The sequence below is a fragment of the Yersinia vastinensis genome (genome assembly GCF_044905075.1).
Taxonomy (GTDB): Bacteria; Pseudomonadota; Gammaproteobacteria; order Enterobacterales; family Enterobacteriaceae; genus Yersinia; species Yersinia vastinensis.
On sequence record NZ_CP173260.1, the window covers coordinates 3,626,799 to 3,742,141 of the forward strand.

Genomic DNA, 115,343 nt, shown 5'->3' on the forward strand with positions numbered 1-115,343 from the left:
CCACCGACTCCCCGCCAACGACACAGCCAGCCGCAACATTTATCGAGGGCATAACTGATAGCTTGCCCATTGTTATTGGCTATCTGCCTGTCGCTTTTGCCTTTGGTTTGAGTTCGGTAAAACTTGGCTTTTCGCCGTGGGAAGCGATTTTCTTCTCTTGTATTATTTATGCTGGTGCCAGCCAATTTGTTATTACCGCCCTGCTCAGTGCCGGAATGTCATTGTGGGTTTCCGCCTTAACCGTAATGGCCATGGACATCCGCCATATTTTGTATGGTCCCGCACTTAAGCACCGCATTCTGACCCGATTATCGGGTAAAAAAACGGCTTTATGGGCTTTCGGTTTGACCGATGAAGTATTTGCTGCCGCGACCACCAAACTCATGAAAGACCAGCGCCGTTGGAGTGAGAACTGGATGCTCGGCATCGCGTTCACCTCTTGGCTGTCTTGGGTGGCAGGCACAGCCATCGGGGCCATGTTCGGCAATGGTCCGCTGGAAAACTACCCTGCAATTGAAGCCTCACTCTCCTTTATGCTGCCAGCCCTGTTTTTGAGTTTCCTATTAGCCTCTTTTAAACGTCAATACAGCCTAACAGTGATGGCATCACTGACAGGTGCATTACTCGGCGTATTATTATTCTCCATTCCAGTCGCCATTTTGGCGGGTATTGGTGGTGGATGTTTGGCCGCACTACTTCAACCCGCCCCAGAGGTGGTGACAGAACAGAACGAGAACAATAAACAGGAGCAAACACCATGAATATGGATGTCCTGATAATTGGCTTAGTTGTGGGAACGGTAAATTACCTGTTTCGTTATTTACCGCTGCGCCTTGGACCAGCACGTCAGCAAGCCGGTCTGCAACGAGGAAAAATTTCACTGTTGCTAGACAGCATCGGCATCGCCTCGATATGTGCCTTACTGGTCGTATCCAGTACGCCAGAGATCATGCATAACCCCCAGAAATTAATCCCAACACTTATTGGTTTCTTAGTTATTTGTGGATGCTTTTATAAAACCAACAGTATTATTTTCGCCACTTTACTTGGCGCACTTAGCTACGGTCTAACATTCAAGCTACTGATGCTTTTGGCGTAACAATTTGCATGAATTGTGAGCTAAAACACAATATCCTTACAATTAATGATACTAATTACTTACACACAGTGACTGAATAACACTAATTGCTAAATTTTTCCTTAATTATACCGTTTACATTATTAGTCACTATCGTTACTGTACCATTTGAAATTAATGAGGCTCCTTATAATGGAAAGTTCGTTTAGTCCCATAGAACAAATGCTTAATTTTCGTGCAAAACGCCAGAAAGATTTCCCTTATCAGGAAATTCTACTGACGCGTTTGTGTATGCATATGCACAGTAAACTGCTAGAAAATCGCAACAAAATGCTAAAAGCACAAGGGATTAACGAGACCCTGTTTATGGCATTAATTACGCTGGATGCGCAGGAAAGCCACAGTATCCAACCGTCAGAATTGAGTGCAGCATTGGGTTCTTCACGTACCAATGCCACGCGCATTGCTGACGAGCTGGAAAAGAAAGGCTGGATTGAGCGCCGCGAAAGCCAAAACGACCGCCGTTGTTTGCATTTGCATCTCACCGAAGCGGGCGTGGAATTTTTAAATCAGCTGCTGCCCCCACAACATAAGTGTCTGCATTTTCTTTGGTCAACACTTGACGCCGACGAACAGCAACAGCTTGAAACGCTGACGCGTAAGTTACTGACACGTTTGGACCAAATGGAAATACCGGAACAGTAATTCCACACAATATCTGTCCAGGTAAATAACTATGTCATCCCCACATAGCTGGAGACTCACGCCCCTGTTCGCCGTTTTTTTACTGGCGGGCTGTGCCTCAAGCGATAATATTGCTCCTCAGTCTCAAATGCTGAATAACCAACAACTGCAATTGGCGCAACCCAAAGTCAGTTCGTTGGCGTTAAGTCCTCAGTGGTGGCGGGTACTGGAAGATCCCCAACTTGATGCTTTGATGTCACAAAGTTTACAAACCTCACCGTCACTCAAACAAGCTGCAGCGCGGGTTCGGGAGGCACAAAGTATTGTGGGTCAGGCTGATGCAGCCAATGGCCCTAATCTGGATTTAGCCGCCAGCAGTACGCGGGAAAAAATCGCACAAAATACGCTGCAACCATTCTTACAGGCTTACCCGAGTAAGCCACTGTATGAAACCGCTAATACACTTGGCCTGAATCTCAGTTATGAATTTGATTGGTGGGGTAAATACCGCAACCGAGTCAATGCCGCCAATGCGCAGGTAAATGCTGCCCGTGCCGAACAGCAGCAAGCGGCACTGACACTGACCAGTTCAGTGGCATCAGTGTATTACCAGCTACAGAGCAATTTTGCCCTGCAAAAAGTGTTGCAGCAGGAAGTCGATAATAATGAGCGTCTGGCTGAGTTGCGTAGTAAGCAATATCAGGCGGGTATTTATGGCGTTGAAATTCCGCAACAAACACAAGTGCAGGCAGACACCGCCAAGCAGCAAATGACCCAACTGCAATCACAAGGTGAACAGCTAAAGCATCAGTTAGCCGCACTGACTGGCCAAGGCCCAAGTGGTACGCAAAATCTGCATCCGGTTTCTCTGCCAGATATCACGCATTTGGCACCGAAAGGTGAGCTGACCACCGATTTACTCGGTCAGCGCCCAGACATTACCGCTCAACGTCAATTGGTTGAATCTTATGACCAGCGAGTTAAAGCAGCACGTAAGGAGTTTTATCCAAGTTTATCCATTACTGGATTTGCAGGGTTCTCGACCACTAATTTTCAAGGCACAAACCCCAATTTGCTAGAAGCCGCCAGCCAGGCATGGAACTTTGCTCCCGCAATTTCATTGCCTATTTTCCACGCTGGTGCCTTGCGCAGTCAGTTAGGCGAAGAATCGGCACTGTATGATGAAGCGGTTGAATCCTACAACCAAACCATCCTCAATGCTGTGCAAGAAACAGCGGATGCCATCACCATCCAACAAAGCAGTCAGCTCCAACTCCAACAGGCCGCATCTGCGTCGCAGTCCATGCTGAAGGTATATAACGTCGCCGACGCACGTTATAAGGCAGGGGTTATTGGACGAGATGAACTGTTGACTAGCCAGTCGCAATATCTACAACAGCAGCAATCAGAACTCAGTGCCAGCAACAATTTATTGCAGGCCAAGATTGGTTTGATCCGTTCACTCGGTGGTGGCTATCAGGCCCCTGTCAGTGACGGTTCACAGAATAAAACAATATAAAATAATAGAGAGTTTGGAGAAGACCATGAGTGCAAACGCGGAAACTCAAACCCCGCCACAACCACAGAACAAAAAGCAGCAACGCAAGCGCGTGCTGTTGTTGCTGACGGTTATTTTTATCATCGTTGGGGTGGCCTACCTGATTTATTGGTTCTTGGTACTGCGCCATCACCAAGAGACGGATAATGCCTATGTGTCAGGCAACCAGGTACAAATTATGTCTCAGGTGCCCGGCAGTGTAGTCAGTGTCAATTTTGAAAATACTGACTTTGTGAAAAGTGGCGATGTGCTGCTAGCTCTGGATCCTACCGATGCAGAACAAGCCTATGAGCAGGCAAAAACCGCGTTGGCTAACAGCGTGCGCCAAACCCACCAGCTCATGATTAATAGCAAACAGTATCAAGCCAATATTGCTCTCAAAAAAACTGAACTGAATAAAGCCCAAAGCGATTTGAAGCGCCGCGTAGTTCTGGGTTCAGTTGATGCCATTGGTCGCGAAGAACTGCAACATGCCCGCGATGCCGCGGAAGCTGCGGCAGCATCACTGGATGTGGCGATTGCACAGTACAATGCCAATCAGGCGCTGGTTCTCAATACACCGCTGGAAAAACAGCCAGCTGTCGAGCAAGCCGCCGCCAAACTGCGTGATGCTTGGTTAGCATTGCAACGCACAAAAGTGGTTAGCCCAATCACCGGGTTTGTTTCACGCCGCAGCGTGCAAGTGGGTGCTGAAATTGCCAATGGTGCCCCATTGATGGCCGTTATCCCAGCAAATGAGATGTGGATCGATGCCAACTTTAAAGAAACACAGCTCGCCAATATGCGGATTGGTCAACCCGCCACTGTGGTGACGGACTTCTATGGCGATGACGTAGTCTATCAGGGAACAGTTGTCGGTTTGGATATGGGGACTGGCAGCGCCTTCTCACTGCTTCCTGCCCAGAACGCAACGGGTAACTGGATTAAAGTTGTTCAGCGTCTGCCTGTGCGTATTGCACTTGAGCCAAAACAACTGGCAGATCATCCGCTACGTATTGGCCTGTCCACCACGGTAAGAGTGGATACCGCCGATACCGAAGGTCTGGTGTTAGCACAAAACGTACGTAAAGATCCGGCATTTGTCACTGACGCGTTGTCGCTGGATTTAGCGCCAGTTAATCAAATGATTAGCGACATTGTTCATGCGAACGCAGGTTAATGTTCATGCCAATGCAGGTTAAGCGCGCCGGAGGCCACTGTGGCACAAAAACCGCTTGAAGGTGCCCAGCTCGCCTGGATGACGGTCGCGCTCTCATTAGCGACTTTCATGCAAGTGCTGGATTCCACCATTGCGAACGTGGCTATTCCAACGATTGCCGGTGATCTTGGCTCGTCCAACTCGCAGGGCACGTGGGTCATTACCTCGTTTGGTGTAGCAAATGCGATTTCCATCCCTATCACTGGCTGGCTAGCAAAACGGGTCGGTGAAGTCAGATTATTCTTGTGGGCAATCGGTTTATTTGCACTGGCCTCATGGCTGTGCGGCATTTCAAACAGCTTGGGAATGCTTATCTTTTTCCGAGTGATTCAAGGGTTGGTCGCCGGGCCATTGATCCCATTGTCACAAAGTTTACTACTGAACAACTACCCACCCGCGAAGCGAAGTATGGCCCTGGCATTGTGGTCGATGACTATCGTTGTCGCCCCGATCTTTGGGCCAATTCTCGGCGGTTATATCAGTGACAACTATCACTGGGGCTGGATCTTCTTTATTAACATCCCGATCGGGATAGTGGTTGTTTTAATTGCAGGCAGCACGCTGAAAGGGCGAGAGACCAAAACCGAAATCAGACCGATCGATACTGTGGGGTTGGTTCTGTTGGTCGTCGGTATCGGCGCTTTGCAAATCATGCTCGACCAAGGTAAGGAACTGGATTGGTTTAACTCCACCGAAATTATCGTCCTGACAATCGTAGCCGTGATTGCGATTTCCTTCCTGATCGTGTGGGAGTTAACCGACGATCATCCGGTGATCGATTTGTCATTATTCAAGTCGAGAAACTTTACCATTGGTTGTTTGTGTATCAGCCTGGCCTATATGCTGTACTTTGGCGCGATCGTTTTGCTGCCTCAGTTACTACAGGAGGTATATGGCTATACCGCCACTTGGGCTGGTCTGGCGTCGGCTCCCGTTGGGATATTGCCGGTATTGCTGTCGCCAATCATTGGTCGCTTCTCTCATCGAATTGATATGCGACAGTTAGTCACATTCAGCTTCATTATGTATGCGGTTTGTTTCTACTGGCGAGCATATACATTCGAACCGGGGATGGATTTTGGTGCCTCGGCGTGGCCACAGTTTGTGCAAGGTTTTGCCATTGCTTGCTTCTTTATGCCACTGACTGCAATTACGTTGTCGGGTTTACCGCCAGAGCGAATGGCGGCGGCATCCAGCTTATCTAACTTCCTGCGAACACTGGCGGGGTCGATTGGTACGTCAATCACCACCACATTGTGGACGCAAAGAGAATCGATGCATCATTCGCAATTGACGGAGTTTGTTAACCCATTCAACCCGAATGCGACACAGATGTATCAGGATTTGGAAAAACTGGGGATGAGCGAGCAACAAGCCTCGGCTTATCTGGCGCGAGAGATAACTAATCAGGGGCTAATTATCTCGGCTAATGAAATTTTCTGGCTCTCGGCAGGCGTATTCCTGCTATTGCTGGCATTAGTCTGGTTCGCCAAACCCCCATTCACCTCCGGTGGCAGTGGTGGTGGTGCGCACTAAATCCATCAAGATTTAACATAAAAAAACGGGCGCTGACTGATCATCAGCGCCCGTTTTTATACTGAGCATACCCAAAATCATTCACGTTGCAGATAAATGCATCCCGATCAAGCTCGAGTGCATGAACGCAGCTAACAACCCTGCAACGTCAAGGACGCAGGGTATTATTGGGCGCTATTTTGACGCCACCATTCTGACAGCAAAATCCCCGTCGCAACCGACACGTTCAAACTTTCAACTCGCCCAGTACCGCCGATAGACACGCTCATATCTCCCTGCTGCCAAGCGCTGTCGGTGAGGCCGTCGCTCTCTTGACCCAACACCAGCACCATTTTAGCTGGCAGTTCCGCTTTCGCCAGACTGACACCTTTATGGCTTGAGGTCGTCACGATGGTGTAACCCGCTTTACGGAAGGTATCCAGCACCGAGAGGAAATCGTCGGCATTGATTGCCTTGATATGCTCTGCACCACCTTCTGCTGTACGCACTGCGGCACCAGACTCCAGCATCGCCGGGTCTTGCAACAACACGCCATTAATACCGAAGTGCGCGCAGGTACGCATAATACCGCCTAGATTATGTGGGTTACCCACATCTTCCAATGCCAGCACGCAATCTTTTGCCTGAGTTTGCTGTTGCAAATAGGTTTCTGCATCCAAACCTTGGCGTTTTTTAATTAAGAAACACACGCCACCGTGGTGCTCTGTACCCGATGCTTTTGCCAGCTCGTCTTCTTCAACCACATGGTAAGCCTTGCGGTTAGCCGCCATCCATTTCAGTGCTTCACGGAAACGAGGAGTAACTGACTGTACAAACCAGGCGCGCACAATAGCATCAGGGCGACTTTCAAACAGCGCTTTACAGGCATTCTCGCCATAAACACGTGTTTCTTCAGCTCGCTGACGACGCAATTGCGCAGGATCTACATGGCTCTTGCCACTGATGCCGCCGTGATCAAACTCTGGCTCTTCAGAAGGCGCACGAGACACGGTTTTCCACGGTGAATCGTAAGGGCCACTGCTGTCAGAGCGTGCCGGACGGCTAGGACGATCGCGTTCATTACGGCCGGAATCATTACGACGTGAGTCATTATTCCGCTGTGAGCTGCCCCGACCGGCATTATCACCCGGACGACCTTTACCCGCCGGACGTTGTTTGTTACCGCGGTTATTATTACGGTCGTCGCTGCTTTCGTCACTGCGGACGTACATCACTTTAACTTTGCCGTTCTTGCCACTAAATGAATCGTTCATTGTCTTCTCCACCAACGCGCAGGGCGCGAAGATTACCTGATGTCTGCCCGGTTAGCCATAAGCAAGCGCTAAAAGCTACCAACTATCGTATTCATCGAATAAACCTTTTTGGCACTGGCCTCATTTATACCCATAATAGATAACAACAACGAAACAATTCAGCTCACTTTGACTGTTTGGTTTCTCTTATCTACTGAGATACACAATAAAGGCTAATCTATGAATACGGTATGTACAGCTTGTATGGCGACCAACCGCCTGCCGGAAGAACGTATTGATGACGGCGCTAAATGTGGGCGCTGTGGCCACTCCTTATTTGATGGCGAAGTGATTAACGCCACCGCCGAAACGCTGGATAAACTGCTGCAAGATGACCTACCTATCGTCATCGACTTCTGGGCACCTTGGTGTGTCCCTTGCCGTAGCTTCGCCCCGATTTTTGAAGATGTCGCCGCAGAACGTGCGGGAAAAATTCGCTTCGTTAAAGTCAATACAGAAGCGGAACCCACACTTAGCACCCGTTTTCGTATCCGCAGCATTCCCACTATTATGCTGTATCGCAACGGTAAAATGGTCGACATGCTTAACGGCGCAGTGCCAAAAGCACCTTTTGATAATTGGTTAGATGAACAATTAGCAGTAGAGCCATCAGCCTGATAAAAGCTCGCTCAATAAGTTTACCCCATTTACTGGTGATGAGGGAAAATCCCCATCACATCTACGCCCTGACAGTTTTCTGTCGGGGCGTGACTTTTTCTATAATTCAGACCCTAGGTTCATTAGAATAGCGCTATTTCTTCAGGAGCCGCCGTGACAGAAACATTGACCAACGCACATTCATTGCCCGTAAATATAACGACGGGAAATGCGGTATTGCGCCTGCGTCACCAGCGGCTGGCATTATCCACTCGCCCCTACCGCGCCCGAGGTTGTCGCGCCATTCGTTGCCAAGGTTGCCTGCTAACTGAACGTTTTTGTTTGTGTGACACCATTAAACCGCAACAAGCCAACAGTCGGTTTTGTCTGGTGATGTTTGATACCGAACCACTTAAACCCAGTAATACGGGCCGCCTGATTGCCGATATATTGCCGAACACTCAAGCCTTTATGTGGGCGCGAACGGAAGTTGATCCTGAGTTGCTAGCCGCGATTCGTGACCCTCAGCGCCAGCCTTATGTAGTTTTCCCTGAAAAATATGCTGAACCCGAGCGGGTGGTTCTCAATCAATTACCCATCAGCGATAAACCGCCATTATTCATTCTGCTGGACGGAACCTGGAATGAGGCAAAAAAAATGTTCCGTAAAAGCCCGTACCTTGCCGGTTTACCTGTGCTATCACTGAACGTCAGTAATACCTCAGATTATTTGCTACGAGAATCACCACGCCCGGAACAACACTGTACCGTAGAGGTCGCCGCTGCTCTGCTCCAGCAAGCAGGTGATATTCAAGCGGCAGATGGATTGACGGCGCACTTTCATTATTTTCGCCAGCAATATTTAGCCGGAAAACCTCATCATCCAGTGGGCCGAGTCACAGCAAGTATCGAAGAAATCGCATAAAATTAGGCCAGCTGTTTTTCCTTTAAGGAATACCCTATGAGCCAACGCGGATTAGAAGCACTACTACGCCCGAAGTCTATCGCGGTTATTGGCGCTTCTGAAAAACCTGATCGTGCGGGTTTCCTGATGATGCGCAATTTGCTTGATGGCGGATTTAACGGCCCTATTTTACCGGTCACCCCGACCCACAAAGCAGTTTGCGGGGTACTGGCTTACGCGAATATTGCCAGCCTCCCCATCACGCCCGATCTGGCCATTTTATGTACTAACGATCATCGTAATCTGTCCCTACTGGAAGATTTAGGTACACGTGGCTGTAAAGCGGTGATTATTTTGTCGGCGGCAACCGAGCAATTCTCGGATCTGAAAGCCTGTGCGCAACGCCATCACATGCGCCTGCTTGGCCCTAATAGTTTGGGTTTGCTGGCTCCGTGGCAAGGACTGAATGCCAGTTTCTCTCCGGTACCAATCAAAAAAGGCCGTCTGGCGTTTATCTCCCAGTCTGCGGCGGTAGCAAACACTATTTTGGACTGGGCACAGCAGCGTGAGGTTGGTTTCTCTTATTTTATTGCGTTGGGTGAAAGCCTCGACATTGATGTCGACGATTTACTCGACTTCTTAGCCCGTGACGGTAAAACCAGCGCCATTATGCTGTATATCGAGCATATCAGTGATGCCCGCCGCTTCTTATCGGCATCACGTAGTGCTTCACGCAATAAGCCGATTCTGGTTATCAAAAGCGGCCGCAGCCAACGCGCCCAGCAATTGCTCAATGGCCAGCAAGGTTTGGATGCCGCCTATGACGCCGCTATTCAGCGCGCTGGTTTGCTGCGTGTTCAAGATACTCATGAACTGTTCTCCGCCGTCGAAACATTGAGCCATATGCATCCATTACGCGGGGAGCGGTTACTGATTGTTAGCAATGGTGCGGCTCCTGCGGCTATGGCCTTAGATGAACTGATTAGCCGTAATGGCAAACTGGCAACCTTGTCTGATACCACCCAATCCGCCCTGAGTGCGGCACTACCGACTTTTGTTTCCTTACGTAACCCAATAGACCTGCGGGATGATGCCAGTGCTGAGCGCTATCTGGCAGCGGTTAAACCACTATTGGACAGCACCGATTACGATGCTCTGCTGCTGATCCACTCCCCTAGTGCCGCCGCACCGGGTAGCAAAACTGCAGAGTTATTGATTTCTGCTATCCGCCAGCATCCACGCGGCAAACGTATCACTCTGCTGACTAACTGGTGCGGTGAATATTCATCTCAAGATGCTCGCCGCTTATTCACAGAAGCCGGGATCCCGACCTATCGCACACCAGAAGGCGCGATTACGGCCTTTATGCACATGGTGGAATATCGTCGTAACCAAAAACAACTAAAAGAAACCCCGGCACTGCCTGTGGGCCTTACAGCAAATACTGCCCATGTGCATCAGCTAATTCGTCAGGCGCTGGCAGAAGGAACAACCCAGCTTGATACCCATGAAGTGCAACCCATCCTTGAAGCCTATGGGCTGCGCATGTTACCGACCTGGATTGCCAGTGACAGTGTTGAAGCAGTACATATTGCAGAGCGCCTTGGTTACCCGGTCGCCATCAAATTGCGCTCACCTGATATCCCACATAAATCGGAAGTTCAGGGCGTTATGCTGTATCTGCGCACCGCGATTGAAGTGCAGCGAGCCGCAGATGATATCCTTGATCGCGTAAAACGAACTTACCCGCAAGCCCGCATCCACGGTTTACTGGTGCAAAGCATGGCAAATCGGGCCGGAGCGCAGGAGCTACGGATTGCCGTTGAGCAAGATGCTATCTTTGGCCCCCTGATCATGCTGGGGGAAGGCGGTATTGAGTGGCACCATGAAACCCAAGCGGCCGTTGCTTTGCCCCCCCTGAATATGGCGCTGGCTCGTTACCTGATAATACAGGCAGTCAAAGGCGGAAAAATTCGCAGTCGTGGCTCACTACAACCGTTGGACATTCCTGGCCTAAGCCGCCTGCTGGTGCAGGTTTCTAACCTGATTCTAGATTGCCCTGAAATTTCACGCTTAGACATTCACCCCGTACTTGCATCCGGTAGTGAGTTTACGTTGCTGGATGTCTCAATGCAGTTGGCCCCCGTCACCGGTGACCCACAGGCCCGGCTGGCTATTCGGCCTTACCCACACGAACTAGAGCAGAATGTGGTGCTGAAAGATGGCTCTCATTGCTTGTTCCGCCCCATCTTGCCGGAAGATGAACCGCTACTGAAACTGTTTATTGATCAAGTCACTAAAGAAGATCTCTATTATCGCTACTTCAGTGAAATCAACGAATTCAGCCATGATGATTTGGCGAATATGACGCAAATTGACTATGATCGGGAAATGGCCTTTGTTGCAGTGCGCCAAAGCACGACCGGCCCGGAAATCATTGGTGTTACGCGCGCGCTATCGGATCCTGACAATATCGACGCAGAATTTGCAGTATTAGTGCGTTCAGACCTAAAAGGGTTGGGATTGGGCCGAGAGTTGCTAGAGAAGATGATTCACTATACGCGCAGCCACGGCTTAACACGGTTGACCGCTGTTACCATGCCCAATAACCGCGGCATGATAGGTTTGGCGAAAAAACTCGGCTTTAGCATTGATGTACAGATGGAAGATGGAGTCGTTAATCTCGAACTGGCACTTTGATTTCAATTACATCAATCAAAGTGACATAGACCACATAGATTAGCGATTCGGTCTATGGCAGGCAAAACTTGCGCACAATCCGAAGAAGTAGTGGTATTATCGCCCGATTCTATGGATTAGTGTTTTTTTGGATATGGCGGTTCTGCCATCAAATAACAAGAGAAGAAGCGCACTGTGATGTTGTCAAAATTCAAACGTAGCAAACATCAACAACACCTTGCACAACTGCCCAAACTCCCCCAGCCAGTTGATGATGTCCAAACGCTTTATTGCCCCAAGGTTTTCCGCTCTACTCTGCTGGAATTAATAGGCCAAGCGACCAAACGTATTTATCTGGTGGCGCTTTACCTTGAGCAGGATGATGCAGGCCACGATGTGATGAACGCACTCTATCAGGCCAAGCAGCGGCATCCTGAACTGGAAATTTGTGTGTTGGTCGACTGGCATCGTGCCCAGCGTGGCCGCATTGGAGCCGCAGCAGTCAATACCAATGCTGATTGGTATTGTGAGATGGCCAGCAAGCATCCGGATGTGTGTGTCCCTGTTTATGGTGTTCCTGTGAATACCCGTGAAGCCCTTGGTGTATTGCATCTTAAAGGTTTTATCATTGATGACACCGTAATTTACAGTGGCGCCAGCATTAATGATGTCTATCTCCATCAAAATGATAAATACCGTTATGACCGCTATCAATTAATCACAAACTCATCATTAGCCAAAATCATGGTTGATTATGTGAAACAGCGGGTACTGAGTGCTGGTGCGGTTCAACGTCTAGATCGTACTGATAGGCCAACTAATCCTGAGATCAAAAATGAGACTCGGCAGTTCCGCTCGTCACTGCGCGACGTCGGTTATCAATTCTCAGCACAAGCAGGTAATGATGAATTGGCCGTCACTCCATTAGTTGGGTTAGGTAAAAAGAGCCAACTCAACAAAACCATTCATCACTTAATGGCTTCCGCTGACGAACGCCTCACGATTTGCACGCCCTACTTTAATCTGCCCGCGCTTTTGGTACGTAATATCATTTATCTGCTGCGTGAAGGTAAACAGGTCGAGATTATTGTTGGCGATAAAACAGCAAATGATTTTTATATTCCTGAAGATCAGCCATTTAAGATTATTGGCGCGTTGCCGTACTTATACGAAATCAATTTGCGCCGCTTCCTTAGCCGCTTACAGCGCTTTGTCGATAATGGTCAACTGATTGTTCGCTTATGGAAAGATGGCGATAACACTTACCATCTGAAAGGTATGTGGGTTGATAATAACTGGCAACTGATTACGGGTAATAATCTGAATCCGCGGGCGTGGCGTCTTGATTTGGAAAATGCGATTTTGATCCATGATCCTAAGCATGAGATGCATGAGCAGCGGGCGAAAGAGCTAGAATGTATCCGCACGCATACCAAAGTGGTTTCGCATTACCTTGAACTAGAGAATATTCAACAATATCCCGTCAAGGTTCGTAAATTGATCCGTCGTCTACGCCGCATTCGTATCGATCGGCTCATTAGCCGTATTCTGTAAATCTAAACATAAAGCCCGGTTCTCTACCGGGTTTTTTGTTTCAAGTCAGAGGAGAGACAGCATGAAGAGCTCACCTTATCTTCGCCCTTTAATTATCCTCCCGCTCCTTTTTATCAGCTCTGCATGCACCCACATGGCCAATGACAACTGGACAGGGAAAGACAAAGCACAACATTTCTTTGTTTCTGCGGCGTTAGCCGCCGCAGGAACGGCCTATGGTGAACATCAAAATTGGTCAGATACGAAAAGTCGTCATTTCGGGCTACTGTTCTCAATAGGGATAGGCGCGGGTAAAGAGTTGTATGATAGCCGCCAAGGGGGTACTGGCTGGAGTTGGAAAGATTTCGCTTGGGATGTTGCTGGAGCAGCCACCGGTTATAGCCTCTATCAAGCGGTTAACTAGTGCGAAATCAGTTGAATAACCGTTTATACGGCCTATTTCTCGTCAAATAACACTCAATATTGTATTTTGTTTTAAGTACAAACGTAAAAAAGCCCTCTGCATAGCAGAAGGCTTTCTCTTTTCATATTCCACACATAGCAAAAACCCCACGCTTTTGGCATGGGGTCTCGGCTTGATTTGATGCCTGGCAGTGTCCTACTCTCGCATGGGGAGACCCCACACTACCATCGGCGCTACGGCGTTTCACTTCTGAGTTCGGCATGGGATCAGGTGGGACCACCGCGCTATGGCCGCCAGGCAAATTCTGTTTTCATCAACTCGCTACACAATCACTCTCATGCAGCCAGCCAATTCAATCTGTAAACTTCGCTGAAAATCTCTCAAACACAAAACACCTTCGGTGTTGTAAGGTTAAGCCTCACGGATCATTAGTACTGGTTAGCTCAATGCATCGCTGCACTTACACACCCAGCCTATCAACGTCATAGTCTTTAACGTTCCTTCAGGGGGCTTAAAGCCCCAGGGAAGACTCATCTCGAGGCAAGTTTCCCGCTTAGATGCTTTCAGCGGTTATCTCTTCCGAATTTAGCTACCGGGCAGTGCCATTGGCATGACAACCCGAACACCAGTGATTCGTCCACTCCGGTCCTCTCGTACTAGGAGCAGCCCCTCTCAATCTTCCAACGCCCACGGCAGATAGGGACCGAACTGTCTCACGACGTTCTAAACCCAGCTCGCGTACCACTTTAAATGGCGAACAGCCATACCCTTGGGACCTACTTCAGCCCCAGGATGTGATGAGCCGACATCGAGGTGCCAAACACCGCCGTCGATATGAACTCTTGGGCGGTATCAGCCTGTTATCCCCGGAGTACCTTTTATCCGTTGAGCGATGGCCCTTCCATTCAGAACCACCGGATCACTAAGACCTACTTTCGTACCTGCTCGAGCCGTCACTCTCGCAGTCAAGCTAGCTTATGCCTTTGCACTAACCTCACGATGTCCGACCGTGATTAGCTAACCTTCGTGCTCCTCCGTTACTCTTTGGGAGGAGACCGCCCCAGTCAAACTACCCACCAGACACTGTCCTCACCCCAGATTATGGGGCCGAGTTAGAACATCAAACATTAAAGGGTGGTATTTCAAGGTTGGCTCCACGCAGACTGGCGTCCACGCTTCGATGCCTCCCACCTATCCTACACATCAAGGCTCAATGTTCAGTGTCAAGCTATAGTAAAGGTTCACGGGGTCTTTCCGTCTTGCCGCGGGTACACTGCATCTTCACAGCGAGTTCAATTTCACTGAGTCTCGGGTGGAGACAGCCTGGCCATCATTACGCCATTCGTGCAGGTCGGAACTTACCCGACAAGGAATTTCGCTACCTTAGGACCGTTATAGTTACGGCCGCCGTTTACTGGGGCTTCGATCAAGAGCTTCGCCTTGCGGCTGACCCCATCAATTAACCTTCCAGCACCGGGCAGGCGTCACACCGTATACGTCCACTTTCGTGTTTGCACAGTGCTGTGTTTTTATTAAACAGTTGCAGCCAGCTGGTATCTGCGACTGGCTTCGGCTACGAGAGCAAGTCTCTTTACCTAATGCCAGCGTGCCTTCTCCCGAAGTTACGGCACCATTTTGCCTAGTTCCTTCACCCGAGTTCTCTCAAGCGCCTGAGTATTCTCTACCTGACCACCTGTGTCGGTTTGGGGTACGATTTAATGTTACCTGATGCTTAGAGGCTTTTCCTGGAAGCTTGGCATCAACTACTTCTGCACCGTAGTGCATCGTCATCACACCTCAGCGTTGATAAGCAACCGGATTTGACCTGGTCACTCCGCCTACATGCTTAAACCGGGACAACCGTCGCCCGGCTAGCCTAGCCTTCTCCGTCCCCCCTTCGCAGTAACACCAAGTACAGGAATATTAACCTGTTTCCCATCGACTACGCTTTTCAGCCTCGCCTTAGGGGTCGACTCACCCTGCCCCGATTAACGTTGGACAGGAACCCTTGGTCTTCCGGCGTGCGGGCTTTTCACCCGCATTATCGTTACTTATGTCAGCATTCGCACTTCTGATACCTCCAGCAAACCTCACAGTTCACCTTCAACGGCTTACAGAACGCTCCCCTACCCAACAACACCTAAGTGTCGCTGCCGCAGCTTCGGTGCATGGTTTAGCCCCGTTACATCTTCCGCGCAGGCCGACTCGACCAGTGAGCTATTACGCTTTCTTTAAATGATGGCTGCTTCTAAGCCAACATCCTGGCTGTCTATGCCTTCCCACATCGTTTCCCACTTAACCATGACTTTGGGACCTTAGCTGGCGGTCTGGGTTGTTTCCCTCTTCACGACGGACGTTAGCACCCGCCGTGTGTCTCCCGTGATAACATTCTTCGGTATTCGGAGTTTGCATCGGTTTGGTAAGCCGGGGTGGCCCCCTAGCCGAAACAGTGCTCTACCCCCGAAGATGAGTTCACGAGGCGCTACCTAAATAGCTTTCGGGGAGAACCAGCTATCTCCCGGTTTGATTGGCCTTTCACCCCCAGCCACAAGTCATCCGCTAATTTTTCAACATTAGTCGGTTCGGTCCTCCAGTTAGTGTTACCCAACCTTCAACCTGCCCATGGCTAGATCACCGGGTTTCGGGTCTATACCTTGCAACTAGACGCCCAGTTAAGACTCGGTTTCCCTACGGCTCCCCTATTCGGTTAACCTTGCTACAAAATATAAGTCGCTGACCCATTATACAAAAGGTACGCAGTCACACCACGAAGGTGCTCCCACTGCTTGTACGTACACGGTTTCAGGTTCTATTTCACTCCCCTCGCCGGGGTTCTTTTCGCCTTTCCCTCACGGTACTGGTTCACTATCGGTCAGTCAGGAGTATTTAGCCTTGGAGGATGGTCCCCCCATATTCAGACAGGATGTCACGTGTCCCGCCCTACTCATCGAGTTCACAGCAAGTGTGTTTTTGTGTACGGGACTATCACCCTGTACCGTGCGACTTTCCAGACGCTTCCACTAACACACAAACTGATTCAGACTCTGGGCTCCTCCCCGTTCGCTCGCCGCTACTGGGGGAATCTCGGTTGATTTCTTTTCCTCGGGGTACTTAGATGTTTCAGTTCCCCCGGTTCGCCTCGTTAGACTATGTATTCATCTAACGATAGTGCAACGAATTGCACTGGGTTTCCCCATTCGGGTATCGTCGGTTGTAACGCTTCATATCAGCTTACCGACGCTTTTCGCAGATTAGCACGCCCTTCATCGCCTCTGACTGCCTAGGCATCCACCGTGTACGCTTAGTCGCTTAACCTCACAACCCGAAGGTGTCTTTCGACCACTTGCGTTGTGATTATTTGAGAGACTCTAATACAGGTTACTTATTATCTCAGTACATCTACGGAGAGATAATGTTCAGCTGTATTGTTTCAATTTTCAGCTTGTTCCAGATTGTTAAAGAGCAATATTTCACAACCCACTGTGTCTTGCGACCTCAGTGCGTTTTGAAATAGTTTTTTTATATGGTGGAGCTAAGCGGGATCGAACCGCTGACCTCCTGCGTGCAAGGCAGGCGCTCTCCCAGCTGAGCTATAGCCCCATATAAAAAGCAAAATCACCTTATTGCTGCAACTCAACAGGGAATGGTGAGTTGGTGGGTCTGAGTGGACTTGAACCACCGACCTCACCCTTATCAGGGGTGCGCTCTAACCACCTGAGCTACAGACCCAACAAGGTACTAAAGCCCGACCAATTTCTCAGTCCGGCTTTATTTGCTCGTTACTTTCTATCAGACAATCTGTGTGGACACTGCGCAATGCGTATCGTTAGGTAAGGAGGTGATCCAACCGCAGGTTCCCCTACGGTTACCTTGTTACGACTTCACCCCAGTCATGAATCACAAAGTGGTAAGCGCCCTCCCGAAGGTTAAGCTACCTACTTCTTTTGCAACCCACTCCCATGGTGTGACGGGCGGTGTGTACAAGGCCCGGGAACGTATTCACCGTAGCATTCTGATCTACGATTACTAGCGATTCCGACTTCATGGAGTCGAGTTGCAGACTCCAATCCGGACTACGACAGACTTTATGTGGTCCGCTTGCTCTCGCGAGTTCGCTTCACTTTGTATCTGCCATTGTAGCACGTGTGTAGCCCTACTCGTAAGGGCCATGATGACTTGACGTCATCCCCACCTTCCTCCGGTTTATCACCGGCAGTCTCCTTTGAGTTCCCACCATTACGTGCTGGCAACAAAGGATAAGGGTTGCGCTCGTTGCGGGACTTAACCCAACATTTCACAACACGAGCTGACGACAGCCATGCAGCACCTGTCTCACAGTTCCCGAAGGCACCTAAGCATCTCTGCTCAGTTCTGTGGATGTCAAGAGTAGGTAAGGTTCTTCGCGTTGCATCGAATTAAACCACATGCTCCACCGCTTGTGCGGGCCCCCGTCAATTCATTTGAGTTTTAACCTTGCGGCCGTACTCCCCAGGCGGTCGACTTAACGCGTTAGCTCCGGAAGCCACGCCTCAAGGGCACAACCTCCAAGTCGACATCGTTTACAGCGTGGACTACCAGGGTATCTAATCCTGTTTGCTCCCCACGCTTTCGCACCTGAGCGTCAGTCTTTGTCCAGGGGGCCGCCTTCGCCACCGGTATTCCTCCAGATCTCTACGCATTTCACCGCTACACCTGGAATTCTACCCCCCTCTACAAGACTCTAGCTTGCCAGTTTCAAATGCAGTTCCCAAGTTAAGCTCGGGGATTTCACATCTGACTTAACAAACCGCCTGCGTGCGCTTTACGCCCAGTAATTCCGATTAACGCTTGCACCCTCCGTATTACCGCGGCTGCTGGCACGGAGTTAGCCGGTGCTTCTTCTGCGAGTAACGTCAATCACTTCACGTATTAAGTGAAATGCCTTCCTCCTCGCTGAAAGTGCTTTACAACCCGAAGGCCTTCTTCACACACGCGGCATGGCTGCATCAGGCTTGCGCCCATTGTGCAATATTCCCCACTGCTGCCTCCCGTAGGAGTCTGGACCGTGTCTCAGTTCCAGTGTGGCTGGTCATCCTCTCAGACCAGCTAGGGATCGTCGCCTAGGTGAGCCATTACCTCACCTACTAGCTAATCCCATCTGGGCACATCCGATGGCGTGAGGCCCGAAGGTCCCCCACTTTGCTCTTTCGAGGTCATGCGGTATTAGCTACCGTTTCCAGTAGTTATCCCCCTCCATCAGGCAGTTTCCCAGACATTACTCACCCGTCCGCCGCTCGCCGGCAAAGTAGCAAGCTACTTTCCGCTGCCGCTCGACTTGCATGTGTTAGGCCTGCCGCCAGCGTTCAATCTGAGCCATGATCAAACTCTTCAATTTAAGATTTGTTTGATTTGCTACCGAGGTAGCGATGCTCAAAGATTACTTTCTGCAAATATGCATTCGAACCGAAGTTCAAATGTTTACTGCTTTGGTCACTCTTCAAGACTTTGATATTTCTTCTGCCTGCCGAAACAGGCTTCGATATCGTCTTGCGAGTGCCCACACAGATTGTCTGATAAATTGTTAAAGAGCGTTCGTTACCTGTTTGCCTTGCGGCGAATCTTACGGTAACGCGGGAGGCAGATAATACGCTTTCCCGCTGAAGAGTCAAGGTTTTCTTTTGTTTCTTTCGAAGTCAAAATCATTCTTTTCTCTTCCTGACCCGGCGAAGTGTGTTTCGTTGTTCCCGGTCAGTGGAGGCGCATTATAGGGAGTTCCTGACAGCCTGCAACCCCTAATTTAAAAAAACTTTTCAACCGCTCATTAATGCGGCAAAAACACCAGATGCGGTGAAAAAAACAACAAAAAAGGGGCGATTTCTCGCCCCTTTAAGAGTTAACCATTACTGTTTAGCAATGATATGCCCATTCTCGACATCCAGAGTCACTGGAACTCCCGGTATTAATTTGCCAGAAAGTATCTGCTGTGACAGTGGATTCTCGATTTCCTGCTGAATAGCACGTTTCAATGGCCGTGCCCCATAAACAGGATCGAAGCCGGTTTCCCCCAGGAACTCCAGCGCAGGTTCAGTAATAGTGACCTGATAGCCACGCTCTTCCAAACGTTTGTACAGACGTTCCAGTTGGATACGAGCAATTGAAGCCAAATGCGCCCGACCCAGTGGATGGAAGACAACCACCTCATCTATACGGTTGATAAATTCAGGGCGGAAGTGATGAGTAACAACTTCCATCACCATATCCTTCATTTCGGTGTAACTTCTTTCACCGAAACGTTCCTGAATTAAATCTGAACCGAGGTTAGAAGTCATGATGACGACCGTATTGCGGAAGTCGACGGTTCTGCCCTGCCCATCAGTCAAGCGCCCATCATCCAATACCTGCAATAGAATGTTGAAGACATCGGGATGCGCTTTTTCTACTTCATCCAGCAAAATGACTGAGTAAGGGCGACGGCGTACAGCTTCCGTCAGATACCCACCTTCTTCATAACCTACATAACCCGGAGGTGCACCGACCAACCGAGAAACGGAATGTTTCTCCATAAACTCGGACATATCAATACGAACCATGGCATCGTCGCTGTCGAACAAGAAATTCGCCAGCGCTTTGCACAACTCAGTTTTACCCACCCCTGTTGGCCCTAAGAATAGGAAGGAACCAATTGGGCGGTTTGGATCTGATAGCCCAGCGCGGCTACGACGAATCGCATTGGATACCGCTTCAACCGCTTCATTTTGTCCAATGACGCGTTTATGCAGATCCTGCTCCATGCGCAGTAACTTATCTCGTTCACTTTCCAGCATGCGAGAGACTGGGATACCTGTCCAGCGCGCCAGCACTTCAGCAATCTCAGCTTCTGTGACACGGTTACGCAGCAGCTTCATGGTTTTCCCTTCAAGCGCCGTTGCCGCCGCCAGCTGTTTTTCCAGCTCAGGAATTTTACCGTACTGAAGTTCTGACATCCGCGCTAAATCACCCACACGACGAGCTTGCTCTAAGGTGATTTTGGCTTGTTCCAGTTCAGTTTTAATATTCTGAGTTCCGGTGAGAGAGGCTTTCTCTGCTTTCCACTCTTCTTCCAGCTCTGAATATTCACGTTCTTTCTGCTCTAATTCGGTATTGAGCATTTCTAGACGTTTTTTACTGGCGTCATCAGACTCTTTCTTCAGTGCCTGCTGCTCCAGTTTCAATTGGATAATCCGACGTTCCAACCGATCCAATGATTCTGGTTTTGAATCCATTTGCATACGGATGCTAGAACCGGCTTCATCGATAAGGTCGATAGCTTTATCCGGTAACTGACGATCCGAAATATAGCGATGCGACAGTGTTGCTGCTGCAACAATTGCTGGGTCAGTTATCTGCACATGATGATGCAGCTCATAACGCTCTTTTAACCCACGCAAAATCGCAATAGTGTCTTCGACTGTCGGCTCTGCCACATAAACTTTCTGGAAACGCCGCTCAAGCGCCGCATCCTTCTCTATATATTGACGATACTCATCAAGAGTTGTTGCACCTACGCAGTGTAGTTCACCACGTGCTAATGCAGGTTTCAGCATGTTACCTGCATCCATCGCCCCGTCGCCTTTGCCGGCTCCGACCATGGTATGCAATTCATCAATGAACAAGATCACACTACCTTCTTGTTTTGATAAATCGTTCAACACGCCTTTCAAACGCTCTTCAAACTCACCGCGATACTTAGCACCCGCGATCAATGCCCCCATATCTAAAGAAAGCACGCGTTTGTGTTTTAGGCCTTCTGGCACTTCACCATTCACGATTCGCTGCGCCAGACCTTCCACGATGGCCGTTTTACCGACACCCGGCTCACCGATTAATACGGGGTTATTCTTCGTACGACGTTGTAGTACCTGAATGGTACGGCGAATTTCTTCATCACGGCCAATAACCGGATCGAGTTTGCCTTGCTCCGCTCGCTCAGTCAGATCGATAGTGAATTTTTTCAATGCCTGGCGCTGGTCTTCTGCGCCTTGGTCATCAACTTTGTCACCACCTCGCATAGTTTCAATTGCCTTATCTATATTACTCGTTGTTGCGCCAGCAGCCTTTAACATGTCAGTTAAGGTGCCGCGATCTTCAAGAACTGCCAGAACAAACAGCTCTGAAGAGATAAATTTATCAGCACGCTTTTGCGCTAATTTGTCACACAGGTTCAATACACGGACCAGCTCATTTGATGGTTGAACATCACCGCCAGTACCTTCGACTTGTGGAAGACGACCTAATGCTTGCTCAATATCGCTACGTAAACTCGCGACATTAATTCCCGCCGAGGTCAATAATGGGCGAACCGTTCCCCCATCCTGATTGAGCAGAGCGCTCATCAAATGTAACGGTTCAATAAATTGGTTGTCGCGCCCAAGAGCTAAAGATTGGGCATCGGCGAGGGCAAGCTGGAATTTACTAGTAAGACGATCCAGACGCATAACACCTCCAATGTTGGTCAAAATTGCTACTGGAGATTAGATGAGGTCATCCCTCAAATTTTCAAGGTTACTTCGACACAATATTTAGAGTAAAACGTTATACGTCAGCGGATCGTCCTAATTCAATAGGTTATATCAGCCAGACTAAACTTGCCATACGTCCGGTGATTCCATCGCGTCGATAGGAGAAAAATTGTTGTTTTTCGCTCACTGTGCAGCGATCTCCACCATAGATAGCATGAATACCCGCAGCTTGTAGTCGCAGTCGAGCCAATAAATAGATGTCGGCGAAATACTTCGTACCGAAAGGCATGAACGCAACAGTAGATTGCGCGTCGATAGTGATAAAGGCTTGTTTAACGTCTTCACCCACTTCGAACTGTTGTGGGCCGATAGCCGGACCTAACCAGGCAATAATAGATGACGGTGCAGCTTGGAACTGCGCCAGCGTTTGCTCAAGAACCCCAGAACATAGGCCTCGCCAACCCGCATGCGCTGCAGCAACTTCATCACCAGCTAAAGAACAAAATAGCACGGGTAGGCAATCTGCGGTCATAACCGCACATACTTGCCCCGTAACGCGGCTATATACAGCATCAGCCTGCACATCAGAAATTGCCGTGCCATCCAGATGCAAGACACGTGTGCCGTGTACTTGCTCCAGCCAAACGGGCATTTGCGGCAACCCCGCTTGTTCCACTAAACGTTGACGATTCGCTATCACAGTGGAAGCCGTATCCCCCACATGAGTGCCAAGGTTTAATGAATCATAAGGGAATTCGCTGATACCACCGTGACGGGTGGTGCTGCATACCTTAACACGAGCAGGCGCTGGCCAATCGGGAAGTATCAGCTTGTTCATTACCAATCCATCTGATCTTTGAATTCTTCAGTATCGGCTTTCAGTGCATTAATCAGCTCAACCATATCTTCTGGTAATGCTGCATGCCATTCCATTTGAATGCCACTGATTGGATGATACAAACGCAGCATAGTTGCATGTAGCGCCTGACGATCAAAACCACGCAGAATAGCAATAAAGGAATCTGATGCACCTCTAGGTGGACGCGGGCGGCCACCATACAACTGATCCCCCACCAGCGGATGGTTTATATGAGACATATGCACACGAATCTGATGTGTACGGCCAGTCTCTAAGCGCAAACGCAGGCGAGTGTGGGCGCGAAAGTGCTCCATAATGCGGTAATGCGTCGTTGCCGGTTTACCCATTGGGTGGACAGCCATGTGTGTCCGCTTGGTAGAATGGCGAGAAATAGGCTCATCAACTCTGCCACCTGCGGTCATATTCCCGATGGCTACAGCTTCATACTCACGGGTGATTTCGCGTGCTTGCAATGCTTCAACCAAACGAGTCTGTGCTGGAACTGTTTTCGCCACGACCATCAAGCCCGTGGTATCTTTATCCAGACGATGCACGATACCCGCACGAGGAACATCGACAATTTCTGGATAATAATGGAGCAGTGCATTCAGAACTGTGCCATCAGGGTTACCTGCACCAGGGTGTACGACTAAACCTCGGGGTTTATTAATGACCAAAATATCGTTATCTTCATAGACGATATCCAGTGGGATTTCTTGAGGCGCCCAGCGGGCATCTTCCTCAATTTGCGCGTCAATTGCGACGAGCTCGCCACCCAACACTTTTTCTTTAGGCTTGTTAATTTTTTTACCGTTGACTGTCACCCTGTCTTCCAAAATCCACTCTTTTATGCGAGATCTTGAATAATCAGGGAACAATTCGGCCAAAGCCTGATCTAACCGTTGACCGAGTTGTGATTCGGCCACCGTTGCGCTGAGTTGTACTTGTTGTGCCATATGCAGCTTCTTGTTCGTTAACGTTGGGTTTTGACGGCGATGCCGTTTAATATAATGTGCTATTGTATCTAGATCTTTGTCGGGAGCTTAACGGACAGTCTCCCGGAATAACACTTCGAGGATAATCAAAACGTCATGACGCGTATGAAATATCTGGTGGCTGCCGCCACGTTGAGCCTGGTGCTGACCGGTTGCTCCAGTAACAAGGACGTGGTTCCCGATAACCCGCCTTCTGAGCTCTATGCTACCGCTCAGCAAAAACTGCAGGACGGTAACTTTAAGGGAGCTATTACGCAACTAGAAGCGTTAGATAACCGCTATCCTTTCGGGCCTTACTCTCAACAAGTTCAGCTTGATTTGATTTATGCGTATTATAAATCTGCTGACCTGCCGTTGGCGCAAGCCTCAATCGATCGCTTTATGCGCCTTAACCCCACACATCCTAACATCGATTACGTATTGTATATGCGTGGTTTGACTGACATGGCTCTGGATGACAGTGCATTACAAGGCTTTTTCGGGATTGATCGTTCAGACCGCGATCCACAACATGCTAAGGCCGCATTCCGCGATTTTAACCAGTTGATTCAAAGCTATCCGAACAGCCAATACGCAACTGACGCGCAAAAACGCCTGATGTTCCTGAAAGATCGTCTGGCCAAGCATGAATTGGCCGTGGCGCAATATTACACTAAACGAGGCGCTTACGTCGCGGTAGTTAACCGTGTCGAGCAAATGTTGAGAGATTATCCTGATACTCAGGCAACACGCGATGCGCTACCGTTGATGGAAAATGCTTATAAACAACTGCAACTGAATGCGCAAGCAGACAAAGTTGCCAAGATAATTGCGGCGAACCCAGCCTAATATTATTTGGAACGATAAAAATAACAAACGGCAGCTCAGGCTGCCGTTTTCAATTCTGCTTTAACACCACAAATCGATGCGATTCATCATGTTAGACTATCGCCCTACTATCGCATTTAAAACAACTAAATCATGCTATTTTTAGCAAGATGCAGGCGATATAACTTATCGATAATGCGGTATTCTGACCAATGATTCAAGCCCTCTGCACCTATTCCTGACGTTAAATCACAGTTCCCATGACCTTTGCAAAAAGTGACAAAAATAAGTGATCTCGATCATACATTTTATGAAAAAGAGAGGTATGCTGAAGTTATCCAAGAGGAGTAGACAGCGAGGTAAGTCATATGACAGTCAACATTACTAGTAAGCAAATGGATATCACCCCAGCAATTCGTAAGCATGTTGAAGACCGTCTCACCAAACTGGATAAATGGCAGGCCCAGTTAATAAACCCACATATTGTACTGTCTAAAGATCCGCAAGGATTTGTTGCAGACGCAACAATCAGTACCCCGATGGGTCCTTTGGTTGCCAGTGCCAAACATGATGATATGTATGCTGCAATTAATGAACTGATCACCAAACTAGAACGCCAATTAAATAAAGTTCAACACAAAGGTGAAGCTCGTCGTGCGGCAAGCAGTGTTAAAGATGCTAATTTGGAGTCAGTCGATGTAGAGGAAGAAGAATCCGAGCAGGAACAATAGCCGGAAAAAACTATCTCATTTCGGATCTAACGCGCTTTCGGGCGCGTTTTTTATTGACAGCAATTCAGGCTGGCGGTTAGTTTAGAGACTGTCTATTTTTAAGGTCACGTTTAAAGGTTATACTTTTTAACTACCTTTATCTTAGCAAGCGATTGAATCCATAATTCACAAACCGGTCCATAACGGGTAATCAGCAACGATGATCAATAAAGTGTTTTTCTTCGCATTCTTTTTTACCTTCCCCTGATTGGGAGGCGTTTCGTCGTGTGATAAAGAATGCGAAGACGAACAAAAAAGCCTCCCAAGCGGGAGGCTTTTTTTATGCATAAAACATTCAGGATGATAATAAGGCAGGCCCTATGAGTGATAATCCATTACTGGTGCTACGTGAGCGCATCAGCGCACTTGATTTAAAACTGCTGGCTTTACTGGCAGAACGGCGTGAATTGGCAGTGGATGTTGCTAAAGCCAAGTTGCTCCATCATCGCCCTATTCGCGATAAGGAACGTGAACGTGACTTGCTGGATGCCCTCATTAGCGCCGCCAAACCTTATGATCTCGATGGATTCTATGTTACCCGCCTGTTCCAACTGATTATCGAAGATTCAGTATTGACTCAACAGGCACTGTTGCAGCATCAGCTGAATCAAACCACTCAACATTCTGCTCGTATTGCCTTCCTTGGCCCGAAAGGTTCTTACTCACATTTGGCCGCCCGCCAATATGCAGCTCGTCATTTTGAGCATCTCATTGAGTGCGGTTGCCAGAAATTTCAGGATATTTTTACTCAGGTGGAGACCGGGCAGGCCGATTACGCCGTATTACCAATAGAGAATACCAGTTCAGGTTCTATAAACGATGTATATGACTTATTGCAGCACACCAGCTTGTCGATTGTTGGTGAAATAACCAATCCTATTGATCATTGCGTACTGGTCGCCACAGATACTGACCTGAGCCAAATTAACACGGTCTACAGTCATCCGCAGCCCTTCCAACAATGCAGCCAGTTTATTAACCGTTTCCCGCACTGGAAAATCGAATATTGCGAAAGCACAGCCGCCGCGATGGAGAAAGTTGCACAGTTAAATTCACCGACAGCGGCAGCATTAGGGAGTGAAGCCGGCGGTGCACTTTATAACTTACAGGTGCTCGAACATAATCTGGCGAACCAACAGCAAAATATTACTCGCTTCATCGTGCTTGCCCGTAAGGCCATTGATGTATCTGAGCAGATCCCGGCGAAAACCACCTTGATCATGGCCACAGGCCAACAATCTGGGGCACTGGTTGAAGCATTATTAGTATTGAGGGATCACGGGATCATTATGACAAAACTTGAATCTCGACCAATCAATGGCAATCCATGGGAAGAGATGTTTTATATCGATGTGCAGGCTAATTTACGCTCTGATCCTATGCAAAAAGCCTTGGCCGATTTGACGCCGATAACCCGTTCATTAAAAGTCTTGGGCTGCTATCCAAGCGAAAACGTGGTTCCCGTGAATCCAAGCTGAAAGAGTCGCTAGCATAGATAGCAAAAAGTCCCCGCGATGGTGTCGAGGGGACTTCTTTTACAAACCAGCAATGAGTGGTTCAGGTTACTGGCGGTTGTCGTTTGCCTGCCGCAATAATGAACGGCTCTCCACCAAAAAGCGCTCGGCATAATCGCCAAACCAGTGCTCAACTTTCTGGAAGCTTTGCACAAAGGCGTGTTTGTCACTCTGCTCCAGTAAAGTAATCGCCTCACCAAAGCGTTTGTAATAGCGCTTAATCAGCGCCAGATTATCTTCCGATGACATAATGATATCGGCATAAAGTTGCGGATCTTGCGCAAACAGTCTGCCTACCATCGCCAGTTCTAAACGATAAATCGGTGAAGACAGTGCCAATAACTGCTCTAGCTGCACATTTTCTTCTGCCAAGTGTAGGCCATACGCAAAGGTCGCAAAATGGCGCAACGCCTGAATAAACGCCATATTCTGATCATGCTCAACGGCACTGATTCTATGTAACCGCGCCCCCCATACCTGTAACTGCTCCAGCAACCACTGATAGGCTTGTGGGTCACGACCATCACAATACACCACCACTTGCTTGGCAAGGCTACCAACATCAGGCCCAAACATCGGGTGCAAGCCAACAACCGGCCCTTCATGGGCGGCAAGCATTGCTTGCAGCGGTTTATTCTTCACTGACGCGAGATCCAATAAAATGCAATCCGATGGCAGTTTTGGCAACCGAGCAATCACGTCTTCAGTAATATGGATGGGCACACTGACAATCACCATACCGGCATCAGCCAGAATAGACTCGGCCTGTGGCCAGTCCTCCTGTTCTAGCGTTTTTACCTGATAGCCAGACAATGTCAGCATTCTATTGAATAACCGCCCCATCTGGCCCTGACCACCGATAATGACAACTGGGCGTAATTGCGGACACAGCGTCTTAAAACCTTTGTCATTTTCGCTGGTATAAGACTCTCGCATTATTCGGCGCAATACGTCTTCAATCAAATCAGGTGGAACACCTAGAGCTTCAGCTTCCTGCCGGCGTGAGGCCAGCATTGCCGCCTCACGGTCCGGAACATAAATAGGCAAACCATAACGACTTTTAACTTCGCCTACTTCAGCCACTAAATGCAGACGCTTGGCCAACAAATCCAACAGAGCTTTATCGACTTCATCAATTTGATCACGTAAAGCGGTCAGTTCAGCCACCATACTTACTTTTCCTCTGCAGTCCGTGCCGCCAGCGCTGAACGTAATTCCTGGTGCATTTCACGTAACAAGGTTTCAGTCGTATCCCAGTCAATACAGGCATCGGTCACTGAAACACCGTAGCGCATGTCTACACGTGGTTGTTCAGAGGACTGATTCCCTTCGTGAATGTTGCTTTCCAGCATCACGCCAGTAATAGAACGATTACCAGCCTTGATCTGCTCAACAACAGATTCAGCGACTGCAGTCTGACGGCGGAAGTCTTTATTCGAATTTCCATGACTGCAATCTATCATTAAGGACGGAACGAGTCCCGCATCCTGCATCTGTTTTTCGCACTGAGCAACATCTTCTGCGCTGTAGTTCGGGGTTTTACCACCGCGTAAAATCACATGGCCGTGTGGGTTACCTTGAGTTTGCAGCAAACAAACCTGACCAGACTGGTTAATTCCCATGAAACGGTGTGGCATCGCTGCCGCACGCATGGCATTGATTGCTGTACCCAGACTGCCATCAGTACCATTCTTAAACCCAACTGGCATAGACAAGCCCGAGGCCATCTCACGGTGAGTCTGCGATTCGGTAGTACGCGCGCCGATAGCCGACCAACTGAATAAGTCCCCCAAGTATTGTGGGCTGTTCGGGTCCAGTGCTTCGGTTGCTAATGGCAAGCCCATCTTCACTAAATCCAGCAGCAATTGCCGTGCAATTTGTAATCCTTTTTCTACATCGAAAGAACCATCCATTGCAGGGTCATTAATCAGGCCTTTCCAGCCAACTGTGGTTCTTGGTTTTTCAAAGTAGACACGCATAACGATATACAGGCTATCACTCAATTGTGCAGAAAGAGCTTTCAAACGACGCGCATAATCCAGAGCAGCATCCACATCGTGGATAGAACATGGCCCGCAAACCACCAGTAGGCGAGGGTCTCGTCCTTGAACAATGTCAGCAATCGTTTTACGTGAGGCTTCAATTGCATACTGATCACTGTTGCTCAATGGAAACTGGTTTTTCAGTTCTTCTGGTGTCATCAGGACTTGTTCGGCACTGATATGGACATTATTGAGCGCATCTTTTTGCATGATCATATTCTTTACCTATCTCTGTTTAGCGGATGTCGTTTAGCGTGTTTATCGTTTGAGGACACCACAATACCACGGCATGTAAAGTTTTCAATCCATATGTGTAAATAAATAATTACCTCTAGATTTACAGGCGTATTTCACTCTGACTTTTGCGGCAAGTCTCAGTTTCTGCAGATGGTCCTAACCTCCCCTTGACGCCATGATAAGATGCGGGAAATTTGTGGAGGCAGTATGTTAAGAGTCATCATCGTCGACGATGAACAACCCGCGCGTGAAGATTTACGCGAAAGACTAAGTGAAGAGCATGATATTGAGATCGTCGCCGAATGCAGCAACGCGTTGGAAGCTATCCCCGCAATACAACGCCTGCAACCCGATGTGATATTTATCGACATCCAGATGCCCAGAATTAATGGTTTGGAATTGGCCTCGATGCTGAATCCAGAGAGCATGCCGCACATCGTATTTGTTACCGCTTACGATGAATATGCCATTCGTGCTTTTGAAGAACATGCCTTTGACTATCTGTTAAAACCCCTCGACCATCAACGGTTGGCGAAAACACTCATTCGCTTAAGGCGGGGACTTGGTGTAAATAATAATTTACATAAAATCACGGAGCCGATGCTACGACATATTCCTTGCTCTGGCCACAACCGCATTTTTTTACTGAAGATTGAAGAAGTAGAATATCTCAGTTCAGAATTGAGTGGTGTACATGTTATTGGAACAGTGCAGTCTGGCTATACCCAGCTATCACTTAAGACACTGGAAGAAAAAACACCTTTTGTTCGTTGCCATCGGCAATACATGGTCAATACTGAGCAACTGGGTGAAATTCAATTGATGGATAATGGTTCCGCAGAAGTGATTACGCGCAGTGGTAAACATATCCCAGTGAGTCGCCGTTACTTGAAACCCCTAAAGGAGAAATTAGGGATTAATTAAATGAAACGGTCATCTCTGCTCGACCGGGATATTGTTCCAATGAATTTCCCGGTTAGATAATGCTATTCCTATTAAATTTAGAGCCAATTGATTCATTAATTTAAAACAATATTTACACATTAATTTCACATTCAAAATCTTATATTCTATTCCCCCATTTCCATTCCACTTTAATTAATTAGAAAAGTCCAAGCTGATATAAAAATAGAGACAGATCCCAGATTTAATTAATTACATAACTCAACAATGTAGCCTTGGTATTAGTAAGGTTTTAATCAATGCCGCCTGTGCTCAGATAAAGAAAGTCATGTGAGAGCCATGCTCATTGCTTAAAGCTAGCAAATGCGAAACGGATTTTATTCATGTTGGAAGCAAGGTAAAATTATGATAACACTACAATTTATAATTATAATTCTATGTCTGTTAGTCGGTACTCGATATGGCGGCATGGGGCTGGGGCTAATAAGTGGTATCGGCTTATTTATTCTGACCTTTATCTTTGGATTAGAACCAGGAAAACCCCCTGTAGATGTCATGCTCACAATATTGGCAGTTATTGGTTGTGCTGCCGTATTACAAACTGCCGGTGGATTAAATGTAATGATGCAATTTGCGGAGCGATTATTACGTCGTCACCCTCAGCATATTACGCTACTTGCCCCTTTCACAACTTGGTCATTAACCTTTTTATGTGGCACTGGGCATGTTGTTTATACAATGTTCCCTATTATCTCTGATATTGCGATTAAAAAAGGAATTCGCCCGGAACGGCCAATGGCTGTTGCCTCCGTCGCCTCACAAATGGCGATTACCGCATCGCCAGTCTCGGTTGCCGTCGTTTCATTAGTATCTATTATTGGTGCCAATCATGGGATCGGGCAGGCTTACAGTATTCTGGAAATTCTGGCCATCTCAGTCCCCGCATCATTAGTCGGTGTACTAGTTGCTGCATTGTGGAGCCTGCGTCGTGGTAAAAATCTGGATATAGATCCTGATTTCCAAGAGAGAATCAAAGACCCAGAGCAGCGTGAATTTATCTACGGTTCAACCGATACCTTGCTAAATCAGGTTTTTCCAAAACAAGCTTATTGGTCTACCTGGATATTTTTCGCGGCTATTGCATTAGTTGTATTACTCGGTGCTTTTGCAGATCTGCGACCTGCTTTTGAAGTGAAAGGCAAATTACAGTCATTATCGATGAACTTGGTTATTCAGATGATGATGCTAATTGCTGGCGCAGTTATTCTTATCGGTTGTAAAGTGAAACCTAGTGATATCTCCAACGGTGCTGTATTTAAAGCGGGGATGGTCGCTATCTTTTCCGTATTCGGTGTCGCCTGGATGAGTGATACTTTCTTCCAAGCCCATATGGGTGACTTGAAACTTGCCTTGGAAGATGTGGTGAAAACCCATCCATGGACCTATGCTATTGTCTTGTTCCTGGTTTCAAAACTGGTGAATAGCCAAGCGGCGGCTCTGGCAGCCATTGCCCCTATGGGATTGCAATTAGGTGTCGATCCTAAGATGCTGATTGCTTTCTTCCCTGCCGCTTATGGCTACTTTGTTCTGCCTACCTACCCAAGTGACCTTGCCTGTATCGGTTTTGACCGTTCCGGCACGACCAAGATTGGTAAATTTATTATTAACCATAGCTTTATCATTCCAGGTCTCATCGGCGTTATCTGTTCATGTATTACTGGCTACTTGCTGGTAACCACTTTTATGTAAAAACGAATTTGAACAGAATTAAGGGTCAGAATTTATCTGGCCCTTAATTATATGCCTGCCTTAACCCGATAAATCTTCATTTATAAAACCAATAAAAAGCGTCAATACTCGACAATGGCCGCCTCTACTTATGACATTTTAAGAATGAACTCATCAAAAAATCCCGCTTATTATAATTAATTATTCGTTCCGAAATATCTTCTGAGTAAGTTGAATTACTACTGCTACAATGCGACCCGCATCACAAACATCATCTTTTTCACCATGGACCTATTATGTTTTCTTTGCGTCATACCAGGGCGTTGCCGTTTTATATCAGCACACTCGCTTTATCCCTAATCAGCACCTCAGTTCTTGCTGACGCGACTGTTTTTACTGCCTTAGACGATCCAGCTACAGCCAAGAAGAGCTTTGATGGCACTGTCGAAGCGGGTTATACCGCGCAGTCAGGTAATACAACCAACTCAACACTGACCGCTAACTCGACATTAACTTGGTTTCAGCCCAACACAGCCTACAGTTTGTGGGGAGCAGCACGTAATACCAGCTCAAACAATCAACGTTCTTCCGAGCGGTATCAATTAGGTGGGCGTACTCGCTATAACCTAACTGACCGTAACTATCTGTTCGGACAGGCTAGTTGGTTAAATGATCGCTATAACGGTTTTGATTCGCGCTCTGTTTTGACCACCGGTTATGGTCGCCAGATTATGACCACACCGCTGCATAATCTGCGGGTGGAATTTGGTCCAGGTGTGCGCCATGATGAGTTTTATGAAGGTGGCCGTGCGACAAAAGCATTGGCGTATGCCGGTGGTAACTATACTTATCAGCTAACGGATAACACAGTGTTCAGTGAAGGCGTTTCAGCATTAGCAAACGAAGAAACCACATTGAACTCTGAAACGGCGCTGAATGTCGCAATCAATAAGAGCTTCGCATTACGTTTAGCCTATGTTGCAACCTACAACACCAAGCCGCCTGCAAGTGCTCCCAAAAATACAGATACCACAACCTCGGTGACTCTGGTTTACGGCCTGTAATAACGTTACTTTTTAGCGTGGTGCTATGCCACGCTGATTCCTGCCTGTTTTTCCCCCATCCCTCTAAACAATGTCTAACGAATTTTTTCGTCTGCTAAAATATGCATAAAAAAGGGGTTAGCACATGGCTAACCCCTTCATAACTATTAACTTTTGGATGAAGCCTGAGCTGAATCTTAGTTAATACGGTTAAGACGCTCTTTGATACGAGCTGACTTACCAGTACGCTCACGCAGATAGTACAGTTTCGCTTGACGAACGGCACCACGACGTTTCACAGTAATGCTGTCGATTACTGGGGAGTGAGTTTGGAATACACGCTCAACACCTTCGCCGTTGGAAATTTTACGAACGGTGAACGCAGAATGCAGACCGCGGTTACGAATAGCGATAACCACGCCCTCGAATGCCTGCAGACGCTTTTTAGAACCTTCCACAACCCATACCTTAACTTCCACGGAATCACCCGGACGGAATGCAGGTACATCTTGCTTCATCTGCTCTTGTTCGATTTGCTTGATAATATTGCTCATAATAAGTCTCTTACCCTAGGTAAACTGATATATCAGGAAATTGGCACGCAGCACAATGTTCCTTTCATAGTTCTGTTGCTCAGGGCTTGTGTTCCCGTTGGAACTCAGCCAGCAACACCATTTGCTCGTCAGTCAGAGCTAGGCTTTCTAGAAGTTCAGGTCTTCTAAGCCAGGTACGGCCCAGCGACTGCTTTAAGCGCCAGCGACGAATCTCGGCATGGTTGCCCGACAGTAAAACTGGCGGAACCTCCATCCCTTCCAACACCTCAGGACGAGTGTAGTGTGGGCAATCCAGCAATCCATCAACAAAGGAATCTTCCTCTGCAGAGGCCTGATGACCCAGCACACCCGGAATAAAGCGGGATACTGAATCTATCAAAGTCATTGCTGGCAGCTCGCCACCGCTGAGAACATAATCACCAATTGACCATTCTTCATCAATTTCAGTTTTGATTACGCGCTCATCAACTCCTTCGTACCGACCACACACCAGAATCATCTTCTGGTTAGTTGCCAGTTCGCAAACACCCTGTTGGTCCAGTTTGCGCCCTTGAGGTGACAGATAAATCACCTTTGCTCCCTCGCCTGCCGCTGCTTTTGCTGCATGAATGGCTTCCCTTAGCGGTTGCACCATCATCAGCATTCCCGGGCCACCGCCATAGGGACGGTCATCCACGGTACGATGCCGATCGTAGGTAAAGTCACGAGGACTCCAACACTGCACGCTCAGCAGGCCATTTTTTACTGCCCGGCCAGTTACCCCGTAATCGGTTATCGCGCGGAACATCTCGGGAAACAGGCTAATAACACCGATCCACATTGTTTTGTTCCACTCACTTTTGCCGTTTAGTTCGGAGGTCAAAAACCAGGATCCCAATCTACTTCAACACGTTGAGCAGTGAGATCGACATTCTTGATAACCTGCCCATGAAGAAACGGGACCAACCGCTCCTTCATACCGAATGCATCTTTCAGGTTTGCCTTCACTACCATCACATCGTTAGAACCGGTTTCCATCATATCAATGATTTTGCCTAGTTCATAACCGGTGGTTGTTACTACCTGACAACCCATAAGGTCTTTCCAGTAGTAATCATCATCACCTAATGGGGGTAGTTGCTTCGAATCGACGACAATTTCGCAATTAGTCAGTAAATTCGCGGCATCTCGATCATCAACACCTTTAACTTTAATGATCAGATCCTGACTGTGGCGCTTCCAGTCTTCCAACTCGACATGCTGCCACTTACCGGCCTGCTGGATAAACCACGGCTGGTAATCGAAAATGCTTTCGGCGTTCTCGGTGGATGAAAATACTCTGAGCCAACCGCGAATGCCGTAAGTTGAACCCATTTTACCGAGAACAATCGGCTGTTCGGGAACCACTGGATTGAGTTGTTTGCTCATAATAACCACCACCGCGACAGATTAAGCTGCTTTCTTAGCGTCTTTGATCAGCGCAGATACGCGATCAGAAACTGTTGCACCCAGACCAATCCAATGTTCGATACGGTCCAGATCCAAACGCAGAGCTTCAGCCTGACCAGATGCGATCGGGTTAAAGAAGCCTACACGTTCGATGAAACGACCGTCACGAGCATTACGGCTGTCGGTCACTACTACTTGATAGAACGGACGCTTTTTAGCGCCGCCACGAGCCAAACGAATTGTTACCATAACATCCTCTTTAGTTAATAAAACAACTGGACCCCATCGGGGAACGGGGTCCAGTTGCAATATAAAAAGCCCGAAAATTTTACTCATTTTGGCGCAAAAAGCAATCTAAAGCGTAGATTCCTATGCGCTAGATTTGTAATGAGTCAAATTCTCTTCGTTTACCGCTGTTTTCAGCGGGAAATCTTTACTCACTTCACGCTGGTGAACACCACAGCGCCAAATGACCTTAGCGGCCAGGGAAACCTGGTGGCATCATACCTTTCATGCCACGCATCATTTTAGCCAGACCGCCATTTTTCATCTTCTTCATCATGCGCTGCATGTCATCAAACTGCTTAAGCAAGCGGTTAACATCCTGCACCTGCACACCTGATCCGGTTGCGATACGACGCTTACGTGAACCTTTGATAATCTCAGGTTTGGCGCGCTCTTTCAGCGTCATCGAGTTGATGATAGCCTCCATTCGCACCGTCACTTTGTCATCCATCTGTGATTTCACGTTGTCGGGCAGTTGGCCTGCCCCCGGCATTTTGCTTAACATGCTGGCCATGCCACCCATGTTGCGCATTTGTTTCAGTTGATCCAAGAAGTCATTGAGATCAAAGCCATCGCCTTTTTTCAGCTTAGTGGCGAGTTTTTCGGCCTGCGCACGGTCAACTTTACTTTCAATATCTTCAATCAGTGACAGTACGTCGCCCATACCCAAAATACGAGAGGCCACGCGATCTGGGTGGAATGGCTCAAGTGCTTCTGACTTTTCACCAACACCGAGGAATTTAATCGGCTTGCCCGTAATATGGCGAATGGACAGAGCAGCACCACCACGCGCATCACCATCAACCTTGGTCAGAACCACACCAGTAAGCGGTAAGGCTTCGTTGAATGCTTTTGCCGTGTTGGCTGCATCCTGACCGGTCATGGCATCGACAACAAACAGTGTTTCAACCGGATTAATCGCGGCATGGACCTGTTTGATTTCGTCCATCATCGCTTCGTCAACGTGCAAACGACCGGCGGTATCGACAATCAGGACATCATAAAACTTGAGTTTTGCCTGTTGCAGAGCACGATTAACGATATCAATCGGCTTTTCTTGTACATCAGACGGGAAGAAATCAATACCAACACCCTGAGCCAGAGTTTCCAACTGTTTGATCGCCGCAGGGCGATACACGTCAGCTGAAACCACCAGTACTTTTTTCTTCTGTTTTTCTTTCAGGAACTTACCCAGTTTAGCCACACTGGTGGTTTTACCCGCACCTTGCAGACCGGCCATTAACACCACTGCGGGCGGTTGTGCCGCCAGATTCAGCTCGTTATTAACCTCGCCCATCGCGGCAATAAGTTCATTTTTAACTATTTTGACGAATTCCTGACCTGGCGTGAGGCTTTTGTTCACCTCATGCCCGACAGCACTCTCTTTTACTCGGTTGATAAAATCGCGGACAACCGGAAGAGCAACGTCAGCTTCAAGTAACGCCATGCGAACTTCACGTAGCGTTTCTTTAATATTTTCTTCTGTCAGCCGGCCACGGCCGCTGATATTGCGCAGTGTGCGCGACAATCGATCAGTTAAGTTCTCAAACATTGTCTCATACTCAACGTGGAAACAGGCCGCTCTGGCGACACAATGGCGGGGATTATAACACGAAGCTTAAACGATCTCTGCCCCCACATCGGAGAACGGTTGGAGAGGGACGCGCTCAACGCTATACTGGCTATCTAATTCACTTAGCCGATGCCTATATAACGCTATGCCCGTGTTCTCTATTTTGGCTTTGATCGCTTATTCACTCAGCTTGGGCTTGATTGTCCCTAGTCTGGTGCAGAAAAGCAGTGCTTACCGACGGTTAGCACTGCTTTCTGCTGTCGTGGCGCTAGTGTGCCATGCTATTGCTCTAAAGCATCAGGTTTTTGATGTCGGTGGAGGCCAGAATCTGACTTTATTGAATATTGGCTCCATTGTTGGGCTAATGATCTGCACCATCATGACGATTGTCGCCTCTCAAGGGCGAGGTTGGTTCTTACTACCTATTGTCTATAGCTTTGCCATGATAAATTTAGCGTTGGCCAGCTTGTTGCCGGGGGAGTTTATTACCCATCTAGAAGCCAGCCCTGCTATTTTCGTCCACATTGGACTCGCACTTTTTGCCTACGCAACGCTTATCATCGCAGCACTCTATGCCCTACAACTGGCTTGGCTCGATTACCAGTTAAAGAATAAGAAAGTCACATTTAATACCGATATGCCTCCTTTGATGAGCATTGAGCGTAAAATGTTCCATATTACGCAAATTGGTGTGGTACTACTCACACTGACACTCTGTACCGGCTTGTTGTATATGGACAATATTTTTAGCAAGGAAAACGTCCATAAAGCGGTGTTATCGACCATGGCGTGGTTTGTTTATATCGTTCTATTATGGGGCCATTATCATGAGGGTTGGCGTGGGCGCAGAGTAATTTGGTTCAGTTTTGCGGGTGCGCTTTTGCTTACACTGGCTTATTTTGGTAGCCGACTGGTTCAGGAAATCATGGTTCCTTAATCATGATTTAACTCACTCATATATGGCCTACATAGCAATTAAGGAACTCTGCGTTGGATCACATATCAACTAGCACGCTTCTCATCATTCTTGTCATTATGGTCGTGGTTTCGGCTTATTTTTCTGCCTCCGAAACCGGCATGATGACTCTGAATCGCTATCGTTTACGCCACTTGTCTAAGCAAGGCAATCGTGCCGCTCGCCGGGTTGAGAAACTACTACGCCGCCCTGACCGCCTGATAAGCCTAGTGCTAATTGGTAATAATCTGGTCAATATTCTGGCTTCCGCGCTCGCGACAATCATCGGTATCCGTTTATATGGGAATGCCGGGGTTGCAATTGCCACTGGGGTTCTGACGTTTGTCGTGCTGATTTTTGCTGAAGTCATGCCCAAAACCATCGCGGCACTTTATCCTGAGCGCGTGGCCTTCCCCAGTAGTGTATTACTTGCCCCCCTACAAAAAATCATGCTGCCATTGGTTTGGTTGCTCAATACCATTACCCGAGGATTAATGCGTCTATGTGGTATCCGTGGGAATGTGCACAGCAGTGATGCCGTGAGTAAAGATGAATTACGCAGTATTGTGAATGAGTCCCATTCACAAATCTCTCGCCGTAATCAAGACATGCTGATATCGGTGCTGGATCTGGAAAAGGTCACAGTCAGCGATATTATGGTGCCGCGCAATGAAGTGATTGGTATTGATATCAATGACGATTGGAAATCAATCATGCGCCAACTTACCCACTCACCTCATGGCCGTATCGTGCTCTATCGCCAATCGTTGGATGATGCTATAGGCATGCTACGTGTGCGGGAAGCTTATCGGCTTATGATGGAAAAAAAAGAGTTCAACAAAGAGAATCTACTGCGAGCAGCCGATGAGATTTACTTTATTCCTGAAGGCACACCGCTGAACGTACAGTTGGTGAAATTCCAGCGTAATAAAGAGAAAGTCGGCATGATTGTCGATGAGTATGGCGATATTCAAGGTTTAGTGACGGTCGAAGATATTTTGGAAGAGATCGTGGGTGACTTCACAACATCCATGTCCCCAACACTTGCTGAAGAGGTCAATCCACAGAGTGATGGTTCTGTTTTGATTGATGGTAGTGCCAGTGTTCGTGAACTGAACAAAGCATTTAACTGGTCGTTACCTGTCGATGCCCGCACAATCAATGGCATGTTGTTGGAAGAGTTAGAAGATATTCCACAAATAGATGCTCAGGTTCGCATTGGGAATTATTTGATTGATGTACTGGATGTGCAAGAGAACATGATTAAGCGAGTGCGGGTAACACCTATTCTACCGGATAACCATCCCCTGTAATCACTGGATCTAATCCCCCTGCTGTCAGTAAAAAAGACGCCTTATGAGCGTCTTTTTATGTTTATCTATCAATGACTGAAAGCTAGATATGTAGCTCTTTCAGTTTTTCTTTCGGCAAAGCCAACTCTTCGTTGTGGTTGACGCGCACACCGCGGTCAATAATGCCTTTGGCAATGTCCTGCGCCTCTTCCAGCGAGTGCATATGATAAGTACCGCACTGATACTCATTTAGCTCAGGGATTTTCCGCTGATCGGTGACTTTCAACACATCTTCCATTGCTGCTTTCCAGGCCTCAGCAACACGCTGCTCATCTGGTGTTCCAATCAAGCTCATATAGAAACCGGTACGGCATCCCATCGGCGAGATATCGATAATCTCAACACCATTGCCATTAAGATGGTTACGCATGAAACCCGCAAACAAGTGCTCCAATGTATGGATCCCACGCTCAGGCATCACTTCTTTATTTGGCACACAGAAGCGTAAATCAAATACTGTTATCTCGTCACCATGAGGGGTTTTCATCGTCTTGGCAACGCGAACTGCGGGTGCTTTCATGATGGTATGGTCTACGGTAAAGCTATCCAATAATGGCATTTAGTCACCTCCTCATAAAAAAATAATTTTTATTCGATCTTTTTTCGCAACTCGTGAAACTTTTTTCTTTCCTGCGCGTCTTAATATGTGAAAGACGCGCATTTGTTATCATCATCCCTGTTATCAGAGATGTTAATTTGGCCACAGCAATGTGGCCTTTTCTTTTTATTGGCCGCCGTGCAGTACCAAATACTCTTCAAAGCTTAGCTTATCTTTGAGTTCCAACTCACGTTGGCGTACCCATGATGCAGCACCCTCCTCAGATAATTGCTCTTCCGTCAGCAACTCCAATGGCTCACTTTGCAACATTTCGCGATAACGTTCAGCTAACTCAAGGCCAACACCACCAATACCATTTTCTTTCATCGCTTGCAAAATACGCGCAGAGAACGTCAAACTTGGGTCATCAAAGAATGCGACCAGCTCATCACAGACCTGTTGATACTCAGTGCTATCTTTCCCATCTAAAACTTCTGCAACACGACGCAAGTCCGCAAACAGATCTTTACCGACCTTCTCCAGTGGCTCACGGGTATCATTGCAACCCATGCCGATAGTCTGACCCGGTTTACGCCCTTCTAAAATGACCCGATTCCAGTTCTTACGAGTACACAGCAATTCATCGCTGCTCATTTCAGGCGCATCCGCCAGCACACACCAAATCAAGAAGAGATCAAGGAAGCGCGCTTGCACAGCATCAACACCAATCGGTGAGAATGGATTGATATCCAGCGAACGTACTTCGATATATTCGATACCACCGCGTAACAAAGCATCAGATGGCGACTCACCGACTCGGGTAACCCGTTTAGGCCGAATTGGAGCATACAGCTCATTTTCGATTTGCAGTACGTTGGTATTCAATTGCAGATGACGATCACCGTCTTTTAGCCCCAAGGCTGCATATTCTTCTGATGGCGTTTGAATCGCGCGTTTCAGTGCTGCAACATAGGTGTGCAAGTCATTAAACGTGATGCCCAAATTGCTTTGTGATTTATTGGTATAACCCAAGTCACTCAGGCGCAATGAGGTGGCATACGGCAAATAACACATTCCTTGATCATTACGTTCAAACGGCAACGCTGTCTCACGCCCTTGCAGGAATGATGAGCAAATGGCCGGAGAAGCACCAAACAGATAAGGAATAACCCAACCAAAGCGGTAGTAATTGCGGATCAGGCGAAAATATCCTGCGGAAATCTCTTCCTTACCACTTTTCTCATCGGTAACACCGGCCCATGCCTGCCAAAACTCCAATGGCAAAGAGAAGTTATAGTGCACGCCGGAAATAGTTTGCATCAGTGCGCCGTAACGGTTTTTTAACCCCTCACGGTACAGTGTTTTGAAACGACCAATATTGGATGAACCATATTTAGCCAGTTCGATATCCTGCTCGGCACCGATAAAACAAGGCATGCTAAGTGGCCACATGCGTTCATCACCCAATTTACGTGCGGTATAGCGGTGAATATCACGTAAAAAAGTCAGCAGATGATCGATATCACCATCGACTGGCGTGATGAATTCCAGCAATGCCTCAGCAAAGTCGGTAGTAATCCACTGATGTGTCAATGCCGCACCCAGCGACTCTGGATGGCCCGTCGAGGCGAGTTGGCCATCGGCAGTGACTCTCAATGTTTCCCGCTCAATACCGCGACGGATCCCTTTCAGGGCTTTAGGATGCGCTTCCAACCAAGTCAGCGCGTGTGATACATCCGGGATCAAATCGACCTCCCGCTCTTGAAAACCATAACTCGTCAGCATACTGAAACTGCATAGATGTGACTACGTAAGTTTGTCACATTCTTTACTGCCACCACGCGATTCCTTGCAACGTAATTATCGTTAACACGATATAACGCAATGCTTTTCCCAAACACAGAAAAAAAGCCACAAGACCCCAGGGCATACGCAACCAGCCTGCCAACACACACATCAAATCGCCCACTACCGGTAACCAGCTTAGTAACAAAGCCGCGGGGCCAAAGCGTTGAAGCCAGCCTAGTGCTGTGCTCATCCCACGCTGTGGCTTCAGTTCCGGTAATAAACGGCCTATAACAACATTTGTTAGCCCCCCTAACGTATTTCCGACGGTAGCAGACAACACCAGCATCAAGGCTGGCGCACTACCTGCCGTTAATAGGGTGACTAACAGAATTTCAGAATTTCCGGGTAAGAGTGTCGCGCTAAGGAAGCTACTCCCAAATAATGAAGCAATAGCGAGCGTACTACTCACAGCAAGCGCACATCAACTATTGCCATATTCGCCCTTTTTGCAGCCTCGACACCAAAGTCAGCATCTTCAAAGACTACGCATTGATCAGGACGGACACCGAGTAATTGCGCACAGCGCAAGAATGTCTCAGGCTCAGGTTTATGTTTGGTGACATCATCCGCACCGACAATGGCATCAAAATAGTCACGTAAGCCAAGATGCCCTAAAAGCATCTCAGCCATGGCGTGTTCGCTTCCTGTTCCCACAGCCATAGGTTTGCGCCCATGATAGGCTTTAACCACGTCTATGAGCGGCAGAGGCTTCACATTGTCCAACAGCATCGTTTTCACCAATGCGGTTTTTTCTGCGGCCAATAAATGAGGATCCAGATCTGATTGATGGTTTGCAATGATTACACGGGCAATTTGCCACGTTGGTGAACCATTCAATGCCACCATAGCTTGCTCGTCAAACTGCATACCATAAGGTGTTAACACCTGACGCCATGCTTGGCGATGGGTGGATTCAGTATCCAGGATGGTGCCATCCATATCAAAAATCAGACCTTCATAGAGATCGTACATCGTGACCCCACGACCTGGGAGAAAATGAAAAGCTACTTTATCGTAAACCAGCCAGATTGTCGCTTACTGTATAATCAATTGAATTTAATCAAAAAATAAACTTATCAATTGATCGTCATGCCATCCAGAATGATAAAAAATAATAAGTTGGCGAGTGAATAGCAAGATAGGAAGGTGAAAAGGTTTAAATTGGTCAGTCATGAAATGATCTAGGCCCAGAAAACAGAAAACCCCGCCGTAGCGAGGTTTCTTAATATGGTGCACCCAGGAAGATGACTCGGCTAACGCCTCGCCCCTACGGGCCGTTGCTAAAGCAACGTTGTCTCGCTTCGCTCGGCTCGAACTTCCGACCGCTCGGTTCTATACGGACTCTGAGCACTAGAAAACAGAAAACCCCGCCGTAGCGAGGTTTCTTAATATGGTGCACCCAGGAAGATTCGAACTTCCGACCGCTCGGTTCGTAGCCGAGTACTCTATCCAGCTGAGCTATGGGTGCAGTTTTGTGTATCTAATTTTTCAGGAGCGTTTCAACAAGTGAAACTTAACAACAAGATTGATGACCTAGAAGATGGTGCACCCAGGAAGATTCGAACTTCCGACCGCTCGGTTCGTAGCCGAGTACTCTATCCAGCTGAGCTATGGGTGCAATTAATTCTTTGACACTACCTGATGTTCATTTAACTATTTCACCATACTGCAAAATATGGTGCACCCAGGAAGATTCGAACTTCCGACCGCTCGGTTCGTAGCCGAGTACTCTATCCAGCTGAGCTATGGGTGCATAGTAAATGGCGGTGAGGGAGGGATTCGAACCCTCGATACAGCTTTTGACCGTATACTCCCTTAGCAGGGGAGCGCCTTCAGCCTCTCGGCCACCTCACCATACGCTTCTTGCGAATTGTGCCTAACTTGCTTTTGAAGAAGCTCATCGGCACTGCGTGGCGCACATATTACTTTCCCGCACTTATAAGTCAAACAATTTTTCCTAACTCACGTTCAATTGCACAATTCACACGCAACATGACCAGTTTGACGTCAAAAAGAGTGTTTTATCAACAGGCAACATAGTGTTTATTGTGATGGAAGTTGATGAGGGAAAAAAGAAAATCATCTTGGTTGCCCCATTAAATTGGTCGCGAACAGATAATTATTACGGGAATAAGAACATAAAAAATGGATAAACGGCGGAATGAGGGGAATAAATAGGGCAGTAGCGCCTCGTGAAACACGAGACGCTTCTTCAAAATCAGTAAGTCGTCGGTTGAGACTTTTCTGCTTGGATACGCTGGTAGATTTCTTCACGGTGAACAGAAACCTCTTTCGGAGCATTTACACCAATTCGAACTTGGTTGCCTTTAACCCCTAATACAGTAACCGTAACCTCATCGCCAATCATGAGTGTTTCACCAACTCGACGAGTCAGAATAAGCATTCTTTGCTCCTTGAAAAATTAAAAGAGTCGGGTCTCTCTGTTTCCCCGCCATTATCCATCATACACCGTGAAAACGTAAGCCATCACATTCACATAAAATGTAAGTAGCTTGGTCAAGTCTCTAACTAATACAAGTTTAGCTGAAGCAAACAACTTTGCGTTTAACTTTGTGATTGAACTATGACAGGAAAATTGAAAAACGCCATACCTCGCATAGAGATATGGCGTATTGATTTAATAGGTCATTCTTTATTTATAGCCGGGATTCAACCCATGCCTCAACACTTGCCAATGCAGCTGGCAATGCTTGGACATCAGTCCCACCTGCTTGAGCCATATCAGGGCGCCCACCGCCTTTACCACCAACTTGTTGAGCAATATCCGCGATCAACTCACCCGCTTTGATTTTACTCGTGAGGTCTTTAGTTACACCAACAATAAGACTGACCTTATCATCGGCTATTGTTGCCAGCACAATAATAGCGGACCCTAGCTGATTTTTAAGATCATCAACCATAGTACGCAGCATTTTTGGTTCAATATTATCCAACTGACTGACTAATAGTTTCACACCTTTGACCAATTTTGCATTGGACGACAATGAGGCACTTTCCTGCGCAGCCTGCTGATCTTTTAATTGTTGGAGTTCACGTTCCAACATTTTGCTACGATCCAGCACCGCACGCACTTTATCAGCCAGATTATTAGTATCGCCTTTCACCAGATGAGCGACATCTGCCAAAAGGTCACTTTGTTGATGCAACTGTGCAATAGCACCTTCACCGGTTACCGCTTCAATACGGCGAATCCCGGCAGCGGTGCCTGACTCAGACAAAATGCGGAACAAGCCAATATCGCCGGTACGGCTAGCGTGAGTACCTCCACACAGCTCGGTTGAGAAATCCCCCATGGTCAGAACTCGCACCTGGTCATCATATTTCTCACCAAATAGAGCCATTGCGCCTTTTTCTTTTGCCGCATCCAGCTCCATCACTTCAGTTTGAACCGGCATATTGCGACGAATCTGCTCATTGACAATATCTTCTACCAGACGAATTTGCTCTGGTTTCATGGCTTCAAAATGAGAGAAATCGAAGCGCAGATATTTGTCATTCACCAACGAGCCTTTCTGAGCCACATGCTCACCCAGCGTTTTACGTAATGCTGCATGCAGTAAATGAGTCGCGGAGTGATTCAGACGAATACGATTACGCCGTGCGACATCAACCTGAGCATCAATGCTGTGATTAACTCGCAACGTTCCGTGAGTCAATTTCCCTAAATGCCCGATAGCTTGGCCATATTTTTGGGTATCGCCTACAACAAAAGTTGCGGTCGCATTTTTCAACTCGCCTTTATCACCAACCTGACCACCAGACTCACCGTAGAATGGTGTCTGATTAAGAACAACAACCGCCTCTTCACCTTCATGAATCTCATCAACTGCTGCGCCATTACGGAATAGTGCCGTCACCGTCGCCTGCTGATGAACATGATCATAACCAGAGAACTGGCTTGCACTATCCACACGAATAAGGCTGTTGTAATCTGCACCAAATCCGCTAGATTCACGGGCACGACGGCGTTGAGCTTCCATTGCTTGTTCAAAGCCGGCTTCGTCTACTTTCAAGTTACGTTCACGACAAACATCTGCGGTTAAATCGATCGGGAAACCGTAGGTGTCATACAAGCGGAAGGCGGTTTCACCATCAAGAGTGTCACCGGTCAATTTGCCGAGTTCTTCATCTAATAGCGCTAAACCACGCTCTAATGTCCGTGCAAATTGCTCTTCTTCGGTTTTTAGAACCTGCTCTACCATCGCCTGCTGCTGCTTCAATTCATCAGCAGCAGAGCCCATAACCGCAATCAATGGCGCTACGAGTTTGTAGAAGAAAGTCTCTTTAGCGCCCAGCATGTTGCCATGACGGATTGCGCGACGGATGATGCGGCGTAAAACATAACCACGGCTTTCATTCGACGGGATAACCCCATCGGAAATTAGGAAAGCACAAGCACGGATATGGTCAGCAATCACCCGGAGAGACTTACTGGAAAGATCTGTTGCACCCGTGACATCAGCCACCGCGCTGATCAAATTACGGAACAGGTCAATCTCGTAGTTTGAGTTAACGTGCTGTAATACCGCAGCAATACGCTCAAGCCCCATGCCAGTATCAACTGACGGCTTAGGCAACGGCAGCATAGTACCGTCAGATTGGCGATTGAACTGCATGAAGACGATATTCCAAATCTCAATATAGCGATCGCCGTCTTCTTCTGCTGACCCCGGAGGCCCCCCCCAGATGTGGTCACCATGGTCATAGAAAATCTCTGTGCATGGACCACAAGGGCCGGTATCACCCATTTGCCAGAAGTTATCTGATGCAAAGGCGCCGCCTTTGTTATCACCGATACGGATAATGCGCTCACGCGGCACCCCAACTTCGTTGGCCCAAATTTCGTAGGCCTCGTCATCAGTTTCGTAAACGGTTACCCACAGTTTTTCTTTCGGTAAATTAAACCACTGTTCGCCGGTTAATAACTCCCAAGCGAAATTGATGGCGTCATGTTTGAAGTAATCACCAAAGCTGAAGTTACCCAACATTTCGAAAAATGTATGATGACGCGCGGTATAACCTACGTTTTCAAGGTCATTATGCTTACCACCCGCTCGCACGCAACGCTGAGAGGTCGTCGCACGGGAATAAGCCCGTTTATCCAAACCTAAGAAGACATCCTTAAACTGGTTCATCCCGGCATTGGTAAACAACAGCGTAGGGTCATTATTAGGGACCAAAGAGCTGCTTGATACAACCTGATGTCCCTTGCTATGGAAGAAATCGAGAAACGCTTGACGAATCTCAGCGGTGCTCTTGCTCATAATTGTCCCGGAAACAAGCTAAAAGAATAGCCCGCGAGCAAATCTGGTGCCTATAAAGGGCGACACAGTGGGTAAGCTCACGAACAAAAAGTGGGACTAAGATAAATTTTCTTCGAGGGGAAGTAAAATCCCGTGTGCATTCATTCGACAAAATTCCTGTAAATAGACTGAATTTCTTCCTGAAAAAAGCCACGATAAAGAAGATATCGCTGAACCTTAGCCTTTTCTTTCCAGTCAACAGGTAAAATTTCCCCGAATTTTCGCTGTGCAACCTCTTTTGCGAGCATACACCAGTCAATTTCACTAATTTCAAAAGCAGCCTGAATTCGTTCTTTATCGACACCCTTTTGCATCAATTCAGAACGGATACGCTGTGCGCCATATCCTTTACGGCTGCGACTATTAAGGTAGCTGGTAGCAAAGCGGGAATCATCTAGCCAATTATGCTGGTAGCAGTAAGCAATAACCTGTTCGATAACTTTTGGAGCAATGTCCTCGACAGGTTCACTATTCCCACCGTCTGCTCGTTTTCCCCAATGGCCTTTTGCTGAGAATGGCTGCGCCGCAAGTTTGCGGCGCAGTTCAGACTCACTATGGTCGCGTTGAGAAAGAAGTCTCATAGCTCGGCTCAGTAAGTCATTCATAATTACCCTTCTTACTTGAAGTTGCAGCGGTGTTAGCTACACTCTTTCACCCGAATTACTGACCATTGTCAGCTCATCGGGATTCATTCATTTGCGGCCTTGCTGCAACGCCAATGACTTTGGGTAACATCTTTCTTCTCAAAGTTGCGGCGGCGTTACCGGTGCTTTTCGCCACTGACTAAAACGGCCCACTAAGTGAGCCGTTTATTAATGGGTTACCGTGTAAACTCGGTCAAAACTTACGAATTAAAACTCTTCGCTTGTCTCATCAGCTTCATCGGCAAATGCTGCTGTCGTTGCAGCTTGTTCACCATTGCCACCGTTGAGTAGCATCTCACGCAGTTTTTTATCCAACTCAGCAGCTACCGCTGGGTTTTCTTTTAAATAGTTACTGGCGTTCGCTTTACCCTGACCAATCTTGTCGCCGTTGTAGCTATACCATGCGCCCGCTTTCTCAATCAGCTTGTGCTTAACACCTAAATCAACAAGTTCGCCATTAATATTGATACCCTCACCGTACAGGATCTGGAATTCAGCTTGTTTAAATGGCGCTGCAATTTTGTTCTTCACAACTTTGACGCGAGTCTCGCTACCTACAACCACATCACCTTCTTTTACTGCACCAATACGACGGATATCTAGACGTACCGAGGCATAAAATTTAAGTGCGTTACCGCCAGTGGTGGTTTCAGGGTTACCAAACATAACACCGATTTTCATACGAATCTGGTTGATGAAGATCAACAAGGTATTGGCATTCTTCAAATTACCCGCCAGCTTACGCATAGCTTGGCTCATCATACGTGCCGCCAGGCCCATATGAGAGTCACCAATTTCACCTTCAATTTCAGCTTTTGGTGTTAATGCTGCAACGGAGTCAACAATGATGACATCAACAGCGCCAGAGCGAGTCAATGCATCACAGATTTCCAACGCTTGTTCACCGGTATCCGGCTGAGAACACAGCAAATTATCAATATCTACGCCTAATTTTTTAGCATAAATTGGATCAAGAGCATGCTCAGCATCGATAAATGCACAAGTTTTGCCTTCACGCTGGGCAGCGGCAATAACCTGTAAAGTCAGCGTTGTTTTACCTGATGATTCAGGACCATAGATTTCAACAATACGCCCCATTGGCAGGCCACCCGCCCCCAATGCGATATCAAGAGAAAGAGAACCGGTAGAAATGGTTTCAACATCCATTGAGCGGTCTTCGCCAAGACGCATAATAGAGCCTTTGCCGAATTGTTTTTCAATTTGGCCCAGTGCTGCTGCTAACGCCTTTTGTTTATTCTCATCAATAGCCATTTTTACTCCCTCTCTGGTATGCCGGGTTACCCCTGTCATCACCACTGAATGTTGTTTTGTGCAGGAAATTACCGCTAATTATACTGTACAATCATACAGTATCAAGCCTATTTTTACAGAAAATCATCTAATAGTGTTTGTAGTGCGAAAACAGTTGCTTGCAACCGCACAGCATCGCGGTCACCCTCGAAAAACTGTTTATTGGCAACAACCAAACCTTCATGCGTTGCAAAAGCGAACCATACCGTACCTACTGGTTTCTTCGCACAACCACCATCAGGCCCGGCAATGCCACTAATGGCTATCGCGAAGTCTGCATTCGCTTCTCGTAATGCGCCCAGAGCCATTTCTTGCACCACGTTCTCGCTCACCGCACCATAATTTGCCAGTGTATTTTCTTTTACACCCAGTAAATCATGTTTTGCCTGATTACTGTAAGTCACAAAACCACGGTCAAAATAGGCTGAACTGCCTGCGATATCAGTCAGTGTTTTCGCAACCCACCCTCCCGTACAAGACTCAGCACAAGTCACCCAAGCAGCACGCTCTTTTAGCTTATTACCCACCGCAATACTAAGCTGACGTAACAGTTTCTCGCTCATTGCTCCCCCGACTCAAATGAGATTTTCTGTTGCAGATAGTAGCACTTCTTTTGCTTGCTGCGACAACAGCGCTCAGTTGTGCGAAGCGCTTCGCAAGGTGCTATGAAAGAAAGTTCTTTTCCGTACAAAGCTTTACCTCAGAGGCTCAGCTGTTAGTATCAAAATAAAGAGGATGCGGCTGGCGACATCTGTAGTTCCGGCATTTTATCCGGGATGATGAACTAAGGACGTGACAGTGAAAAAAATTCTTAACGCCTTCTTCCCACTTTATAGTGCGACCGTGCTGATGTTGTTGGGTTCAGGTTTGCTGACCACTTATATCTCACTACGTCTGACCGCCATTAATGTCTCAGGTGCACTCATTGGGTCAATCATTGCCGCAAACTATATTGGTTTGGTTATCGGTGGCAAGGTCGGCCACTTCCTGATTGCACGAGTGGGTCATATTCGGGCTTATGTTGCCTGTGCGGGCATTATTACCGCAGCAGTGCTAAGTCATGGCCTGACTGAATATATCCCCGCATGGGTGGTTCTACGCTTGATTATTGGCCTCTGTATGATGTGCCAATTTATGGTATTGGAGAGCTGGCTCAACGATCAGGCTGAGTCTAATCAGCGCGGCACGGTATTTGGTTTTTATATGGCGGCAACCTATGCCGGAATGGCATTGGGTCAGGTGGTATTAATGCTTCAACCCGAGTTGGGTTTAAGCACGTTGATGATTATTGCTCTGTTTTTTGCCCTTTGTTTGGTGCCTGTCGCACTGACCACTCGCAGTAATGCCCAGCAGATGTCTCCGGCACCGATGGAATTGAAATTTTTCATCCGCTCCATCCCCAAAATTCTGGCATCAACATTGGTTATTGGCATGATTGTCGGTTCGTTTTACGGCTTGGCGCCCGTCTATGCCAGCCTGCAATCACTTTCGACTCAGGAAACCGGTCTGTTTATGGCGTTATCCATTTTTGCCGGTTTAGTCGCCCAACTTCCACTCAGCTGGCTGTCAGATCGCTATAACCGCACTCTCTTAATTCGCATTAACGCACTATTACTGGCATTAACCGCACTTCCACTAGCGCTGGTACCCCATATATCGTTCCATTTTCTGCTAGGGTTGGGCTTTATCGTCAGCATGTTGCAATTCACGCTGTATCCCTTGGTTGTGGCACTGGCCAATGACCTGATTGCACCCGAACGGCGAGTCTCACTAGCGGCATGTTTACTGATGTCATTCGGGGTAGGCGCAAGTATCGGGCCACTTGCTGTTGGGGCGCTGATTGCGCCTCTGGGTGGCAATATTCTGTATGCCTTCTTCTCTCTTTGTGGCTTAAGCCTCATCGCATTCAGCCGAACCGTGAAACAAGATCAAGATGAATTTGTTAACGATGCTCCTGTGCCACATATGGCAATACCAGACAGTTTAGTGAGTTCTCCCCTCTCTTCTGCGCTAAACCCAAGCTTTGATGAACAATTAATCCACGACATTATGCCACCACCAGACCAACCTGAAGGTGAGAAAGCCCCAGAAGAAAACTTGTCAAAGGATGATTCTAAAGAGCAATAACAGGTTAGGTGTGAATTGGGTACTGCTTGTTATTTATTCGGCTTTGAATAAAAATATCAGCATCAGGTATTTAGCGGGATGGAACCATGTCAAGACAAGATGAGCAAAGGTTGCTGGTGAAGATAGCCACGCTGTATTACACCGAAGGAATGAAGCAATCCGAAATTGCTGACAGCTTACATTTATCTCAATCTTTTGTGTCCCGTGCGATAACCCGTTGTGTCAAAGAGGGTGTGGTGAAAATCAGTGTTATCCAGCCCGCTAACATGTTTATTGGTATCGAATCACAGATTCAAAAACATTATGGTATTGACCAGGCCATAGTGGTAGATATTGCGGATGACGCCAGCCCAGCACAAATCAAGCAAGCTATCGGTTCTGCTGCCGCCCACTATATGCAAACCAGTATTCGACCAAACGATATGGTGGGTATCTCTTCTTGGAGTAGCACTATCCGAGCGATGGTGGATAATCTTCACCCACTTAACATCAAAGCCAGCGGCGTTATCCAATTATTGGGCGGTGTTGGCCCCAACGGTAACGTTCAAGCCACATTATTGACCCAATCATTGGCAAACATTTTAAATTGTCCTGCCTACTTACTACCCGCACAAAGTATTGAACGTTCAACAGAAGATCGTGCACGTTTGATCTCCAGCGGTGAAGTTGCTGATGTAGTGAATAAATTTGCAGAAGTAGATCTGGCGTTAGTCGGTATCGGCGATCTAGAGCCATCACAACTGCTGAAAAATTCCGGTAACTATTACCATGAAGAGATGCTGAAATTATTGGCCGAGCGCGGTGCGGTAGGTGATTTATGCCTACACTATTTTGATGCGGCAGGTAACGCGGTGCTCAGCGATGAAGAAGACCCAGTCATCGGTATGTCATTGCCACAATTGCGCGCCTGCCCACGAGTTGTGGCGCTAGCGGGTGGGGTGGGTAAAAGTGCAGCTATTCGCGGCGCACTAACGGGTCACTATATAGATGTCTTGATTACCGACAGATTAACTGCCGAGACACTGTTATAGCGAAATCACATTGCAGAGCCAATAGATTTCAGATTGTAGGTAGGTGGCAACTGAATGGGCACAAGGTGTTGGGATAACTCAATGGCTAGGGTAAACCATGGCAGCCGACAACTCTGCATCTTGAAAGATGGCAATACAGTCAACCGCACCCTCCTTGGCGCGGGATAATAGTGATGCGAGCGCTTACTTCGCATGCCAGTAGCAATCAACACCGAGGTATTTGCTGAATGCTTCTTGCAGCACTTGAGCGGTGGCTGAATGATTCATCGCCACATGGTGTTCAAAGCCATTATTGCAGATATGGGTAAGTAAACTTTCCAATTGTGGCACTTCAACCACGGCACGACAACCTACAGTGTCTAATTCATCACTGACAGAGCGCCCCTCTCCTACATAAGCTCGCACTTGACCGGTAAAATCATCGGAGGATAGGCGGAAATAAGTCAATGGCCCAGACTTCATTCGGCCATGGACAGCACCACAGGTATTTTCACACCCCACGGTGGTGCCAATAATATCAGCAGTACCCATGGTCGAACTTTCCAAACTTTCACTGGCAAAGTTACCGCAATGGAACAGTACGCACTTATCACGTTCAGCACCAAAGTTATTATTCCAGTCAGCAATAGAGGCCGGCGCCAGCGAACAACTAGCCAGTGCATACATCGATAATGCTCCCATAACATCCACTTCACAGGCACTTGGCATGAGTTGCCCGGACATCACACTCATGATGGAGCAAACGTTAATACCCAGATTTTGTTGCAATGATGTCCAACACTGCATGGCAGTCGTATCAATATCGTTGGCGATAATCCATTCACTGATAACCACAAATAATTTTGCCATTTTGTGCAATTTATCTTGTGGAATAGCACTGGTATCTCCATTGGCTTTTAACAATGCCAGTTTTTCACCAACACGAATGTCGTTATCACTGAGGTTGGCAACCCGGAAAAAAACTTCAGATAAGTCGAGGGTTTCAACCGTAATGCCTAAATTCTCTAACAGTTTCTCGCTGTAGCGCACGGTATTAAAGTTTGTTGGGCGAGCACCTATAGCCCCGACTCGTACCCGTTTCATGGCATGAACAACGCGGCATAGCTGCACAAACTGTTCAACATCACGACTGAAAATCTCGCTGTTTAAGCTGCAAACATGCTGTTTCGTCAAAGTGAATGGGATACCGTATTGGCGCAGGTTGTTACAAAGTGAGATTTTGCCGCAGAAACTATCCCGGCGTGTCGCCAACCCCATTTTATCCAGTGCATCCTCTTCTGCCTGTACCAATACTGGCACTTTAAGACCAGAAAGACGGATGGCGTCAGAGACACTTTTTTCGTCACCAAAATTGGGCAAAATAACCACGACACCGTGGATTTCTTCACTGTGCTTACGGAATAATTCGGCACATACTTTAGCATCGCGCCAATTTTCTACTCCCCCCAATGGGGTTTGCTCTTCATTGAGCATAATAGTGTTAATTCCCAAGCGGTCGAACAGTGCCTGAGCATCACGGCGCGCGTCTGCCACGAGATAGCTGGGGAAGAACCCCCGATTGCCGATAATCACAGCAAAAGTTAACTTACGAGGTATTGCTGACATATGCTTACTCCTAGTGTGGGTTATTTCGGCTGAAAACGCGCGCGCGCGATGGCCGATTGCCAGAGGCTATAGTTATCTTGCATCTCCGCACTTTGAGCGCGCGGTTCGATGTATTCCACTTCTCGGGGGAGTGCCGCCAGTTGCTGGCTATCCTGCCACCAGCCAAGGGTTTTCCCCCCTAAATAAGCCGCACCCAGTGCGGACACTTCTGCGGTGTGGTTACGTATTAAGGTACGTTGAAGTAAATCGGCCTGGAATTGCATCAGCCAGTGGTTGCTGGTCGCGCCGCCATCAACACGTAGTCGTTCAAGGCGGTGATGGCCAGCCTGCTCCATAGCAAAAAAGACGTCTGCGATTTGATAGGCGACGGATTCCAGCCCGGCACGGGCCAGTACCGCTGGCGTAGTGGCATCAGTCAGGCCACAAAATAACCCACGCGCCTGACTGTCCCAATAAGGTGCTCCCAATCCGGATAATGCTGGAACAAAGTAGACCCCTTGATTACCCGGCTGGCTTTGTGCCATTTCAGTTAAACAGGCTAAATCGGTCATCCCTAACATGCGCGAAACCCACGCCACCCCGGAGCCGGTGTGAGTGATATTGCCTTCAAGGGCATAGCGTAATTCACCATCATGCCAAGCGATGGTCGTGCTCAGACCATGACTCTGCGCGCTCGCTTGCTTCACCGTGGTCATCAAAGAAGAACCCGTGCCATAGGTGGCTTTGACTTCACCTGCACGATCCCCCCCTTGACCGTAGAGCGCGGCATGTGAATCACCAATTTGTGCCACTATCGGCACGCCTTGGCTCAGGCCGATGATACCGGTATTGCCCGTATGCCCGTGGATAGCCGCCGAAGGTAAAACCGCCGGCAGACAAAGGCTCGGAATCCCAAAGAGCGCCAACAGGTCAGGGTCCCATTGGCCTGAATGAATATTAAATAACTGGGTACGGGCGGCATTGGAAAAGTCAGTTGAGAAACTTTGACCACCACTGAGTTGCCAAGTCAGCCAGCAGTCAATCGTGCCCACACAAAGCTCACCATGTGCCGCTCTTTCGACACCTTGGGGAATTTCAGCCAACATGCCGTGGACTTTGGCCGCAGGAAACAAAGGATCAATCGGTAATCCAGTGCGTTCGGCAACCATGGCAGCTTCGGGTAATTGGCTCAGAGCCTGACAAAAAGTCTCCGATCGCCGACACTGCCAACTCACCACCGGAGTCAGTGGCGCTCCTGTCTCACGCTCCCAAATAAGCACAGATTCACGCTGGTTACTGATAGCAACGCCAGCAACTCGCACACCGACTAACTGGCTTAGGCAGCCTTCAATAGCCAAAGAAACGGCTTGCCAGATGGCGAGTGGATCCTGTTGTGCCCAGCCAGGCTTTGGGTGATCCAACTGGAGGGGAACTGACGCTTTCGCCAAAATCTGCCCAGCAGTGTCCACAGCAATGGCTTTCGCATTGGTGGTGCCTTCATCAATAGCCAAAATAATCGGTGACGACATTGCCTGCCTACTCAACGACATAGTTACTCTCCTCGGCAGAACCGCAGAGCACGAGCCACAATGCCTGCCGTATCAAAACCATGATAGGCACGCATATCCGCTCTATCGGCAGCAATCGCGTAACCACCGTCAGGAATACCTAATCTCACCAGAGGAATACCGCTCCCCGCTTCGGCCAGGACTTCAGCCACCAGACTACCCACACCGCCATTAATATTATGTTCTTCGATGGTAATCACCCGCTGGCTATTTTGGAGGATGGCTAACAGCTGCTGAGTATCACACGGGCGAATCGAAGAAACATTGACCACCGCAGCAGAAACATTGTTGTCTGCCAGTATGGCTGCTGCACTCACAGCCTCATGCACTGTAGAACCCATTGCTACCAGAGCAATATCCTGCCCTTGCTGCAAAACATCAATTTGGCCGGGAGTGAACTGGTAGTGTTCACTATGAAGCGGCGGTAAAGATTTACCGTCCAGACGGATATAGACTGGCCCCACATGTGCCAAGGCATAATCAATGATTTGGCGGCACTCTTGTGGGTCAGAGGGTGCATAGATTTCAATGTTGCCAAAGCCACGTAAGATAGCGATATCATCGATACAGTGGTGAGTGCTCGCCAGTGGCCCATAACTGGCACCAGAGTTAAGACCAAACAGTTTGACGTTACTGTTGTTATAGCAAACATCAATTTTAAGTTGTTCGTTGGAGCGTGAAATCAGGAATGGCGCGGCATTGCAGGTCACGGCCACTTTACCGCCCATGGACAACCCTACCGCCGTACCTACCATGGCTTGCTCGGCAATCCCGACATTCACTACTCGGTCAGGGAAACGAGCCATAAAAGGCCCAATTTTCGCCGTTGAGGTTGAGTCAGCCACAACAGGGACCAGATCCACGCCGTTATCAACGGCATTTATAAATTGCTCGACCATCACTGAGGCCAAATGTTCTGCATTACTCATCGCTCAACTCCTCCAGTGCCAGATCAATTTCAGCGCCTTTCGGCACCCGGTGATGCCATTCCACACGCCCTTGAATAAAGGAAATACCGGCACCTTTTTCAGTGTTGGCAATCACCACATTCGGTTTACCCTTGGATTGCAGCCCCTCCAGTGTTTCCACGACTGATTGCATGTCATTGCCCTGACACTCCGTGACATGCAGACCAAATGCCCGCCATTTATCTGCCAGCGGATCGGTATTCATAATGGATTTCGTGGTGCCTGCCAGTTGGAGTTTATTTTTGTCATTAATGATGATGAGGTTGTCTAGCTGGTAGTGAGCAGCCACTAACGCAGCCTCCCAGTTACTGCCTTCCGCCAGTTCACCATCACCGGTCAAGACAAATACTCGACGTTTGCTGTTAGCGCGTTTTGCTGCCAACGCGATACCTACCGCGACAGGTAAGCCATGGCCCAACGCTCCGGTATTTAATTCAATTCCGGGGGTTTTATGTTTGACTGGATGACCCGGCAGATGGGAATTGGCATGTTGATAAGTTGCCAGCCACTCTTCAGGAAAATAACCGGCTTCCGCCAGACAGCAGTAATAACCGCCGACAGCATGTCCCTTAGATTGCACATAGATATCGCGCTCAGGTGAGGTCAGCCGGTCTGGCGCGCAATTGAGGATGCGAAAATAGAGTGCCGTCAGAATCTCTACTTGCGAAAGATCAGCGCCGGTGTGCCCCCCTGCGGGGCTGTTCGCATTAAGCAGGACAATCCGGCGACGGATAGCCCGCGCCTTTTTCACCAGCTCATCGACTGACAGTGAATACGGATTCATGACATTACCTCTCTTTATTTATCATCCATCAGTGAATTTTTACTCACTTAGGAATATTTATTCTTAATGATGCTAAAAAATAGCTTTCATCAAGCCTGCCCGGAAATGATTCTCCGGCATGAGATCTGTTGTGTTCGGTGGTACTCAGGTTGCGGTGGTACTTAGGTTGCAATGGCCCTTTGAACCATGCGCGCTTTATGCCTGTTCGCTTTTCCCCACTTGCGGCACTACAGTCGCCTTTTGCGAGACAATCGCGGCCTTGTGCTGCATCCGGTTTTGCATCTGATCGATAATAACGGCCACAATAATCACGATGCCTTTGATAACCATTTGCCAGAACTCGCTGACCCCCATCATGACCAGCCCATCAGCCAAAATACCAATAACAAATGCACCGATCAGTGTCCCCAAAATGGTACCCCGGCCCCCAGCCAGAGAGGTCCCACCAAGCACAACGGCAGCAATCGCATTCATCTCAAAACCACTGCCATTGGCGGGGTGGCTAGCCACCAGTTGAGCAGAAACAATGATCCCAGCAATCGCGGCGCAAAAACCGGAGATGGTGTATACCCATACTTTGACCTGCCGCACTTTGACACCAGACAGCTCTGCGGCACGTTCGTTATCACCGATGGCATAGACATGGCGACCAAAAGGTAGGCGGCGTGCAACATAAGCAATGACCAGCGCCAGAATAAACATAATCCAGATAGCAATCGGCAATCCCAGCAGCGTGCCTGACCCCAACAGATCAAAGCCGGTATTCCCTAATTGCGGATTTCCCTGTAAACCGGGGAAGGTTTCACCGCCGGAAATCAGCATTGCCGCGCCGCGAACCACATACATGGTGCCGAGAGTGCAGATGAAAGGAGCGACGTTATAGCGGGTAATGATCCAACCATTGACCGCACCAATCAGCGCCCCGATAACCAATACCACCGGAACCACGACCCAAACGCTCGGGAAGATGGCAATACCAAACATTGGTAAAACAATGCCTTGGGTAATCATCCAGCCGGCAATCATGCCGCATAGCCCCAAAGTTGCCCCGATAGAAAGGTCAATACCGGCAGTGATAATGACAAAGGTGATCCCCAAGGCGAGGAAAGCATTGATAGCAATATGCTTCACCATAATGATCAGGCTGCCCGTCGCCAGAAACCCCGGAACCATCACCGAGAAGAAACCCAGGATCAGGAATAAGGCAATAAAAGTGCGCATCTTTAGCAGAAGCAGCAGCATGTTTTCCCGTGACCACGACGCTCCACCGGGCTGGTGACTCGCCAACGCAGTGCCAGTTGTTGCTTTCATCATTCAAACCCTTGTGCGCTTGCCGTAACCAATGCCGATTCACTGGCCGACTGACGAGAAACATTCGCCGTCAGTTTGCCGTTCGACATCACCAAGATGCGGTCGGATACCGCCATGATTTCTTTCAGATCTGAGGTGGAAAACAGAATGCCAATTCCCTGCTCAGAGAGTTTCACCATCATTTCAAACACATCGGCTTTTGCACCGACATCAATGCCCCGCGTCGGTTCATCCAGCAGTAAAATGTTCGGGCTGGTCAGCAATGAACGGCCAATCACCACTTTTTGCTGGTTACCGCCACTGAGTGCCTGAATTTCCACCTCTGGCGAGGAGACTTTGATCGACAAGTCGCCAATCACCGATGCTACCACCTGCGACTCACTCTCTTGCCAGATGGCAAAGCGGTGTTTCAGCCGACGCCATAAGCTGGAAATAGTCAGGTTGTTCGCAACCGAGGAAACAGGGAAAATGCCGGTTTTTTTACGGTCTTCTGGCACCAAACTCATGCCAAGACGGATGCGCTCCGCTGTTGAGGTTCTGGCATTAATCGCGGTGCCATTAAGCCGGATGGTGCCAAGATAGTTTTGCTGAGTACCCAGTAGGCATTCAAACAGTTCGGTACGCCCGGCCCCCATCAAGCCATAAATCCCAACAATTTCACCTGCGCGAACGGCAAGCGAAACTTGGTTCACCACCGTGTTACCGGATTCATTGATTAAAGTAACGTTATCCACTTCCATCATTGGCGCGCCGAAGGTCCGGCCCGGATGAAGGAAGCTGGAGACTGGATCACTGCCCAACATTTCACGGACAATCCACGGCACATCAATGTCTTTGACCGCCGCCTCTGCTTGAAAGCGCCCATCACGCAAAATAGTGATGTAGTCACCAATGGCCATCAGCTCTTCCAGCCGATGTGAAATGTAGATGATGGACACACCTTGGCGGGTCAGCTCACGAATCACCCGAAACAGAATATCGACTTCGGTTTTGCTCAGTGCCGAGGTCGGTTCATCCAGAATCAAAATGTCCGCCTGCTCTGCCAGAGCCTTGGCAATTTCAATGAGTTGCTGCTGACCGACTTTCAGGTTCGACACCATTTCTTTGGGTGAAATGGCCTGATCAAGGCGTACCATCAGTTGTTCAGCAATCAATTCCTGCGCGGCTTGATTAATCGGTTTCAGCCCTTGCTGAATCTCGCGCCCCAGAAAAATATTTTCCGCGACATTGAGGTTTTCAGACAAGTTCAGCTCCTGATGCACCATGCCGATACCGAGTGCGGCGGCCTCGCGGGTATTGGCAATCGTTACTGGCTGCTCGTTCAAATAGATCTGCCCAGATGTTGGTTGTTGCACACCGGCCAAAATCTTCATCAGGGTTGATTTTCCAGCACCATTTTCACCAATAATCACATTCACTTTGCCGCGATATACGTGGTAACTGACGGCATCTAATGCCAATGTGCCAGGAAAACGCATCGAAATGTCCTCAGCACGCATGACAATGTCAGGTCTGTGGTCCATTAGTGGCCCTCCTTATTCAAACTGAGTGGTACCGCATTACTCAGGTTCGTTGGGGTTAATGTCACCGCAGCCAAGACCTCGACTTGCTGCCCAACCCAACTGGCATCAGGTTTTGCCACATCCTGCAAAGCCCGCTTACTTAATGCCTTAGAGAGCTGGGCGTATTGCACTTGGTTTTTAAAATCCTCGAAACGGATAAAGGTTGACGCATCGCGAATCGCATTGCCTTTAACGATAGGGCCTAATTGCAGCACTTGCTCGTCACCATCGATAGCAACTTTCATCATGCCTTCCCGCCCTTCTGTTTCTACTGCGACCACTTTGCCGCTAAAGCGCACAAAACGGCTTTGGCTATTCTTCCCTGTTGCTGGCTGGTTTTGTTGCTGTTTCACTTGTTGCCAACTGAGTGCATTAGTGTTGGCAAACGGCATCACTTTGTTCACCCAAATAGTGGCGGCGACTTTGTCCGGTGGTTGGTTGTAGTCACTGACGACCGCATTGGGATCAACCGGCAGAATCGGCTTGCCGTTTTCATCCAAATCCACCACGGTGCAAGCCACCAGCACGGCGCTTATCACCAACAACCCACCGGCTTTCGAAAGGGCACTGAACCACATACTGCCTCCTGTCAGGAGGGGCTGCGACGCCCCTCATTGCCTTTAAACGCGCGTGTTAGAATCTGACTTAACGGTTACTCTTTCAGCGCGAAGACATTCAGGTTCTTGGCATTGTTTTCATCAATCAATACACAATCCATCAGCTGTTTCTCTTCCTGTCCGGTTGAACCGGTTTTCAGATATTTATCAGCTTGAACTACCGCCATCTGAGCTTGTGCCCAACCCGGCTGGAGCACTGTGGCTTTGATGTTGCCTTTGTTGATGATGGAGTCGCGGACATAGTCACTGCCGTCAAATCCAACCACGATGACATCGTTACGCCCAGCGGCTTTTAATGCTGCTTCAGCGCCGAGTGCCATAGTGTCGTTACCCGAAATCACCCCAGTGATGTCTGGATTAGCCTGCAAAATGGACTCCATCCGGTTGAAGGCTTCAGTTTGGCTCCAGTTTGCAGTCTGTTGGGCGACCATTTTCATGTCGCTGTGTTCGTCAATCACATCGTGATAACCCTGTGAGCGAACATGGGCGTTGGTATCAGATTCACGGCCTAGCAATTCAACATATTTGCCTTTGCCGCCCATCAGCACGACGAACTTCTCTGCGCCCAGTTGTGCGCCCTGATAGTTGTTCGACACGATTTGCGAGACCGCAATACCGGTTTCGTTGATTTCGCGGTCAATCAGAAAGGTTGGGATCCCTGCCGCTTTGGCTTTCTTCAATGGCCCGATAGTGGCATCGGAACCTGCGTTATCCAGAATGATCGCTTTGGCTTTCCGGGCGATGGCCGTTTCTAGCAATTGGTTCTGTTTGTTCACATCGTCATCATGAGAAGCAACCAGAACGGTGTATCCCAACTCTGTTGCTTTGGCTTTAGCGCCCTCGGCCTCTGCTTTAAAGAACGGGTTATCGTGGGAAGGGGTGATAATGGCGATCAGACCGTTACTGGCTGCGCCAGCAACACCCGCCATTGAGATCAATGCTGCGGTAAGACAGGATTTCAGTAGGGTATTTTTCATTATTTTTCTCCGCATTGAATATATATTCACTATTAAATTTATATTCAATCTAATAATACAAACGCCCCACGCCTTGTCCAATATGAGAATAAGGAAAGTAGAGGCCGGTCACAAATTAGTCGATACGAAAAGAGCCGGATCGGATACGGTCATGGGAAATGAGGAGATAACAGTTGTAAAAACGAATTGATTAGCCGATGAAATCTGAAGGAGTACGACAAGTGGACGCGACCACATTATTACACGTGTCGCGCCCTAGAATGTCTGATGTGGTGAATCAAAAAACAGAGAAACTTACTCTTGATGCATTAGTTTGCATGGCGAGCAATATTGGTAAGAAAGTGACATTTATTCTTGAGTCATTAACTCAATGCTGACTCAGCGATATAGCTGAACCACAACCGGGGTAACCTGCAATTCATGCTGCCAATGGCTCAACGTCAGGGCTGCCAACTGGGCTACCCCTTGATAAAATGGGTGCCCGGCATCAGATTGCAGTAAAGCCAGATAGCGGTAAGCCCAAGGCAGTACATGTTCTGCCAGCAAATCAGGTAGATTTTCGGGTTGATTCTCTGCCAGCCAGGCCGCCATCATCAGCACTAAACCAAACTGATCTTCGGGTTCATCCGTATCCAGTGTGACTTCCACTTGCTGCTCGGCCATCCAGTGACGCAATTTGAGGGTCGAATCCCCAAACAGTACATTTTCTTTATCCAGATACACCGAACCCCAAGGAGGGGCAGGCAAAGCATAAGGGCCAATAAATAACCGCTGCCAGGCTTCTTCCCACGTTTCCTCTGTCTCTGATTGCGCCAGTAACTTGGCGATGGGAGCCAGTTGATCTTCACGCCCATAAGGCCATTGTGTTAACCATGAGCCACTGCTCAATTGCGCCACAATATCACTGCATGCCGGGCTGTCTGGCTCACAATAAAACAGCGCCCCCAGCACTCGGCCGGTTAATGCAATATGTTGATAAACAATGTTATTTTCAACCATCAAATATTATCCTGAATGATATTGGGTTCAGATTAAGCCAGCTACTGCCCCCCTAGAATAGCAAAGCGCAGTAGCCGTTTAGTGAACACACTCGATCAAGGCGTTGCGAGCAAAGTCAGTCTGGGCGAGCACTGCGCCAACCCAGAATGGCTAGGCGCAGCAGCCGTTTAGTGAACAATTACCCGCCGACGGCCATACCGACTGTCATATGCAGCCCGTAAAACACACCGCGACCAATCAATTCACCCGCAATAATCAGTAGCATGGCAAAGATCATCCCCAGTGTCATTGGTGTGCGACCACGGATCAACGGACAAATCCAGCACCCCAACCCCAAGACTAGCAGCACTAACCGCCAGACCATTAGCGTCCCGTAATTGGGAATAAGCTCTGAAGCCTGTTGTACTGAGCTATAAATAGTCGACAAACTCGCTGCCTGCATAATGACACTAGCAATACTGATAATCAGCGCCAATACACTGATCATCGGTAATTGCAGCATCATACGGCCACGGGTACCGTCCATATTGACATCAGCCAGTTGCAGCAGCAGATAGCCTAACATTGGGCCACCGATAAAGACGGTCAAGACAAAGCCCAGCGGCGTATAGAGGTTGTCCCACGTTGGCACGGTATCAATGGAATAAACCATACACATGGCATAAACAAATACCACGCCCAAGACCATTGCCACCACCAGCCAGATTTTACCGAGCATAGCAGGCATTTTCTCTAATACCGCCAACAACCAGTAAAAACCAGCCACTGCAAAGAACGCCGAACCGGCGGCAATCTCATTACTCAGTGCTGATTCCCCGACTCTGTTCAATGAATTGAACGCGCGCATAGGCGACCCTAAGTGCAATGTCGAGGCGATAAAGGCCAGCGCCATCAGTACCCACAAGACAAACATGCTACGGTGAATCCGCAGTTGTTGCCCGCGATTAAAACCACCGAATATCAGTGCTAGCCCCAGAACAATAAAGCCCCCGACCACACACTGCCCCAGAACCGTAAAGACCATTAGCGGCCATTCATGCCATCCCATGCCCATGTTACACCTCCTCCGGATTTGCCAGATGGCCGGTGGTATCTCTGACCGGGCGGCTGTTGGCATTCGGTTTCACGACAATATTTGGCAGCGTGAAATGCGCCGATGGCAATGGCGCGACTTCCGCTAAGTCACCGTATTTCTCGCGCAGTTCATCAATCGGGGCCATATCCAACGCTCGCAGTGGGCAGGAGTCGACACAAATCGGCTTTTTACCCGCAGCCACACGCTCATAGCAGCCATCACACTTGGTCATATGCCCTTTTTCGGCATCATATTGCGGCGCACCGTATGGGCAAGCCATATCGCAGTAGCGACAACCAATACAAATGTCCTCGTTCACCACCACAAAGCCGTCATCGCGTTTATGCATTGCACCACTCGGGCACACTTTGGTACAGGCGGGGTCGCTACAGTGGTTGCAGGCAATAGACAGATAGTAAGCGAACACATTCTGATGCCATGCACCATTATCCTGCTGCCAATCCCCCCCGGCATATTCGTAGATGCGCCGGAAGCTGACATCCGTTGATAAGTTTTTGAAATCCTTGCAAGCCAGTTCGCAAGTTTTGCAACCCGTGCAACGGCTGGAGTCGATGTAAAAACCATATTGCGTCATCATTTAGCTCCTTATGCCTTGGTTACTTGAACGAGGTTGGTGTGGGATGGGTTCCCTTTCGCCAACGGAGACGGTCGCTGAGTCGTTAACACGTTAATGCTGCCCGCTCGGTCGATACGTTTCTCATCCGGGCTGTACCATGCCCCCTCACCCAATGCGACAACCCCCGGCATCATGCGCGGTGTGACTTTAGCGTTAATCTGAACTTCGCCACGGCCATTGAATATCCGCACCATATCGCCATTTTTGATATTGCGCTCTCTAGCATCTATCGGGTTAATCCACATCTCTTGGCGACAAGATGCTTTGAGTACATCGACGTTACCGTAAGTAGAGTGGGTTCTGGATTTGTAATGGAACCCGGTCAGTTGCAGTGGATACTTCTGGTTAAGCGGGTCATCAAAGCTCTCGAAACCGGCGGCATACACTGGCAGCGGATCGATAACATCGTCAGGTTGTAACTCCCACGTTTTTGCAATCTGCGCCAACTCAGCGGAGTAAATCTCGATTTTACCGGATGGTGTGCTGAGTGGATTAGCTTCAGGATCGGCGCGGAACGCTTTATAGGCCACATGATGGCCCTCAGGATCGCGTTTTTTAAAGATCCCCTGCGCGCGGAACTCCTCGAATGAAGGCAGCTCTGGAATGGCCTCTTGCGATTGTTGGTAAAGGTAGCGTAACCAACCTTCTTGCGTGCGCCCTTCCGTAAATTGCTGCTCGACCCCCATGCGTTTTGCCAGCTCAGTGGTCATCTCGTAAATGTTTTTGCATTCAAAGCGCGGTTTGATTACCTGATCAGCAAAGATGACATACGCCATGTTGCCACTGGACGCATCAAGGCAGAAGTCCATCTGCTCAGAAGCGGTGCAGTCTGGCAAGATAATATCGGCGTATTTCGCCGACGATGTCATATGGTTATCGATGACCACAATCATTTCGCACTTCTTATCATCTTGCAAAATGTCATGGGTACGGTTGATTTCAGCGTGCTGATTAATCAGGCAGTTACTGGCGTAGTTCCAAATAAATTTGATCGGCACATCCAGCTTATCTTTGCCACGGACACCATCGCGAGTCGCCGTCATTTCTGGGCCACGCTCAATGGCATCAGTCCACATGAACATAGAAATACTGGTTTTAACCGGGTTTTCTAAGGTTGGCATTCGAACAAACGGCAAACCATAGGAGCCTTCTCGAGCACCAGAGTTACCGCCATTAATGCCGACGTTACCCGTCAGAATAGCCAGCATGGCAATGGCGCGGCTGGTATTCTCACCGTTGGAATGACGCTGTGGCCCCCAACCCTGCGCAATGTAAGCCGGTTTGACCGACCCTATCTCACGCCCCAGCTTGATGATTTTTGCCGCCGGAATCCCAGTAATAGCCTCTGCCCACTGTGGCGTTTTGGCGGTTTTATCTGCCCCCTCCCCTAAAATATAAGCCTTATAATGACCGTTTTTCGGTGCACCCTCTGGCAACGTTTTCTCGTCATAGCCGACGCAATATTTGTCGAGGAATGGCTGATCAACCAGATTTTCAGTGATCATGACATAAGCCAATGCAGAGGCCAGTGCAGCATCGGTTCCTGGTCTAATCGGGATCCACTCGTCTTCACGACCAGCGGCGGTATCAGTATAGCGAGGATCAATCACAATCATCTTAGCATTGGATTTTTCCCGCGCCTGTTCCAGATAATAGGTGACGCCGCCACCACTCATCCGGGTTTCGCCGGGGTTGTTACCAAACATCACCACTAACTTGCTGTTTTCAATATCTGATGGGCTATTACCATCAGCCCAGCCGCCATAGGTGTAATTCAGACCCGCAGCAATTTGTGCAGTACTGTAGTCGCCATAATGATTAAGATAGCCACCACAGCAATTCATTAAACGCGCCAATAGTGTTGAACCCGGTGGCCAAGAGCGGGTCATGGTGCCACCCAGAGTCCCAGTGCCGTAATTCAGATAAATGGCTTCATTGCCATATTCTTTGATAATGTGCTGCATACTGGCGGCGATAGTATCAAAAGCCTCTTCCCACGAGATGCGTTTGAATTTACCCTCCCCACGCGCACCAACACGCTTCATCGGGTATTTCAATCGGTCAGGGTTATATACTCGACGGCGCATTGAACGGCCACGCAAGCACGCACGTACTTGATGTAAGCCATCAAAATTATCATCGCCGGTATTGTCAGTTTCGACATATTTAATTTCGCCATCAACAACATGCATACGTAATGGACAGCGGCTACCGCAGTTAACGGTGCAAGCACTCCAAATGACTTTACCGTCATTGGTGGGGTTGATTGCAGATTGGACAGCACGGGCCGTGCGGGAGAACGGCAGCGAAAACGCGCCGGTGGCGATGGCAAGGCCGCCAACGAGTGTCGTTTGGACCAGTTTTCGGCGCGAAACTTCTGCTGTTAACAGTCGGGATTCGTTGGTCTCTTTCATAAGATTCCCACTTGGTTGCATTCCAGAAAATGGAGATCACCCGCAAAGATGACATCCGATTAATTCAAAAAAATGAGTAAATAAGCGGGATGGAAGGGGTACTTAGTGGGGGCCGCTGGCCCAATTACGGCAAGTTTTATAATTAGGATAATTAATAACCCGTCCCGCTAGCACTATTTTTACCTCTTTTAGGTAGTGCGGGATTTGTTTGGCATCAATAAAGCAGTAAGGATTTGGTTTTCCCCGCTGCTTTATAGTGAATTTGTGATGAAAAACGGTTCTATTATTTAGCAGGCTTGATGATAGAGCGCCATGATCTCATCAATCGTGGTGTCGCGCGGGTTTCCTCCGGTACAAACATCAGCAAATGCTGCTACCGCCAACACCGGAATATCATCGGCCCGCATCCCCACAGCACTCAGAGAAGATGGAATACCGATATCGCGGTTTAAGGCAATCACTGCCTCAATAGTTTGCTCGCGCACCTGCTCCAACGGTGAACTTTGGGCGTTATCCAACCCCATCGCCATGGCGATTTGGCGAAAACGCTCGCCAGTATAAGGGGCGTTATAGCGCATGATATACGGCAGTAAAATCGCATTGGCGACACCATGTGGCATGTTATAAAACGCCCCCAGCGGGTGAGCCATTCCATGCACCAATCCAAGACCCACATTCGAAAATCCCATTCCCGCGATATACTGCCCAAGCGCCATATCCTCGGTTGCTGTCGCATCGCCTTTTACGGAAGCACGCAATGACCGATTGATAATTTCGATAGCTTTCAGATGCAAAGCATCCGTGAGTTCCCAAGCCCCTTTAGTCAAATACCCCTCTATAGCATGGGTTAGAGCATCCACACCGGTAGCAGCCTTGAGCGCTGCGGGCATGCTGTCCATCATATCGGCATCAATAAAGGCAATAGCAGGAATCGCATGAGGGTCAACACAAACAAACTTGCGCCGCCGCTCTTCATCGGTAATGACGTAATTGATAGTGACTTCTGCTGCTGTACCCGCCGTGGTTGGGATAGCCAGAATCGGTACGCAAGGCTGGTGGGTGTCGGCAACCCCTTCCAGACTGCGCACATCAGAAAATTCAGGGTTATTAATGATAATACCAATAGCTTTACAGGTATCTTGTGGTGAACCACCGCCAAGAGCTATCAGATAATCCGCTCCACTTTGCCGAAAGGCAGCCACTCCTTGTTGCACAATACTGATAGTCGGATTGGGTTTAACAGCGTCAAAAACCGCAAAGTCCAGACTCGCCTGTTCCAGACGGTCCATTAAACGCGTTGCCACACCACATTCGAGCAATATTTTATCTGTTACCACTAAAGCTTTTTGATAGCCGCGCCGAGATACCTCGTCGGTCAAGGCATCCAGTGAACCGCGACCAAACCAGGCCATTTCATTTAAAATCATTCTATTCATGATTGATTCCTCAATGTGTTAATCCACTGACTATTCTTCGACCCGCAAACCGTAGGTTTTGAATTTCTCCAAAACCACACTGATTTCCTCTTTAGATAACACCGGGACCTCATCAACAATGGGCAAAATAGCCAATAGTAGCGTGGCCAATACCTCCACTTCGTGAGCTAACCACAATGCTTTTGCCAGATTTTCTTCACACGCAATCAGTCCGTGATGCTGCAATAGTGTCGCCTTACGGTGTTTCATTGCATTAGCGACATGCTCTGAAAGTGCTTTGGTGCCAAAAGTGGCGTAAGGTGCACATGGGATATCATCCCCTCCAGCGGCCGCAATCATGTAATGAATGGCGGGGATTGGACGGTTAAGAATCGAAACTGCCGTACAATGAATGGAATGATTGTGCACCACGGCATTGGCATCGGGGCGAGTCTGGTAAACCGCCTGATGAAAACGCCATTCACTGGAGGGAACTTTACCGGCTTCATGGTGGCCGTCAGCATCAATATAAACAATGTGCGACTCAGTCAGTTTGTCGTAGGCAATACCCGACGGCGTAATCAAAAATCCTTCCTGATAGCGCACGCTAACATTACCTGCGGTTCCTTGATTAAGGCCCAATCGGGTCATTTCCAGGCAAGTGTTAATAATGTCGCGCGCCAATGCTTCTTTCTTCATTTATTCCTCTCTTACACCTAAATATAAAAATGCATTAAATAATGGATAGGGGCCAATGAACGTTAACAATGGTGAATGTGAGAGATATTTTTCGCTTATTTATTTGAAGTCAAAAATTAAGCATACAAATTTGTGATCAATGTCATGACTATTGCTCACTTTCTGGCAATTTAAATTTTATTTATTTTTATAAAATGTCCGTTTGAAAAAATAATATGATTAAACGGTCAAGTGGCAGTTCAACAACCGAACATAGTTATATCCAGCTTGAATTGACCGTTTGTGACGAAAATAAAAAAATCGGTCATTATGCATGTGGGTTTGAAACACATTTCATTTCAAACGGTCATGAAATGTTTTTATTTAAAGTGATTGTCATCACAAAATATCAGCATTGAGTTACCAATGTGATTCAGCTCATACTTTTCAGTGGTTTTTGCCTTATAAAGGACGGGACTTAACGCAATGAGGATATTTTAATTTCACCCGGCACTCATAAATGCCAGATGAAATAAAATCATCATTCATTAAATAAAAGACTTCCGTCGAATACTACGCATTTTAAGACGAGTAGAATAAGTGCAACATCTGACGAGGGCATCATGGGAAATATTTTAATACAAACAGATAGCACCAAAATTTCCGCCTCGGTAAGTGACGAGTCGGCAAATAAAAAAAGATATCTGATTCCTTTCGCATTGCTGTGCTCACTGTTCTTCCTTTGGGCAGTAGCAAACAACTTGAATGATATTTTATTACCCCAGTTTCAGCAGGCATTCACCCTAACTAATTTTCAAGCGGGGTTGATCCAATCCTCTTTCTATTTTGGTTACTTTTTGATTCCGATCCCCGCGGGTATCTTGATGAAAAGGTTCAGTTATAAAGCAGGGATTATTACCGGACTGCTGTTCTACGCTTTTGGGGCTGCGCTGTTCTGGCCTGCCGCTGAAACAATGAATTACACTTTGTTTTTAATCGGTTTATTTATTATTGCCGCAGGTTTAGGTTGCCTTGAAACAGCTGCAAATCCTTTTGTTACCGTTCTGGGGCCAGAAAAAAGTAGCCATTTCCGTATCAACTTGGCGCAAACATTTAACTCCTTCGGAGCCATCATTGCCGTTGTGTTCGGACAAAGTTTAATCCTCTCGAATGTTCCTCACCAAACACAAGAAGTATTGGATAAATTGTCTGTCGAAGATTTGAATAGCTACCATCATAGCTTGGTCAAAGCAGTACAGTTACCCTATTTAATTATTGTGGCAGTGGTTATCTTTGTAGCACTATTAATTCTTATTACTCGGTTTCCGGCAATAAAAAGTGAATCAGACGATACACATAATGGTTCTTTCTTTGCTTCATTACCTCGCTTATTAAAAATAACCCATTGGCGTTGGGCGGTATTAGCACAATTTTGTTATGTCGGTGCTCAAACTGCGTGTTGGAGTTATTTAATTCGTTATGCAATAGAAGAATTACCTAATATTACGCCTGGATACGCCGCGAATTATCTAACCGCCACCATGGTCTGTTTCTTTATTGGTCGATTTAGTGGCACTTGGTTAATTACACGTTTTGCCCCAGAGAAAGTATTAGCGGCCTATGCCTTTATCTCGATGTTACTGTGTATTATCTCTGCCGCCTTTGGTGGGCATTTTGGACTATTAGCATTAACGCTATGCAGCATGTTCATGTCCATACAGTATCCAACCATATTCTCTTTAGGCATTAAGAATCTGAATCAAGACACTAAATATGGTGCATCTATTATTGTCATGACCATTGTCGGTGGCGGGATTGTAACGCCTATTATGGGGCTGGTCAGTGACGCAGCAGGAAATATACCGACAGCAGAACTTATTCCAGCATTGTGCTTTGCCATTATCTTTATTTTCGCCAAATTCAAAACGTCTCCCGTGAATTAATTCCGCGGGTAACTAATAAATTAAATTTTGCTACAGAACATAAGGAACAATTATGAAAAAGACAATTCAGTTACCTAAAATTGGTATCCGTCCGGTCATCGATGGTCGCAGAATGGGCGTGCGTGAGTCACTGGAAGAACAAACCATGAAAATGGCCCGCGCCACCGCAGAATTTCTTCACGAAGTGGTGCGCCATCCTTGCGGAACACCAGTTGAGTGCGTCATTGCCGATACCTGTATTGCAGGCATGGCCGAATCTGCCGCTTGTGATGATAAATTCAGTGCTCAGAATATCGGGCTGACCATCACCGTGACACCTTGCTGGTGTTATGGCAGCGAAACCATTGATATGGACCCGTTCCGCCCGAAAGCTATTTGGGGCTTCAATGGCACCGAACGCCCAGGAGCCGTTTATCTGGCCGCAGCACTGGCGGCACATAATCAGAAAGGGCTACCTGCTTTTTCTATTTATGGTCATGACGTACAAGATGCCAATGACACCCGCATCCCTACTGATGTGCAGGAAAAATTGTTGCGATTCGCCCGTGCTGGCTTAGCCGTCGCCAGCTTAAAAGGCAAAAGTTACCTCTCACTTGGTGGGGTATCGATGGGGATTGCCGGTTCCATTGTTGATCATAATTTCTTTGAATCTTGGCTAGGGATGAAAGTGCAGGCAGTGGACATGACTGAACTGCGCCGCCGCATTGACCACAAAATCTATGATGAACAAGAGCTAGAACTGGCACTGGCATGGGCTGATAACAATTTCAAATTTGGGCCAGATAAAAACGCCGAACAATATCGTCGCTCCCCAGAAAGCAGCCGCGCAGTGCTCCGTGAAAGCCTACAAATGGCAATATGCATCCGCGACATGATGCAAGGCAACCCAGCACTGGCCGCCAAAGGTTTTGGTGAAGAAGCATTGGGTTACAACGCCATCGCCGCCGGTTTCCAAGGGCAGCGTCACTGGACGGATCAATACTCGAACGGGGATACCGCTGAAGCCTTGCTAAACAGCTCGTTCGACTGGAATGGGGTGCGAAAACCCATGGTTATCGCTACCGAAAATGACAGTTTGAACGGCGTTGCAATGCTATTTGGCCATACGCTGACCGGGACTGCGCAGATCTTTGCTGATGTCCGTACTTATTGGTCACCGGAAGCAGTACAGCGCGTGACCGGCCACCAGCTTGAGGGCGTTGCCGAGCACGGCATTATCCACCTGATTAACTCGGGTTCCGCTGCATTGGATGGCACTTGCTGCCAAAATGATGCTCAAGGTAAACCTACCATCAAACCACATTGGCAAGTGAGCCAACAAGAAGCCGATGCGTGTTTAGCTGCCACTGAATGGTGTCCGGCGATTCATGAATATTTCCGGGGCGGCGGCTTTTCCTCTCGTTTCCTGACCCGTGGCGGCGTGCCATTCACCATGAGCCGCATCAATCTGATTAAGGGTGTTGGGCCAGTATTGCAAATTGCGGAAGGCTGGAGTGTTGAGTTACCAAAATCGGTCCATGACACTCTGGATAAACGCACCGACTCAAGCTGGCCTACCACTTGGTTTGCACCGCGCCTGACGGGTAAAGGGCCATTTAGCGATGTGTATTCCGTCATGGCGAATTGGGGAGCAAACCATGGTGTGCTGACCATCGGCCATGTGGGCGCGGACCTGATTACTTTAGCCTCAATGCTGCGCATTCCTGTTTGCATGCACAACGTGGAAGAGGAGAGAGTCTACCGGCCAACCGCTTGGGGCGCACACGGTATGGATATCGAAGGGCAAGATTACCGTGCCTGCCAGAATTACGGCCCATTATATAAAAAATAATAATCCGTCATTTTTAAACTCATTAGGCGATCTGCCCCGGTGAAAACCACTCTTCACTGGGGCCAGATAACCTTCTTTGCTGCCAGATAGCCGTTACAGGAGCCTTTATGAAGCGCGATGTGGTCATCGTTTTAGATTGCGGCGCAACCAATATCCGAGCAATTGCAGTAGACCCTCAAGGCGTAGTCGTCGCTAAAGCTGTGTTGCCCAATCATAGCCAATCCGACCCGGCTAATCCGCAGTGGCAATTATGGCCACTGGAGGGCATTTTGCAGAGTTTCGCCCAATGCTGCCGTAAGTTACTGTCACAGATTCAACAAGATAAGATCCACGCAGTGACAGTGACGACTTTTGGTGTAGACGGTGCGTTAGTCGATGCTAAAGGCAAGATGCTGTATCCGATTATCAGTTGGAAATGCCCACGCACCGTTGCGGTGATGGAAAATATCGCCCGCTATCTGTCCGCCGAAAAGTTACAACAGATATCCGGCATTGGTCAGTTTAGTTTTAACACCTTGTACAAGCTGATTTGGTTACAAGAAAATCGGCCAGATTTAATCGAGCAGGCCCATGCTTGGCTGTTTATTTCGTCCTTAATTAATCAGCGCCTCACCGGGGAATTTACCACAGACCGCACCATGGCGGGCACCAGCCAACTATTGGATGTGAAGCGTGAACAATTCAGCAGCGAAATTTTACAGAGGATAGGCATTCAAGCAGACCTCTTTCCGCCAATGGTTGCTGCAGGTGACATTATCGGGCAACTACAACCGGATATTGCGACGTCACTAGGGCTACCTGCTGGTTTACCCGTGATTTCTGCCGGCCACGACACCCAATTTGCGCTATTTGGCTCAGGGGCTGGTTTAGATCAACCCGTGCTGTCATCAGGTACATGGGAAATTCTAATGGTGCGAACACCTCGTGTGAATACCGCCCTGTTACCGCAATTTGCCGGTTCTACCTGCGAACTCGACAGTTGCCCACGGTTATTTAACCCCGGTTTGCAGTGGTTGGCCTCTGGTGTACTGGAGTGGGTTCGACAATTGTACTGGCACGATGATGCCTGTGATGATGTTTATCAGCGGATGATTCGCGAGGCCGAGGCTATCGCACCGGGTGCTGATGGAGTGAGAATGGATTGTAACTTGCTCGGCAACGCACGCCACAAATTGTCCGGTGGCTGGCAAGGAGTTTCGCTCTCCAGTGGGCGTGGGCATTTTTACCGCTCGGCGTTAGAAGGTCTGGCCTGGCAATTGAAAAACAATCTGACGGTGCTGGAAAGGATTGGTGAATTCCATACCAAAGAGTTGCTGCTGGTTGGCGGTGGCAGCCGCAATGCATTGTGGAATCAAATCAAAGCTGACGTGCTCAATCTACCGGTTAAAGTCATTGATGAGGCCGAAACTACCGTGTTAGGTGCGGCACTGTTTGCCTGGCACGCGACAGGCTACTACGCCAGTGCCGAAGAGGCTCGAACGCAGGTTAATTACCGCTATCAATATTATCAACCGGGCGACCAACAGCCACTTTATCAGGCGCTCTCTGCCCTCCCCATTCCCTTAATGCAAGCCATACCTTTAAAAGGAGCGTGTCATGCTTAAAACCATCTCACCACTGCTATCACCGCAGTTGCTAAAAACATTGGCAGAAATGGGGCACGGCGATGAAATTATCTTTTCAGATGCCCATTTTCCCGCTCATGCCATTGGTAAAAACAACGGGCCGCAAGTGATTCATGCCGACGGATTATCTGTCAGTGCGTTACTGGAGGCCACCATACCATTATTTGAACTCGACAGCTATGCACCACCACTGGTGATGATGGCCGCAGTTGATGGTGACACACTCGATGCCTCGGTTGAGAAACGTTATTTACGCGCCCTATTTGGGGCTAAAAAAGCCCTGCCAGTCGAGCGTATTGATCGTTTTGCGTTTTATCAGCGCGCCCAACAAGCATTTGCGATCGTCATCACAGGAGAGACCGCCAAGTATGGCAATATTCTGCTAAAGAAAGGGGTGACGCCTGTTTTTTAAATCGACTATCACGTAACCTCACCCCTTTAGCCATGTATTTAATACTGATACTCATCAGGTATGAAATACATGGCTTTGCTGACGGAGAGGATAATGAAAGCGTCTCGTCATCAGGAAATCCTGCAACACATTAAGCAGCATGAAACGCTGACGACGGCAGACCTAGCCCGTTTACTGGCGGTCAGTCAGGAAACCATTCGCCGTGACCTAAACGAGCTACAAGCACAAGGGCTGATCATTCGCCAACATGGGCGAGCCAAAAGTATTAAACGCGCAACCAAAGATAGCGGTGATCCTTTTACCAAGCGCTTAAAGAGCCATCTTTCCAGCAAGGCCAGCATTGCCGACCATGCTTTATCATTGATTGACAGCGGGATGGTGATTGCGCTGGATGCCAGTTCCACCTGCTGGTATTTAGCCAAAAAACTCCCGGATATCGATATCACGGTATTTACCAATAGCGTGCGAATTTGTCAGGAACTGGCGAAACACCAAAATATCGAGCTGATCAGTGCCGGTGGTCTGTTGCAGCGCAAGTATGCTTGCTACGTTAATCCAGCCCTTTTTTCGTTACTGAAAACCATCGAAATCGACCTGTTTATCTTCTCATGTGAAGGCATTGATACTGACGGTGTTATGTGGGATTCCAACCCATTTAATGCCGAATTCAAAACCATGCTGCTTAAGCGCGCCACACAATCTATTTTGCTGATCGATAAAAGTAAAATGTGCAGAACCGGAGAGGTAAGGATCGGTACGTTGGATGATGTCGAGCAAGTTATCTCAAATGTGGATGTCGAATAGTGCAGTGATGATGTAGCCGTTCAGCATTCAGGATCTCGCGGTAAAATGCACGCTTATGGCAGTGTTATCTGCTGGCGGTCGGCCAGTCTCCCACCATCATGCTGTCAGGGCCATCGATAAGTGCGGAAAATGAGATCCACCCGTTATAAAGAGGGTGGCGCCGTCGCCTGACAATCACTTTCTATAGTAAGATCAGGGCTAAAAATAGATAGGCTCGATTTGCCAATGCTTGTTTCTGTTATCGAACACTTTCGCTAGCTGATGTTGAATGTGAGAAAAATATGTCAAACAAACCGTTCCACTATCAGGATCCCTTCCCATTAAAGGAAGATGATACTGAGTATTACCTTGTCAGTAATAATCATGTCTCGGTTACACAGTTTGAAGGCCACGACATTCTAAAAGTCGAGCCAGAAGCCCTGACCCTCCTCGCCCAACATGCTTTCCACGACGCGTCATTCCTGCTTCGCCCCGCCCACCAAAAGCAAGTCGCCGCTATTTTGGATGACCCACAAGCAAGTGAAAACGATAAATATGTTGCCCTGCAATTCCTGCGCAATTCAGAAATCTCCGCCAAAGGGATTTTACCGACCTGTCAGGATACCGGCACCGCGATTATCGTGGGCAAAAAAGGTCAGCGCGTTTGGACCGGCGGTAATGATGCGCAAGCACTGTCACGCGGCGTGTATAACACCTTTATTGAAGATAACCTACGCTACTCGCAAAATGCAGCGTTGGATATGTATAAAGAAGTGAACACCGGCACCAATCTGCCAGCACAGATTGATTTGTACAGCACTGAAGGTGAGGATTACAAATTCCTGTTCGTCACCAAAGGTGGCGGCTCCGCGAATAAAACCTATCTGTATCAGGAAACCAAGGCGCTGCTGTCACCGGGTAAGTTGAAAGACTATCTGGTTGATAAAATGCGCACCTTGGGTACTGCAGCCTGTCCGCCATACCATATCGCCTTTGTTATCGGTGGCACCTCCGCTGAAAGCACGCTGAAGACGGTTAAACTGGCTTCAACCAAGTATTACGATGGATTGCCAACAGAAGGGAATGAACACGGGCAAGCTTTCCGTGATATCCAACTTGAGCAAGAACTGCTGGAAGCTGCGCAAGATTTAGGTCTGGGCGCGCAGTTCGGTGGTAAATACTTTGCTCACGATGTGCGAGTCGTTCGGCTACCACGTCATGGCGCATCCTGCCCTGTCGGCATGGGTGTTTCCTGCTCCGCTGACCGTAATATCAAAGGCAAAATCAACCGTAAAGGTATCTGGCTGGAAAAACTGGAGCAAAATCCGGGGAAATACATTCCTGAGCATTTGCGCCAGAGCACAGAAGGCAAAGTGGTTAAAATCGACCTTAACCGCCCAATGCCTGAGATTTTAAAAGAGCTGTCGCAGTATCCGGTATCCACGCGCCTGTCACTGAGTGGCACCATTATTGTTGGCCGCGATATCGCCCATGCCAAATTAAAAGAGCGACTGGACAACGGCGAAGGCCTGCCACAGTACATTAAAGACCATCCAATCTATTATGCAGGCCCAGCTAAAACGCCTGAAGGTTATGCATCAGGCTCACTCGGGCCAACCACTGCGGGCCGCATGGATTCCTACGTGGATCTGCTGCAATCCCATGGCGGTAGCATGATCATGCTGGCAAAAGGTAACCGTAGCCAACAAGTGACTGACGCTTGTCACAAACATGGCGGTTTCTATCTGGGCAGCATCGGTGGCCCAGCCGCTGTATTGGCGCAAAACAGTATTAAGAGTCTGGAATGTGTCGAATATCCTGAATTGGGGATGGAAGCTATCTGGAAGATTGAAGTAGAAGACTTCCCAGCCTTTATCTTGGTTGATGATAAAGGGAATGATTTCTTCCAACAGATTCAAGCATCAAAATGTAACCGCTGCGGTTAACCTCACGATTAGGCCCCGGTGACATCGCCGGGGTCTGTTATCGGACAAACCTTTTCTCATTTCTGCATTTTTCATCCTTTGGTGCTGAATAATTTTTAAGCACTTCTCTGGTGCAATTTATTAACCTCACCACAAGATTGTGGCTGCTACTTTTTAATTATTTCGTCAATAAATTGTCGCTTTTTTATTTATCATCAAGTGTTAGCCATTGCTGTCTGGCGTCAGAGAAATGAGCTATTTTCGTGCAATGAAAAGCCCTAATTTAGTGCAATGATTTTCAATTTTACTATTTGATTTTTATTGAAAATTCTTCATTGACAATCACTAGAAATGCTTTTTATAGTGACCCTAACTTCTCCGCAAGAACGCCAACGTTGTCGGCTTGTGGTTATGGCAATAGAGCCCTCGCAAATGTCATCTGACTTTGCTGGGCTTTTTTTTTGGCTTTTTTTCAGACCCACTTTTTTAACCAATGCCAGGGGTATTTACTTATGTCTAGAATAAAATGGTCCAGAATAAAATGTCATTCCACCGCACTCTCCATCGCGTTGACCGCGGCATTTGCCGTGACGTCTTCAGGCATGGCGACGGCAGCGGAAAAACCGGTAAAAATTGGTTTATTGGAAGATGCCTCAGGGAATTTTGCTTTACCGGTTATTCCCAAGATTCATGCAACAGAGCTGGCAGTAGAAGAAATTAATGCCAAAGGCGGCATACTCGGACGCCCAATCGAGCTGGTTAAATACGATACGCAATCCGATAACACCCGCTTTCAACAAATGGCTCGGCGCTTAATTAAAAATGACAAAGTGGATGTAATATTCGGGGCTTTTTCCAGTGCCTCGCGTGAAGCAATCCGCCCAATCATGGATCGTGAAAAACAGCTCTATTGGTATAACAATCAGTATGAAGGTGGCGTGTGTGATTCTAATGTCTTCGTCACTGGCGCTGTCCCTGAACAACAGTTCTCAACCTTGATCCCGTGGATGATGGAGAAGTACGGCAAAAAAGTTTACACCATTGCCGCCGACTACAACTTCGGTCAAATCTCTGCTGAATGGGTACGCAAAATTGTTGAAGAGAATGGCGGTACCATGGTGGGCGAAGAGTTTATCCCACTGAGTGTTTCGCAATTCGGTCAAACCATTCAAAACATCCAGAAAGCCAAACCTGACTTTGTGATGACCTTGCTCGTCGGTGCGAACCAATCCTCCTATTACGAGCAGCAAGCGGCAGCCAAACTGAACTTGCCAATGGGGAGTTCGGTCAATGTCGGTCAGGCTTATGAGCACAAACGTTTCAAAGCGCCCGCACTGAAAGATATGTATATCACGGCTAACTACATTGAAGAGGTAGACAGCCCAGCCAGTAATGATTTTAAACAGCGTTTCCACGCTAAATTCCCAGACGAGCCATACATTAATCAGGAAGCTGCCAATGCTTACGATGCCGTCTATCTGTACAAAGCCGCGGTCGAGAAAGCTGGCAGCACAGATAGGGATGCCGTGCGTAAATCACTGGAAAGCGGCGATATCTGTACCGATGGCCCTTCAGGGAAAGTCTGTATCGACCCTAAAAGCCACCATCTGAGCCACACCATCTATCTGGCGCATGTAAAAGATGACCACTCAATCGAGATCCCCAAAGTGTGGAGTGATATCAAACCTTATTGGTTAGGTGAAGCTGGCTGCAATTTGCCAGTTAAACCCGATAACAGCCAATACACCCCCTCATCTCCACCGAAAAAAGCCTAAATCTGGCTTCTTTGTAGGGAAGTGACCGCCAGTGGCGGCCTTCCCTGTGTTATCCATTTTTAATGGTGTCAATCAAGACACCCGGGATTGCCAAACGATGTTAACGCTATCCTTTCTCTATTCGGTGATTTATCAGTTTGGCGATAACTTCGCCTATCTGGTGCTGGCTGCACTGGGGCTGGCGGTTATTTTTGGCATGATGGGCGTGATAAATCTTGCACACGGTGAATTCATTATGTGTGGGGCTTACGTCACCATTCTGATGAATAAAGCAGGTTTACCACTGCCTTTTGCCATGCTGGCCGGGACATTGGCCGCCGCATTCTTCGGCGGTGTCGTGGAGCGCTTGGTGGTGCGTCATCTTTATGGCCGTCTGTATGATTCGGTCGTGGCGACTTGGGCTATCAGCCTGATTGTACAGCAAAGTATGCTGTTGATAGCCGGCCCATCACTGGAGGGGCTGTCGACACCTTTCGGCTCTTTTACCCTCGGCGAATACTCTTTTGCCACCTACCGAGCACTCCTGCCCTTCTTCGCGATTGCCATTTTAATGGTGCTCTACTGGCTGTTTTTCCACACCAATTATGGTGTCTGCGCCAGAGCCACAATTCAAAATGCCCGCATGGCATCCTGTCTGGGCTTGGAAACGGATCGCATTTATACACTGACATTTGCACTGGGCGCTGGGTTGGCAGGGCTGGCGGGAGCCATTTATGCCCCAACATTGACCGCCGTCCCCACCATGGGCAGCAGCTTTATTGTGCAAGCCTTTGTTTCTGTAGTTGTTGGTGGCGCAAATGTTCTGGTTGGCACCATTCCTGCAGCCATTGCCTTGGGTGCAATACAAACCGGGTTGAACTCTTGGTATGGACAACTGGCTGGGCAAATCGGCTTGCTGGTCACCGCCGTACTGGTTATCCGCTTACTCCCCAACGGGGTTGGCAGCCTGTTTACCCGTAATCGCTAGGAGCCGCATGTGACAATAACTTCTCTTAATGTATCGACAGCGAGTGCCAAAAAACACCCGCAGTCCACCACTCGGCGGGTAGCGCTTTTGGTGCTCGTGGGCGCACTGGCTCTGCCGTTGGTGGTCGATAGCGCTATGATCGGCGATTTCTCCTATTTCTTGTTATGGACATTCTGCGCTATCGGGTTAGCAGCAATGTGGGGGCATGGGGGCATTTTATCTTTCGGCCAGACCGCGTTCTTCGGCCTTGCTGGTTATACCTACGGGGTGATGACTCTGAACTTTGGTGATGGGGTGCTCTCCACTTGGTCTGGCTTGATAATGGCGCTGCTGGTCGCTGCTGCCGTCGCCGCCGCACTGGGCTATTTGATGTTTTACGGCGGGGTCACCGGCATTTTCATCGGCATTGTGACCTTATCTTTCACTCTGGTGCTGGAAACCTTTATGTCGCAAACCGCAGGCCCACAGTGGGCTATCGGCAGCGCGCGGCTAAATGGTTTTAATGGCATGTCAGGAATGCCACCACTCTCTCTCCCTTGGTTTGATGGTGAGCTGCTGACGCTGGAAGGCAATGCATTTTATTACCTAATTATCGTGCTACTGGCCGGGGTCTATTGGGGTGTGCGGCGGCTCTTGCGCTCTAATTTTGGTCTGACGCTGGCCTCTATTCGTGAGAACCCGCGTCGGGCGGAAATGCTCGGTATAGATATACGCCGCTACCAATTACTGGTGTTCGTGCTCGGCGGTGTGCTCTCCGGGTTATCCGGCGCACTTTATACCCTATGGGGCTCTTACATCACCCCCTCCTCCATGGGGCTAACCGCAGCAGCAATGCCGGTTATCTGGGTGGCAACCGCCGGGCGTAAAAATATTTTTGGCACCGTGGTTATCACCGCTTTGCTGGTGTGGTTATCCCAATGGTTGGCTATCTATGGTAGCGAATACGCCATGATTTTACTCGGAGCCGTTCTGCTGTTTGTCGTGCTGGCTGCACCTAATGGTTTATTGCCATGGCTGGCGGAGAAAATCACCCGTCTGGCAGCGGCACGCCAGAAGCGAGGAGAATCGCTATGAATCAGCATTCAGAGGATTTGATCCTTGAAACCCGTGGGCTAAGCAAGCGCTTTGGTGGCATTCAGGTTATCAATCAAGTGGATTTGCAAATTCGTCGAGGCGAAGTGCGCTGTGTCATTGGCCCCAATGGCGCCGGTAAAAGTACTTTTTTCAAGTTACTCACGGGTGAACATACTCCCAGCGATGGAGAGATCCGTTTCTTCAATCAACGGCTGAATACCTTAGCCCCTTTCCAGCGTATTCGGATGGGCATGAGTATTAAATTTCAGATCCCCGGTATCTTTCCAGAACTGACTGTTGAGCAGCATTTACAACTGTCACTCAGCCATTTACGCCCTGAAGTTCGTTCGCAGGCGGCCAGTGTCGATGAGCTATTAGAGCGCTTTAAGCTCACCACGGAATACCACCAACTTGCAGGTAATTTGTCTCACGGTAAGAAACAGTGGCTGGAAATTGCCATGGCAGTGTCACTTCGCCCCACCCTACTGATGCTTGATGAGCCAGTAGCCGGTTTATCTATCGACGAAACCTATCTCACCGGCGAGCTAATCAAACAGATGCAAAGCGATGGCCTGACACTGATGGTAGTGGAACACGACATGACATTCGTGCGGCAGATTGCCTCACAAGTCACGGTACTCCATGGCGGGCATGTTTTTGCTGATGGCAACGCCACCGAAGTGCTGGCGCGCGAGGATGTGGCGGATATCTATTTGGGGAAAGCAGTATGAATAGCGTGGTTTTACAAATAGAGGGCCTGACAGGCGGCTACGGCGGCGGGCAAGTGCTCAATGGCGTCACATTACAACTGCATGCGGCGGAGGTTTTGGGGCTGATTGGCCGAAATGGTGTAGGCAAAACCACCCTGATGCGCACCTTAATCGGTGCCGTGCCAGCCAAACAAGGCCGTATTTTGCTCGGTGAAATCGACATCACACATGCATCACCGCAGCGCCGTGCTCGCCTCGGGATTGGCTATGTGCCGCAAGGACGTGAAGTGTTCGCGGGTTTGACCGTAGCCGAGAATCTACAAGTTGGAATGCAGTTTGTACGCGAACACCGCGAGTTCGCCAAAGACTTACTTGAGCGGGTGTTGGATTACTTCCCGATTTTGCGCCAAAGACTCAAACAAAAAGCCGGCACCATGAGTGGTGGCGAGCAACAACAGCTGGCTATCGCCAGAGCCTTAGTGGGATCGCCCAAAGTGCTACTGCTGGATGAACCTTCTGAAGGTGTCCAGCCCTCAATCGTCAACATTATCGCCGATACCTTGGTGCGAATTGCTCGCGAACTGCATGTCGCGGTGATTCTGGTAGAGCAGGATATCGCCATGATTCAACGTGCAGCACAGCGTTGCAGCGTAATGGACAAGGGCCAAGTGGTAGAGACCCTGACTCAACAACAGCTTTCTGATGATCTTTTAATGCGCCGCCATCTGGCTCTGTAGCCAGACATCGCGACGACGCAGATACCCTTACGATATGGAGAATTGCTAATGAAATGGCTGGAAGAATCAATCATGGTCAAACGTGGTGTGGGTGCCGGACGTAAACCAGTAACCCACCATCTGACGGAAGAGATGCAAAAAGAGTTCCACTACACCATCGGCCCTTACTCAACCCCGGTGCTGACCATTGAACCCGGAGACCGCGTTATTGTAGACACTCGCGATGCGTTCGAAGGAGCTATCAATTCAGAACAAGATATTCCGAGCCAACTGCTAAAAATGCCGTTTCTCAATCCACAGAATGGCCCCATCATGATTAATGGTGCAGAGAAAGGAGATGTGATTGCGGTTTATATCGAATCCATGCTGCCGCGAGGTGTTAATCCGCACGGTATCTGCGCCATGATCCCCCATTTTGGTGGGCTGACCGGAACAGACTTGACCGCCATGCTAAATGATCCACTGCCAGAAAAAGTACGCATGATTAAGCTCGATAGCGAAAAAGTCTATTGGAGCGAGCGCCATACTCTGCCTTACAAACCCCATATTGGCACGCTGAGTGTCTCGCCAGAAATTGACTCAATCAATTCACTGACACCGGATAATCATGGCGGGAATATGGATGTGCCGGATATCGGGCCGGGAAGTATTACCTATCTGCCGGTACGCGCCCCTGGTGGACGCCTGTTTATTGGTGATGCCCACGCCTGCCAAGGGGATGGGGAAATCTGTGGTACTGCGGTGGAGTTTGCTTCGATAACCACTATCAAGGTGGATTTGATTAAGAACTGGCAGCTCTCTTGGCCACGAATGGAAAACGCAGAAACCATCATGAGCATCGGCAGCGCACGCCCATTAGAGGATGCCACCCGCATTGCTTACCGTGACCTGATTTACTGGCTGGTGGCCGATTTTGGCTTCGAGCAATGGGATGCTTACATGCTACTGAGCCAATGCGGCAAAGTGCGATTGGGTAATATGGTTGACCCGAAATACACCGTCGGCGCCATGCTGAATAAAGAACTGTTAGCGCAATAATCCTTGCCCCCGGTGCAGACCGGGGTATTTTTCGCGTTCGCTCAATCGCCATTTCTAACGGGCATAAGCAGGTGCATATGAGTTCAGATACACCCATCAATATTGGCTTACTGTACTCCTTCAGTGGCGTGACTGCGGCACAAGAACTGTCGCAATGGCGCGGGGCGACACAAGCCATTGCTGAAATTAACCAACATGGTGGCGTCAACGGTAGGTTACTGAATGCTATCCATTTTGATCCACAATCTGACGACACTCTGTTTCGTGCACTGGCAGAGCAATTGATTGTAGAACATGAAGTCAATGTGATTTTTGGTGGCTACACCTCAAGTAGCCGCAAAGCCATGTCACCGATAGTAGAAAAATATCGACGATTGCTGTTCTATTCACAACTGTATGAAGGTTTTGAGTTTTCGGAGAACATTTTCTATGGGGGGGCTGCCCCCAACCAAAACTGCGTGCAGTTGGCCGACTATCTCACTGGTCAGTTTGGTGCGCGGGTATATCTCATTGGTTCTCGCTACATTTATCCATACGAATGTAATCGCAATATGCAGGAGCTGATTCTGCAACGCCACGATGGCGCAGTGATTGGCGAGCGCTATCTTGACCTGAATGCACCTTATGAAGCTTTCCTCCCCATCATTGAGGAGATCGCGAAAAAGCAGCCAGACTTTATTTTCAGTACCGTGGTCGGGCAAACCGTGCCCTTTTTATATCAAGCTTATCGAGCTGCAGGCTTAGATCCCGCCCGTATGCCGATTGGCAGCCTGAATACATCAGAAACTGAAATTGCCATTATGGGAGCAGAAGTGGCGCAGGGCCATTTCAGTTCAGCGCCCTATTTCCAAAGCATTGCCAGCAAAACGAATCAGTCGGCACTCAAGCAATTCCACCAACAATTTGGGTCGGAATTCACCACGGATATGAATTGGGAGGCCACTTACAGCCAAGTGCATTTGTTTGCTAAAGCCATGGCTGAATGCGGCAGTGACCACATTTATCCACTGTCCGCTGCCCTGCGTGGCAGCCAGTTTGATGCGCCACAAGGCCGTATTCGTATCGACCCACTGAATCAGCATACCGGGTTATATCCACGCATAGGTATGGCCAATGAACGGGGGCAATTTACCATCGTGCAGGAGTCACGCCGTATCGTCGAACCCGACCCTTACATGACGAATCAGATACAGGGTGATTGGGTTACCAAACTCACGACAGTGGGGTATCCACATGCGACCTAGCGATAGCCGAATCAGTGCGACGGCACTGTTACTCAGCCGGGGGATCCGCTGCGTAGTGCTACACCCCGATGATGAAGACGGTGAAACCCTCACGAATCATTTACGCCGCATGGGCTTTAAAGTTCAGGCTTTCTGGCCGATCCCCGAACAACTGCCCGCAGATACTGACCTGATTTTCTATGCATTACAGTCAGATAACCCCGAGCCAGATGTGTCTTGGCTCGACCACCATAAGCATGCCCTGATAGCCGTGATTGCTTATGAGAACCCGACATTTATTGATCAGGCCCTCAACATGGGGGCCGGTAGCACTATCACCACACCCATTAGAGCCTCCGGTTTGCTATCAGCCATGGTGCTTGCTTTGCATCATGCCCAACAGCAGCGGCAGATGAGCGCCCAAATTGAGCGGCTGGAAAAAAAAGTCCTGGGTATCCGCCAGGTCAGTGAAGCCAAAGCCATTCTAATGCGGATGCACAATATTGGCGAAGAGCAGGCCTATGAGATCTTGCGCCACCAGGCCATGGATAAACGCATTACCGTCGAAGAAATTTCATGTGCATTGATTCAAGCCAATGACATTTTTTCTTGGACAACGCCAACAGTGGCCAATAGCCGGAAAAGCTGAATTTTGATTGCCCAGAACGCGTCGAGCATAACATTCATTATTTGTGAGGATAATCATGTCAATAGCCCCCTATCTTGCCGCCGCAGTCCAGTTTGAACCCTTGATGTTTGCCAAAGAAGCCAATGTGCGTCAGTTATTGACCTTAGTTGAGCAGGCCGCACAAAAAGGAGCGCGCCTGATTACAACACCAGAAATGGCCACAACGGGTTACTGCTGGTTTGACCGGCAAGAAATCGCGCCTATGGTAGAAACGGTCCCCGGTGACAGTACTGCACGTTTTGCTGAACTGGCGCAACGGTATCAATGTTATATCGTGTTGGGGATGCCAGAAGTCGACCCGCAAACGGCTCTCTATTACAACAGTGCCGTATTAATCGGGCCACAGGGTGTGATTGGCTGCCATCGTAAAAGTCATCCTTATATCTCGGAACCCAAATGGGCTGCTGCTGGTGATGTTGGACACCAGGTTTTTGATACCCCACTGGGGCGTATTGGCATGCTGGTTTGTATGGATATTCACTTCCCCGAAACTGCTCGCTTACTGGCGCTGAATGGCGTAGATGTCATTTGTCACATCAGCAACTGGCTGGCCGAGCGTACGCCCGCCCCTTACTGGATCAGCCGGGCAATGGAAAATGGCTGTTACCTCTTGGAAAGTAACCGCTGGGGGCTAGAGCGAGGAGTCCAATTTAGTGGCGGCAGTTGCATTATTGAACCTGATGGCAACATTGCTGCCGTCGTCGATGACGGGAATGGCGTGGCCTATGCCGAGATTGATATCAGTCGTAGCCGACAACGTCAGGTGCTGGGGGAGCCAGTATTTGGGCAACGCCGACCTGATTATTATCATTCACTCTTGAGCGACAGTTTTTTATGGAATCCCCAAGATTTCTTTGGGCTTTACGGGCAACAACCATTACCGCTGGGCAAGCAGAGCCGTGTGACTGTCGCGCAATTCTCCTCCACTGAGCGAGTGGAAGAGAATCTGGCAATCATAACGACCATGACAGAAGAAGCCGTTCTTCAGCAGGGTAGTGAATTTATCGTGTTCCCTGAATTAGCCCTGACCGGTTATCTCGCGGGTGCGACTCATGCCCAAACACTGGAAAGCCCTGCCATACAGGCATTAACCCGTCTGGCCATAAAACTACGGGTGTATCTGGTGGTAGGCATGGCTGAGAAACAGCAGGATAAAAACTATCACACTCAAGTTCTGTTTGGTCCAGAGGGTATCATTGGCCGCTATCGGCAAATACATCTCTCCCAAGCACAACAGCGGTGGGCCAGCGCAGGGGAGCAATGGGGAGTGTTTGATACGGCACTGGGCCGAGTGGGTCTACTGTCCGGTCATGATGCTTTGCTGCCAGAATCAGCACGCATTCTGGCACTGATGGGATGCGATATTATTGCCTGTTCTGCTGCGCTTCCTATGGGGTTTACTGCGGCACATCAGGGCAGTGCTGTTATGCAAAATTACCCCATTCCTACAGGAGCCGACCCGCTTCATTGGCACCTATTCAGAACCCGTGCGGGGGAAAATAATCTGTATCTGGCCTTTGCCAATGCTGTCGATAGCACTCATGAGCTGGGTGGATACAGCGGCATATTCGGGCCAGAAACCTTCACCTTCCCACGACAAGAGCAGTTGCTATGGCAAGACACACAAACAGTGACGCAAACCATTGATACCCGCTCTCTGATAGGCAGCCCTTATCCCACGAATGTGGTTCGCCGTAAAGATCTGGTCACCATGCGCCAACCTCATCACTACAAACCACTCCTGAATTAACCTCCATCATCTGATAACTCCCGGCCAAATAGGGCTGGGGTTATCTATAGCACGGCACTTCTGCACATATGTGCAAAACCAACCATATCGCGCAAAATAAAAATGTGATCGAAATCCAAAATCTGTCCAGAATAAAGTGGGCTGACACAAAAATCCTTTTTCTATTTATTTAATAAAAATCAAATCATTAAAGATTTGTGCACATTTGTGCGATATCTGAAGTTAATTACAACGAGGAGATTAGATGATTATTGCAATATAACGATAGGATTCATTATTTCGTACTTTTGACTTAAAAAATAGAAAGTGATTATATCAAGTCATAGATAACTTAGTGATATTTGCACAAATGTGCAAGAGGTTGAAATGGAAAAGAACGATGACCTACGCCTGATGGTGAAAATTGCACAAATGTATTACGAGCAAAATTTCACACAAGCAGAAATAGCGCGGGCGCTGGGAATTTACCGTACCAGTATCAGCCGAATGCTAAAAAAAGTACGTGAGCAAGGTATTGTCACTATTTCAATCAACTACAACTACAACGAGAATTTGTTGCTGGAACAACAGTTGAAGTCGCGCTTTAAATTACGCGAAGCAATTGTGGTCTCGTCAGAACAAGACTCATCGCCTGGACATCAATTGATATTAATGGCTAAACAATGCGGCGCGCTGCTTAATCGAATTATTGAGAATGGCGATATTCTGGGCTTCTCTTGGGGCAGTGCTATTGCCGCACTGGTTGAGCAAATGGACACGTCTGCGGTATCGCGTCAACTGACCTGCATCCCCATGGTGGGTGGCCCATCTGGAAAATTAGAAAGCCGCTTTCATGTCAATACACTGGTCTACAGTGCAGCCATGAAATTAAAAGGTGAGTCGCTGCTGATCGATTTTCCGGCCATTCTGGAAGAGAGCGTCATCCGTGATGGTATCGTACAATCTCAGCATTATCAGGCCATTGCAGACTATTGGCAGCGGTTGGACATTGCCATTTTCGGTATTGGTTCACCGAATATTTCGGGCAATTCTACCTGGCGAGCTTTTTACGGCAGTGATGTGATTGACCACTTTAATGACCGACAAGTGGCTGGCGACATCTGCTCACGCTTTTATGATTTGCAGGGCAATCCGGTTGAAACCTATATCTCGGATAAAACTATTACGATTCAACTAGACAAAATAAAAAAGGCTCGCTATTCCATTGGTATTGCTCACTCCCACGAAAAAATCAGCGGGATCATTGGGGCCATCAAAGGAAAATATATTAATAGTTTGGTAACAACAAAAGAAACCGCCGAGGAGATACTTAAAATAACGGCATAAATCCTACGTCAAGATCGATGAATAGATAAAATATGGGAGAAATTATTTTAATAAAAAAACAATTTCCCCCTGATATTAAATGAAAGTTTACATATTCACATTTTTCAATGTGTGGCTGAGTATTATCCAAATTTAAATAGACAGGGAATATGGTAACTGGAGGCAAAATGGTTAATGTTATTTTTTGTGCTCACGGTGATTTGGCCGTTTCAATGCTGAACTCCGTTAATATGGTGTATGGCGAAACACAAAATATTACCCCGTTATTATTTAACCGGGGTGAGAATGCCGAGAATCTGGTGGAGAAAATGCAAAATGTCATGGCAAAAAGTAAAAATGACACTTGGCTAATTGCCGTAGATTTACAAGGTGGTAGTCCTTATAACGCCGCAGCACGCTTGGCGTTCGGTGACAATCATATTCAGGTCATCAGCGGGTTATCACTACCACTGGCACTGGAAATTGCCGATAACCAACAAACCATGACGGTGGATGAACTCGCGGACCATTTACTCGACATTGGCACGCAGTGCGTACAGTCATTCCGTCATCAACAGTGCAGTGAAGAAGAGGCCGACTTTATATGAAAATCAATCTGGCAAGAATTGACGACCGGCTGATTCATGGTCAGGTCACCACGGTATGGGCAAAAGAGGCGAAAGCCGGGCGTATTATTATCTGTAGCGACGAAGTCTATAACGATGAAATTCGCAAAACATTATTAAAACAAGCCGCACCGCCGGGAATTAAAGTGAATGTTGTTAATATCGAGAAGGCGGTGGCTGTTTATCACAACCCTAATTATGCCAATGACACCGTGTTTTATTTATTTACCAACCCTACTGATGTTTTACGACTGGTAGAGCAAGGCGTAAAAATCAATGTTATTAATATTGGCGGCATGGCATTTAAACAAGGAAAAACACAATTAACCAAAGCAGTTTCGGTTGATCAGAATGATATTAATGCTTTTTATGCATTAGGTGAACGTGGCGTTCATTTAGATTTACGGGTGGTCACTTCCGATCCACAAGTGGATGTGATTAAAAAATTACGCGAGCTGGAATCTAAATAACGATACCTAACTTGATAAATAAATAAATAATAACCCAAGCTTTATTAAACATTTAAATCCGATTACTTAATCTGGACAAAAAGCCGTTTTTATCTCGAATAACTCGAGAGGCTCTCTATTGTCCAAAGGGGTCCACCATGGAAATAAGTTTAGTACAGATAATCTTGATATTTATTTTCGCCTGTATTGCCGGTATTGGCAGTGTGCTAGATGAGTTCCAAACTCATCGGCCGTTAATTGCCTGTACCATCACCGGCCTCATTCTTGGTGATATGACCACTGGCGTTATTCTTGGCGGTACGCTGGAGTTAATCGCTTTGGGCTGGATGAACGTGGGAGCGGCACAATCCCCCGACTCCGCACTCGCCAGTATTATTTCGACTATTCTGGTCATTGTCGGCCATCAAAATATTGCGACAGGGATTGCCATTGCCCTCCCCGTCGCGGCTGCGGGTCAAGTACTGACCGTCTTTGCCCGCACTATCACCGTCGTTTTCCAACATGCAGCAGATAAGTACGCAGAAAAAGCCAATTTTGCCATGATCGATTTAATGCATGTCTCGGCATTACTGGTCCAGGCCTTGCGTGTCGCCATACCGGTATTGATTGTCTCCATTTTTGTCAGCGCCGATACCGTCAGCCATATGCTCAGTGCCATTCCTACCGTTGTCACCCATGGGTTGCAAATTGCCGGTGGATTTATCGTGGTGGTGGGTTACGCCATGGTGCTCAACATGATGGGCGTGAAGTACCTGATGCCTTTCTTCTTCCTCGGTTTTATTGTCGGGGGCTACCTCGGTTTCAGCCTGCTCGCCTTCGGCGGCATCGGCCTGATTATTGCTCTGCTGTATATCCAGTTAAACCCACTTTATCAGAAACCAGCGGCCCCTGTTGTGCAGGCCAGCCAAGCCAAACTCGATGAATTAGAAGATTAGGAGACGCCGATATGACCACATTAAACAAACAATTAACCCGGTCTGATCTGTTTAAAATGTTTTTACGCAGTAACTTACAGCAGGCTTCTTTTAACTATGAACGCATCCACGGTCTGGGCTTCTGTTATGACATGGTGCCCGCAATCAAGCGCTTATATCCGCTGAAAGAAGATCAAATTGCCGCCTTAAAACGTCACCTCGTGTTCTTCAATACTACCCCGGCGGTTTGCGGCCCTGTCATCGGTGTTACAGCCGCAATGGAAGAGGCTCGCGCTAATGGCGCGGATATCGATGAAGGCGCGATCAATAGTCTGAAAGTTGGGTTGATGGGGCCATTGGCTGGGGTCGGTGACCCACTGATTTGGGGAACTCTGCGCCCAATCACCGCCGCCTTGGGTGCATCACTCGCACTGAATGGCAATGTGCTGGGGCCAATTCTGTTCTTCCTGTCATTTAACTCCGTCCGTCTGGCACTGAAATGGTTTGGCCTGCAATACGGCTTCGTCAAGGGGATCAATATCGTCAAAGATCTCGGCGGCAACTTACTGCAAAAACTGACTGAGGGTGCCTCAATTCTGGGCTTGTTTATCATGGGGGTTTTGGTCACCAAGTGGACCAGCATCAACGTGCCGCTAGTGATATCGAAAACACCGGGCCACGACGGCGCAACAGTGACCATGACGGTGCAAAACATACTTGATCAACTTTGCCCCGGTCTGCTGGCTCTCGCACTGACTCTGTTAATGATGCGTTTACTCAAACGAAAAATTAATCCTATTTGGCTCATCTTCTCCCTGTTTGGCCTCGGAATTGTAGGCGCCTGGCTTGGCATTCTGGCTTGATTAATGCCCGGGGATTTTTATTCGACCTGCTGTTTTTATATTTATCAAAAATTGAGGTGGTTCCACATGAAAACAAAAGCACTACGTTTATATGGCAAAAATGATCTTCGCCTAGAAAGTTTTACCTTACCGGAAATCGGCGACGATGAAATACTGGCCACCGTCGTCACTGACAGTATTTGCCTCTCTTCGTGGAAAGAAGCCAATCTAGGTGCCGACCATAAAAAGGTACCCGATAACGTAGCGGAAAATCCGATTATTATTGGTCATGAATTTTGCGGTGATATTCTGCAAGTCGGTAAGAAATGGCAGCACAAATTCAAACCCGGTAGCCGTTATGTCATTCAGGCTAATTTGCAATTACCTGACCGCCCTGACTGCCCTGGATATTCCTTCCCTTATGTCGGGGGAGAAGCGACCCACGTCGTTATCCCTAATGAAGTGATGGAGCAAGATTGTCTGCTGCCTTATCAAGGCGAAAGCTATTTCGAAGGGTCGCTGGTCGAACCGCTGTCTTGTGTTATCGGCGCGTTTAATGCCAACTACCATCTGGTTCCCGGCACTTATCAGCATAAAATGGGGATTAAACCCAGTGGTAAGGTGTTAATTCTTGGTGGCACTGGCCCGATGGGATTATTGGCCATTGATTACGCTCTGCACGGCCCCATTAATCCGGCCTTATTAGTCATAACCGACCGTCACCAGCAAAAACTGGATTATGCTGCACGCCTTTATCCGAGCGAGCCACAAACTCAAGTACATTATCTCAATACCCAACAAACTGACGATCAATTCGAACGTTTATTGGCACTGACCGAGGGTAAAGGTTATGACGATATCTTTGTTTTCGTACCTTCAGCAGAATTAGTGACCCTAGCTTCCAGCTTACTAGCGCCGGATGGCTGCTTTAATTTCTTTGCTGGACCGCAGGATAAGAATTTTATGGCATCGGTTAATTTCTACGATATCCATTATTCCTTTACCCATTATGTCGGTACTTCTGGAGGGAATACTGATGACATGCGAGAAGCGGTGAAGTTAATTGAAGAAAAGAAAGTCAATGCCGGGAAAGTGGTTTCCCATATTTTGGGACTCAATGATGCGGCGGAAACCACATTGAACTTACCGAAAATCATTGGAGGTAAAAAGTTGGTTTATACCGGAAAAAATATACCGCTGACATCATTAAGTGAACTAATGAGCCAGCCACAAGATTTGCCGTTATTACAGGAACTGCAAACCATTTTGCATAAAACTGACGGGCTATGGTCGAAAGAAGCTGAAGATTTTGTTTTAGCCCACGCTCAAGAGATTTAACGATTCACAACACAAATAACTCGATGGCCCTCGCCAGCGAAGATGCCCATCTCGCTGGCGATTTTATGACTAAGTCCCCATAAGGTATTCATCGCTGTTGGTATCGCACAAAAATTCACAAGTCTGTGTGAAAGGTTATTTTCATCAGACTTAAGCATTTATTATTATTTTCAATGTGTTAAATAAAATTCCTCTTTTTTCCCCGTTATAAAGTTTGTGATATCAGTCATCTCAATGTTAAGCACAAAACCTAACAATAGTGTCAATTAAATACGCTTTTGCAGGAGTGGTTGAGATGTCTATCCAACTTGGCGTGATTGCCGATGATTTTACCGGTGCTACCGATATCGCCAGTTTCATGTCTGATAATGGCTGGAAAGTGATACAAATTATCGGCGAGCCATCAAACGACATGGCATGCCCGACAGATGTTGATGCGGTAGTTATCTCATTGAAAAGTCGTTCTATTCCGGCTGAAATGGCGGTAAAACAGTCGCTAGCCTGCTTACAGTGGTTAAAAGAAACAGCGCAAGCACGGCAGATTTATTTTAAATATTGCTCCACATTCGACTCCACGCCAGAGGGGAATATCGGCCAAGTCAGTGATGCACTCATGTCAGCCTGTGGTGTACAACAAATCGTGCATTGCCCTGCTCTGCCACAGAATTTGCGCACGGTTATTCATGCTCATCTGTTTGTGAATGGTCGGCTACTGAATCAATCTGGAATGGAAAACCATCCGATTAACCCAATGCACGAGGCTGATTTATGCCGCGTACTGGCACCACAGGTCACAGGCCATGTCGGTTCACTTAATCTGGCGGTCATCCAACAAGGGGGGCCGGCGATCACTCAGCAACTCACCGCGCTGGCTCAACAGGGAGTGAATCATGTTATCGCTGACACACTGACTGCCTGCGATTTAGATTCTTTGGCTCACGCATTAGCAGGCCAGCCTCTACTTGCTGGTGGTTCGGGGCTGGCAGGTGCATTGGCAAAATATTTCCCTTCACAAACTACCGCCGCTGCACACACCCTGACCTTCCCTACGCAGAAAAAAGCGGTGGTACTTTCCGGCAGTTGCTCTGTCATGACCAACCGTCAGGTCGCACATTACCGCCAACATGCCGCACATTTGTCGCTGGACGTTGAACGTTGCATTTCGGCGGACTCGGCATACATCCAGCAGATTGCCGATTGGGTTGAACAACATCTTGCTGATCGTTTCGCACCCTTGGTTTCTGCCACTCAACCTCCCGCTGAAATCTCGGCGATTCAACAACACTATGGCGAGCAGCGTGCCAGTCTGGCCGTTGAGGAGACCTTTGCGCAGCTTACTCGTCAGTTGCTGGTGCGTGGTGTCAATATTTTCATCGTGGCAGGCGGCGAAACGTCTGGCACCGTCGTAAAACAGCTCGATGTGAAAACATTAGAGATTGGTAAATCAATTGCACCCGGAGTGCCATGGGTGCGAGATGCACAACATGGGCTGATGATGGCGCTTAAATCCGGCAACTTTGGTAATGAAGACTTTTTCCGTCTGGCGCAGGAGTATTTCGCATGAACACGATGCCACTATCTGAACAACAACTGCGTGATGATTTGGTGAACTATGGCCGCTCACTGTTTCAGCGCGGATTGAGCAGCGGCGGATCGGGCAATATCAGTGCGAAGTTACCTGACGGCGGCTTTTTGGTAACCCCGACTAACTCTTGCCTTGGCGAACTTAACAGCCAGACATTAAGCAAATTGGATGCCGAAGGCCACTATCTCAGCGGTGATAAACCGTCGAAAGAGGTGCCTATGCACTTGGCGATGTATCGTGTGCGGCCACATTGTGGCGCGGTGGTGCACCTTCATTCACCTTATCTGACGGCACTGTCCTGCTTGACGGATATTGACCAGACGAATTGTTTGCCATCAATTACTCCATACTATGTTATGCGCATCGGTCAGCTTCCGTTGCTGCCTTATATGAAACCGGGCGATCCGGCTATCGCGACCGCATTGGCAGAATCTGCGCTGAACCATAACGCCGCGCTATTGGCCAATCACGGCCCGGTAGTCAGCGGCTCCACCCTGCGCGAAGCGGTCTTTAATGCCGAAGAACTTGAAGATACGGCCCGGCTGTATTTTCTATTGAAACCCTATGCCTACACTCAATTGAGCGCATCAGATATTGATGAACTACGTCAGGTGTATCGCAACAAAATTGGATAAACGCCATGATCCCTGAACAGCGTCGTGATTTTATCTATCGCTATGTACATGAACAGAATGTCGTGTCTTTTAAAGATCTCGCCGACATCATGAATGTATCGCATATGACCGTGCGCAGAGATATTCAGATGCTGGAAGCCGAAGGCAAGGTGGTGGCAATTAATGGCGGCGTCAAGCTGAACAACATGCTGAAACTTGAGTTGGCCTACAGCGAAAAAGCGTCGCTCAATCATGGGCTAAAACAGAATATCGGTGCGCTGGCCGCAATGCTTATCGAGCCGGGGCAGACGCTGTATTTGGATGCCGGCACAACACTGTTTGAGGTGGCAAAAGCCATCGCTGCCAGCAACTGTTTTAATCTGACGGTCGTGACCAATGACTTCACCATCAGTAGCTATTTAATGGATATGCCGCACATCACGTTATATCACACGGGAGGACTGGTCGATCGCCGTAACCGCTCATGTCTGGGCAACAGCGCGGCTAATTTCTTTAATGCTATCAACATTGATGTTGCGTTTCTCAGCAGCAGTTCATGGGAATTGGAGCGAGGAATGTCGACACCAAGCGAAGGTAAAGCGATGGTCAAGGCAGCGGTTATGCGCGCATCCCGGCGCACCATATTGGTATCCGATAGCAGTAAATATGGTAAGTACGGCATGTTCCATATCTGCAACCTACAACAGTTGAGTGACATCATTTCTGATGTGCATCTACCGTCTGAGGCACAGCAACAGATTGGCGAACTCGGGGTGAAGTTACATCTGGTTAACGAAGAGGTGAGAAAATCATGCTCAAATTCGCAGCCAACCTGAGCTGGCTATTTAACGAAGTCCCACTGATTGAACGGTTCGGTCAAGCCGCTGCCGCTGGGTTTCAGGGTATAGAGTGCCTATTCCCCTACCATGAGCCGATTGATAGCTTAATCAGCGCGCAACAAAACAGTGGGCTGCCGGTGGTCTTGATCAACGCCCCTCCGGGATATTGGGAGCAAGGTGAACGGGGGTTAGCCTCACTGCCGGAGCGAGAGGACGAGTTCAGACAAAGCCTACAGCAGGCGCGAGAATATGCTCTGGCATTAGGGTGTCAACAGATACACATAATGGCAGGAAATAGAAATAACGCTATATCCAAAGAACAACAATACGAAATTTTAATAAAAAGACTGTGTTATGCAGCAGATTATTTATTAGCGGACAACATCAGGGTCCTCATCGAACCATTAAATAGTGAAGATATGCCTGATTATTTTATTTCAACATTTACACTGGCAGAACAGTTAATTAAAGACTGTCACAAAGAAAATATCTTTCTTCAATTTGATATTTATCACTGTCAGAAAATCCAAGGGAATATTACACGTACTTTGCAGCACTATTGGCCATTAATTTCACATTTACAAATCGCTTCGGTGCCTAATAGACATGAACCCGACGGCGGTGAAATAAATTACCCATGGTTGTTTAATTATCTGGCGTCACATGGTTATTCAGGGTGGATTGGTTGTGAATATCAACCAAAGACTACCACGTCAGAAGGATTAGATTGGTTTACTCATTATAAAACAATTAATTAATAACCTACACCCAAAGTATCTCTGTATGGCGGGTCATATTTAGGAATTAAATTATGTCTAATCACGTTATTATTTCGCTAGCACCAGTAGCAGCAGACTCGACCCGAGTAGAACCCGCTGAGGTGGCACAGGATATTTTAGCTTGTGCTGAGGCCGGTGCTGCGGTCGTTCATCTTCATGTTCGCGACAAGCTGGGCAAACTCACCCCAGATGTCACTGACTTTGCCGCCACCATCGCACCGGTTCTCAGCCAGACCGAGATGATAGTTCAAGCCTCTACCGGTGGTGTCTCTACAATGAACATTGAGCAACGTTGCGCCCCACTACAGTGTAAAGGGGTTGGCATGGCCTCGCTCAACGTCGGATCGGTGAATCTAGGTGACCATGTTTATCTCAATCCAACACCCGACGTAGAGTATTGCTCACGCTTAATTGTTGAAAAGAATATTATCCCTGAATTTGAAGTCTTTGAAATAGGGATGATTAATAACATTCTTCTCCTTCAGGAAAAAATAAAATTCAAACAACCTCTCCTCTTTAATATTGTATTAGGACATAGAGGATCAACACCCGCAACCATCGATGCTTTAATCGCTATGCGACAATTTATTCCCCGCAATGCACTGTGGGCAATTACCCATTTTGGCCGTCGCGACTTTTCCTTAATTGCCGCAGCAGTCGGCATGGGGGCATCAGAAGTCAGAATTGGTTTTGAAGACAGTCGATATATTAATGCCACTGATACCGTGGAATCTAATCTGCCACTGGTGAAAAAGTTGGCCAACATTATCACTAGCATGGATAAACAGGTCGCTACACCTGAGCAAGCCAGGAAAATGCTCAATATCGATATTAATAATCGTTAATTTAATTATCTGTTTACCCAGCGATACCCAAAATAATTCGAGTTTCAGGAAGGTAGCAAGTGAGATAGTTCCGATGAGCTTACTGTAGTAAGTGATTTGGGTTATTGAGCACAGCCAACGCACATGCAACTTGAAGTATGGCGAGTATATTTAATTCGTCGCATTCTGATGATGTGACAAGTGAGGTTTATTATGGCTATCAGTTCGTCTGTCTATAAAGCCGGATTACTGGTTTCTGCATTAGGCGTTATTATTTCTCTTGCAGGGATGGTGATGCAATCCACGGGTTTATGGCATCCCGGATTAGTAATTTTTATTACTGGTTTTGCGATTGGCGCCGGGCACTGGCCGGGGTTACGCAGTTATCAATTCACCTTGTGGATCATTGCCGGTTTTGTCGCGGCAATGATTTACTCCAAAGATCTGATTATCTGGGGCGGTTTCAACATCACCCATAAATGGATCGTCTTTTTAGTGATTCAGGCCACCATGTTTAGTATGGGAACCAAACTCACCATCAAAGACTTTGCTGATGTGGCAAAAATGCCATGGGCCGTGTTCGTCGGCACCTTTTGTCACTTCTTAATCATGCCACTGCTCGGCTATGCACTGACGCAAATCTTCAGTTTCCCGCCGGAAGTCGCAGTTGGCATTATTTTGATAGGTTCATGTTCCAGCGGCCTGTCATCGACGGTGATGGTCTATATCGCCAATGCCAATCTGGCGCTGGCAATCTCAGTGACTGCCGTCTCAACACTGGTCGCCACCGTCATGACGCCATTGTGGGTCAATATTCTGGCCGGTTCGTTAATTGAAGTGAAATTGCTGTCGATGGTCATGGATGTCATCAAAATTGTGATGATCCCAATAGGCGCAGCCATTCTACACGATTACCTGAAAACCTATGCAGGTCAACAAGGTAGGCGCGTCGTGCAAACCATTGCCGCGGGCTGTGCGGTATGGCTGCTGTTTATGATCTTTGGTGGCTGGGATCGCTTGTTCGAAACCGCATCAGCCGATACACAGATGCTGGCAGTTGTCGCTAATTTCTTCGCCGGCGGCATCATCTGGAGTCTGTTCTACAACTGGCTAACCACCAAATCCGACAAGGTTCTGCTGGCGATGCCAAAAATTTCCATGATGGGCATTATCTTCTTTACCACTACAGCCGCCGCTGCTGGGCGCGATAATCTGATGCAAGTCGGCATTTTACTCTGTGTCGCGATGCTAATTCATAACTGTGGTGGATTCCTGATCGGTTACTGCATGAGCCGCTGGGTATTCCGTCTGGATATCGAATCATCACGCACTATCGCTTTTGAGGTTGGTTTACAAAATGGTGGCATGGCGTCAGGGCTAGCTGCGGCAATGGGCAAACTGGCGACGGTCGGGCTGGCATCGGCTGTTATGACGCCGCTGGGCAACGTCACCGGATCACTACTAGCCAACTACTGGCGTAGAAAAGACCTAACGGACCAGCGCACTCGAACCGGCACGACTAAACCTGACTCATCACTTTCTGAAACTCACTCTGCATAAGGAGGCCGTATGCTAACGCAACTCACCTTGGATACCGCGCAACAGGCTGTCAACCATGCACTGGCGCTGGCAAAAAATGACTATGACAACCGGCCGCTAAGTGTCGCGGTTTGTGATCAACAGGGATTTTTACTGGCATTTGCCCGGATGGATAGCGCAAAGTTACTGACTATCGAACTGACGCAACGTAAGGCCTATACCAGTAGCCGGCTTGGTGCAACCACCGAGGCTTTTTTGCAACGACTGCAAAACGAGCAGTTGGATATCGGTTATTTCGGCGATGATCGCTTTACCGCCCTGCCCGGAGGTATCCCATTGCTGAATGCCAATAAACAGTGCGTCGGGGCAGTCGCTGTGGGGGGATTATCCGCCAAAGAAGATCATGAAGCGGCCATCAAAGTCGCCCAGTTTATGCATGAATTAGCGTAACCTTTTACCCGCAGAACAATCTGTGAAGGATAACAAAATGAAAAAAATTGCTCTATTTCACACCAGCGCTGCCACGCTTGGCATGATGCAAACGCTGATTGCCGACCATATGCCACAGGCTGAAGTGATGCACATCATTGAAGATTCGATGATTAAGCAGGTCATGAAGCACGGCGGTGTGAGTCCTGAAATCAGCGCTCGCATTGCCGGTTACATTAATAATGCCGAGAAAGCGGGCTGCGAGATTTTTATGACCGCCTGTTCGTCAATTGGCGGCGCGGTGGAGCAATGCCAGTTTATGACACCACTCAAGCTTACACGCATTGATTCTGCGATGGTCGATGAAGCGATTGCGCTTGGTGGACGGATTTCGGTGCTCGCCACCGTTGCCACAACACTGGAGCCGACGCTGGAATTCGTACGTCGTAAAGCGGCGGCGGCCGGTAAAAATTTGGATATTGTCCCCATGCTGATGCCAGAGGCATTCATCGCCCTGCTGGATGGCGACAACGCTACTCATGATCGTATCGTTGCCGAAGGGTTACAAAAAGCTCTCGCCAATAGCGACGTGGTGATGTTGGCACAAGCATCAATGGCCAGAGTGCTGACCACTTTGCCAACACCGCCATCCATCCCGGTACTGACTTCACCAGAACGCGGTATCCTCTGGCTAAAACAGCTCGCCGAAGCGGTATAATCTGATCAGGTATCCATGACTAACAGCGGAGAATATTTCTCCGCTGTATACATTAAGGCAACTATTCGCTCGCTGGCAGATGTTTGGCCGTCGACGCATCGGTGGTCGTATCATTCTCCACTGCATTCAGCAGCACATCCAATAAACCAGGGAAACGGGCATCAATATCATCGCGCCGCAGCGATAACAAACTCTCTCGTCCACAAGGCCGCTGCCAGATAACACCACTTTCACGCAGCACACGCCAATGATGGGTCAGGGTAGATTTAGATAAACCGTGCACCAGCGTGCCACATGCGTGTTCTCCTCCCGCTGCCAGCCTACGCACCACAGCCAACCGCAGTGGATTACCTAAAGCCGTCAGCACATTTTCCAAACGGATCTGCTCACGCTCAGGGTGATTTGCAATCATAGTGTTCCTATTGATAAATGACCATCGACAACCCGACGGCCTGATTTGGCCACATCCACTGGCCCTTCGCGGGCGGCAATATAGCCTATACTCTCTGTCAGCCCTACTGATAATTCGAGCCTCAGGGTAAACCCTCTCTCCATTGCTCTTCGCTATTATTGCACAGTTTCAGAACAAATAATTAAATTGTACGTGTATATTCGAACAATAGGACTATACTGATCGCGATTACCTGACTATCAACAGCAAGGCAAAACATAAACCAACAACTTCCCGGCAGGGTATCAAATTGCCTGCCCCGAAATTGCCATCATCTATTAAGGACTTAATATGGCACGCAAAACTCCTATCGAGCGCTATCGCAACATCGGTATCTCAGCCCACATCGACGCCGGAAAAACCACCACTACCGAGCGTATTCTGTTCTACACCGGCGTCAGTCATAAGCTGGGTGAAGTGCATGATGGCGGCGCGACAACTGACTGGATGGCACAGGAGCAGGAACGTGGCATTACCATTACATCGGCTGCCGTGACCTGTTTCTGGAAAGGTATGGACAGAACTTTACCAGAGCACCGAATCAACATTATCGATACCCCAGGACATGTGGATTTCACCATTGAGGTGGAACGTTCCATGCGGGTACTTGACGGTGCAGTCATGGTGTATGACGCTGTCGGTGGCGTACAGCCGCAATCAGAAACCGTGTGGCGCCAAGCCAATAAATACCGTGTACCCCGGCTGGCATTCGTCAATAAAATGGACCGCCCTGGTGCTGATTTCTTCCGCGTGCGGCAGATGATGATTGATCGCCTGAAAGCCAATCCGGTACCCATTGTGATTCCAATTGGCAGTGAAGATCACTTCACCGGTGTGGTGGATTTGCGGCTGATGCGCGCCATTATCTGGGATGAGGCCTCTCAGGGGATGACTTTCAGCTACGAGCCAATCCCAGAGAATCTGATTGCGACAGCCAATGAGTGGCGCGAAAAAATGGTCTCCGAGGCGGCTGAAGCTTCAGAAGCACTGATGACAGAATATTTGGAAACTGGCGACCTGACAGTGGATGAAATCACCCAAGGTTTGCGTATCCGTACTATTGCCGGTGAAATCCAGCCAATGATGTGCGGCAGTGCTTTCAAAAACAAAGGTGTACAGCGCATGTTGGATGCCGTGGTTGAACTGATGCCATCACCCGTGGATATTCCACCGGTTACGGGCACAGATGAAGACGGCAACGAAGTGAGCCGCAAGGCCGATGATAATGAAAAGTTCTCGGCGCTGGCCTTCAAATTGATGACCGACCCCTATGTTGGTCAACTCACTTTCGTGCGCGTCTATTCCGGAGTACTGAGCAAAGGTGACAGTGTTTATAACCCGATTCGCGGCAAGAAAGAGCGCATTGGTCGTATCGTCCAAATGCACGCAAATAACCGGATTGAAGTGGATGAAATTCGTGCCGGCGATATCGCCGCCTGTGTAGGGCTGAAAGATGTCACCACCGGGGAGACATTGTGTGATCCGAATGCGGTCATTACGCTGGTGCGCATGGAATTCCCTGAACCGGTGATTTCACAAGCCATTGAGCCGAAGACCAAAGCCGACCAGGAGAAAATGGGGATCGCGCTACAACGCTTGGCATCGGAGGATCCGTCGTTTCGTATTCGTACTGACGAAGAGTCCGGCCAGACGATTATCTCCGGCATGGGCGAATTGCATCTGGAGATCATTGTTGACCGTATGAAACGTGAGTTTGGTGTGGAAGCCAATATCGGTAAACCACAAGTAACGTACCGCGAAACTGTGCGCAAAACCGTGACCGATGTTGAAGGTAAATTTGTCCGCCAATCTGGTGGCAAAGGGCAATATGGTCACGTGGTCTTTACCCTTGAACCACAGGAGCCGGGCAGCGGCGTAGCTTTTGTCGATGCCACTAAAGGCGGCGTAGTACCCCGTGAATTTATCGGAGCGGTAGAAAAAGGTGTGCTCGAGGCCAGCAATACCGGGGTTCTGGCGGGTTATCCCGTAGTGGATGTAAAAGTCACGTTGACGTTCGGTTCCTACCACGAAGTGGATTCATCCGAACTGGCGTTTAAAATGGCTGCCATCTTTGGTTTCAAAGAAGCCGCCAAACGCGCATCTCCGGTGATTTTGGAGCCGGTAATGAGTGTGGAAGTGGAAACGCCTGAAGAGTATGCCGGGAACGTAATGGGTGATCTTTCTTCTCGCCGAGGTATGGTGCAGGGCATGGAGGAGATGGTTGGCGGTGGGAAGATTATTCGAGCAGAAGTACCGTTATCTGAAATGTTCGGCTACTCAACCGTATTGCGTTCCATGTCACAGGGCCGCGCGACCTATACAATGGAATTCAAGCACTACGCTGAAGCACCACGTAATGTGGCCGATGCTATTATCGCCGCTCGGGGCAGTAAAAGTTAAGCTGCGATAGTCAAAAAACAAAAGCTGCCGGTTATTTTTAGCCGGCAGCTTTTTTTATGCCAGCGTGATCACTTTTTTACAAAAAAGGCCGCCTATATTTGTGATGCGAACATCATTTCATGATAAATATTTGTCGCCCCTGTCTAATTTTTATTCTATTTGTTTTCCACGCCAAATACAGTTGATTATTTAATTAACTGATTTATAAGTAATTTATTCTTTTGTTTATTTTAACCTCTCTCAGTCACTGAATTCTATCCATGTGATACCCCTCACGTTCTTAATATTCAAACGTGACCTTAGTCTCAAGTTTTACTGGCCTGCTTACCTATTATTCTTACAAGCAAGTTAAATGCCCCAGGAGAAGCCAGATGGACATTATTTTTAATCATTCATTACTTTCTCTAAATAAAGAGATATCAACTCCAGAGGAAAGTATTCGATATGCCGGGCAATTGATGGCCAATCAAGGTATTTGCTCAGAAGCATATATAGATGAAATGTGTCATGTCTTTCAGGTCTTCGGTTCAGCCATTGTTCTTGATTACGGCATTGCTATGCCGCATGCGCGACCAGAAAAGGGCGCATTGAAAACAGGGTTTTCGCTGGTCACTGTCGTGAATCCACTTAACTTTGGACATGAGGAGTTTGATCCCATAAAGGTTGTTATTGCTATCTCCGGAGCTGATGCAGACAGCCATATAAAAATGATCCAACTTATCGCTACATTAATTGAATCTGGAATCGTCGATTTTCTGGAGAATGAAAATGATCATCACACCGTGATGGATTTTATTCAGAGAGAAATGGAGGAGTCATTATGTTAGTTATCAGAACAGTATGCGGTAATGGCATTGGCAGTTCATTAATGGCTGCCAGTAATGTAAAAAAAATCTGTGATGAGTTAGGTGTTAAAGCTGATATTGCCTCTGTTGATCTCGCTAATGCCGTCGGCGAAAAAGCAGACCTGTATATTACGATTAAAGAGTTAGCAACCCAGTTCCCTGCGCACTGCAATGTGGCTGTTATTCGTAGTTATGTGCATAAAGCAAAAATAGCGGAAGATATTACAGACGAAATAAAAAGAATAGCCGGAATATAATACACAATTATAAACTGAGGTAAACATTATGCAGGCTTTACTCTCTTTCTTGTCAGAAATATTTAGTCAGCCAGCATTTCTGATGGGGATAATAGCGTTTGTCGGTTTAGTGGCATTGCGCTCACCAGGAAATAAATTATTAACCGGGACACTAAAACCTATTTTAGGTTACCTGATGTTAAGCGCAGGTGCAGGTGTCATTGTCGCCAACCTTAATCCTCTTGGGGGAATTATTGAAGCGGGTTTTAATATCCGTGGCGTTATCCCTAATAATGAAGCTATTGTTTCTGTTGCACAAAAAGCCTTAGGTGTGGAAACAATGAGTATTTTGCTATTAGGCTTTATTTTTAATCTTATTATTGCCCGCTTTACTAAGTATAAATATATCTTTTTAACAGGCCACCACTCCTTCTTTTTGGCATGCCTTTTCTCCGCCGTACTGCAAGCCGCAGAGTTTCGTGGGTGGGAGTTAATACTGATTGGCGGCTTCTTGCTCGGCTCTTGGTCAGCGATTTCACCTGCAATTGGTCAACGTTATACCAAGCAAGTTACCGAAGATGGCGGTATTGCGATGGGGCACTTTGGATCACTGGGTTATTACATATCAGCTTGGATCGCCAGCAAAACCGGTAATCCTGCGAATTCTTTCGCTGATACTGAAATCTCAGAGAAATGGGGGTTCCTACGTGATACCACGGTGACAACCGGTATTGTGATGTTCGTTATTTACTTTATCTGTAGTGCGGTTGCAGGAAGTGAATATCTTCGAACAATCACTGATCAAAATATGCTTATCTTCTCTATTTTGACCGGTTTGCAATTTGCGGTTGGCGTGGCGATTGTATACAACGGCGTACGTTTAATTCTGGGCGATCTGGTTCCCGCATTCCAAGGGATCAGCCAGAAATTAATACCTAACTCAATACCTGCCGTTGACTGTGCCGTGTTCTTTACCTTTAGTCCCACCGCCGTCGTAGTTGGCTTTATCTGTTCATTTATCGGTGGCTTAGTAGGAATGTTATTCCTCGGCGCATTTGGTATGGCGCTGATTATTCCGGGCATGGTGCCTCACTTCTTCTGCGGCGGTACGTCAGGTGTCTTTGCCGATAAATTAGGGGGCAAACGAGGTTGTATGATTGCTTCATTTATTGGTGGCATCTTCTTGGCTTTCCTGCCGGCAATGTTGTTACCGACGCTGGGAAGTCTAGGATTTGAAAACAGTACATTTGCCGATTTCGACTTCGCCGTATGGGGAATTATTATCGGAAATGCCTTTACTGAATTTGGTCAAATTGCCATTTATCTGATTTGCCTGCTACTCGCTATCGCTTTAATGCTGCCATTTTGTTTCCGCTCAGTCAAAGTTGTGGGTGATACCCTTAGCTATGAAGAACTTATGGCCCGTAAAAAAACGGAATAGTTATTTTATCGTTGAGCGGGAGAACCTTTCCCGCTCCTGACAATACCATCAGGAGTCGTTATGGCTATATTGTCTGTAGGGTTTTCATGTTTTGATCAATTCTTTTTTATTAACCATTGGCCAGAGGAGAATACCAAGAACTTTAGCCATGACTTTATCGAAAGCGGAGGTGGCCCTTGTGCCAATGCAGCATGGCTACTAGGGCTTTGGGGCGAGAACATTCATTATATTGGCCACTTGAATCAAGACATCTATGGACAGCGTATTGTTGATGAATTCTCTCAAGTGGGTGTGAATACTGACAATATTGTATTCTCCGATGAAATGATCACACCGCTGGCTTCTATTTTAGTTAATCGATTGAATGGTTCCCGGACGATTATTACACGAAAACTGCAAGTTCCACCCTCATTAACCTTTGACCAAAAATTAAAACTTGATGATTTTGCCGAACGACTTATTGCTAAAAATGAAGAGGTGACCATCTTAATTGATGGACATGAACCTGAAATTAGTGAGTATTTAATTAAAAAATTGCCACGCGCTCGTGTTGTGATGGACGGCGGATCATTAAGAAAAAGTAACCTTCATTTAGCACAATTTACCGACCATCTTGTTGCCAGTGAACATTTTGCCCGAGACTATTTGGGAATTACTGAGTTCAAAAGTGAATCACAACTAAAAACGGCACTACAAGAATTAAATAAAATATGCCGAGGCGAAGCATATATTACTTTAGGTGAAAAAGGGTGTGCATTCCTAAAAAATGGATTATTACAAATCGTTCCGGCCTTTGTATGTAATACGGTAGATACGACGGGCGCCGGCGATATATTCCATGGTGCATTTACCTATGGAATTCATTATTCCTGGCATATTGATAATATTATTTTATTTGCCAGCCTTGCAGCAGCTATTGCTATTGAGAAAAAAGGCGTCAGAGAGTCGATGCCAGATCTTTCTGTCGTTCATAAATCATTGACGAGTTACGAAAGAAATTTGCAACAGTATTTTGAAGATTGACTTATTTCATGAATTAATTCCTAAGAGGTGACTATGTTAGTATCAATGAAGGACATGCTTAACCATGCCCTACGGGATGGCTATGCCGTAGGACAGTTCAATATTAATAACCTTGAATGGGTGGGTGCAGTATTAAGTACAGGTAAACAATTACGTTCGCCAGTGATATTAGGTGTCTCCGGTGGGACAATTAAACATATGCTCGGTCTTAAATGTATTCATGATATTGTCGTCAATGCGATGGAATATTTGGATATAGACACCCCCGTTGCATTACATTTAGATCATGGGACATCTCAGGAAGTTTGCGAGGCGGCAATAAAGGCCGGTTTCAGCTCAGTCATGTTCGATGGTTCACATCTACCATTCAATGAGAATCTGGATATCACTCGCCGCGTCGTTGAATTTGCACATCAGCGAGGTGTTTCAGTCGAAGCAGAGTTAGGCACCATTGCGGGGAGTGAAGACGGTATCGTCAATTCAGCCGTTATTTACGCTGACCCCCAAGAGTGCGCCATTCTGGTGAAAGAGACAAATGTCGATTGTTTAGCGGCGGCTCTTGGTTCTACTCACGGATTATATAAAGGGAAAGCCAAATTAGGTTTTGCTGAAATGGAACATATTGCTGCATTGGTGAAAGTTCCATTAGTACTTCACGGGGGTACCGGAATTGCCGCTGAAGATATGCGCCGGGCTATTTCTTGCGGGACAGCAAAAATCAACGTCAATACTGAAAATATGTATGCCTGGTGCGAAGCCGTTAAAGCGATGTTTTTGGCTGACGATGGTCACGATGTTAATGATCCTCGGAAAGTCATCCGAGAGGGGCTAATTCCAGTGAAAGAGATGATTGCCCAACGCATTCATTTATTTGGTTCAGATCAACGATATTAATGAATTGTTGCCTGTAATTCTGCCGTGGGTAATCTGGTGCGGGTATCTATGCGATATCCTATTATTCAATATGCCCTGCTCTACAATGAAATTCTGGGCAGGGCATAATAGATAATGCCGCACGAAAAATGCACGTCATTTAGAAAGTGACCGGCGTATTCACCCACAGCACTTTTGCTGCTGACTCACCGATATTACGGTAACCGTGTGGAACATGGCTGGGAAAATAAAATGAATCGCCCACGCCAAGGGTATATGTCTCCTCGCCTAAATACAGCGCAATTTCCCCCTCAAGCACATAGCCCATTTCCTCGCCATGATGTTCTATTTGCCCATCACTGGCGACACCCGGCTCAATAATATGAATATTGCCCTGTAATAATCCGCCCTTATGGTGATGGGTCAGATTTTCTAGCGCAATCCCCCCCTTTTTACTTCGGTGAACAAAGCGCTTACGCACCCGCTGCTCCGGTTTTAACACCGGTGAATCAGCCACCCAACTTTCTGCCATCAAATCAGAGATATTCGTTTCCAGTGCGCTCGCTAGCCGATGCAACATCGCCAAAGAGGGGGACGCCACTTCATTTTCCAACTTGGACAATAAACTCTCTGAGCATCCCACTTTCAGTGCCAATTGTTTTAGCGTGATGTCCTGCGCCAAGCGAGCATGACGTAAACGCATCCCTAAATCAGATAAAGCAAAACTGCCGTTATCGCCATTTTTTTTCATAAATTGATATCTGCTGCTCAAAGAGGCTCAAACGCCCGGCGTATCCGTGCCGGGCAACATGATTGACACACTGACATTATTGATTATTCCGTGACACTAAAATGCACATCCTGTGGGTTACAACCATTGATTGGAACAATGTCTTGCGGACAAGCCGACATGACGACAATAGAGTCCAACTCGGCGCGAATCTCAACATAATCGCCAGCTTTGCTCACTGTCGGTAACCAGGAAATGGTGTAATCCGGGTTAACGGGTGTGTTCATCCACAGGTTCAAGGGTTGTGGCACTTCTCTAGCCCTCAGCCCGATAGCATTCAGTGCCAGACGCATATTATCGGCACAACTATCATGGTATTCAGTGATCCCCATATTGCTATAACGATAAAGATCACAAGCTGCAATCAGAGTATCGTGCACACCCGGCGAGGTATCGGTCAGCAATGTTCCGATGGTACGACGCTGATTAGTGACTAATGGATCTCCCGGCTGAGGAATGATTTTATCAATAAATGCGCGGGTATGTTCCATTGATGAAAATTCACTCAGATCCGCGCTATTGAATAACCAGGTATCACACACCTGACTGCCGGGGGTGTTGATGATCCGGATAATTTGCCCTTTGCTCAAACGCACAGCCCGACCGCAACGGGCGGGTACTGTGTAGATTTCACCCAGCACCGGCGTGCCGTCAGCAGAAATAGGTGAGGATAAGGTAGCATTGGTGCCCAACGCGCTACCGTTGTCTTTTTCACAGCAAGCAGGATAAGTGTGGGTGCTCATGGTAACTCCTATGGGTTGATTTGCCAGTTCTGTCAGGCAACAGGCTAATGCCTGCGCGCCAAGGTGCAGATACTGAGGATCTGTATATTCAGCCGGGTTATGGCTGATGCCGTTATGGCTGGGGACAAAAAACATACTGGTGGGGCAATGACAGGCAAGATGCATCGCATCATGAAATGCACCAGAAGTCAGGGTGGCAGCCTCTATCTGTAGTGCCTGAACGCAAGCATATTGTTGTGCCAGTAGCTCGCGATTAAATGCCACTGGCGCGTGACTGAAGATGCACTCGACCAACACGTCAGATGCAGAAAGTTGCTGCATCCAGTCATCAAACTGAGCCAATATTTGCGGATCGGCATGGCGAAAATCGAGGGTAAAAGTGGCTCGTCCCGCAATGGTATTTATGGCGTTGGGTGTAATCTCCCAGCGGCCAAACGTCAGGCGCAGTTGGTCCTCGGGTAACGTAGTGGCAAGTTGTTCCAATTGATGCGCAATGTGGCGCGCCAGCGACATCGCATCTTTACGATCTGCCATCGGGGTGGTTCCCGCATGGGCCGATTGCCCTAGACAAGTCACTTGATACCAGCGCACACCTTGGATACCCTGCACCACCGCTAGCGGTTGGTTGGCCTGTTCTAATACTGGACCTTGTTCAATATGTAGCTCAACGAACGCCGCCATTGGCACAGTGCCACGACGCGGTAACTGTGGAAAACGTTGATGGCAGTCCGCTAATGCCTGCGCTAATGTCACCCCTTGAGCATCCTGATGATCCCGATAACCGGCTAAGCGCTGTGGCTGAACAAAAGCGCTGGAACCCATCGCACCCGGAGAAAAACGGCTCCCTTCTTCGTTCATCCATACCACCACTTCGATGGGGCGTAATGTGCTGATACCCGCTTCAACCAAGGCACTCAAACACTCCATGCCGGCAATCACGCCATAACAACCGTCAAGGTTGCCACCACACGGCTGAGTATCAATATGGCTACCCGTCACCACTGGCGGTAAATCTTCGCGCCCCGCCCGACGAATAAACAGATTGGCGCAATCATCAGTCATCACTTCACAGCCTAAGGTATAGGCCCAATCAATTAGCCACGCTCTGGCATCTAACTCCTCGGTGGATAAAGCCTGCCGATTAACGCCGCCATTCTCCAATGCACCAAAGCGAGCGAGTTGCGCTAATTTATCCATCAATCGTTGTTGGCTGATATAGCCGGCTAACTGCATCCCCATAGAATCAAGCATGTCCAGCCTCCGGTTCATCCAGTTGTAACGGGCGTTTAAACCACGGGGCCAAAAACGACTGCAATCGGTCAGTCTGTGGTTGGCGAAATAAGGTCGCGGGAGCGCCGGTTTCAATAATTGAACCTTCCGCCATAAACACCACGCGGGTTGAGATTTTGGCAGCGAATGACATTTCGTGCGTCACCATCACCATGGTCATCCCGTCATTTGCCAGCACTTTAATGACGTCCAGCACCTCTTCTACTCGTTCAGGATCAAGAGCCGATGTCGGTTCATCGAGTAACAGCAACTCGGGTTCCAGTGCCAACGCTCTGGCAATCCCCACTCGCTGCTGTTGCCCACCAGAAAGCCGTGCTGGACGGGCGTCTGCTTTATCCAACATCCCCACTTGCGCCAGCGCCGCTGCCGCTTTTTTACGTGCAGCTTCGCGAGGGAGTTTCTTACCCAGAATCAATGGCGCGCAGACATTCTCCAGCACCGTCATGTGCGGCCACAGATTAAATTGCTGGAAGACCATGGCCAGCGGGCGGCGTACGTCGGCAATTAATGCCGCACTGTCGCGATGCTTCAACTCACGCCCAGAGCTGCTATAACCGAGCAACTGCCCCTTAATCAGAACTTCCCCTTCGTCATAGGCTTCAAGAAAATTCATGCAGCGTAATGCCGTTGTTTTCCCTGAACCGGAGGGGCCGATTAAGGTGACAATTTCACCGGCATTCACCGTCAGATTTATCCCGCGAAGTACCCAGTTGGCAGCAAAGGATTTGCCCAAATTACGTAATTCAATAATGGGTTCAGCACTCATAATATTATCCCTCTAGTGCCTGACGGCTGAGTATGCGCACACCGACACTAATCCCTTGTGCCAGCAGCCAATAACTGAGGATTAGCAAGGTGTAAGGCACAATGTAGGTGTAGGTATTGGCGACAATTTGCCCGGTAGTCATGGTCAGCTCAGGGACCGTAATAATCGATGCCACCGCACTCTCTTTGATCGTTAAAATAAATTGGTTCCCCAACAGTGGCAGACTAAAGCGCAAAGCCTGCGGTGTTTGGATGTACCAAAAACTCTTCCATGCTGAAATATCATGTACTTGTGCCGCTTCCAATTGCCCGTGCCCGATGCTTTTCCATGCCGTACGGAAGATTTCACCGAAATAAGCAGAGCTATAAATCGCCAGTGATAACACCGTGGCTTCAATAGCACTGAGCGTGATACCAATGGCAGGTAAACCAAAATAGAACACCGCCAGTTGCGCTAAATAAGGCGTGCCACGAATCAGCCACACATAAGTGCGCCACGGCCAGAACAACCAACGGTTATTGCGACATACCGCTTGTAAAATGAACCCGGCGAAAGCGCCGATGACTGCAGCACTCATGCTGATAACCAGCGTGACGCCCAAGGCGCGGGCAAAATCAGGTAGATAAAGCAGGAAATCGCTCATCGACTCTCCTTATGCCAACGCCGCTCAACATAGCTACCTAGCAGAGCCAGCAGGCTGGTCAGAACGAGGTAAGACAAAGCAATCGCCACATACACTTCTAGCGGGCGGTAGGTTGCCGATGCCAATTGCTGCCCTACCCGCATCAAATCAGTAATGGCAATCACTGACACCACCGCCGAGGCTTTAATGACATCGATTAATTCTGAAATCAGTGATGGCATCGTGATACGCAACACTTGGGGAATTTGGATATGCCACAATGTCTGGCGCGGACTCAGCCCACACATGGCGGCGGCCTCCAACTGCCCTGGCGCAATAGCATTAAAACCACTGCGTAAAATTTGCGATTGATAGGCGGCGGTATTGAGTGTCAGCGCCATGACCGCCGCCAGATAACCGGGCAGTGACAGCCCCAATTCTCCCGGTAGGTAAAAACACAGTAAAATCTGTGCCAGAACTGGGGTGCCACGGAACAAACTGATATAGACACGGGCGAATCCTCTGCTCAATCGCGAGCGGCCACTTTCCATCAGGTAAATCACTACACCGATAAAAAAACCGGCAACAATGGCCACGACACACAGTGAAGCCGTCGTCAGCGCGCCGTCTAACAACATCGGCAGCCAAGCCGTCAGCAATTGGACAAATTCCCCCATCATCAATCCTCTTTACAAACTTGGCGCTGGCATTTGGTCTGCCGGAACATCCATCACGAAGCCGAACCATTTCTGCTGCAATGCTTTCATGGTGCCGTCGCGGTTCGCTTCACTGATGCCATCACTGAACAATTTGACCAAGGTGGCGCTGTCATCGCCCTTACGCCCAACCCAACCAAAATAGGTGGTTGGCCCTAACATGGGTTTGAGTGTGGTAAAGACACCCGGACGGGCTTTAATTAATGGGCCAAGATTCGCCAGTGATTGGGCAACACCATCTAGCCGTTTGTTGGCTAAATCGGCATAGGCTTCATCAAAAGAGACATACTGTTTGATTTCTTTGATACCCGGCTTGCCACTGGCTTTCAGTTTTTCATTGAACTCTTGCAACACTTGGAGCTGGCCAGAACCGGCTTGTGATCCCACCACCTTGCCACTCAGGTCATCTAACGTGCTGATAGAACTGTCGTTATCACGTTTGAGTAGTGCAACTGTGGATTCGGCAATCGGTACAGTAAATGCGAAATGGTCCATGCGCTGTTTATTCACCGTCACGGCGGTGACGACAAAATCGAATTTCTTGGCATCAAGGCCGGGCAATATGCCCTGGAAAGGTAAATCAAGTTGTTTGACCTCTACACCCGGCAGGTTTTTCTGCAAAATATGGTTCATTAAATCAACGTCATAACCCACAATTTTGCCATTTTCGACCGATTCAAATGGTGCATAACGCGCTTCCGTCGCGATGGTTATCGCCTTATTGGTTTTAATATTGTCCAGCAAGTCTGCGCTATGCGCGGTCGCAGAGAATACGCTGGCAGCACACAGCATTGCCCAGCACAAAGGTATCGCTTGTTTACGTCGTGTCATGATTGCCGCCCCATTTAAAGTCATGTGAAATGTATTCAAGTAACTTGAATGTAATGACATAAGCATGAACTATGCCAGCGGGCATAAAGTGAAAAAATAAATGGCAAAAATTGGCGCAACAAATTGTAATTAAAGAGATATTTTTTTAAATTATCGATGAGCAACAAAAACGTGAAAACAGCAGAAAGGCAGGAGAGTGCGCCGTCAGCGCAGACTTATCGCACAGAAAAAGTGCAAATTTGCGCTTTTTCTGTGCAGAGTGAGATAGACAAAAATGTGAGCACTACGCGATAACTTTCTCTCTGGCTTATCGATGTACTCTAAATAGGAATTATCCTTTCAAATTCAATAATCTTATCCAGATCGACATTCTGCACAAACAGCATTGAGCCACCCTTCTTGCCGTTGCTGCCCCCGCCAGTTATGCCGATCAACTTCATTCATATGCCGGTGCCGGGCTGCGCCTTCCTGTAGAAGATATCATTACGTAATTTGAAGCTAATACGGGGCATAAAGTAACCGTGGAGTATGGGGATCCGGCCAAATACTCACCCGTTACCAATAGCTGATAAGCGCTGGGTATTTTCTCAAGGACAATTAGTTTTACTTAAGGAGAATGAAGATGATCTATCTTTCCGATGCTGATTTAGATCGATTGCTCTTGGAAGATATCCAGTATGGCGATCTCACTACCCGTTCACTGCTTATTGGTCAGCAAATGGGGCGTATGACCCTAACCCGCAAACATTCAGTCCCGCACAAATCAGTGCATTATTACCGCAGGCAAAAGCCTATGCGCCTTTTTGCCATTTAGCTGCAACCGGTGGGGTGACGAAAACCAATATTGCGGAGTATGCCGCGACAGGAATTGATTTGGTGATTACATCTGCCCCTTATTACAGCCAGCCGGCGGATATTAAAGTGCAACTGTCTCCTAATCACTGACGGTGAATAGCGATGAAAAACGGGGCTAAATATTTGCCCCGCTTTTCATACTGTTATCTGGTCATGACGTTAAATTCTCGCCGTCGCGAGGTATTTTTCCATCTCTTCAACTGGCACCATGCCACCGCCGGTTGCCCATACCAGATGAGTTGCATTTTGCATTTTCTCAGCACTCAATTGATGATTTTGCAAATAATCAGCATTGCTGCTCACCCGTGCAGGGCCGGGCATCCCCGCCAGAGCGGAAGGTTCCAAACGGATACCTTCATGCCGGTTAAGAAGGCCCAGCAGATCATACATTTCGGCATCACTTAAGGTGTAGAAACCGTCCAGTAAACGCTCCATGGCTCGGCCAACAAACCCGGAAGCTCGGCCTACCGCCAAGCCATCTGCGGCAGTAATGTTATCGATACCGATATCCTGCACAGAAATACCATCATGTAGACCGGTATAAACACCCAGTAACATGCAAGGTGAATGTGTTGGCTCGGCAAAAATACAATGAACATGGTCGCCAAACGCGAGCTTTAAGCCGAAGGCCACACCACCGGGGCCACCACCTACACCACAAGGGAGATAGACAAACAGCGGGTGATCTTCATCCACCAGAATCCCTTGTTCGGCAAATTGCTGTTTCAGTCGGCCACCGGCTACCGCGTAACCCAGGAACAAGGTTGGCGAGTTTTCATCGTCAATAAAGAAGCAATTTGGATCAGACTCTGCCTGTTTGCGCCCTTGTGCTACCGCCACGCCATAGTCCTGCTCGTATTCAACAACATTGACACCGTGCTCACGCAATTTGCGTTTTTTCCATTCACGGGCATCTGCTGACATATGCACACTGACACTGAACCCTAGCTTGGCGCTCATAATACCAATCGACATTCCCAAATTACCGGTAGACCCCACCGCGATGCGATACTGACTGAAGAATTGGCGGAAATCATCAGAGAAGAGTTTGCTGTAATCATCAGTGACGGCCAGTAGACCCGCTTGTAATGCCAGTTTTTCCGCATGAGTTAAAACTTCATAAATACCACCACGCGCTTTAATCGAACCGGAAATCGGTAAGTGACTGTCTTTCTTTAAGAGTAAGCGGCCCGTCATTTCAACCCCATAACGCTGCTGCAGAACTTGCTGCATCGCAGGGATAGCCACAATGTCGGACTCAATAATGCCCTGCGTTTTTTGTGTCTCAGGGAAGGCCTGACACAAATAAGGGGCAAAACGCCGCAGCCGAGCTTCAGCATCAGTGACATCCTGTTGCGCTAGCCCAACATAAGGTAGCCCTTTTTCCAGGGTAGTCGCCTGCGGGTTAAACCACGTCACCTCCTCCAAATTGATAAGCTTTTTGACCAAAGGGAAGTCGGTAATTAATTTATCAATTTCAGTGCTTTTCATAAAAAGTCTCTTTTCGATCATATGATGTAAGAAAGTAGGAAAGTCGTGCCCAATGCAATCACCGACGCGATAAAGGTCGCGGTTGTATAATATTTAAATGTTTCACTCAGCGTTGCGCCGCAATATTGTTTTACCAACCAGAATAGCGAGTCAGTGACGATGGTGAAACCAATGGCACCAGAGCCAATCGCCAGCGTGATAATTTCTGGGCTGACATTGGGATACATCGGCAATATAGGGGACACAATGGC

102 protein-coding genes, 6 tRNA genes, 3 rRNA genes, 1 other RNA gene, 1 pseudogene and 1 other annotated feature (2 of these 114 cut by a window edge) are annotated in these 115,343 nt (G+C 48.1%); of the genes and pseudogenes, 59 read left to right on the top strand and 54 right to left on the bottom strand.

Features of this window, described 5'->3' with window-relative positions:
- The 6 genes from ACIOG0_RS16885 to emrB form a co-directional block, all read left to right on the top strand.
- Positions 1-761, top strand: partial view of an AzlC family ABC transporter permease gene (locus tag ACIOG0_RS16885; protein WP_050101663.1) — the 3' portion only. It extends 13 nt beyond the left edge of the window; 761 of the gene's 774 nt are visible here — the last part of the coding sequence; the start codon falls outside the window, past its left edge; it ends in the stop codon at positions 759-761.
- A complete protein-coding gene (ygaH, locus tag ACIOG0_RS16890) occupies positions 758-1,099 on the top strand; it encodes an L-valine transporter subunit YgaH (protein WP_050101664.1) in 342 nt (113 codons plus the stop codon). Before ACIOG0_RS16885 ends, ygaH begins: the two co-directional genes overlap by 4 nt.
- A gap of 171 nt (positions 1,100-1,270) precedes the next feature.
- A complete protein-coding gene (gene mprA / locus ACIOG0_RS16895) occupies positions 1,271-1,783 on the top strand; it encodes a transcriptional repressor MprA (protein ID WP_050101665.1) in 513 nt (170 codons plus the stop codon).
- A gap of 31 nt (positions 1,784-1,814) precedes the next feature.
- Positions 1,815-3,281, top strand: coding sequence for an efflux transporter outer membrane subunit (locus tag ACIOG0_RS16900; protein WP_050139970.1), 1,467 nt, complete (start codon positions 1,815-1,817; stop codon positions 3,279-3,281).
- 25 nt (positions 3,282-3,306) lie between these two features.
- Positions 3,307-4,479, top strand: a complete 1,173-nt coding sequence (gene emrA / locus ACIOG0_RS16905) for a multidrug efflux MFS transporter periplasmic adaptor subunit EmrA (RefSeq protein WP_128451635.1) — start codon at positions 3,307-3,309, stop codon at positions 4,477-4,479.
- A 78-nt stretch (positions 4,480-4,557) separates the two neighbouring features.
- The gene (gene emrB, locus ACIOG0_RS16910; protein WP_230678374.1) at positions 4,558-6,054 is read left to right on the top strand and encodes a multidrug efflux MFS transporter permease subunit EmrB; all 1,497 of its coding nucleotides are present in this window, start codon (positions 4,558-4,560) and stop codon (positions 6,052-6,054) included.
- A 164-nt stretch (positions 6,055-6,218) separates the two neighbouring features.
- Here emrB and ACIOG0_RS16915 read toward each other — a convergent pair whose 3' ends face one another.
- Positions 6,219-7,307, bottom strand: coding sequence for a tRNA/rRNA methyltransferase (locus ACIOG0_RS16915; protein ID WP_050101669.1), 1,089 nt, complete (start codon positions 7,305-7,307; stop codon positions 6,219-6,221).
- A gap of 219 nt (positions 7,308-7,526) precedes the next feature.
- Here ACIOG0_RS16915 and trxC point away from each other — a divergent pair, with 219 nt between their 5' ends.
- The 5 genes from trxC (at position 7,527) to ACIOG0_RS16940 (ending at position 13,482) form a co-directional block, all read left to right on the top strand.
- Positions 7,527-7,964 carry a thioredoxin TrxC gene (gene trxC, locus ACIOG0_RS16920; RefSeq protein WP_128451636.1) on the top strand — a complete coding sequence of 146 codons (438 nt, stop codon included), beginning with the start codon at positions 7,527-7,529 and terminating at the stop codon, positions 7,962-7,964.
- A 153-nt stretch (positions 7,965-8,117) separates the two neighbouring features.
- Positions 8,118-8,867 (top strand): tRNA-uridine aminocarboxypropyltransferase, encoded by a 750-nt coding sequence (locus tag ACIOG0_RS16925; RefSeq protein ID WP_050101671.1) that lies wholly within the window; start codon positions 8,118-8,120, stop codon positions 8,865-8,867.
- Positions 8,868-8,903: 36 nt separating this feature from the next.
- Positions 8,904-11,546: a bifunctional acetate--CoA ligase family protein/GNAT family N-acetyltransferase gene (locus tag ACIOG0_RS16930; RefSeq protein WP_128451637.1), complete on the top strand. Its 2,643-nt coding sequence runs from the start codon at positions 8,904-8,906 to the stop codon at positions 11,544-11,546.
- Between the two features lie 180 nt (positions 11,547-11,726).
- Positions 11,727-13,079, top strand: a complete 1,353-nt coding sequence (pssA, locus tag ACIOG0_RS16935) for a CDP-diacylglycerol--serine O-phosphatidyltransferase (RefSeq protein WP_404705054.1) — start codon at positions 11,727-11,729, stop codon at positions 13,077-13,079.
- Positions 13,080-13,140: 61 nt separating this feature from the next.
- Positions 13,141-13,482 (top strand): YfiM family lipoprotein, encoded by a 342-nt coding sequence (locus ACIOG0_RS16940; protein ID WP_050139973.1) that lies wholly within the window; start codon positions 13,141-13,143, stop codon positions 13,480-13,482.
- A gap of 182 nt (positions 13,483-13,664) precedes the next feature.
- Here the strand turns inward: ACIOG0_RS16940 and rrf are convergent.
- The 8 genes from rrf to rluD form a co-directional block, all read right to left on the bottom strand.
- Positions 13,665-13,780: ribosomal RNA gene (gene rrf / locus ACIOG0_RS16945) — 5S ribosomal RNA — on the bottom strand.
- Positions 13,781-13,889: 109 nt separating this feature from the next.
- A 23S ribosomal RNA gene (locus ACIOG0_RS16950) occupies positions 13,890-16,797 on the bottom strand.
- A 209-nt stretch (positions 16,798-17,006) separates the two neighbouring features.
- Positions 17,007-17,082, bottom strand: a tRNA-Ala gene (locus ACIOG0_RS16955).
- A 52-nt stretch (positions 17,083-17,134) separates the two neighbouring features.
- Positions 17,135-17,211 (bottom strand) — tRNA-Ile (locus tag ACIOG0_RS16960).
- Between the two features lie 102 nt (positions 17,212-17,313).
- Positions 17,314-18,856, bottom strand: a 16S ribosomal RNA gene (locus ACIOG0_RS16965).
- Together the 16S, 23S and 5S rRNA genes with 2 tRNA genes alongside form the textbook arrangement of a ribosomal RNA operon.
- A gap of 505 nt (positions 18,857-19,361) precedes the next feature.
- The gene (gene clpB, locus ACIOG0_RS16970) at positions 19,362-21,935 is read right to left on the bottom strand and encodes an ATP-dependent chaperone ClpB (RefSeq protein ID WP_050100153.1); all 2,574 of its coding nucleotides are present in this window, start codon (positions 21,933-21,935) and stop codon (positions 19,362-19,364) included.
- 130 nt (positions 21,936-22,065) lie between these two features.
- Positions 22,066-22,797, bottom strand: a complete 732-nt coding sequence (yfiH, locus tag ACIOG0_RS16975) for a purine nucleoside phosphorylase YfiH (protein ID WP_404704879.1) — start codon at positions 22,795-22,797, stop codon at positions 22,066-22,068.
- On the bottom strand, positions 22,797-23,774 hold the full coding sequence (gene rluD / locus ACIOG0_RS16980; protein WP_050100156.1) for a 23S rRNA pseudouridine(1911/1915/1917) synthase RluD: 978 nt from the start codon (positions 23,772-23,774) through the stop codon (positions 22,797-22,799). The genes yfiH and rluD overlap by 1 nt, the downstream gene beginning before the upstream one ends.
- A gap of 135 nt (positions 23,775-23,909) precedes the next feature.
- Here rluD and bamD point away from each other — a divergent pair, with 135 nt between their 5' ends.
- From bamD to pheA, 3 genes are all read left to right on the top strand, one after another.
- On the top strand, positions 23,910-24,641 hold the full coding sequence (bamD, locus tag ACIOG0_RS16985) for an outer membrane protein assembly factor BamD (protein ID WP_005166516.1): 732 nt from the start codon (positions 23,910-23,912) through the stop codon (positions 24,639-24,641).
- A gap of 347 nt (positions 24,642-24,988) precedes the next feature.
- Complete coding sequence (gene raiA / locus ACIOG0_RS16990; RefSeq protein ID WP_050100157.1) at positions 24,989-25,351, top strand: ribosome-associated translation inhibitor RaiA; 363 nt, start codon at positions 24,989-24,991, stop codon at positions 25,349-25,351.
- Between the two features lie 198 nt (positions 25,352-25,549).
- Positions 25,550-25,674, top strand: a sequence feature (Phe leader region).
- Positions 25,675-25,710: 36 nt separating this feature from the next.
- Positions 25,711-26,868: a bifunctional chorismate mutase/prephenate dehydratase gene (pheA, locus tag ACIOG0_RS16995; protein WP_050100159.1), complete on the top strand. Its 1,158-nt coding sequence runs from the start codon at positions 25,711-25,713 to the stop codon at positions 26,866-26,868.
- A gap of 84 nt (positions 26,869-26,952) precedes the next feature.
- Here the strand turns inward: pheA and tyrA are convergent, their stop codons facing one another.
- Positions 26,953-28,074 carry a bifunctional chorismate mutase/prephenate dehydrogenase gene (gene tyrA / locus ACIOG0_RS17000; protein ID WP_050140574.1) on the bottom strand — a complete coding sequence of 374 codons (1,122 nt, stop codon included), beginning with the start codon at positions 28,072-28,074 and terminating at the stop codon, positions 26,953-26,955.
- A gap of 2 nt (positions 28,075-28,076) precedes the next feature.
- On the bottom strand, positions 28,077-29,156 hold the full coding sequence (locus ACIOG0_RS17005) for a 3-deoxy-7-phosphoheptulonate synthase (RefSeq protein ID WP_404705055.1): 1,080 nt from the start codon (positions 29,154-29,156) through the stop codon (positions 28,077-28,079).
- Between the two features lie 234 nt (positions 29,157-29,390).
- Between ACIOG0_RS17005 and btsR the strand changes: the two genes are divergently transcribed.
- The 3 genes from btsR to ACIOG0_RS17020 all read left to right on the top strand — a co-directional run bounded on the left by btsR (position 29,391) and on the right by ACIOG0_RS17020 (position 32,878).
- On the top strand, positions 29,391-30,107 hold the full coding sequence (gene btsR, locus ACIOG0_RS17010; protein ID WP_050100165.1) for a two-component system response regulator BtsR: 717 nt from the start codon (positions 29,391-29,393) through the stop codon (positions 30,105-30,107).
- Between the two features lie 384 nt (positions 30,108-30,491).
- Positions 30,492-31,835 (top strand): anaerobic C4-dicarboxylate transporter, encoded by a 1,344-nt coding sequence (locus ACIOG0_RS17015; RefSeq protein ID WP_050100167.1) that lies wholly within the window; start codon positions 30,492-30,494, stop codon positions 31,833-31,835.
- A gap of 275 nt (positions 31,836-32,110) precedes the next feature.
- The gene (locus tag ACIOG0_RS17020) at positions 32,111-32,878 is read left to right on the top strand and encodes a YdiY family protein (RefSeq protein ID WP_050100170.1); all 768 of its coding nucleotides are present in this window, start codon (positions 32,111-32,113) and stop codon (positions 32,876-32,878) included.
- A 176-nt stretch (positions 32,879-33,054) separates the two neighbouring features.
- On the opposite strand, the gene rplS is transcribed toward ACIOG0_RS17020, so the two are convergent.
- The 5 genes from rplS to ffh all read right to left on the bottom strand — a co-directional run bounded on the left by rplS (position 33,055) and on the right by ffh (position 36,676).
- Positions 33,055-33,411, bottom strand: a complete 357-nt coding sequence (rplS, locus tag ACIOG0_RS17025; RefSeq protein ID WP_042547926.1) for a 50S ribosomal protein L19 — start codon at positions 33,409-33,411, stop codon at positions 33,055-33,057.
- 79 nt (positions 33,412-33,490) lie between these two features.
- Complete coding sequence (gene trmD, locus ACIOG0_RS17030) at positions 33,491-34,231, bottom strand: tRNA (guanosine(37)-N1)-methyltransferase TrmD (RefSeq protein ID WP_004393426.1); 741 nt, start codon at positions 34,229-34,231, stop codon at positions 33,491-33,493.
- Positions 34,232-34,269: 38 nt separating this feature from the next.
- Complete coding sequence (gene rimM, locus ACIOG0_RS17035; RefSeq protein ID WP_050140573.1) at positions 34,270-34,818, bottom strand: ribosome maturation factor RimM; 549 nt, start codon at positions 34,816-34,818, stop codon at positions 34,270-34,272.
- 21 nt (positions 34,819-34,839) lie between these two features.
- Positions 34,840-35,088: a 30S ribosomal protein S16 gene (gene rpsP / locus ACIOG0_RS17040; RefSeq protein ID WP_004877236.1), complete on the bottom strand. Its 249-nt coding sequence runs from the start codon at positions 35,086-35,088 to the stop codon at positions 34,840-34,842.
- Between the two features lie 226 nt (positions 35,089-35,314).
- Positions 35,315-36,676 (bottom strand): signal recognition particle protein, encoded by a 1,362-nt coding sequence (gene ffh, locus ACIOG0_RS17045; RefSeq protein ID WP_050100174.1) that lies wholly within the window; start codon positions 36,674-36,676, stop codon positions 35,315-35,317.
- 166 nt (positions 36,677-36,842) lie between these two features.
- Here ffh and ACIOG0_RS17050 point away from each other — a divergent pair, with 166 nt between their 5' ends.
- Together ACIOG0_RS17050 and ACIOG0_RS17055 are read left to right on the top strand one after the other, a co-directional pair.
- The gene (locus ACIOG0_RS17050; RefSeq protein ID WP_050100176.1) at positions 36,843-37,634 is read left to right on the top strand and encodes an inner membrane protein YpjD; all 792 of its coding nucleotides are present in this window, start codon (positions 36,843-36,845) and stop codon (positions 37,632-37,634) included.
- A 53-nt stretch (positions 37,635-37,687) separates the two neighbouring features.
- Complete coding sequence (locus ACIOG0_RS17055) at positions 37,688-38,965, top strand: HlyC/CorC family transporter (RefSeq protein ID WP_141135207.1); 1,278 nt, start codon at positions 37,688-37,690, stop codon at positions 38,963-38,965.
- Positions 38,966-39,047: 82 nt separating this feature from the next.
- Here ACIOG0_RS17055 and luxS read toward each other — a convergent pair whose 3' ends face one another.
- The 14 genes from luxS to pncC form a co-directional block, all read right to left on the bottom strand.
- Positions 39,048-39,563, bottom strand: a complete 516-nt coding sequence (gene luxS, locus ACIOG0_RS17060; RefSeq protein ID WP_050100177.1) for an S-ribosylhomocysteine lyase — start codon at positions 39,561-39,563, stop codon at positions 39,048-39,050.
- A 165-nt stretch (positions 39,564-39,728) separates the two neighbouring features.
- A complete protein-coding gene (gene gshA / locus ACIOG0_RS17065; RefSeq protein ID WP_186004138.1) occupies positions 39,729-41,327 on the bottom strand; it encodes a glutamate--cysteine ligase in 1,599 nt (532 codons plus the stop codon).
- Positions 41,328-41,370: 43 nt separating this feature from the next.
- Positions 41,371-41,799, bottom strand: a complete 429-nt coding sequence (locus tag ACIOG0_RS17070; RefSeq protein WP_050100178.1) for a YqaA family protein — start codon at positions 41,797-41,799, stop codon at positions 41,371-41,373.
- Complete coding sequence (gene yqaB / locus ACIOG0_RS17075) at positions 41,796-42,362, bottom strand: fructose-1-phosphate/6-phosphogluconate phosphatase (protein WP_050100179.1); 567 nt, start codon at positions 42,360-42,362, stop codon at positions 41,796-41,798. Before yqaB ends, ACIOG0_RS17070 begins: the two co-directional genes overlap by 4 nt.
- A gap of 256 nt (positions 42,363-42,618) precedes the next feature.
- A non-coding RNA gene (locus ACIOG0_RS17080) (RtT sRNA) lies at positions 42,619-42,744 on the bottom strand.
- A gap of 37 nt (positions 42,745-42,781) precedes the next feature.
- Positions 42,782-42,858: transfer RNA gene (locus tag ACIOG0_RS17085), tRNA-Arg, on the bottom strand.
- A gap of 73 nt (positions 42,859-42,931) precedes the next feature.
- A tRNA-Arg gene (locus ACIOG0_RS17090) sits at positions 42,932-43,008 on the bottom strand.
- 58 nt (positions 43,009-43,066) lie between these two features.
- Positions 43,067-43,143, bottom strand: a tRNA-Arg gene (locus ACIOG0_RS17095).
- An 8-nt stretch (positions 43,144-43,151) separates the two neighbouring features.
- Positions 43,152-43,244 (bottom strand) — tRNA-Ser (locus ACIOG0_RS17100).
- 364 nt (positions 43,245-43,608) lie between these two features.
- Entirely contained in the window at positions 43,609-43,794 is a 186-nt protein-coding gene (gene csrA, locus ACIOG0_RS17105) for a carbon storage regulator CsrA (RefSeq protein WP_002209449.1), read from the bottom strand.
- A 253-nt stretch (positions 43,795-44,047) separates the two neighbouring features.
- On the bottom strand, positions 44,048-46,675 hold the full coding sequence (gene alaS, locus ACIOG0_RS17110; protein ID WP_128451244.1) for an alanine--tRNA ligase: 2,628 nt from the start codon (positions 46,673-46,675) through the stop codon (positions 44,048-44,050).
- A 140-nt stretch (positions 46,676-46,815) separates the two neighbouring features.
- Entirely contained in the window at positions 46,816-47,319 is a 504-nt protein-coding gene (gene recX, locus ACIOG0_RS17115) for a recombination regulator RecX (RefSeq protein WP_050100184.1), read from the bottom strand.
- A gap of 246 nt (positions 47,320-47,565) precedes the next feature.
- Positions 47,566-48,630, bottom strand: a complete 1,065-nt coding sequence (gene recA / locus ACIOG0_RS17120; protein ID WP_050100185.1) for a recombinase RecA — start codon at positions 48,628-48,630, stop codon at positions 47,566-47,568.
- A gap of 113 nt (positions 48,631-48,743) precedes the next feature.
- The gene (pncC, locus tag ACIOG0_RS17125) at positions 48,744-49,232 is read right to left on the bottom strand and encodes a nicotinamide-nucleotide amidase (protein WP_050100187.1); all 489 of its coding nucleotides are present in this window, start codon (positions 49,230-49,232) and stop codon (positions 48,744-48,746) included.
- 235 nt (positions 49,233-49,467) lie between these two features.
- On the opposite strand from pncC, the gene ACIOG0_RS17130 reads away from it, so the two are divergent.
- Complete coding sequence (locus ACIOG0_RS17130) at positions 49,468-50,796, top strand: MFS transporter (protein ID WP_050100189.1); 1,329 nt, start codon at positions 49,468-49,470, stop codon at positions 50,794-50,796.
- Between the two features lie 86 nt (positions 50,797-50,882).
- On the top strand, positions 50,883-51,827 hold the full coding sequence (locus tag ACIOG0_RS17135) for a sugar-binding transcriptional regulator (protein WP_050100191.1): 945 nt from the start codon (positions 50,883-50,885) through the stop codon (positions 51,825-51,827).
- Between the two features lie 183 nt (positions 51,828-52,010).
- Here ACIOG0_RS17135 and ACIOG0_RS17140 read toward each other — a convergent pair whose 3' ends face one another.
- From ACIOG0_RS17140 to ACIOG0_RS17175, 8 genes are all read right to left on the bottom strand, one after another.
- On the bottom strand, positions 52,011-53,432 hold the full coding sequence (locus ACIOG0_RS17140) for an L-fucose/L-arabinose isomerase family protein (protein ID WP_050100194.1): 1,422 nt from the start codon (positions 53,430-53,432) through the stop codon (positions 52,011-52,013).
- Positions 53,433-53,452: 20 nt separating this feature from the next.
- The gene (locus ACIOG0_RS17145; RefSeq protein ID WP_050295891.1) at positions 53,453-54,940 is read right to left on the bottom strand and encodes an FGGY family carbohydrate kinase; all 1,488 of its coding nucleotides are present in this window, start codon (positions 54,938-54,940) and stop codon (positions 53,453-53,455) included.
- Positions 54,941-54,963: 23 nt separating this feature from the next.
- The gene (locus ACIOG0_RS17150) at positions 54,964-55,908 is read right to left on the bottom strand and encodes a transketolase family protein (RefSeq protein WP_050100195.1); all 945 of its coding nucleotides are present in this window, start codon (positions 55,906-55,908) and stop codon (positions 54,964-54,966) included.
- A complete protein-coding gene (locus ACIOG0_RS17155) occupies positions 55,901-56,731 on the bottom strand; it encodes a transketolase (RefSeq protein WP_050100197.1) in 831 nt (276 codons plus the stop codon). Before ACIOG0_RS17155 ends, ACIOG0_RS17150 begins: the two co-directional genes overlap by 8 nt.
- Positions 56,732-56,926: 195 nt before the next feature.
- The gene (locus ACIOG0_RS17160) at positions 56,927-58,042 is read right to left on the bottom strand and encodes an ABC transporter permease (RefSeq protein ID WP_050100198.1); all 1,116 of its coding nucleotides are present in this window, start codon (positions 58,040-58,042) and stop codon (positions 56,927-56,929) included.
- A complete protein-coding gene (locus ACIOG0_RS17165) occupies positions 58,042-59,565 on the bottom strand; it encodes a sugar ABC transporter ATP-binding protein (RefSeq protein WP_050100200.1) in 1,524 nt (507 codons plus the stop codon). The genes ACIOG0_RS17160 and ACIOG0_RS17165 overlap by 1 nt, the downstream gene beginning before the upstream one ends.
- Entirely contained in the window at positions 59,565-60,182 is a 618-nt protein-coding gene (locus ACIOG0_RS17170) for a DUF2291 family protein (RefSeq protein WP_050100202.1), read from the bottom strand. The genes ACIOG0_RS17165 and ACIOG0_RS17170 overlap by 1 nt, the downstream gene beginning before the upstream one ends.
- 74 nt (positions 60,183-60,256) lie before the next feature.
- Complete coding sequence (locus ACIOG0_RS17175) at positions 60,257-61,198, bottom strand: D-ribose ABC transporter substrate-binding protein (protein ID WP_019080371.1); 942 nt, start codon at positions 61,196-61,198, stop codon at positions 60,257-60,259.
- A 197-nt stretch (positions 61,199-61,395) separates the two neighbouring features.
- Here ACIOG0_RS17175 and ACIOG0_RS17180 point away from each other — a divergent pair, with 197 nt between their 5' ends.
- Entirely contained in the window at positions 61,396-61,575 is a 180-nt protein-coding gene (locus ACIOG0_RS17180) for an XRE family transcriptional regulator (RefSeq protein ID WP_128451246.1), read from the top strand.
- 1 nt (position 61,576) lies between these two features.
- Here ACIOG0_RS17180 and dmsD read toward each other — a convergent pair whose 3' ends face one another.
- From dmsD to ACIOG0_RS17210, 6 genes are all read right to left on the bottom strand, one after another.
- Positions 61,577-62,197, bottom strand: coding sequence for a Tat proofreading chaperone DmsD (dmsD, locus tag ACIOG0_RS17185; protein ID WP_186372049.1), 621 nt, complete (start codon positions 62,195-62,197; stop codon positions 61,577-61,579).
- A 178-nt stretch (positions 62,198-62,375) separates the two neighbouring features.
- Positions 62,376-63,251 carry a dimethyl sulfoxide reductase anchor subunit family protein gene (locus tag ACIOG0_RS17190; RefSeq protein ID WP_050100205.1) on the bottom strand — a complete coding sequence of 292 codons (876 nt, stop codon included), beginning with the start codon at positions 63,249-63,251 and terminating at the stop codon, positions 62,376-62,378.
- Between the two features lies 1 nt (position 63,252).
- On the bottom strand, positions 63,253-63,870 hold the full coding sequence (locus ACIOG0_RS17195; RefSeq protein WP_050140567.1) for a DMSO/selenate family reductase complex B subunit: 618 nt from the start codon (positions 63,868-63,870) through the stop codon (positions 63,253-63,255).
- An 8-nt stretch (positions 63,871-63,878) separates the two neighbouring features.
- Entirely contained in the window at positions 63,879-66,323 is a 2,445-nt protein-coding gene (gene dmsA, locus ACIOG0_RS17200) for a dimethylsulfoxide reductase subunit A (protein WP_050100208.1), read from the bottom strand.
- Positions 66,324-66,610: 287 nt separating this feature from the next.
- Positions 66,611-67,759, bottom strand: a complete 1,149-nt coding sequence (gene fucO / locus ACIOG0_RS17205) for a lactaldehyde reductase (RefSeq protein ID WP_128451248.1) — start codon at positions 67,757-67,759, stop codon at positions 66,611-66,613.
- 30 nt (positions 67,760-67,789) lie between these two features.
- The gene (locus ACIOG0_RS17210) at positions 67,790-68,437 is read right to left on the bottom strand and encodes an L-fuculose-phosphate aldolase (protein WP_050100212.1); all 648 of its coding nucleotides are present in this window, start codon (positions 68,435-68,437) and stop codon (positions 67,790-67,792) included.
- 602 nt (positions 68,438-69,039) lie between these two features.
- Between ACIOG0_RS17210 and fucP the strand changes: the two genes are divergently transcribed.
- The 29 genes from fucP to ACIOG0_RS17355 all read left to right on the top strand — a co-directional run bounded on the left by fucP (position 69,040) and on the right by ACIOG0_RS17355 (position 99,719).
- Entirely contained in the window at positions 69,040-70,359 is a 1,320-nt protein-coding gene (gene fucP, locus ACIOG0_RS17215) for an L-fucose:H+ symporter permease (RefSeq protein WP_128451249.1), read from the top strand.
- A gap of 52 nt (positions 70,360-70,411) precedes the next feature.
- Positions 70,412-72,190, top strand: coding sequence for an L-fucose isomerase (gene fucI, locus ACIOG0_RS17220; protein ID WP_050140564.1), 1,779 nt, complete (start codon positions 70,412-70,414; stop codon positions 72,188-72,190).
- A 107-nt stretch (positions 72,191-72,297) separates the two neighbouring features.
- Positions 72,298-73,794: an L-fuculokinase gene (gene fucK, locus ACIOG0_RS17225; protein ID WP_128451251.1), complete on the top strand. Its 1,497-nt coding sequence runs from the start codon at positions 72,298-72,300 to the stop codon at positions 73,792-73,794.
- Positions 73,787-74,227 (top strand): L-fucose mutarotase, encoded by a 441-nt coding sequence (gene fucU / locus ACIOG0_RS17230; protein WP_050100221.1) that lies wholly within the window; start codon positions 73,787-73,789, stop codon positions 74,225-74,227. The genes fucK and fucU overlap by 8 nt, the downstream gene beginning before the upstream one ends.
- 93 nt (positions 74,228-74,320) lie before the next feature.
- The gene (gene fucR, locus ACIOG0_RS17235; protein ID WP_050100223.1) at positions 74,321-75,031 is read left to right on the top strand and encodes an L-fucose operon activator; all 711 of its coding nucleotides are present in this window, start codon (positions 74,321-74,323) and stop codon (positions 75,029-75,031) included.
- 281 nt (positions 75,032-75,312) lie between these two features.
- A complete protein-coding gene (gene fumA / locus ACIOG0_RS17240) occupies positions 75,313-76,956 on the top strand; it encodes a class I fumarate hydratase FumA (RefSeq protein ID WP_128451252.1) in 1,644 nt (547 codons plus the stop codon).
- Positions 76,957-77,447: 491 nt separating this feature from the next.
- Positions 77,448-78,710 carry an urea ABC transporter substrate-binding protein gene (locus ACIOG0_RS17245; protein WP_050100226.1) on the top strand — a complete coding sequence of 421 codons (1,263 nt, stop codon included), beginning with the start codon at positions 77,448-77,450 and terminating at the stop codon, positions 78,708-78,710.
- Positions 78,711-78,807: 97 nt separating this feature from the next.
- Positions 78,808-79,677, top strand: a complete 870-nt coding sequence (locus ACIOG0_RS17250) for an ABC transporter permease subunit (protein ID WP_050100518.1) — start codon at positions 78,808-78,810, stop codon at positions 79,675-79,677.
- Positions 79,678-79,686: 9 nt separating this feature from the next.
- Positions 79,687-80,751, top strand: a complete 1,065-nt coding sequence (locus tag ACIOG0_RS17255) for an ABC transporter permease subunit (protein WP_050140559.1) — start codon at positions 79,687-79,689, stop codon at positions 80,749-80,751.
- Positions 80,748-81,482: an ABC transporter ATP-binding protein gene (locus ACIOG0_RS17260; protein ID WP_050100229.1), complete on the top strand. Its 735-nt coding sequence runs from the start codon at positions 80,748-80,750 to the stop codon at positions 81,480-81,482. The genes ACIOG0_RS17255 and ACIOG0_RS17260 overlap by 4 nt, the downstream gene beginning before the upstream one ends.
- Positions 81,479-82,198 (top strand): ABC transporter ATP-binding protein, encoded by a 720-nt coding sequence (locus ACIOG0_RS17265; RefSeq protein WP_050100231.1) that lies wholly within the window; start codon positions 81,479-81,481, stop codon positions 82,196-82,198. The genes ACIOG0_RS17260 and ACIOG0_RS17265 overlap by 4 nt, the downstream gene beginning before the upstream one ends.
- Positions 82,199-82,246: 48 nt before the next feature.
- Positions 82,247-83,236 (top strand): acetamidase/formamidase family protein, encoded by a 990-nt coding sequence (locus ACIOG0_RS17270; protein ID WP_050100233.1) that lies wholly within the window; start codon positions 82,247-82,249, stop codon positions 83,234-83,236.
- 77 nt (positions 83,237-83,313) lie between these two features.
- On the top strand, positions 83,314-84,480 hold the full coding sequence (locus ACIOG0_RS17275) for a transporter substrate-binding domain-containing protein (protein WP_128451254.1): 1,167 nt from the start codon (positions 83,314-83,316) through the stop codon (positions 84,478-84,480).
- On the top strand, positions 84,470-85,108 hold the full coding sequence (locus tag ACIOG0_RS17280) for an ANTAR domain-containing response regulator (RefSeq protein WP_050100236.1): 639 nt from the start codon (positions 84,470-84,472) through the stop codon (positions 85,106-85,108). Before ACIOG0_RS17275 ends, ACIOG0_RS17280 begins: the two co-directional genes overlap by 11 nt.
- A 55-nt stretch (positions 85,109-85,163) precedes the next feature.
- Positions 85,164-86,897, top strand: a complete 1,734-nt coding sequence (locus ACIOG0_RS17285; RefSeq protein WP_128451255.1) for a nitrilase-related carbon-nitrogen hydrolase — start codon at positions 85,164-85,166, stop codon at positions 86,895-86,897.
- A 366-nt stretch (positions 86,898-87,263) separates the two neighbouring features.
- The gene (locus ACIOG0_RS17290; protein WP_050140553.1) at positions 87,264-88,223 is read left to right on the top strand and encodes a sugar-binding transcriptional regulator; all 960 of its coding nucleotides are present in this window, start codon (positions 87,264-87,266) and stop codon (positions 88,221-88,223) included.
- A 167-nt stretch (positions 88,224-88,390) separates the two neighbouring features.
- Complete coding sequence (locus ACIOG0_RS17295) at positions 88,391-88,810, top strand: mannose/fructose/sorbose PTS transporter subunit IIA (RefSeq protein WP_050140551.1); 420 nt, start codon at positions 88,391-88,393, stop codon at positions 88,808-88,810.
- Positions 88,807-89,298 (top strand): mannose/fructose/sorbose PTS transporter subunit IIB, encoded by a 492-nt coding sequence (locus tag ACIOG0_RS17300; RefSeq protein ID WP_050140550.1) that lies wholly within the window; start codon positions 88,807-88,809, stop codon positions 89,296-89,298. Before ACIOG0_RS17295 ends, ACIOG0_RS17300 begins: the two co-directional genes overlap by 4 nt.
- Before the next feature lie 137 nt (positions 89,299-89,435).
- Positions 89,436-90,233 carry a PTS mannose/fructose/sorbose transporter subunit IIC gene (locus ACIOG0_RS17305; protein ID WP_050100245.1) on the top strand — a complete coding sequence of 266 codons (798 nt, stop codon included), beginning with the start codon at positions 89,436-89,438 and terminating at the stop codon, positions 90,231-90,233.
- Between the two features lie 11 nt (positions 90,234-90,244).
- Complete coding sequence (locus ACIOG0_RS17310) at positions 90,245-91,075, top strand: PTS system mannose/fructose/sorbose family transporter subunit IID (RefSeq protein ID WP_050100246.1); 831 nt, start codon at positions 90,245-90,247, stop codon at positions 91,073-91,075.
- A 66-nt stretch (positions 91,076-91,141) separates the two neighbouring features.
- Positions 91,142-92,392 (top strand): zinc-binding dehydrogenase, encoded by a 1,251-nt coding sequence (locus ACIOG0_RS17315; RefSeq protein ID WP_050100248.1) that lies wholly within the window; start codon positions 91,142-91,144, stop codon positions 92,390-92,392.
- A gap of 295 nt (positions 92,393-92,687) precedes the next feature.
- Positions 92,688-93,956, top strand: a complete 1,269-nt coding sequence (otnK, locus tag ACIOG0_RS17320; RefSeq protein ID WP_050140544.1) for a 3-oxo-tetronate kinase — start codon at positions 92,688-92,690, stop codon at positions 93,954-93,956.
- A 5-nt stretch (positions 93,957-93,961) separates the two neighbouring features.
- Positions 93,962-94,612, top strand: a complete 651-nt coding sequence (locus ACIOG0_RS17325; protein WP_404705056.1) for an aldolase — start codon at positions 93,962-93,964, stop codon at positions 94,610-94,612.
- A gap of 5 nt (positions 94,613-94,617) precedes the next feature.
- The gene (locus ACIOG0_RS17330) at positions 94,618-95,427 is read left to right on the top strand and encodes a DeoR/GlpR family DNA-binding transcription regulator (RefSeq protein ID WP_050100253.1); all 810 of its coding nucleotides are present in this window, start codon (positions 94,618-94,620) and stop codon (positions 95,425-95,427) included.
- Positions 95,403-96,188 (top strand): 2-oxo-tetronate isomerase, encoded by a 786-nt coding sequence (otnI, locus tag ACIOG0_RS17335; protein WP_050295855.1) that lies wholly within the window; start codon positions 95,403-95,405, stop codon positions 96,186-96,188. Before ACIOG0_RS17330 ends, otnI begins: the two co-directional genes overlap by 25 nt.
- Before the next feature lie 53 nt (positions 96,189-96,241).
- Entirely contained in the window at positions 96,242-97,054 is an 813-nt protein-coding gene (locus ACIOG0_RS17340) for a 3-keto-5-aminohexanoate cleavage protein (RefSeq protein ID WP_050100256.1), read from the top strand.
- Positions 97,055-97,246: 192 nt separating this feature from the next.
- Complete coding sequence (locus tag ACIOG0_RS17345) at positions 97,247-98,593, top strand: bile acid:sodium symporter family protein (protein WP_050295856.1); 1,347 nt, start codon at positions 97,247-97,249, stop codon at positions 98,591-98,593.
- Between the two features lie 9 nt (positions 98,594-98,602).
- On the top strand, positions 98,603-99,022 hold the full coding sequence (locus tag ACIOG0_RS17350) for a heme-binding protein (protein ID WP_050295857.1): 420 nt from the start codon (positions 98,603-98,605) through the stop codon (positions 99,020-99,022).
- Between the two features lie 37 nt (positions 99,023-99,059).
- On the top strand, positions 99,060-99,719 hold the full coding sequence (locus ACIOG0_RS17355; RefSeq protein WP_050100260.1) for an aspartate/glutamate racemase family protein: 660 nt from the start codon (positions 99,060-99,062) through the stop codon (positions 99,717-99,719).
- Positions 99,720-99,780: 61 nt separating this feature from the next.
- Here the strand turns inward: ACIOG0_RS17355 and ACIOG0_RS17360 are convergent, their stop codons facing one another.
- A complete protein-coding gene (locus tag ACIOG0_RS17360) occupies positions 99,781-100,131 on the bottom strand; it encodes a helix-turn-helix transcriptional regulator (RefSeq protein WP_050140534.1) in 351 nt (116 codons plus the stop codon).
- Positions 100,132-100,461: 330 nt separating this feature from the next.
- On the opposite strand from ACIOG0_RS17360, the gene fusA reads away from it, so the two are divergent.
- The 6 genes from fusA (at position 100,462) to fba (ending at position 107,009) form a co-directional block, all read left to right on the top strand.
- Positions 100,462-102,570: an elongation factor G gene (gene fusA, locus ACIOG0_RS17365; protein ID WP_050100264.1), complete on the top strand. Its 2,109-nt coding sequence runs from the start codon at positions 100,462-100,464 to the stop codon at positions 102,568-102,570.
- Between the two features lie 371 nt (positions 102,571-102,941).
- On the top strand, positions 102,942-103,397 hold the full coding sequence (locus tag ACIOG0_RS17370; protein ID WP_050140532.1) for a PTS sugar transporter subunit IIA: 456 nt from the start codon (positions 102,942-102,944) through the stop codon (positions 103,395-103,397).
- On the top strand, positions 103,391-103,672 hold the full coding sequence (locus ACIOG0_RS17375; RefSeq protein ID WP_050100268.1) for a PTS sugar transporter subunit IIB: 282 nt from the start codon (positions 103,391-103,393) through the stop codon (positions 103,670-103,672). The genes ACIOG0_RS17370 and ACIOG0_RS17375 overlap by 7 nt, the downstream gene beginning before the upstream one ends.
- Before the next feature lie 28 nt (positions 103,673-103,700).
- The gene (locus tag ACIOG0_RS17380; protein WP_050100270.1) at positions 103,701-105,092 is read left to right on the top strand and encodes a PTS ascorbate transporter subunit IIC; all 1,392 of its coding nucleotides are present in this window, start codon (positions 103,701-103,703) and stop codon (positions 105,090-105,092) included.
- 60 nt (positions 105,093-105,152) lie between these two features.
- Positions 105,153-106,115 carry a carbohydrate kinase family protein gene (locus tag ACIOG0_RS17385; protein ID WP_050100271.1) on the top strand — a complete coding sequence of 321 codons (963 nt, stop codon included), beginning with the start codon at positions 105,153-105,155 and terminating at the stop codon, positions 106,113-106,115.
- A gap of 33 nt (positions 106,116-106,148) precedes the next feature.
- Positions 106,149-107,009: a class II fructose-1,6-bisphosphate aldolase gene (gene fba, locus ACIOG0_RS17390; RefSeq protein ID WP_050100273.1), complete on the top strand. Its 861-nt coding sequence runs from the start codon at positions 106,149-106,151 to the stop codon at positions 107,007-107,009.
- Positions 107,010-107,148: 139 nt separating this feature from the next.
- Here the strand turns inward: fba and ACIOG0_RS17395 are convergent, their stop codons facing one another.
- The 7 genes and pseudogenes from ACIOG0_RS17395 to ACIOG0_RS17425 form a co-directional block, all read right to left on the bottom strand.
- Positions 107,149-107,739 carry a cupin domain-containing protein gene (locus ACIOG0_RS17395; RefSeq protein ID WP_050100275.1) on the bottom strand — a complete coding sequence of 197 codons (591 nt, stop codon included), beginning with the start codon at positions 107,737-107,739 and terminating at the stop codon, positions 107,149-107,151.
- An 83-nt stretch (positions 107,740-107,822) separates the two neighbouring features.
- Entirely contained in the window at positions 107,823-108,521 is a 699-nt protein-coding gene (locus ACIOG0_RS17400; protein WP_050100277.1) for an urea carboxylase-associated family protein, read from the bottom strand.
- A 90-nt stretch (positions 108,522-108,611) separates the two neighbouring features.
- Positions 108,612-109,790: pseudogene (locus tag ACIOG0_RS17405) on the bottom strand (M20 family metallo-hydrolase); the annotation flags it as partial.
- Positions 109,765-110,580, bottom strand: coding sequence for an amino acid ABC transporter ATP-binding protein (locus tag ACIOG0_RS17410; RefSeq protein ID WP_128451257.1), 816 nt, complete (start codon positions 110,578-110,580; stop codon positions 109,765-109,767). The pseudogene ACIOG0_RS17405 and the gene ACIOG0_RS17410, both read right to left, overlap by 26 nt.
- 1 nt (position 110,581) lies before the next feature.
- Positions 110,582-111,220, bottom strand: coding sequence for an amino acid ABC transporter permease (locus ACIOG0_RS17415; protein ID WP_050100280.1), 639 nt, complete (start codon positions 111,218-111,220; stop codon positions 110,582-110,584).
- On the bottom strand, positions 111,217-111,879 hold the full coding sequence (locus ACIOG0_RS17420; RefSeq protein ID WP_050100282.1) for an amino acid ABC transporter permease: 663 nt from the start codon (positions 111,877-111,879) through the stop codon (positions 111,217-111,219). The genes ACIOG0_RS17415 and ACIOG0_RS17420 overlap by 4 nt, the downstream gene beginning before the upstream one ends.
- Before the next feature lie 9 nt (positions 111,880-111,888).
- Entirely contained in the window at positions 111,889-112,746 is an 858-nt protein-coding gene (locus ACIOG0_RS17425) for a transporter substrate-binding domain-containing protein (RefSeq protein ID WP_128451258.1), read from the bottom strand.
- A 622-nt stretch (positions 112,747-113,368) separates the two neighbouring features.
- On the opposite strand from ACIOG0_RS17425, the gene ACIOG0_RS17430 reads away from it, so the two are divergent.
- Together ACIOG0_RS17430 and ACIOG0_RS17435 are read left to right on the top strand one after the other, a co-directional pair.
- A complete protein-coding gene (locus ACIOG0_RS17430) occupies positions 113,369-113,560 on the top strand; it encodes a hypothetical protein (RefSeq protein ID WP_050100287.1) in 192 nt (63 codons plus the stop codon).
- Complete coding sequence (locus tag ACIOG0_RS17435; protein WP_404705057.1) at positions 113,509-113,691, top strand: hypothetical protein; 183 nt, start codon at positions 113,509-113,511, stop codon at positions 113,689-113,691. The genes ACIOG0_RS17430 and ACIOG0_RS17435 overlap by 52 nt, the downstream gene beginning before the upstream one ends.
- Before the next feature lie 69 nt (positions 113,692-113,760).
- Here the strand turns inward: ACIOG0_RS17435 and ACIOG0_RS17440 are convergent, their stop codons facing one another.
- Positions 113,761-115,092 carry a D-serine ammonia-lyase gene (locus ACIOG0_RS17440; protein WP_050100288.1) on the bottom strand — a complete coding sequence of 444 codons (1,332 nt, stop codon included), beginning with the start codon at positions 115,090-115,092 and terminating at the stop codon, positions 113,761-113,763.
- A 17-nt stretch (positions 115,093-115,109) separates the two neighbouring features.
- A protein-coding gene (dsdX, locus tag ACIOG0_RS17445) for a D-serine transporter DsdX (protein ID WP_050100290.1) crosses the window boundary here: on the bottom strand, positions 115,110-115,343 show its final stretch. Its footprint extends 1,104 nt past the window's final position; the window shows 234 of its 1,338 coding nt (coding positions 1,105-1,338); its start codon lies beyond the right edge, outside the window; it ends in the stop codon at positions 115,110-115,112.

Bases quoted from the DNA above. Each gene is read 5' to 3' on its own strand.
- ACIOG0_RS17425 (WP_128451258.1), bottom strand. From the start codon at position 112,746: ATGACACGACGTAAACAAGCGATACCTTTGTGCTGGGCAATGCTGTGT.
- ACIOG0_RS17360 (WP_050140534.1), bottom strand. From the start codon at position 100,131: ATGATTGCAAATCACCCTGAGCGTGAGCAGATCCGTTTGGAAAATGTG.
- ACIOG0_RS17345 (WP_050295856.1), top strand. From the start codon at position 97,247: ATGGCTATCAGTTCGTCTGTCTATAAAGCCGGATTACTGGTTTCTGCA.
- fucU (WP_050100221.1), top strand. From the start codon at position 73,787: ATGCTTAAAACCATCTCACCACTGCTATCACCGCAGTTGCTAAAAACA.
- ACIOG0_RS17020 (WP_050100170.1), top strand. From the start codon at position 32,111: ATGTTTTCTTTGCGTCATACCAGGGCGTTGCCGTTTTATATCAGCACA.
- fucP (WP_128451249.1), top strand. From the start codon at position 69,040: ATGGGAAATATTTTAATACAAACAGATAGCACCAAAATTTCCGCCTCG.
- ACIOG0_RS17305 (WP_050100245.1), top strand. From the start codon at position 89,436: ATGGAAATAAGTTTAGTACAGATAATCTTGATATTTATTTTCGCCTGT.
- ACIOG0_RS17195 (WP_050140567.1), bottom strand. From the start codon at position 63,870: ATGATGACGCAATATGGTTTTTACATCGACTCCAGCCGTTGCACGGGT.
- ACIOG0_RS17175 (WP_019080371.1), bottom strand. From the start codon at position 61,198: ATGAAAAATACCCTACTGAAATCCTGTCTTACCGCAGCATTGATCTCA.
- ACIOG0_RS17270 (WP_050100233.1), top strand. From the start codon at position 82,247: ATGAAATGGCTGGAAGAATCAATCATGGTCAAACGTGGTGTGGGTGCC.
- ACIOG0_RS17250 (WP_050100518.1), top strand. From the start codon at position 78,808: ATGTTAACGCTATCCTTTCTCTATTCGGTGATTTATCAGTTTGGCGAT.
- emrA (WP_128451635.1), top strand. From the start codon at position 3,307: ATGAGTGCAAACGCGGAAACTCAAACCCCGCCACAACCACAGAACAAA.
- clpB (WP_050100153.1), bottom strand. From the start codon at position 21,935: ATGCGTCTGGATCGTCTTACTAGTAAATTCCAGCTTGCCCTCGCCGAT.
- fucK (WP_128451251.1), top strand. From the start codon at position 72,298: ATGAAGCGCGATGTGGTCATCGTTTTAGATTGCGGCGCAACCAATATC.
- ACIOG0_RS16940 (WP_050139973.1), top strand. From the start codon at position 13,141: ATGAAGAGCTCACCTTATCTTCGCCCTTTAATTATCCTCCCGCTCCTT.
- fba (WP_050100273.1), top strand. From the start codon at position 106,149: ATGTTAGTATCAATGAAGGACATGCTTAACCATGCCCTACGGGATGGC.
- ACIOG0_RS16915 (WP_050101669.1), bottom strand. From the start codon at position 7,307: ATGAACGATTCATTTAGTGGCAAGAACGGCAAAGTTAAAGTGATGTAC.
- ACIOG0_RS17135 (WP_050100191.1), top strand. From the start codon at position 50,883: ATGTCAAGACAAGATGAGCAAAGGTTGCTGGTGAAGATAGCCACGCTG.
- bamD (WP_005166516.1), top strand. From the start codon at position 23,910: ATGACGCGTATGAAATATCTGGTGGCTGCCGCCACGTTGAGCCTGGTG.
- otnK (WP_050140544.1), top strand. From the start codon at position 92,688: ATGTCTATCCAACTTGGCGTGATTGCCGATGATTTTACCGGTGCTACC.
- ACIOG0_RS17430 (WP_050100287.1), top strand. From the start codon at position 113,369: ATGATCTATCTTTCCGATGCTGATTTAGATCGATTGCTCTTGGAAGAT.
- pheA (WP_050100159.1), top strand. From the start codon at position 25,711: ATGAGTGATAATCCATTACTGGTGCTACGTGAGCGCATCAGCGCACTT.
- ACIOG0_RS17295 (WP_050140551.1), top strand. From the start codon at position 88,391: ATGGTTAATGTTATTTTTTGTGCTCACGGTGATTTGGCCGTTTCAATG.
- recX (WP_050100184.1), bottom strand. From the start codon at position 47,319: ATGAATGACTTACTGAGCCGAGCTATGAGACTTCTTTCTCAACGCGAC.
- ACIOG0_RS17285 (WP_128451255.1), top strand. From the start codon at position 85,164: ATGTCAATAGCCCCCTATCTTGCCGCCGCAGTCCAGTTTGAACCCTTG.
- ACIOG0_RS17385 (WP_050100271.1), top strand. From the start codon at position 105,153: ATGGCTATATTGTCTGTAGGGTTTTCATGTTTTGATCAATTCTTTTTT.
- rplS (WP_042547926.1), bottom strand. From the start codon at position 33,411: ATGAGCAATATTATCAAGCAAATCGAACAAGAGCAGATGAAGCAAGAT.
- ffh (WP_050100174.1), bottom strand. From the start codon at position 36,676: ATGTTTGAGAACTTAACTGATCGATTGTCGCGCACACTGCGCAATATC.
- ACIOG0_RS17440 (WP_050100288.1), bottom strand. From the start codon at position 115,092: ATGAAAAGCACTGAAATTGATAAATTAATTACCGACTTCCCTTTGGTC.
- ACIOG0_RS17310 (WP_050100246.1), top strand. From the start codon at position 90,245: ATGACCACATTAAACAAACAATTAACCCGGTCTGATCTGTTTAAAATG.
- otnI (WP_050295855.1), top strand. From the start codon at position 95,403: ATGCTCAAATTCGCAGCCAACCTGAGCTGGCTATTTAACGAAGTCCCA.
- ACIOG0_RS17280 (WP_050100236.1), top strand. From the start codon at position 84,470: ATGCGACCTAGCGATAGCCGAATCAGTGCGACGGCACTGTTACTCAGC.
- ACIOG0_RS16900 (WP_050139970.1), top strand. From the start codon at position 1,815: ATGTCATCCCCACATAGCTGGAGACTCACGCCCCTGTTCGCCGTTTTT.
- ACIOG0_RS17325 (WP_404705056.1), top strand. From the start codon at position 93,962: ATGCCACTATCTGAACAACAACTGCGTGATGATTTGGTGAACTATGGC.
- ACIOG0_RS17140 (WP_050100194.1), bottom strand. From the start codon at position 53,432: ATGTCAGCAATACCTCGTAAGTTAACTTTTGCTGTGATTATCGGCAAT.
- alaS (WP_128451244.1), bottom strand. From the start codon at position 46,675: ATGAGCAAGAGCACCGCTGAGATTCGTCAAGCGTTTCTCGATTTCTTC.
- ACIOG0_RS17145 (WP_050295891.1), bottom strand. From the start codon at position 54,940: ATGTCGTCACCGATTATTTTGGCTATTGATGAAGGCACCACCAATGCG.
- ACIOG0_RS17150 (WP_050100195.1), bottom strand. From the start codon at position 55,908: ATGAGTAATGCAGAACATTTGGCCTCAGTGATGGTCGAGCAATTTATA.
- ACIOG0_RS16930 (WP_128451637.1), top strand. From the start codon at position 8,904: ATGAGCCAACGCGGATTAGAAGCACTACTACGCCCGAAGTCTATCGCG.
- ygaH (WP_050101664.1), top strand. From the start codon at position 758: ATGAATATGGATGTCCTGATAATTGGCTTAGTTGTGGGAACGGTAAAT.
- ACIOG0_RS17190 (WP_050100205.1), bottom strand. From the start codon at position 63,251: ATGGGCATGGGATGGCATGAATGGCCGCTAATGGTCTTTACGGTTCTG.
- tyrA (WP_050140574.1), bottom strand. From the start codon at position 28,074: ATGGTGGCTGAACTGACCGCTTTACGTGATCAAATTGATGAAGTCGAT.
- gshA (WP_186004138.1), bottom strand. From the start codon at position 41,327: ATGCTGACGAGTTATGGTTTTCAAGAGCGGGAGGTCGATTTGATCCCG.
- csrA (WP_002209449.1), bottom strand. From the start codon at position 43,794: ATGCTTATTCTGACTCGTCGAGTTGGTGAAACACTCATGATTGGCGAT.
- ACIOG0_RS17400 (WP_050100277.1), bottom strand. From the start codon at position 108,521: ATGAGCACCCACACTTATCCTGCTTGCTGTGAAAAAGACAACGGTAGC.
- ACIOG0_RS17420 (WP_050100282.1), bottom strand. From the start codon at position 111,879: ATGATGGGGGAATTTGTCCAATTGCTGACGGCTTGGCTGCCGATGTTG.
- ACIOG0_RS17155 (WP_050100197.1), bottom strand. From the start codon at position 56,731: ATGAATCCGTATTCACTGTCAGTCGATGAGCTGGTGAAAAAGGCGCGG.
- fucO (WP_128451248.1), bottom strand. From the start codon at position 67,759: ATGAATAGAATGATTTTAAATGAAATGGCCTGGTTTGGTCGCGGTTCA.
- fucR (WP_050100223.1), top strand. From the start codon at position 74,321: ATGAAAGCGTCTCGTCATCAGGAAATCCTGCAACACATTAAGCAGCAT.
- dmsA (WP_050100208.1), bottom strand. From the start codon at position 66,323: ATGAAAGAGACCAACGAATCCCGACTGTTAACAGCAGAAGTTTCGCGC.
- fusA (WP_050100264.1), top strand. From the start codon at position 100,462: ATGGCACGCAAAACTCCTATCGAGCGCTATCGCAACATCGGTATCTCA.
- ACIOG0_RS17370 (WP_050140532.1), top strand. From the start codon at position 102,942: ATGGACATTATTTTTAATCATTCATTACTTTCTCTAAATAAAGAGATA.
- yqaB (WP_050100179.1), bottom strand. From the start codon at position 42,362: ATGTACGATCTCTATGAAGGTCTGATTTTTGATATGGATGGCACCATC.
- ACIOG0_RS17355 (WP_050100260.1), top strand. From the start codon at position 99,060: ATGAAAAAAATTGCTCTATTTCACACCAGCGCTGCCACGCTTGGCATG.
- pncC (WP_050100187.1), bottom strand. From the start codon at position 49,232: ATGAGCGAGAAACTGTTACGTCAGCTTAGTATTGCGGTGGGTAATAAG.
- rluD (WP_050100156.1), bottom strand. From the start codon at position 23,774: ATGGCACAACAAGTACAACTCAGCGCAACGGTGGCCGAATCACAACTC.
- ACIOG0_RS17005 (WP_404705055.1), bottom strand. From the start codon at position 29,156: ATGCAAAAAGATGCGCTCAATAATGTCCATATCAGTGCCGAACAAGTC.
- trxC (WP_128451636.1), top strand. From the start codon at position 7,527: ATGAATACGGTATGTACAGCTTGTATGGCGACCAACCGCCTGCCGGAA.
- recA (WP_050100185.1), bottom strand. From the start codon at position 48,630: ATGGCTATTGATGAGAATAAACAAAAGGCGTTAGCAGCAGCACTGGGC.
- ACIOG0_RS17260 (WP_050100229.1), top strand. From the start codon at position 80,748: ATGAATCAGCATTCAGAGGATTTGATCCTTGAAACCCGTGGGCTAAGC.
- ACIOG0_RS17300 (WP_050140550.1), top strand. From the start codon at position 88,807: ATGAAAATCAATCTGGCAAGAATTGACGACCGGCTGATTCATGGTCAG.
- rimM (WP_050140573.1), bottom strand. From the start codon at position 34,818: ATGAGCAAACAACTCAATCCAGTGGTTCCCGAACAGCCGATTGTTCTC.
- ACIOG0_RS17330 (WP_050100253.1), top strand. From the start codon at position 94,618: ATGATCCCTGAACAGCGTCGTGATTTTATCTATCGCTATGTACATGAA.
- fumA (WP_128451252.1), top strand. From the start codon at position 75,313: ATGTCAAACAAACCGTTCCACTATCAGGATCCCTTCCCATTAAAGGAA.
- ACIOG0_RS17350 (WP_050295857.1), top strand. From the start codon at position 98,603: ATGCTAACGCAACTCACCTTGGATACCGCGCAACAGGCTGTCAACCAT.
- ACIOG0_RS17050 (WP_050100176.1), top strand. From the start codon at position 36,843: ATGCCCGTGTTCTCTATTTTGGCTTTGATCGCTTATTCACTCAGCTTG.
- ACIOG0_RS17415 (WP_050100280.1), bottom strand. From the start codon at position 111,220: ATGAGCGATTTCCTGCTTTATCTACCTGATTTTGCCCGCGCCTTGGGC.
- ACIOG0_RS17275 (WP_128451254.1), top strand. From the start codon at position 83,314: ATGAGTTCAGATACACCCATCAATATTGGCTTACTGTACTCCTTCAGT.
- ACIOG0_RS17290 (WP_050140553.1), top strand. From the start codon at position 87,264: ATGGAAAAGAACGATGACCTACGCCTGATGGTGAAAATTGCACAAATG.
- ACIOG0_RS17160 (WP_050100198.1), bottom strand. From the start codon at position 58,042: ATGAAAGCAACAACTGGCACTGCGTTGGCGAGTCACCAGCCCGGTGGA.
- mprA (WP_050101665.1), top strand. From the start codon at position 1,271: ATGGAAAGTTCGTTTAGTCCCATAGAACAAATGCTTAATTTTCGTGCA.
- btsR (WP_050100165.1), top strand. From the start codon at position 29,391: ATGTTAAGAGTCATCATCGTCGACGATGAACAACCCGCGCGTGAAGAT.
- ACIOG0_RS17375 (WP_050100268.1), top strand. From the start codon at position 103,391: ATGTTAGTTATCAGAACAGTATGCGGTAATGGCATTGGCAGTTCATTA.
- ACIOG0_RS17210 (WP_050100212.1), bottom strand. From the start codon at position 68,437: ATGAAGAAAGAAGCATTGGCGCGCGACATTATTAACACTTGCCTGGAA.
- ACIOG0_RS17245 (WP_050100226.1), top strand. From the start codon at position 77,448: ATGTCTAGAATAAAATGGTCCAGAATAAAATGTCATTCCACCGCACTC.
- ACIOG0_RS17170 (WP_050100202.1), bottom strand. From the start codon at position 60,182: ATGTGGTTCAGTGCCCTTTCGAAAGCCGGTGGGTTGTTGGTGATAAGC.
- rpsP (WP_004877236.1), bottom strand. From the start codon at position 35,088: ATGGTAACAATTCGTTTGGCTCGTGGCGGCGCTAAAAAGCGTCCGTTC.
- ACIOG0_RS17180 (WP_128451246.1), top strand. From the start codon at position 61,396: ATGAAATCTGAAGGAGTACGACAAGTGGACGCGACCACATTATTACAC.
- luxS (WP_050100177.1), bottom strand. From the start codon at position 39,563: ATGCCATTATTGGATAGCTTTACCGTAGACCATACCATCATGAAAGCA.
- yfiH (WP_404704879.1), bottom strand. From the start codon at position 22,797: ATGAACAAGCTGATACTTCCCGATTGGCCAGCGCCTGCTCGTGTTAAG.
- emrB (WP_230678374.1), top strand. From the start codon at position 4,558: ATGACGGTCGCGCTCTCATTAGCGACTTTCATGCAAGTGCTGGATTCC.
- fucI (WP_050140564.1), top strand. From the start codon at position 70,412: ATGAAAAAGACAATTCAGTTACCTAAAATTGGTATCCGTCCGGTCATC.
- ACIOG0_RS17380 (WP_050100270.1), top strand. From the start codon at position 103,701: ATGCAGGCTTTACTCTCTTTCTTGTCAGAAATATTTAGTCAGCCAGCA.
- ACIOG0_RS17395 (WP_050100275.1), bottom strand. From the start codon at position 107,739: ATGAAAAAAAATGGCGATAACGGCAGTTTTGCTTTATCTGATTTAGGG.
- ACIOG0_RS17340 (WP_050100256.1), top strand. From the start codon at position 96,242: ATGTCTAATCACGTTATTATTTCGCTAGCACCAGTAGCAGCAGACTCG.
- ACIOG0_RS17315 (WP_050100248.1), top strand. From the start codon at position 91,142: ATGAAAACAAAAGCACTACGTTTATATGGCAAAAATGATCTTCGCCTA.
- ACIOG0_RS17015 (WP_050100167.1), top strand. From the start codon at position 30,492: ATGATAACACTACAATTTATAATTATAATTCTATGTCTGTTAGTCGGT.
- ACIOG0_RS17265 (WP_050100231.1), top strand. From the start codon at position 81,479: ATGAATAGCGTGGTTTTACAAATAGAGGGCCTGACAGGCGGCTACGGC.
- ACIOG0_RS17165 (WP_050100200.1), bottom strand. From the start codon at position 59,565: ATGGACCACAGACCTGACATTGTCATGCGTGCTGAGGACATTTCGATG.
- dmsD (WP_186372049.1), bottom strand. From the start codon at position 62,197: ATGGTTGAAAATAACATTGTTTATCAACATATTGCATTAACCGGCCGA.
- raiA (WP_050100157.1), top strand. From the start codon at position 24,989: ATGACAGTCAACATTACTAGTAAGCAAATGGATATCACCCCAGCAATT.
- trmD (WP_004393426.1), bottom strand. From the start codon at position 34,231: ATGTGGATCGGTGTTATTAGCCTGTTTCCCGAGATGTTCCGCGCGATA.